The 115,343-nt window shown below is 65.0% G+C and carries 94 protein-coding genes, 1 tRNA gene and 1 pseudogene (2 of these 96 only partly in view); 41 read left to right on the top strand and 55 right to left on the bottom strand.

The annotated features are described in order from the left end of the window. The 5 genes from K369_RS11220 to K369_RS11200 form a co-directional block, all read left to right on the top strand. Positions 1 to 567, top strand: the 3' portion of a protein-coding gene (locus K369_RS11220; protein WP_245278177.1) for a polysaccharide biosynthesis/export family protein. The gene continues 507 nt to the left of window position 1, outside the view; only the last 567 of its 1,074 coding nucleotides appear in the window; its start codon lies off the left edge, out of view; it ends in the stop codon at positions 565 to 567. Between the two features lie 173 nt (positions 568 to 740). Next, positions 741 to 1,493: a CDP-alcohol phosphatidyltransferase family protein gene (locus tag K369_RS11215; protein ID WP_036291191.1), complete on the top strand. Its 753-nt coding sequence runs from the start codon at positions 741 to 743 to the stop codon at positions 1,491 to 1,493. 125 nt (positions 1,494 to 1,618) lie between these two features. Further along, positions 1,619 to 2,140 carry a Dps family protein gene (locus tag K369_RS11210; protein WP_018265712.1) on the top strand — a complete coding sequence of 174 codons (522 nt, stop codon included), beginning with the start codon at positions 1,619 to 1,621 and terminating at the stop codon, positions 2,138 to 2,140. Positions 2,141 to 2,218: 78 nt separating this feature from the next. Beyond that, the gene (pepN, locus tag K369_RS11205; RefSeq protein WP_036291188.1) at positions 2,219 to 4,876 is read left to right on the top strand and encodes an aminopeptidase N; all 2,658 of its coding nucleotides are present in this window, start codon (positions 2,219 to 2,221) and stop codon (positions 4,874 to 4,876) included. A 121-nt stretch (positions 4,877 to 4,997) separates the two neighbouring features. Further along, positions 4,998 to 7,298 carry a HAMP domain-containing sensor histidine kinase gene (locus K369_RS11200; RefSeq protein ID WP_036291186.1) on the top strand — a complete coding sequence of 767 codons (2,301 nt, stop codon included), beginning with the start codon at positions 4,998 to 5,000 and terminating at the stop codon, positions 7,296 to 7,298. A 131-nt stretch (positions 7,299 to 7,429) separates the two neighbouring features. Here the strand turns inward: K369_RS11200 and K369_RS11195 are convergent, their stop codons facing one another. Beyond that, positions 7,430 to 8,995 (bottom strand): radical SAM protein, encoded by a 1,566-nt coding sequence (locus K369_RS11195; protein WP_036291184.1) that lies wholly within the window; start codon positions 8,993 to 8,995, stop codon positions 7,430 to 7,432. A gap of 316 nt (positions 8,996 to 9,311) precedes the next feature. On the opposite strand from K369_RS11195, the gene K369_RS11190 reads away from it, so the two are divergent. Genes K369_RS11190 through K369_RS11185 form a run of 3 tightly spaced genes read left to right on the top strand, consistent with a single transcriptional unit; the run spans position 9,312 to position 11,751 of the window. After that, positions 9,312 to 9,728, top strand: coding sequence for an SxtJ family membrane protein (locus K369_RS11190; RefSeq protein WP_036291182.1), 417 nt, complete (start codon positions 9,312 to 9,314; stop codon positions 9,726 to 9,728). Positions 9,729 to 9,762: 34 nt separating this feature from the next. Next, positions 9,763 to 9,909: a DUF5989 family protein gene (locus tag K369_RS27140; RefSeq protein WP_198033103.1), complete on the top strand. Its 147-nt coding sequence runs from the start codon at positions 9,763 to 9,765 to the stop codon at positions 9,907 to 9,909. A gap of 6 nt (positions 9,910 to 9,915) precedes the next feature. Beyond that, positions 9,916 to 11,751: a carbamoyltransferase gene (locus K369_RS11185; RefSeq protein ID WP_036291179.1), complete on the top strand. Its 1,836-nt coding sequence runs from the start codon at positions 9,916 to 9,918 to the stop codon at positions 11,749 to 11,751. Positions 11,752 to 11,913: 162 nt separating this feature from the next. Here the strand turns inward: K369_RS11185 and K369_RS11180 are convergent, their stop codons facing one another. From K369_RS11180 to K369_RS11170, 3 genes are all read right to left on the bottom strand, one after another. Beyond that, positions 11,914 to 13,356, bottom strand: coding sequence for a HAMP domain-containing sensor histidine kinase (locus K369_RS11180; RefSeq protein ID WP_036291176.1), 1,443 nt, complete (start codon positions 13,354 to 13,356; stop codon positions 11,914 to 11,916). After that, positions 13,340 to 14,023 carry a response regulator transcription factor gene (locus K369_RS11175; protein WP_036291175.1) on the bottom strand — a complete coding sequence of 228 codons (684 nt, stop codon included), beginning with the start codon at positions 14,021 to 14,023 and terminating at the stop codon, positions 13,340 to 13,342. The genes K369_RS11180 and K369_RS11175 overlap by 17 nt, the downstream gene beginning before the upstream one ends. A gap of 175 nt (positions 14,024 to 14,198) precedes the next feature. After that, a complete protein-coding gene (locus K369_RS11170; RefSeq protein ID WP_036291173.1) occupies positions 14,199 to 15,782 on the bottom strand; it encodes a Do family serine endopeptidase in 1,584 nt (527 codons plus the stop codon). Positions 15,783 to 16,055: 273 nt separating this feature from the next. On the opposite strand from K369_RS11170, the gene K369_RS11165 reads away from it, so the two are divergent. Further along, positions 16,056 to 16,472 (top strand): cupin domain-containing protein, encoded by a 417-nt coding sequence (locus K369_RS11165; RefSeq protein WP_036291172.1) that lies wholly within the window; start codon positions 16,056 to 16,058, stop codon positions 16,470 to 16,472. 94 nt (positions 16,473 to 16,566) lie between these two features. Continuing rightward, complete coding sequence (gene corA, locus K369_RS11160) at positions 16,567 to 17,574, top strand: magnesium/cobalt transporter CorA (RefSeq protein ID WP_036291169.1); 1,008 nt, start codon at positions 16,567 to 16,569, stop codon at positions 17,572 to 17,574. Between the two features lie 52 nt (positions 17,575 to 17,626). Here the strand turns inward: corA and grpE are convergent, their stop codons facing one another. From grpE to gshB, 3 genes are read right to left on the bottom strand one after another with little or no spacing between them, the layout of a single operon-like run. Then, on the bottom strand, positions 17,627 to 18,229 hold the full coding sequence (grpE, locus tag K369_RS11155) for a nucleotide exchange factor GrpE (RefSeq protein WP_245278176.1): 603 nt from the start codon (positions 18,227 to 18,229) through the stop codon (positions 17,627 to 17,629). 55 nt (positions 18,230 to 18,284) lie between these two features. Next, complete coding sequence (locus K369_RS11150) at positions 18,285 to 21,137, bottom strand: [protein-PII] uridylyltransferase (RefSeq protein WP_156967853.1); 2,853 nt, start codon at positions 21,135 to 21,137, stop codon at positions 18,285 to 18,287. Next, complete coding sequence (gshB, locus tag K369_RS11145; protein ID WP_036294898.1) at positions 21,130 to 22,086, bottom strand: glutathione synthase; 957 nt, start codon at positions 22,084 to 22,086, stop codon at positions 21,130 to 21,132. Before gshB ends, K369_RS11150 begins: the two co-directional genes overlap by 8 nt. A gap of 199 nt (positions 22,087 to 22,285) precedes the next feature. On the opposite strand from gshB, the gene K369_RS11140 reads away from it, so the two are divergent. Continuing rightward, complete coding sequence (locus tag K369_RS11140; RefSeq protein ID WP_036291167.1) at positions 22,286 to 23,608, top strand: methyl-accepting chemotaxis protein; 1,323 nt, start codon at positions 22,286 to 22,288, stop codon at positions 23,606 to 23,608. Positions 23,609 to 23,804: 196 nt separating this feature from the next. Here K369_RS11140 and K369_RS11135 read toward each other — a convergent pair whose 3' ends face one another. Both K369_RS11135 and rsmI read right to left on the bottom strand, forming a co-directional pair. Then, positions 23,805 to 24,179: a YraN family protein gene (locus tag K369_RS11135; protein ID WP_036291164.1), complete on the bottom strand. Its 375-nt coding sequence runs from the start codon at positions 24,177 to 24,179 to the stop codon at positions 23,805 to 23,807. Continuing rightward, complete coding sequence (gene rsmI, locus K369_RS11130) at positions 24,176 to 25,099, bottom strand: 16S rRNA (cytidine(1402)-2'-O)-methyltransferase (protein ID WP_036291162.1); 924 nt, start codon at positions 25,097 to 25,099, stop codon at positions 24,176 to 24,178. Before rsmI ends, K369_RS11135 begins: the two co-directional genes overlap by 4 nt. 195 nt (positions 25,100 to 25,294) lie before the next feature. Between rsmI and K369_RS11125 the strand changes: the two genes are divergently transcribed. Beyond that, on the top strand, positions 25,295 to 26,524 hold the full coding sequence (locus K369_RS11125) for a penicillin-binding protein activator (protein WP_245278175.1): 1,230 nt from the start codon (positions 25,295 to 25,297) through the stop codon (positions 26,522 to 26,524). 131 nt (positions 26,525 to 26,655) lie between these two features. Here K369_RS11125 and glyS read toward each other — a convergent pair whose 3' ends face one another. The 12 genes from glyS to K369_RS11065 form a co-directional block, all read right to left on the bottom strand. Then, a complete protein-coding gene (gene glyS / locus K369_RS11120) occupies positions 26,656 to 28,992 on the bottom strand; it encodes a glycine--tRNA ligase subunit beta (RefSeq protein ID WP_036291158.1) in 2,337 nt (778 codons plus the stop codon). Positions 28,993 to 29,202: 210 nt separating this feature from the next. Then, entirely contained in the window at positions 29,203 to 29,595 is a 393-nt protein-coding gene (locus tag K369_RS11115; protein WP_051949217.1) for an endonuclease domain-containing protein, read from the bottom strand. Positions 29,596 to 29,747: 152 nt separating this feature from the next. Further along, positions 29,748 to 30,743: a thioredoxin-disulfide reductase gene (trxB, locus tag K369_RS11110; RefSeq protein WP_036291156.1), complete on the bottom strand. Its 996-nt coding sequence runs from the start codon at positions 30,741 to 30,743 to the stop codon at positions 29,748 to 29,750. Positions 30,744 to 30,861: 118 nt separating this feature from the next. Next, a complete protein-coding gene (locus K369_RS11105; protein WP_245278174.1) occupies positions 30,862 to 32,040 on the bottom strand; it encodes a mitochondrial fission ELM1 family protein in 1,179 nt (392 codons plus the stop codon). A 100-nt stretch (positions 32,041 to 32,140) separates the two neighbouring features. Further along, positions 32,141 to 32,614, bottom strand: a complete 474-nt coding sequence (gene greA, locus K369_RS11100; protein ID WP_036294891.1) for a transcription elongation factor GreA — start codon at positions 32,612 to 32,614, stop codon at positions 32,141 to 32,143. Between the two features lie 158 nt (positions 32,615 to 32,772). Further along, positions 32,773 to 36,267, bottom strand: a complete 3,495-nt coding sequence (gene carB / locus K369_RS11095; RefSeq protein WP_036291150.1) for a carbamoyl-phosphate synthase large subunit — start codon at positions 36,265 to 36,267, stop codon at positions 32,773 to 32,775. A 243-nt stretch (positions 36,268 to 36,510) separates the two neighbouring features. Continuing rightward, positions 36,511 to 36,945 (bottom strand): hypothetical protein, encoded by a 435-nt coding sequence (locus K369_RS11090; RefSeq protein WP_036291147.1) that lies wholly within the window; start codon positions 36,943 to 36,945, stop codon positions 36,511 to 36,513. 113 nt (positions 36,946 to 37,058) lie between these two features. Then, on the bottom strand, positions 37,059 to 37,367 hold the full coding sequence (locus K369_RS11085; protein ID WP_018265685.1) for a DUF167 family protein: 309 nt from the start codon (positions 37,365 to 37,367) through the stop codon (positions 37,059 to 37,061). Next, entirely contained in the window at positions 37,364 to 38,068 is a 705-nt protein-coding gene (locus tag K369_RS11080; protein WP_036291146.1) for a spermidine synthase, read from the bottom strand. Before K369_RS11080 ends, K369_RS11085 begins: the two co-directional genes overlap by 4 nt. A 125-nt stretch (positions 38,069 to 38,193) precedes the next feature. Continuing rightward, positions 38,194 to 38,703 (bottom strand): hypothetical protein, encoded by a 510-nt coding sequence (locus K369_RS11075; protein WP_156967852.1) that lies wholly within the window; start codon positions 38,701 to 38,703, stop codon positions 38,194 to 38,196. 71 nt (positions 38,704 to 38,774) lie between these two features. Then, a complete protein-coding gene (locus K369_RS11070; protein WP_051948759.1) occupies positions 38,775 to 39,737 on the bottom strand; it encodes an IS5 family transposase in 963 nt (320 codons plus the stop codon). Positions 39,738 to 40,005: 268 nt separating this feature from the next. After that, positions 40,006 to 41,484: a hypothetical protein gene (locus K369_RS11065; protein WP_156967851.1), complete on the bottom strand. Its 1,479-nt coding sequence runs from the start codon at positions 41,482 to 41,484 to the stop codon at positions 40,006 to 40,008. 317 nt (positions 41,485 to 41,801) lie between these two features. Between K369_RS11065 and K369_RS11060 the strand changes: the two genes are divergently transcribed. From K369_RS11060 to K369_RS11045, 4 genes are all read left to right on the top strand, one after another. Further along, the gene (locus K369_RS11060) at positions 41,802 to 42,611 is read left to right on the top strand and encodes a sterol desaturase family protein (protein WP_036291144.1); all 810 of its coding nucleotides are present in this window, start codon (positions 41,802 to 41,804) and stop codon (positions 42,609 to 42,611) included. A gap of 198 nt (positions 42,612 to 42,809) precedes the next feature. Continuing rightward, the gene (locus K369_RS11055; RefSeq protein WP_051949214.1) at positions 42,810 to 43,703 is read left to right on the top strand and encodes an outer membrane protein assembly factor BamD; all 894 of its coding nucleotides are present in this window, start codon (positions 42,810 to 42,812) and stop codon (positions 43,701 to 43,703) included. 47 nt (positions 43,704 to 43,750) lie between these two features. Beyond that, complete coding sequence (gene recN, locus K369_RS11050) at positions 43,751 to 45,427, top strand: DNA repair protein RecN (protein WP_036291142.1); 1,677 nt, start codon at positions 43,751 to 43,753, stop codon at positions 45,425 to 45,427. Between the two features lie 81 nt (positions 45,428 to 45,508). After that, positions 45,509 to 46,195 carry a lytic transglycosylase domain-containing protein gene (locus tag K369_RS11045; RefSeq protein WP_036291139.1) on the top strand — a complete coding sequence of 229 codons (687 nt, stop codon included), beginning with the start codon at positions 45,509 to 45,511 and terminating at the stop codon, positions 46,193 to 46,195. A gap of 9 nt (positions 46,196 to 46,204) precedes the next feature. Here K369_RS11045 and K369_RS11040 read toward each other — a convergent pair whose 3' ends face one another. Together K369_RS11040 and K369_RS11035 are read right to left on the bottom strand one after the other, a co-directional pair. Continuing rightward, complete coding sequence (locus tag K369_RS11040) at positions 46,205 to 46,492, bottom strand: type II toxin-antitoxin system RelE/ParE family toxin (RefSeq protein ID WP_036291136.1); 288 nt, start codon at positions 46,490 to 46,492, stop codon at positions 46,205 to 46,207. Continuing rightward, complete coding sequence (locus tag K369_RS11035) at positions 46,489 to 46,767, bottom strand: CopG family ribbon-helix-helix protein (protein ID WP_036291135.1); 279 nt, start codon at positions 46,765 to 46,767, stop codon at positions 46,489 to 46,491. Before K369_RS11035 ends, K369_RS11040 begins: the two co-directional genes overlap by 4 nt. A 256-nt stretch (positions 46,768 to 47,023) precedes the next feature. Here K369_RS11035 and K369_RS11030 point away from each other — a divergent pair, with 256 nt between their 5' ends. The 3 genes from K369_RS11030 to K369_RS11020 are packed head-to-tail and all read left to right on the top strand — an operon-like array spanning position 47,024 to position 49,941. Then, positions 47,024 to 47,899, top strand: a complete 876-nt coding sequence (locus K369_RS11030; RefSeq protein WP_036291133.1) for a chorismate mutase — start codon at positions 47,024 to 47,026, stop codon at positions 47,897 to 47,899. A gap of 4 nt (positions 47,900 to 47,903) precedes the next feature. After that, a complete protein-coding gene (hisC, locus tag K369_RS11025; RefSeq protein ID WP_036291130.1) occupies positions 47,904 to 49,025 on the top strand; it encodes a histidinol-phosphate transaminase in 1,122 nt (373 codons plus the stop codon). Further along, positions 49,018 to 49,941, top strand: a complete 924-nt coding sequence (locus tag K369_RS11020) for a prephenate/arogenate dehydrogenase family protein (RefSeq protein WP_036291127.1) — start codon at positions 49,018 to 49,020, stop codon at positions 49,939 to 49,941. Before hisC ends, K369_RS11020 begins: the two co-directional genes overlap by 8 nt. Before the next feature lie 56 nt (positions 49,942 to 49,997). Here K369_RS11020 and K369_RS11015 read toward each other — a convergent pair whose 3' ends face one another. Beyond that, positions 49,998 to 50,966 (bottom strand): patatin-like phospholipase family protein, encoded by a 969-nt coding sequence (locus K369_RS11015; RefSeq protein ID WP_051949213.1) that lies wholly within the window; start codon positions 50,964 to 50,966, stop codon positions 49,998 to 50,000. A 114-nt stretch (positions 50,967 to 51,080) separates the two neighbouring features. On the opposite strand from K369_RS11015, the gene K369_RS11010 reads away from it, so the two are divergent. Beyond that, positions 51,081 to 52,196, top strand: a complete 1,116-nt coding sequence (locus K369_RS11010) for an ATP-binding protein (RefSeq protein ID WP_036291125.1) — start codon at positions 51,081 to 51,083, stop codon at positions 52,194 to 52,196. A gap of 46 nt (positions 52,197 to 52,242) precedes the next feature. Here the strand turns inward: K369_RS11010 and K369_RS11005 are convergent, their stop codons facing one another. Continuing rightward, positions 52,243 to 53,586: an FAD-dependent monooxygenase gene (locus K369_RS11005; protein WP_036294875.1), complete on the bottom strand. Its 1,344-nt coding sequence runs from the start codon at positions 53,584 to 53,586 to the stop codon at positions 52,243 to 52,245. Between the two features lie 302 nt (positions 53,587 to 53,888). Here K369_RS11005 and K369_RS11000 point away from each other — a divergent pair, with 302 nt between their 5' ends. From K369_RS11000 to K369_RS10980, 5 genes are all read left to right on the top strand, one after another. Next, positions 53,889 to 56,369, top strand: a complete 2,481-nt coding sequence (locus tag K369_RS11000; protein WP_051949212.1) for a TonB-dependent receptor — start codon at positions 53,889 to 53,891, stop codon at positions 56,367 to 56,369. A gap of 157 nt (positions 56,370 to 56,526) precedes the next feature. Then, positions 56,527 to 57,498, top strand: a complete 972-nt coding sequence (locus K369_RS10995; RefSeq protein ID WP_036294869.1) for a quinone oxidoreductase — start codon at positions 56,527 to 56,529, stop codon at positions 57,496 to 57,498. A 431-nt stretch (positions 57,499 to 57,929) separates the two neighbouring features. Further along, entirely contained in the window at positions 57,930 to 58,439 is a 510-nt protein-coding gene (gene rsfS, locus K369_RS10990) for a ribosome silencing factor (RefSeq protein ID WP_084570802.1), read from the top strand. Between the two features lie 63 nt (positions 58,440 to 58,502). Then, complete coding sequence (gene rlmH / locus K369_RS10985; RefSeq protein WP_036291122.1) at positions 58,503 to 58,982, top strand: 23S rRNA (pseudouridine(1915)-N(3))-methyltransferase RlmH; 480 nt, start codon at positions 58,503 to 58,505, stop codon at positions 58,980 to 58,982. Positions 58,983 to 59,069: 87 nt separating this feature from the next. Continuing rightward, complete coding sequence (locus K369_RS10980) at positions 59,070 to 59,348, top strand: (2Fe-2S) ferredoxin domain-containing protein (RefSeq protein WP_036294862.1); 279 nt, start codon at positions 59,070 to 59,072, stop codon at positions 59,346 to 59,348. Between the two features lie 50 nt (positions 59,349 to 59,398). Here the strand turns inward: K369_RS10980 and K369_RS10975 are convergent, their stop codons facing one another. Next, a complete protein-coding gene (locus tag K369_RS10975; RefSeq protein ID WP_036291120.1) occupies positions 59,399 to 60,928 on the bottom strand; it encodes a DEAD/DEAH box helicase in 1,530 nt (509 codons plus the stop codon). 253 nt (positions 60,929 to 61,181) lie between these two features. Beyond that, complete coding sequence (locus tag K369_RS10965; protein WP_198033102.1) at positions 61,182 to 61,508, bottom strand: hypothetical protein; 327 nt, start codon at positions 61,506 to 61,508, stop codon at positions 61,182 to 61,184. Between the two features lie 520 nt (positions 61,509 to 62,028). Between K369_RS10965 and clpS the strand changes: the two genes are divergently transcribed. From clpS to K369_RS10950, 3 genes are all read left to right on the top strand, one after another. Then, positions 62,029 to 62,394: an ATP-dependent Clp protease adapter ClpS gene (clpS, locus tag K369_RS10960; RefSeq protein WP_036294859.1), complete on the top strand. Its 366-nt coding sequence runs from the start codon at positions 62,029 to 62,031 to the stop codon at positions 62,392 to 62,394. Positions 62,395 to 62,407: 13 nt separating this feature from the next. Further along, positions 62,408 to 64,909, top strand: a complete 2,502-nt coding sequence (clpA, locus tag K369_RS10955) for an ATP-dependent Clp protease ATP-binding subunit ClpA (protein WP_036291116.1) — start codon at positions 62,408 to 62,410, stop codon at positions 64,907 to 64,909. Between the two features lie 136 nt (positions 64,910 to 65,045). Beyond that, positions 65,046 to 66,158, top strand: coding sequence for a glycosyltransferase (locus K369_RS10950; protein WP_036291114.1), 1,113 nt, complete (start codon positions 65,046 to 65,048; stop codon positions 66,156 to 66,158). A 184-nt stretch (positions 66,159 to 66,342) separates the two neighbouring features. On the opposite strand, the gene uvrA is transcribed toward K369_RS10950, so the two are convergent. Both uvrA and K369_RS10940 read right to left on the bottom strand, forming a co-directional pair. Continuing rightward, entirely contained in the window at positions 66,343 to 69,381 is a 3,039-nt protein-coding gene (gene uvrA, locus K369_RS10945; RefSeq protein ID WP_036291109.1) for an excinuclease ABC subunit UvrA, read from the bottom strand. A 457-nt stretch (positions 69,382 to 69,838) separates the two neighbouring features. Then, entirely contained in the window at positions 69,839 to 70,300 is a 462-nt protein-coding gene (locus tag K369_RS10940) for a GNAT family N-acetyltransferase (protein WP_036291106.1), read from the bottom strand. 414 nt (positions 70,301 to 70,714) lie between these two features. On the opposite strand from K369_RS10940, the gene mtnC reads away from it, so the two are divergent. From mtnC to K369_RS10905, 6 genes are all read left to right on the top strand, one after another. Further along, complete coding sequence (mtnC, locus tag K369_RS10935) at positions 70,715 to 71,401, top strand: acireductone synthase (protein WP_036291103.1); 687 nt, start codon at positions 70,715 to 70,717, stop codon at positions 71,399 to 71,401. Between the two features lie 2 nt (positions 71,402 to 71,403). Next, positions 71,404 to 71,733 (top strand): ferredoxin, encoded by a 330-nt coding sequence (locus K369_RS10930; protein WP_018265658.1) that lies wholly within the window; start codon positions 71,404 to 71,406, stop codon positions 71,731 to 71,733. 25 nt (positions 71,734 to 71,758) lie between these two features. Beyond that, positions 71,759 to 72,706 (top strand): aldo/keto reductase, encoded by a 948-nt coding sequence (locus tag K369_RS10925; RefSeq protein ID WP_036291102.1) that lies wholly within the window; start codon positions 71,759 to 71,761, stop codon positions 72,704 to 72,706. An 84-nt stretch (positions 72,707 to 72,790) separates the two neighbouring features. Continuing rightward, entirely contained in the window at positions 72,791 to 74,107 is a 1,317-nt protein-coding gene (dctA, locus tag K369_RS10920; protein WP_036291100.1) for a C4-dicarboxylate transporter DctA, read from the top strand. 826 nt (positions 74,108 to 74,933) lie between these two features. Then, the gene (locus K369_RS10910; protein ID WP_036291096.1) at positions 74,934 to 77,153 is read left to right on the top strand and encodes a TonB-dependent siderophore receptor; all 2,220 of its coding nucleotides are present in this window, start codon (positions 74,934 to 74,936) and stop codon (positions 77,151 to 77,153) included. Between the two features lie 2 nt (positions 77,154 to 77,155). Continuing rightward, positions 77,156 to 78,376 carry a PepSY domain-containing protein gene (locus tag K369_RS10905; RefSeq protein ID WP_036291093.1) on the top strand — a complete coding sequence of 407 codons (1,221 nt, stop codon included), beginning with the start codon at positions 77,156 to 77,158 and terminating at the stop codon, positions 78,374 to 78,376. 130 nt (positions 78,377 to 78,506) lie between these two features. Here the strand turns inward: K369_RS10905 and K369_RS27685 are convergent, their stop codons facing one another. Next, positions 78,507 to 78,944 (bottom strand): thiol-disulfide oxidoreductase DCC family protein, encoded by a 438-nt coding sequence (locus K369_RS27685; protein ID WP_245278282.1) that lies wholly within the window; start codon positions 78,942 to 78,944, stop codon positions 78,507 to 78,509. A gap of 1,080 nt (positions 78,945 to 80,024) precedes the next feature. Between K369_RS27685 and K369_RS10890 the strand changes: the two genes are divergently transcribed. The 3 genes from K369_RS10890 (at position 80,025) to K369_RS10880 (ending at position 83,486) form a co-directional block, all read left to right on the top strand. Beyond that, complete coding sequence (locus tag K369_RS10890; RefSeq protein WP_036291087.1) at positions 80,025 to 80,315, top strand: glycosyltransferase; 291 nt, start codon at positions 80,025 to 80,027, stop codon at positions 80,313 to 80,315. A gap of 87 nt (positions 80,316 to 80,402) precedes the next feature. Continuing rightward, a complete protein-coding gene (locus tag K369_RS10885) occupies positions 80,403 to 82,202 on the top strand; it encodes a carbamoyltransferase C-terminal domain-containing protein (RefSeq protein ID WP_198033101.1) in 1,800 nt (599 codons plus the stop codon). A 36-nt stretch (positions 82,203 to 82,238) separates the two neighbouring features. Next, on the top strand, positions 82,239 to 83,486 hold the full coding sequence (locus K369_RS10880; RefSeq protein ID WP_084570646.1) for a glycosyltransferase family 4 protein: 1,248 nt from the start codon (positions 82,239 to 82,241) through the stop codon (positions 83,484 to 83,486). 24 nt (positions 83,487 to 83,510) lie between these two features. On the opposite strand, the gene K369_RS10875 is transcribed toward K369_RS10880, so the two are convergent. Both K369_RS10875 and K369_RS10870 read right to left on the bottom strand, forming a co-directional pair. After that, the gene (locus K369_RS10875; RefSeq protein WP_084570645.1) at positions 83,511 to 84,644 is read right to left on the bottom strand and encodes an acyltransferase; all 1,134 of its coding nucleotides are present in this window, start codon (positions 84,642 to 84,644) and stop codon (positions 83,511 to 83,513) included. A gap of 156 nt (positions 84,645 to 84,800) precedes the next feature. Continuing rightward, positions 84,801 to 85,976 (bottom strand): glycosyltransferase family 4 protein, encoded by a 1,176-nt coding sequence (locus K369_RS10870; RefSeq protein ID WP_036291080.1) that lies wholly within the window; start codon positions 85,974 to 85,976, stop codon positions 84,801 to 84,803. A 10-nt stretch (positions 85,977 to 85,986) separates the two neighbouring features. Between K369_RS10870 and K369_RS10865 the strand changes: the two genes are divergently transcribed. Next, positions 85,987 to 87,324, top strand: coding sequence for a hypothetical protein (locus K369_RS10865; RefSeq protein WP_084570644.1), 1,338 nt, complete (start codon positions 85,987 to 85,989; stop codon positions 87,322 to 87,324). Here K369_RS10865 and K369_RS10860 read toward each other — a convergent pair. The 6 genes from K369_RS10860 to K369_RS10835 are packed head-to-tail and all read right to left on the bottom strand — an operon-like array spanning position 87,314 to position 95,808. Next, positions 87,314 to 88,471: a glycosyltransferase gene (locus tag K369_RS10860; protein ID WP_051949210.1), complete on the bottom strand. Its 1,158-nt coding sequence runs from the start codon at positions 88,469 to 88,471 to the stop codon at positions 87,314 to 87,316. The genes K369_RS10865 and K369_RS10860 overlap by 11 nt on opposite strands. Further along, positions 88,464 to 89,480, bottom strand: coding sequence for a polysaccharide deacetylase family protein (locus K369_RS10855; RefSeq protein ID WP_036291078.1), 1,017 nt, complete (start codon positions 89,478 to 89,480; stop codon positions 88,464 to 88,466). The genes K369_RS10860 and K369_RS10855 overlap by 8 nt, the downstream gene beginning before the upstream one ends. Then, positions 89,477 to 91,054 (bottom strand): lipid II flippase MurJ, encoded by a 1,578-nt coding sequence (locus K369_RS10850; RefSeq protein WP_084570643.1) that lies wholly within the window; start codon positions 91,052 to 91,054, stop codon positions 89,477 to 89,479. The genes K369_RS10855 and K369_RS10850 overlap by 4 nt, the downstream gene beginning before the upstream one ends. Beyond that, complete coding sequence (locus tag K369_RS10845) at positions 91,051 to 92,481, bottom strand: O-antigen ligase (RefSeq protein WP_036291076.1); 1,431 nt, start codon at positions 92,479 to 92,481, stop codon at positions 91,051 to 91,053. The genes K369_RS10850 and K369_RS10845 overlap by 4 nt, the downstream gene beginning before the upstream one ends. 7 nt (positions 92,482 to 92,488) lie before the next feature. Continuing rightward, positions 92,489 to 94,681, bottom strand: coding sequence for an exopolysaccharide transport family protein (locus K369_RS10840; protein WP_198033100.1), 2,193 nt, complete (start codon positions 94,679 to 94,681; stop codon positions 92,489 to 92,491). Then, entirely contained in the window at positions 94,651 to 95,808 is a 1,158-nt protein-coding gene (locus tag K369_RS10835; RefSeq protein ID WP_036294839.1) for a glycosyltransferase, read from the bottom strand. The genes K369_RS10840 and K369_RS10835 overlap by 31 nt, the downstream gene beginning before the upstream one ends. A gap of 680 nt (positions 95,809 to 96,488) precedes the next feature. Between K369_RS10835 and K369_RS10830 the strand changes: the two genes are divergently transcribed. The 3 genes from K369_RS10830 (at position 96,489) to smbP (ending at position 101,083) form a co-directional block, all read left to right on the top strand. After that, positions 96,489 to 96,564 (top strand) — tRNA-Phe (locus tag K369_RS10830). Positions 96,565 to 96,884: 320 nt separating this feature from the next. Beyond that, positions 96,885 to 100,562, top strand: coding sequence for an HAD-IC family P-type ATPase (locus K369_RS10825; RefSeq protein ID WP_084570641.1), 3,678 nt, complete (start codon positions 96,885 to 96,887; stop codon positions 100,560 to 100,562). A gap of 170 nt (positions 100,563 to 100,732) precedes the next feature. After that, positions 100,733 to 101,083, top strand: a complete 351-nt coding sequence (gene smbP / locus K369_RS10820; protein WP_036294835.1) for a small metal-binding protein SmbP — start codon at positions 100,733 to 100,735, stop codon at positions 101,081 to 101,083. Positions 101,084 to 101,115: 32 nt separating this feature from the next. Here smbP and K369_RS10815 read toward each other — a convergent pair. The 17 genes and pseudogenes from K369_RS10815 to proS all read right to left on the bottom strand — a co-directional run. Then, positions 101,116 to 101,373: pseudogene (locus K369_RS10815) on the bottom strand (universal stress protein); the annotation flags it as partial. 303 nt (positions 101,374 to 101,676) lie between these two features. After that, on the bottom strand, positions 101,677 to 102,336 hold the full coding sequence (locus K369_RS10810; protein WP_051949207.1) for a hypothetical protein: 660 nt from the start codon (positions 102,334 to 102,336) through the stop codon (positions 101,677 to 101,679). Positions 102,337 to 102,460: 124 nt separating this feature from the next. Further along, positions 102,461 to 103,498, bottom strand: a complete 1,038-nt coding sequence (locus K369_RS10805; RefSeq protein WP_036294829.1) for an AI-2E family transporter — start codon at positions 103,496 to 103,498, stop codon at positions 102,461 to 102,463. Positions 103,499 to 103,767: 269 nt separating this feature from the next. Next, positions 103,768 to 104,547: a bacterial ammonia monooxygenase, subunit AmoC gene (gene amoC / locus K369_RS10800; protein ID WP_084570639.1), complete on the bottom strand. Its 780-nt coding sequence runs from the start codon at positions 104,545 to 104,547 to the stop codon at positions 103,768 to 103,770. A gap of 172 nt (positions 104,548 to 104,719) precedes the next feature. After that, positions 104,720 to 105,160: a DUF1178 family protein gene (locus K369_RS10795; RefSeq protein WP_036291071.1), complete on the bottom strand. Its 441-nt coding sequence runs from the start codon at positions 105,158 to 105,160 to the stop codon at positions 104,720 to 104,722. Beyond that, a complete protein-coding gene (grxC, locus tag K369_RS10790; RefSeq protein ID WP_036291069.1) occupies positions 105,157 to 105,429 on the bottom strand; it encodes a glutaredoxin 3 in 273 nt (90 codons plus the stop codon). Before grxC ends, K369_RS10795 begins: the two co-directional genes overlap by 4 nt. A gap of 70 nt (positions 105,430 to 105,499) precedes the next feature. Then, positions 105,500 to 106,252: a ComF family protein gene (locus tag K369_RS10785; protein ID WP_036291067.1), complete on the bottom strand. Its 753-nt coding sequence runs from the start codon at positions 106,250 to 106,252 to the stop codon at positions 105,500 to 105,502. A 4-nt stretch (positions 106,253 to 106,256) separates the two neighbouring features. Continuing rightward, positions 106,257 to 108,125 (bottom strand): potassium transporter Kup, encoded by a 1,869-nt coding sequence (locus K369_RS10780; RefSeq protein ID WP_036291064.1) that lies wholly within the window; start codon positions 108,123 to 108,125, stop codon positions 106,257 to 106,259. Between the two features lie 18 nt (positions 108,126 to 108,143). Beyond that, complete coding sequence (locus tag K369_RS10775; protein ID WP_036291062.1) at positions 108,144 to 108,716, bottom strand: pyridoxamine 5'-phosphate oxidase family protein; 573 nt, start codon at positions 108,714 to 108,716, stop codon at positions 108,144 to 108,146. Positions 108,717 to 108,744: 28 nt separating this feature from the next. Further along, complete coding sequence (locus tag K369_RS10770) at positions 108,745 to 109,920, bottom strand: GTP-binding protein (protein WP_036291060.1); 1,176 nt, start codon at positions 109,918 to 109,920, stop codon at positions 108,745 to 108,747. A gap of 7 nt (positions 109,921 to 109,927) precedes the next feature. Next, on the bottom strand, positions 109,928 to 111,472 hold the full coding sequence (locus K369_RS10765; RefSeq protein WP_051949206.1) for a D-alanyl-D-alanine carboxypeptidase family protein: 1,545 nt from the start codon (positions 111,470 to 111,472) through the stop codon (positions 109,928 to 109,930). A gap of 321 nt (positions 111,473 to 111,793) precedes the next feature. Then, entirely contained in the window at positions 111,794 to 112,168 is a 375-nt protein-coding gene (locus K369_RS10760) for a hypothetical protein (RefSeq protein WP_156967849.1), read from the bottom strand. A gap of 26 nt (positions 112,169 to 112,194) precedes the next feature. Continuing rightward, positions 112,195 to 112,587 (bottom strand): energy transducer TonB, encoded by a 393-nt coding sequence (locus K369_RS10755; RefSeq protein WP_036291055.1) that lies wholly within the window; start codon positions 112,585 to 112,587, stop codon positions 112,195 to 112,197. 129 nt (positions 112,588 to 112,716) lie between these two features. Continuing rightward, the gene (locus K369_RS10750; RefSeq protein WP_036291053.1) at positions 112,717 to 113,025 is read right to left on the bottom strand and encodes a hypothetical protein; all 309 of its coding nucleotides are present in this window, start codon (positions 113,023 to 113,025) and stop codon (positions 112,717 to 112,719) included. Between the two features lie 90 nt (positions 113,026 to 113,115). After that, positions 113,116 to 113,688 (bottom strand): RES family NAD+ phosphorylase, encoded by a 573-nt coding sequence (locus tag K369_RS10745; protein ID WP_036291051.1) that lies wholly within the window; start codon positions 113,686 to 113,688, stop codon positions 113,116 to 113,118. Further along, positions 113,688 to 114,029, bottom strand: coding sequence for an antitoxin Xre/MbcA/ParS toxin-binding domain-containing protein (locus K369_RS10740; protein WP_036291049.1), 342 nt, complete (start codon positions 114,027 to 114,029; stop codon positions 113,688 to 113,690). Before K369_RS10740 ends, K369_RS10745 begins: the two co-directional genes overlap by 1 nt. A 95-nt stretch (positions 114,030 to 114,124) precedes the next feature. After that, positions 114,125 to 115,343, bottom strand: partial view of a proline--tRNA ligase gene (gene proS, locus K369_RS10735; protein WP_036291046.1) — the 3' portion only. The gene runs 329 nt beyond the window's last position; 1,219 of the gene's 1,548 nt are visible here — the last part of the coding sequence; its start codon lies beyond the right edge, outside the window — the gene reads right to left on this strand; its stop codon occupies positions 114,125 to 114,127.

Below are 115,343 nucleotides of genomic sequence, written 5' to 3'. Positions count from 1 at the left end.
ATCGCCCAGGCCGGCGGCTTTCGCTCGCCGGTACACGAGACCTTCGTCAGCCTGACGCGCGGCGACCGCACCGCGCGCGCGCCGATCCAGGCGCTGCTCGCCAATCCGCGCGAGAATATTTTCGTGCGTCCGGGCGATGTGCTGACGGTGGAGCGGACGCCGCAGACCTTCACGGTCGCCGGCGCGACCGGGGCCAACGCCGTCGTGCCTTTCGACGCGCGGGGAATCACTCTGGAGGAGGCGATCGGCAAGGCCGGCGGCCTCTCCGATCAGCGCGCCGATCCGAGCGGCTTGTTCGTGCTGCGTTACGAGCCGACGGCGGTGATCGCCGATTACCCGACCGTTTCGCCGCTGCTGGCTTCGCAACGGCTGATTCCGGTCGCCTATCATCTCGACATGCGCAATCCGGCGTCGCTGTTCACGGCGCGGCGATTCGCGATGCGGGACAAGGATATATTGTATGTGTCCAATGCGCCTGTGACCGAGATCGCCAAGGCGTTCCAGCTCGTCTCCATGCTGACGCAGCCGGCGATTCAGGGCGCGGCGGTCGGCGCTGCGGTGAAGTGACGCAGCCGGACTTGTCCTCTCCGAATTCAACCGTAAGGGTGGCAATAACGGTTGACGGAGGGGGTGGGCGCGGGGCAATCTCCCGGGCGCCGATATTGCAGTGCAAAAAAGAGTCGTGATCCCGGCGAGAGTTTCGCGGTCGCGACGGTGGGCTTGGTTTTCGAGGGGGTTTCTTGGCGAACCGATTGAACACGAGCCTTTTGGCGATCGGCGAGCGGCGCGTGCTGCAGGCGCTGGCCCCGCGACTCCCCGCCTGGACCACGCCGGATCATCTGACGGCGGCCGGGCTGGTCGGCGCGGCGATGACGGCGGCGGGCTTCGCGCTCAGCCATTGGTCGGCCGGTTTCCTCACACTGGTGGTGGCGGGCCTGTTCCTGAACTGGTTCGGCGATTCGCTCGACGGCACTCTGGCCCGCTACCGCGGGATCGAGCGTCCGCGCTACGGCTTCCTGCTCGATCATTCGAGCGATCTGATCGCGCAGAGCCTGATCGTGGTCGGCCTCGGCGTCTCGCCCTATTTCACGCTTCCCTCGGCGCTGTTCGTGCTCTCGCTCTATCTGCTGATGAGCTCCTACACTTATCTGCGCGTGGCGACGGCCGGCGTGCATCGACTGTCCTATGGCGGCATGGGCGCGACCGAGTTCCGCATTCTGGTCGCGGCCTGGAGCCTCTTCGCCTGCTGGCTCGGCCCGCAGGTTGTGGAGGCGCGGCTGTGGCGCTTCTCCGTCCTCGACGTGACGATCGGAACGATGTCGGCCATCGCCTTCGCGCTCTTCGTTCTGATGGTGCGTCAGGATCTGTCGCGGATGGACCGCGACGACGAGCATGAATCGGCGACTATCCACCGCCTGCCGACGCGCCGCTCCGCGGCCGAGCCGGCTGCGGCCGAGCCCGCGCGCGAGCTTCCCGGCGTCTCGGCCGGCTGAGGCGCGCGCGCAAGCCGCAAAAGAATCCGCGCTCTGCAAAAAATCCGCGTCCAGCCATGGGAAGCCGCAGGCGCCGGCATATCTTGTCATAGCGATCCAGCCCTCCGCCCGAGGAGTAGCGACGCATGACAAACCGTGAAATTCGTTCCCGCCAAAAGGCCGCGCTCGAGACGCCGACCGGCTTCTCGCCCGAGGCGACGCGCGACCTTACCGGCGCGCTCAACGCCGTGCTGGCGGATGTTTTCGCCCTTTATCTCAAGACGAAGAATTTCCACTGGCACGTCTCCGGCCCACATTTTCGCGACTATCATCTGCTGCTCGACGAGCAGGGCGCGCAGATTTTCGCGACGACGGACGAGATCGCCGAGCGCGTGCGCAAGGTCGGCGGCACCAGCTTGCGCTCGATCGGCCATATCGCGCGGCTGCAGCGCATCCTCGACAATGACGCCGATTATGTCGATCCGCAGGACATGCTGGCGGAGCTGCGCGACGACAATGGCGCGCTGGCGGCGCGCATGCGCGAGGCGCATTCCATCTGCGACGAGCGCGGCGACGTCGCCACGGCGAGCCTGCTGGAGAATTACATAGACGAGGCCGAAAGGCGGATATGGTTCCTGTTCGAGGCCGGCCGCCGCGGCAATGCGTGACGTGAATCGGCTGCGGCGGTCCCGTTTCCGTTGCGAAGCCGCGCGGCCGCGTGTAGGTGTGACGGGCATCGAGGTCCCATGCGCAACCCACCCCCCCAGGCCGTTCGTCTCGCCGATTATCGCCCGCCCGCGTTTCTGATCGACGCGGTCGATCTCGATATTTCCCTGCATCGAAGCAAGACGCGCGTCGTCGCGCGCCTCGCGATCAGGCGCAACCCCGCCGGCCAGGCGGGCGCGCCGCTCGCGCTCGACGGCGACGGGCTGGTCTTGCGGCGCGCGGCGCTGGATGGCGCGCCGCTCGCGCCCGAGGCCTATGAGGCGACGCCCGATTCCTTCGTGCTGCGCGCCCCGCCCGAGGGGCTCTTCACGCTGGAGCTGGAAACGGAGGTCGATCCCTCCGCCAACACGCAATTGAGCGGGCTCTATCGCTCCGGCTCCGCCTATTGCACGCAATGCGAGGCGGAGGGCTTCCGCCGCATCACCTATTTTCTGGATCGTCCGGATGTTCTCAGCGTCTATACGACGCGGATAGAGGCCGAGAAGAGCGAAGCTCCCGTCCTGCTCGGCAATGGCAATCCGGTCGCCTCCGGCGATCTCGAAGGCGGGAGACATTTCGCGGTCTGGCGCGATCCGTTTCCCAAGCCCTGCTATCTCTTCGCCCTCGTCGGCGGCGATCTCGGCCATATCTCAGAGAGCTATCGCACCGGCTCCGGCCGCGTCGTCGCGCTCGCCATCTATGTCGAGCGCGGCAAGGAGCCCTTCGCCTCCTATGCAATGGACTCGCTGGTGCGCTCCATGCGCTGGGACGAGCAGGCATTCGGGCGCGAATATGATCTCGATGTGTTCAACATCGTCGCCGTCTCCGACTTCAACATGGGCGCGATGGAGAACAAGGGCCTCAACATATTCAACGACAAATATGTTCTGGCCTCGCCCGAGACCGCGACCGACTCCGACTATGCGGGCATAGAATCGGTCATCGCCCATGAATATTTCCACAATTGGACCGGCAATCGCATCACCTGCCGCGACTGGTTCCAGCTGTGCCTGAAGGAAGGTCTGACCGTCTATCGCGATCAGGAATTCTCGGCCGATCAGCGCTCGCGCGCGGTGAAGCGCATCTCCGACGTGCGTGGCCTGCGGCTGCAGCAATTTCCCGAGGACGCCGGCCCGCTCGCCCATCCGGTGCGGCCGAACCTCTATCACGAGATCAACAATTTCTACACGGCCACCGTCTATGAGAAGGGCGCGGAGATCGTCCGCATGCTGAAGACGCTGATCGGCGAGGCCGATTTCCGTCGCGGCATGGACCTCTATTTCGCGCGTTTCGACGGAACGGCGGCGACGGTCGAGGATTTCCTCTCCTGCTTCGCCGAGGCTTCGGGCCGCGATCTGACGCAATTTTCGCTCTGGTACGAGCAGGCCGGCACGCCGCTCGTGACTGTGGCGAGCGACTATGACGCGAGCGCCAAGACGCTGACGCTCAGCCTCGATCAATCGACGCCGCCGACGCCCGGGCAGAGCGATAAAAAGCCCTTCGTCATTCCGCTGGCGCTCGGCCTCATCGGCGAGAATGGCGACGAGCTGACGCTGTCCGCCGCGCCCGGCGAGAACGGCGCCAGCGCGGAAGAATGCGCCCGTAGCGTCGTCGAGCTTTCGACGCCTTCGCGCCGAATCGTGTTCGAGAATGTGCCGTCGCGCCCGGTGGTGTCGCTGCTGCGCGGCTTCTCCGCGCCCGTGCGCCTCACGCCACCGCAATCGGCGGAAGACCTCGAGCGCCTGCTCGCCCATGACAGCGATTCCTTCAATCGCTGGCAGGCGGCGCAGAGCCTCGCGCTGCGCTCCATCTTCTCGCGCATAGAGGCCGCGCGCGGCGGCGCGGCGTCGGACGATCGCGCCTTTTTCGATTCTCTGAAGCGGCTCGTCGAGGCGGGAGAGGGCGATCCCAGCCTCGTCGCGCAGGCGCTGGCTCTGCCCTCCGAGATCGACATCGCGCGCGAGATCGGCAAGGACGTCGACCCCGATGTGATCTTCGCGGCGCGCTCCGGGCTGAAGCGCGATCTCGGCCGCCATTTGGGCGCGGCGCTCGCCGAGGCGCATGCCCGCTTCGCCGCGCAGGAGGGCTTCTCGCCGGACGCCGACAGCGCCGGCCGACGCGCCATGCGCAATGTCGCGCTCGATCTTCTGGCGGCGGGCGATCCGGCCTCGGGCGGTCTGCTGGCCGAGCGGCAATTCGCCGAGGCGACCAATATGACCGATCGCATCTCGGCGCTGGCGACGCTGTCGCATGTGCCGGGCGCGGCGCGGGAGGAGGCTTTCGCGGCCTTCTATGAGCGCTACAAGAAAGACCATCTCGTACTCGACAAATGGTTCTCGCTGCAAGCGACAATTCCCGAGGCGGAGACCACCGCCCGCATCGCCCGGCTGATGGAGCATGCGGATTTCTCGCTCGCCAACCCCAATCGCGTGCGCGCGGTGGTCGGCTCCTTCGCCAATGGCAATCCGACGCGCTTCCATGCGCTGGACGGTTCCGGCTATGCGCTGCTCGAGCGCGTGGTGCTGGAGCTCGATCCGAAAAATCCGCAGCTCGCCGCGCGGCTGCTCTCGGCGCTGCGCTCCTGGCGATCGCTGGAGGAGCGCCGTCGCAAGCTCGCCGAATCGACGCTGCGTCGCATTCTTTCGACGCCCGATCTCTCGGCCGATGTTTCGGACATAGCGACGCGCGCGCTCGCCTGAGGGGCTTTACGTCCTTTTAAGGTCTGGACAAAAGGCCGCCGCCGGATTCGAATGGGGCTGATTCGGGGCGGGATGCGGCGCGTTTTTCCCCCTCTTAGACAAACTGCGGGGATGAGCGAAAATGGCGCGTGGGCGCGCGGCCAATACGACGACTTGCGCCGATACGTCATGGAGCGCCGCGGCCTCCTCGAGCATCGGCCGGCTGATTGCAAAGACGCCGAGCGCGCGCCAGCTGGCGCTCGCGCTCGGCACCTGCGCCATAGCATTCGGCGCTCTGCTGCTCCTTCTGGCCGAGGCCGCGCATGAGCGCACTCTGGCCGAGGCGGCGCAGGAGCTCGAGATTTTCGCGCGCGCCGTGTCGCGCGACGTGGAGACGACGCTGCGCGCCGGCGCGGCGACGCTGCCGGACTATGCCGCGACGCGCGGACGCCGCGTCGCCGTCGCCGATGGGGCCGGCCAGATCGTCGCCGCGACGGCGCCGCTCGTGGCCTCCGGCGCGCTCGCCGGCCTGCTCGGCGCCGAGCAGCTGCTGACCGAATTCGGCGAGAAGGCCGGCGTCATGCGCGTCATCCTCGCCGATGGGCGCAAGGCGCTCGCCACTGTGCGCAATCTTTCGTCAGCGCCAGGGCAGAGCGGAGGCCAGGGCGGCGGGCAGGTGGCGGCGATCCTCCCCTATGACGCGGCGCTGGCCGAATGGCGCAGCCTCGTCGCCCTCTATGCGGCGCTGTCCGCCGCTGCGGCTTCCGCCACTGCGGTCGGCCTCTTCGCCTTTCGCCGGGAGGCGCGCCGCGCAGCGCTCGCCGAGCGGGCGCAGATCGATCTGCGCCGGCGCGTCGACGCGGCGCTCGGCTCCGGCCGCTGCGGCCTGTGGGATTGGGACATTGCGCGCGGGCGCATCCATTGGTCCGATTCCATGTTCGGCCTGCTCGGCCTCGATCCGGAGCAGCGCTCGCTCTCCTTCGGCGAATTGAAGACGCGGCTGCATCCGCAGGACGGCGATCTCGTCGCCATCGTCGAGACGATCGTCGCCTCCGGCTCGCGCGGCATGGATCACGAGTTCCGCATCCGCAATGCGCGCGGCGAGTTTCTGTGGCTGCGCGCCTGCGCCGAATTGATCGACGATCAAGAAGGCGGCAAGCGCCTCGTCGGCGTCGCCGTCGATATTTCCGAGCAGCGCGCGCTGGTGGAAGGCGCTGCGACGGCCGACATGCGGCTGCGCGACGCCATAGAGACGATCTCGGAAGCCTTCGTGCTGTGGGACGCGCATAATCGGCTCGTCGCCTGCAATTCGAAATTTTTGGCGCTGCACGGCCTCGCCGCCGAGGCCGCGGCGCCGGGCGCGAGCTATGCGCGCATCATGGCGAGCGCTTCCGCCGCGCTCGCCGAGACGCAGATCGTCTCCGATGCGGCCGTCACGGCGAGCGAGCGCACCTATGAGGCGCGGCTGGCGGATGGCCGCTGGCTGCAGATCAGCGAGCGCCGCACCAAGGACGGCGGCTATGTTTCGGTCGGCGCCGACATCACTGCGCTGAAGCGCAATCAGGAGAAGCTCATCGATTCCGAGCGTCGGCTGACGGCGAGCGTCGCAGACCTCTTGAAATCGCGGCAGACGCTGGAGGCGCAGGCGCAGCAGCTCGCCACTCTCGCCGAGCAATATCATCTGCAGAAGGGCGAGGCCGAGGCCGCCTATCAGGCCAAGTCCGAATTCCTCGCCAATATGAGCCACGAGCTGCGCACGCCGCTCAACGCCATCATCGGCTTTTCGGAGATGATGCAGGCGCAAGTGTTCGGCGAGCTCGGCTCGACCAAATATGTCGAATATTGCAACCATATCCATCAGGGCGGCCGCTATCTGCTCGATGTGCTGACCGATATTCTCGACATGTCGCGGCTCGAGGCCGGCCGCGTGCGTCTCGACCAGCGCGAGGTCGACGTCTCCGGCGCCGTGCGCGCGACGGTGGAGCGCTTCCACCACAGCGCCGAGACGAAGCGCGTCGAGATCAGCGTCGACGCTCGCGACGGGCTGCGCTGCTATGGCGATCACGACGCGATCGTGAAGTCGATCGGCGTGCTGGTTTCCAACAGCCTGAAATTCACCACGGCCGGCGGCGCGGTGCGCGTGCGCGCGCGCCGACTCGCGCGCTCTGTCGCCATTTTCGTCGAGGACGATGGCTGCGGCATCGAGAAGGCCGCCATTCCCAAGCTCGGCCGCCCCTTCGAGCAGCCGATCGCCGTCATCGAGAATGGCATGAAAGGCTCCGGCCTCGGCCTCGCCATCGCGCGCTCGCTGATGGCGCTGCATGGCGGCGCGCTGCGCATCCGCTCGCATGAGGGGATCGGCACGATCGCGATGCTGCGTATTCCGGTGCGGCCGACGACGCGTGCGATTTCGACGCAAGGCGCGCGGACGTCGCTGCATTGAGGAGGCGAGCCATCAGGCTCGTGCGCTATACGATTTCGGCTGAATGGTTCGGCGCGATCTCCCTCTCTCCGCTCGCGGGGAGAAGGAAGGCGGCAATGCCGCGCGACTGATGACAACGCCGGCCTCCGCCGTCACTCCGCTGCGGCCTCCGCCATTTCCCGCCGCGGCGGCGCATAGGCCAGCTGCGGCTCCCAATAATTGCCGCGGTCGAACATGTGCCGCGCCTGCGCATATTGGAACATGATGCGGCCGACGATCTTCGCCGTCGCCGGCTTGCGCAGCGCCGCGCCCCACACTTTGTTCCACATGCGCCCTTCGGCGTCGCCGAGACGGCGCACCTCGGCGGCGATCTCCATCGCCTGCCGCTCCACCTCGCGGAAGTTCTCGAACTCCGGCAGCCTGGCGGCGCTCAAATCGCGCGCGCGGCCGAAGCTGTGAATGAAATTCAACATGCGCTCGCCGAAGGCTGCGGGCGAATAGAGCGCATTGCAGAGATTGTGCAGGCCGGAATTCAGCTCCTCCATGCTCATCGTCACGGGGCGAATATTGGAGCCCCAGGGCACCGCCTGCGTCTCCACAGTGCCTTGCAGCAGGCGTCCCTCGGCGGTGATGCGATCGAAGAGCGGCGTCGCCTCCGAGGCCATCAGCGCGCCGAGGCTGAAGATGGGGATCGGCGTCGACATGGCGAACTCATATTGTTGCGAAAACACATTCGGCCCATCGTGATCGAAGCCGACGATCATGCCGCCCATCACCGAAATGCCGCGGTCGATGAGCTTCTGCACCTCGCTCGGAATGTCGATCTTCAAATTCTGCTTTTTGCCGGTCTCGCGCAGGCTGTCGAGATTGGGCGTCTCTATGCCGATGAACACTTGATGCACGCCGGCCTCGACCAGCATGTCCATCAGCTCCGCGTCGCGCGTCGCGTCGATGGAGATTTGCGTGACGAAATCCATCTCATGGCCATTGCGCCGCCAATGCGCCATTGCCTCCAGCAGCTCCTTGCAATGGGCGCGATAGGCGGTGAAATTATCGTCCGCCAAGAATGTCGCGCGAAAGCCATGCGCCCATAGAGCGTCGAGCTCGGCGATCACATTGGCGATCGGCTTGTGGCGCTGCTTGCGGCCGAGATATTGGATGACGTCGCAGAATTCGCATTCGAACGGACAGCCGCGCGAGGTCTGCACGGCGCCGAGCATGGCGCGATGATTGGGATAGAGATCCCAACGCGGGATCGGGCTCGTCGCCAGCGAAGGCTTGTCGCCGATGTAGCGATCACGCGGTCGCCCGCGGCGCAGATCGGCGAAGAATTCTTCCGAAATCTCCTCGATCTCGCCGCTCACCAGCACGTCGCAATGCGCGGCGAGATGATCGGGGCTGAGGCTGGCGTATGGCCCGCCGATGATGACCTTCTTGCCACGGCGACGAAATTCGTCGGCGATGGCGATCATGCGACGACGCTGGCTCACCTTGCCGGTGATGCAAATCCAATCCGCCTCATGATCGAAATTCACGGGCGCGACGCCCTCGTCGCTGATCTCGATCGCGAAGTCGCGCGGCGCCATCGCGGCGACGGTGGTCGATGAGAGATCGGCCATCATCACGCCGGACGGCCGGCCGGACGCGACGAGAATCTCTGCGCCGAAGTAGGTTGGAAAATCTGCAGCGGGATTGACAATATAAAGGGATGAGGTCATTGCAGGCCCCTTTCCGACAACCCATGAATTAAGGTCCTTTTTTTTGTCGCGCGCAAGCCGAAAGCGCGTTGCGGCCGCCTATTTCGCAAGGCGCCGGGCCTTTGCTCGAAGGTCATCCACAGGCTCGCCCGCGCCGCGAGGCCGGGGCGCAAAGTCGTGGATTGTCGAAACGTCTTGCCGCTCAATCTTCTACATCGATCTGCGGACGCGGATGGGGATACCCCGTAATTGACGCTCCACTTTTCATCGCCTAAGCCTCGCGAGGTTTCGGTGACGACGCGTTTCTACGGTTTTTTTCAGGGGATAGCGCCATAAGATGACGCATGAAGCCCTCACTTCGGATCGGCCGGTCGAGCGTGGTTCCGATCGCTCCTTCGGCCTGGTGATCGCCGCCGCGCTGACCATTTTGGCGCTGGCGCCGATGTGGCGAAACGGCTCTCCGCATCTGTGGGCGCTCGCGGTCGCTGCGGTTTTCGCGGCGCTCGCCATCATCGCGCCCAAGCGGCTCGCAGCGCTCAACGATCTGTGGCTCGCCTTCGGATCGACGCTTCACAAAATCGTCAATCCGATCGTCATGGCCGTGCTGTTTTTCGGCGTGGTGACGCCGATCGCAATTCTCTTTCGTCTGCGCGGGCATGATCCGCTCGCGCTGCGTTTCGACCCTGCGGCGGAGAGCTATTGGACACTGCGCGGCGATGCGGACGGCGCCTCCGACATGCGCAAGCAATTCTGACTGGAAAAGCAATTTCTGACAGGAGACGAATGCGATGGATATGGTTGTCGAGCTGTGGGATTTCGTCGCGAGACGCAAGAAATATTGGATGGCGCCGGTGCTCGGCGTGATGATGCTGCTCGGCGGGCTGATGCTGCTGCAGGGAACGGCGGTCGCTCCTTTCATCTACACGCTGTTCTGATCGCTCGTGCGAATTCTGGGCGTTTCCGCCTTCTATCACGACAGCGCAGCAGCGTTGATCGAGGATGGACGCATCGTCGCCGCCGCGCAGGAAGAGCGCTTCTCTCGCGTCAAGCATGATGCGCGCTTCCCCGCCAACGCCATCGATTATTGCCTCGCCGCCGCCGGCGTCGAGGCAAAGGACATCGATCACGTCGCCTTCTACGACAAGCCTTTCGTGAAGTTCGAGCGCCTGCTAGAGACCTATATGTCCTTCGCGCCGCGCGGGTTTCAGTCCTTTGCGACCGCTCTGCCGGTGTGGCTGCGCGACAAGCTGTTTCAAAAATCTCTGCTCGCGCAGAAGCTGAAGCATCACGCGCCCAATGTCGATTGGCGCGCGCGTCTGCTCTTCGCAGAGCATCATCTCAGCCATGCGGCGAGCGCCTTCTATCCATCGCCATTCGACGAGGCTGTCGTGCTGACGATGGACGGCGTCGGCGAATGGGCGACCACATCGGTCGCCTTCGGCGCGGGCGCAAAGCTCGCCATGCAGCGCGAATTGCGCTTTCCGCATTCGCTCGGCCTGCTCTATTCGGCCTTCACCTATTACACGGGCTTCAAGGTCAATAGCGGCGAATATAAGCTGATGGGCCTCGCGCCCTATGGCGAGCCGAAATATGCGAGCCTCATTCTCGATCATATCGTTGATCTGAAACAGGACGGCACATTCCGTCTCGATCAATCCTATTTCGATTATTGCACAGGGCTGCGCATGTCGAGCGAGAAGCTGCATCGCCTATTCGGCGGTCCGCCGCGCGCGCCGGAAGAGCAGCTGACGCAGCGTCATATGGATATAGCCGCGTCGATCCAGGCGGTGACGGAGGAGATCGTGCTGCGCCTGACGCGCGCGCTGGCGGCGGAGACGGGCGCGCGCAATCTCTGCCTCGCCGGCGGCGTCGCGCTCAATTGCGTCGCCAATGGCAAAGTGCTGCGCGACAAGAGCTTCGAGCGCATCTGGATTCAGCCCGCGGCCGGAGACGCCGGCGGCGCGCTCGGCGCCGCGCTGCTCGCCTATCATGAATTCAACGGACGTCCGCGCGCCGCGTGCGGCGAAGGCGACGCAATGCAGGGCGCCTATCTCGGGCCGTCCTATTCGCAGAGCGATATAGAGCGCCGCCTCGCCGATTGCGGCGCGCGCTTCACGACGCTCTCGGATGAGGAGACCATCGCAGCGACGGCGCGCGATCTCGCCGACGGCAGAGCGGTGGGCTGGTTTCAGGGGCGCATGGAGTTCGGCCCGCGCGCGCTCGGCGGGCGCTCCATTCTCGCCGATCCGCGCTCGCCGCAAATGCAGAGGACGCTCAATCTCAAGGTGAAATATCGCGAATCCTTCCGGCCCTTCGCGCCTTCGGTTTTACGCGAGCATGTCGCCGATTGGTTCGATCTCGATGAGGATTCGCCCTACATGCTGCTCGTCGCCGATGTCGCGACGAAGCACAGGCTCGCGACCAGCGCGGAGGATGAGGCGCTGTTCGGCATAGAACGGCTGAATCGTCCGCGCAGCGTCATTCCTGCGGTGACGCATGTCGATGGCTCCGCGCGCGTGCAGACGGTGCATCGCGAGACCAATCCGCGCTATCACGCGCTGATCTCGGCCTTCCATGCGCTGACATCCTGTCCCGTGCTGGTCAATACGAGCTTCAATGTGCGCGGCGAGCCAATCGTCTGCAAGCCGGAGGACGCCTTCGCCTGCTTCATGGGCACGGAGATCGAAACGCTCGTCATCGGCAATTGCCATTTGCGCAAGGAGGATCAGGACCCCGCGCTGCGCAAGGATTACAAGGACAGATTCGAGCTCGACTAACGCTCTCCCTCGCCCCGCTTGCGGGGAGAGGGTCGGGGTGAGGGGCTCGGGGCGTGGGCCAGAAACGGAAAACGCCCCGAGCCCCTCATCCTCACCTTCTCCCCGCTCGCGGGGAGAAGGAAGGCGGCGAAACCCGCGCGAAACGATCAGCCGAAAATCATGTCATTCCGCGGGCGGCGCCAGCGGAACGGCGGGGGAGGGCGCAGCGCTCGGCGCATGGGTCTTGGCCTGGGCCGCGCGCGGCATCGCCAGCACGACGCGCAGGCCCGGCGCATTGTCCTCTATGCGCAAGGTCCCGCCATGCAGGCGCGCCACGGCGGCGGCGAGCGAGAGACCGAGGCCGGAGCCCGGCCGCGAGCGCGAATTCTCGAGCCGCACGAAACGGCCGATCACCCGGTCGCGATCCTTCTCCGCTATGCCGGGGCCGCGGTCGGAGACCGCGATCTCTATGCCGTCGCTCGTCCCTCGCGCCGCGACGCCGACGACGGCGCCCGGCTCGGTCGCGCCATATTTCAGCGCATTGTCGACGAGATTGACCAGCGCCTGCCCGAGCAGCTCGCGATTGCCGCGCAGCGTCAGGCCCTCGGCGGCGGCGAGCTCTATGCGCGCGCCATGCTCCTCGGCGACGGGCTCGTACATTTCGGCAATGTCGGCGGCGACGCGGCCAGCGTCGAAATCGCTGGAGAAATCGCTGCAATAGCCGGCCTCCGCGCGGGCGATCATCAGCAGCGCGTCGAAGATGCGGATGAGCGCGTCGGATTCCTCGATCATGTCGGTCAGCGCGTCGCGATATTGGTCGGCGCCGAGATCGGCGCGCAGCGCGGCGTCGGCGCGATTGCGCAGGCGCGTCAGCGGCGTCTTGAGATCATGCGCGATATTGTCGGAGACCTCGCGCAGCCCAGTCATCAGCTGTCCGATGCGGTCCAGCATGGCGTTGAGATTGCCGGCGAGACGGTCCAGCTCATCGTCCGCGCCCATCAGCGGCAGGCGCTGCTCGAGATCGCCGGACATGATGCGGCGGGCCGACGCGGAGAGCTTGTCGAGCCGCGCCAGAATGCGCCGTGCGACGATTAGGCCCCCGAGCGTGCCGATGGCGATGAGCCAGAACAGCGAGGCGACGAGCGCCCGGCGCAATATGCCGCGCAGCAGCTTCCTGTCTTGCAGATCATGGCCGACGAGCAGGCGAAAGCCGCCCGGGAGCTGGAACAGCCGCATCATGGCGCGATGATGGGCGGAGGTCTCGCCGCGCCGCTGATAGCGCGCCTCCACCAGCTCGGTGCCGTCCGGCAGGTCCGGCGGCAAAGCGGCGATATTGCCGACGACGAGCTCGCCGGAGAAGGTCGTCACCAGATAGAGCGAGGCTCCGGGCGTGCGCACGCGGCGCTCGATCACCTCGACGAGCTGGCGAATGCCGCCTTCCGAATATTGCTCGGCGAGGCCGCGGATATCGGCGTCGATCGTCTGCGCGGTCTGCTCGTCGAAAAGGTCCTCGACATTGATCTGCACGCGGGTCAGCACCAATGCGGCGCCGATGCCGAAGAGCACCAGATAGGCGAGCGACAGCTTGAAGGCCGTCGTGCGGAAGAGTCTAACGAGCGCCTTCACGGATCATATATCCGGCGCCGCGGATCGTGTGCAAAAGCGGCGTCTCGCGGCCCTTGTCGATCTTGGAGCGCAGTCTGGAGATGTGGACGTCGATGACATTGGTCTGCGGATCGAAGTGATAATCCCAGACATTCTCGAGCAGCATGGTGCGCGTCACCACCTGGCCGGCGTGCTTCATGAGATATTCCAGCAGGCGGAACTCGCGCGGCTGCAGCACGATCTCCTGTCCGGCGGACACCACCTTATGGGCCAGCCGATCGAGCTCGAGGTCGCCGACGCGATAGACGGTCTCCTCCGGCTTCGGCCCGCCGCGGCGGCGCGCCAGCGCCTCGACGCGGGCGAGCAGCTCGGAGAAGGCGTAGGGCTTGGACACGTAATCGTCGCCGCCGGCGCGCAGGCCGCGCACGCGATCGTCCACCTGGCCGAGCGCGGAGAGGATGAGGGCGGGGGTGTCGATCTTCTGCTCGCGCAGGCCCGAGATCAGCGAGAGCCCGTCCAGCTTGGGCAGCATGCGGTCGATGACGAGCACGTCGTAATGACCTTCCGCCGCGGCCGCATAGCCGGAGAGGCCGTCCGCCGCATGGTCGGCGACATGGCCTTGCTCGCGAAACGCCTTCACGAGATAGGCCCCGGCTTCCGAATCGTCCTCGACGACCAATATTCGCATCTCTCTCATATAGCGCGCCTCGAATAAAAACGGCAGGCCGGCGATACGCGCCGACCTGCCGCGGCTGACGCGGCGGGAGAGGAGACGAAACGCCTCCCGCCGCCTCCTTTGCGCTGGCCCGCTACACGGGGGGCGGGCAAAACGGGCCGATCGCGCAAGAAGCTCTAGAGCGCCGTCACGACGCCGGATTGACCGAGAGGGCGACGAAGCGGGCGCCCTCCGGGGATTTCACGCGCAGCAGGACGGATTTGCGGCCCTCCTTCTTGGCCGAGTCGATGGCGGCCTGCAGATCGCCGCGCCCTTTGAGCGTCTGGCCATTGGCCTCGACGATCACATCGCCCTGGCGCAGGCCTTTCTGGGCGGCGGCGCCATTGGGGTCTATGCCGACGATGATGAGGCCCTCGCCGCCGCGGCCGCCGCGCACCTCGGCCGCCGGGGCGACCTCTATGCCATAGGCGGCCAGCGCCGCGCCGGGCTCGACGCCGTCGTCATTGGATTCGGCGGCGGCAGTCTCCTTCTCGCTGGGCAGCTTGCCGAGCTTCAGCTTCACGTTCTTTTCCGCGCCATTGCGCAGATAGGTCAGCTCCGCGCTCTTGCCGGGGCCGAGCGTCGCGATGCGACGGGCGAGGTCGCGCGGACCGTCCACCTTCTGGCCGTCCACGGCCGTCACCACGTCGCCGGCCTTCAGCCCGGCCGCCTCGGCCGGTCCGCCGCGCTGCGGCTGCGCGATCAGCGCGCCTTTGCTCGTCTTGAGCCCCAGGCTCTCGGCGATCTCCGGCGTGATCGGCTGGATGGAGACGCCGATCCAGCCGCGCGCCACCTGTCCCTTGTCCTTGAGCGCGGCAATGACGTCCTTGGCCACCTCGGAGGGGATGGCGAAGCCGATGCCGACCGAGCCGCCGGAGGGCGAGTAGATCGCGGTGTTGACGCCGACGACCTGCCCCCGCTCGTCGAAGGAGGGGCCGCCCGAATTGCCGCGGTTCACCGGCGCGTCGATCTGGAGGAAATCATCATAGGGGCCGGCGCCGATGTCGCGGCCGCGCGCCGAGACGATGCCCGCCGTCACCGTGCCGCCGAGGCCGAAGGGATTGCCGACCGCGATCACCCAATCGCCGACGCGCGGGCTGGAGCTCGCCCAGTCCACATGCGGCAGATTATTGCCGTCGCTGATCTTCAGCAGCGCGAGATCGGTGCGCTTGTCGGTTCCGATGATCTTGGCGGGCAGCGTGCGGCCGTCGTCGAACGTCACCTCCACCTGCGTCGCATTCTCGACGACATGGTTGTTGGTGACGACATAGCCGTCATTGGTGATGACGAAGCCGGAGCCTTGCGCCTGCGTCATATGCTTCTGCCGGCCGCGTCCGCCTCCCGGAGGCTCGCCGAAGCGGCGGAAGAAGCGATAGAGCGGATCGTCCGGCGAAAGCTCGGGCGGCGCGCCGGGAAAGCCCTCCTCGGGGCCGCCGCCGGCCTCCAGCGCCTTGGTCTTGATCGCGACCACGGCGGGCTTCACCCGCTCGACGACATCGGCGAAAGATTGCGGGCCGACGGCCGGGGCCGCGCTCTGGCTGGAGCTCTGCGTCTGCGTCGCGGGGGCCTGGCCCCAGGCGAGGGTCTGCGCCGGGGAGAGCAGTGTCGCGCCGAGCGCGAGGGCCGCGGCGCCGGACATCAGGGCGAGGCGGAACGGGCGTCCTTCCGGACGACGCCAACGCGCCGTGCGGCTGGTGGCGAGAGCTCGACGAAACAGCATAGGCAAGGTCATCAAACCTTCTCCATCGATCTGCCATCGGCGTGCTCTCACTCGGGAGCTGCGGCCGGTGGCGCGGCGGGGCGTCCGCCTGTCGACGATGAAGATGGTGTTCGCGAGCTTACGCCACAGTGGCGGCTGCATGAAACTTTCGTAAGGCGCGAGCGTGGGCTAGAGCGCGCCGCCTTCTCGGGCAATTCGCCCGGCGCCCGGAGGGATGGCGTCCATGGCGCGGCGCGGCCTCTTTCGCCAGGCTGTTCCGGTCGTCTCGGACCGGGAGGAAGCGCAATGACGAAATTCATTTTTAACGACGAGAACATCGATTGGAAGAGACTCGAAGGGATCGATCACCTCTGGCTCTCCGTGCTGAATATCGATGACGAGGCCGGCATCGTTCATGTCTTGTACAAATTCGCCGCCAATGAGAAAATCCTGCTGCATCGTCACAAGACTCTGAACAAGACCTTCGTGATTCAAGGCGAGCATCGCCTCTATCACGCCAATGACGAGCTAAAGGAGGCGCGGCCGGTGGGCAGCTACAAGGTCAGCCCGCCGACGGAGGACCCGCATCGCGAGGGCGGCGGCGATCAGGACGTGATCGTTTTCTTCACCATCTATGGGAAGGGCCTTCTCTACGAAATTCTGGACGATGCGCAGAATGTCGTCGCGCCGATCACTGTCGAGGACTTTCGCGCGCTGATGTGAAGCGCGGGGCTCGATCGGCGGAAGAGGGACGATTGCCTTCATCGACGGCGGCGCTTAGATCGTCGCCGATCGATCCTCCGATGAGGCCCCGAGCATGAGTGTATCGAGCGCTGCGCCGAGCGACGGACGTGAGCCGGGCGTGGTCGCCGCCGCCGTCTACTCCGACGGCCGCCGGCTTCAGGACATTGCGATCGACGAGGCCGGCGCTTTCGCCGCGCGTCCCGGCCATGTCGTTTGGATCGGCCTCTATGAGCCGTCTTTCGCGCTGCTGGCGCGCGTGCAGCGGCAGTTCGATCTGCATCCTCTGGCGATAGAGGACGCCGGCAAGGCGCATCAATATCCCAAGCTCGAGCAATATGGCGACGGTCTCTTCATCGTCGCGCGCACCGCGCAGATGGAGAATGGCCGCATCGCTTTCGGCGAGACGCATCTCTTCGTCGGCAAGGGCTATGTGCTGTCGATCCGCCACGGCGCCTCCAGCTCTTACGCGCATGTGCGCGAGCGTTGCGAGGCGGCGCCGCATGGGCTCTCGGAGGGCGAGGATTATATCGTCTACGCCATTCTCGATTTCATCGTGGACAATTACTTTCCCGTGCTGGCGACGATCAATGCGGAAGTCGAAGAGATAGAGGATCATATTCTCGCGCAATCGCCGGACAAGGCGCATGTCGATCGGCTTTATGCGCTGCGCCGCGATCTCTTGCGGCTCGGCAACGCCGTCGCGCCTCTGGTCGACGTCTGCCAACGCCTGGAGCATACCGAGGTGATGGCGATCGACGCCGCCATGCGTCCGCATTTTCGTGATGTGACCGACCATATTCTGCGCGTGCGCGAGCAGATCGCCACTTTGCGCGAGGTGCTGGCCTTCGCCTTCGAGGCGAGCCTGATGAACGGCCAGATGCAGCAGACCCACATCACGCGGCGGCTCGCCGCCTGGGGCGCGATATTGGCGGTGCCGACAGCGATCGCCGGCATTTACGGGATGAATTTCAAGAATATGCCGGAGCTCGAATGGCGCTACGGCTATTTCCTCATCCTCGTGGCGACGGTGGCGATCTGCGCGACGCTCTATTGGCGCTTTCGCCGCAATGATTGGCTCTGACGCGCGGCGTCATCCACGTCGCGCGCTCCCGGTCCTCCAGAAAAAGCGTGGGTCAGGCCTTCGGCCCGCCCCGCGAGATTCCGACTTTGGCGGGGCGTAGCACGCGCTCGCCGATCGTATAGCCGGGCTCGACCACTTGCGCGACCGTGCCATGCGGCACGCTCTCGTCCGGGATCTCGAACAGCGCCTCGTGCTGATTTGGGTCGAAACGCTGGCCCTGCGCCTCGATCTTCTTGACGCCGAAGCGGGCGAGGCGAGAGACGAAATCGCGCTCGGTCAGCTCGACGCCTTCGATGAAAGTGGACAGGCTCTGCTCGAGGCCCTCGCGCGCCTTTGCCGGCACGCTGTCGACCGCGCGGCGCAGATTATCGGCGAAGGTCAGCATCTCGCGGGCGAAATTGGTGACGCCATAGGTCTTGGCGTCGGCGATCTCCTTATCGGCCCGCCGCCGCAGATTCTCCATATCGGCGAGCGTGCGCAGCAGCTTGTCCTTCAAGCTGGCGACCTCGGCGTGGAGATTGGCGAGCTCGGTGAAGGGCTCGGGCTCGGCGATGTCGGATTCGGCGCCCGGCTGCGCCAGAGCGGAGGCCTCGGCGTCCTCGGCCTGACGGGCGCGAGCCTCTTCCTGCGTGTCTTTTTTCTTATCGTCGCTCATGATCTCTTCCATTGGCGATGAAACGTCCCCGATATCAGTGCGGGAGCGCGCAAAATCAAGTCGGGGCGGCGCCCGCGCCCCCGCCGGAGGCCTTTCGCACGCGAAGCGCGAAGACATCCAGCAATTGGCGCTTTATCGCCGCCTGACGCGAGGGCGAGACGATTTTCCCGCCGGTCAGATCGGTCACATAGAAGGCGTCCACGGCCCGCTCGCCGAAGGTCACGATATGAGCGGAGCCGATGTTGAGATTGAGATTGGAGATGGCGTTGGTCAGATCGAAGAGCAGGCCGACGCGGTCGAGGCCGGAGACCTCGATGACGGTCGCCATATTGGCGAAGCTATTGTCGATGACGACGCCCGGCGCAATGTCGAAGGCCGTGGTAGAGCCGCGCTGCGCGCTGCGCGCGGCCACCGCCTCGGAAATGGCGATCTCGCCGCGCAGCGCTTTCTCTATGTAATCGGCGACGCGGCGCGCGCGGCGCAATTCGTCGTCGTCCAGCGGAAAAGCGCGCGAGAAGAAGATGGTGTCGAGCGCGAGCCCGTCCGCCGTGGTGAAAATATGTGCGTCGACGATGTTGGCGCCGCTGGCGGCGCAGGCGCCGGCGATGATCGACAGCAGACGCCGATGATCCTGCGCGACGACGGTGAGCTCCACCGCGCCGCTCTTGGTGTCGAGATCGACAGTGGTGACGAGCGGCGCCTTGGCGTCTTTCAAATCGCGGAGCAGGCGCGCATGGCGCACCTTGCGGGAGAGATCGGCCTTCAGCCAATAGGCGGAGTAATGCCGCTGCGCATAGGCCTGGAATTCGGCCTCGCTCCATTCCGCGAGCGCGGCGCGCAGCTCCTCTTTCGCATGGGCGACGCGGCTCTTGCGATCGGCCGCCGAATGGCCGCCGCCGAGCACCACTTCCGTCTCCCAATAGAGCACATTGAGCAGCTGCGCCTTCCAGGCGTCGAGCACGCCGGGGCCGACGGCGTGAATGTCGCACATGGTCAGCACGAGCAGCATTTTCAGCCGCTCCATCGTCTGCACGATGGCGGCGAAATTCTCGATCGTGCGACGGTCGGAGAGATCGCGGCTCTGCGCTATGCTGGACATCAGGAGATGATGCTGCACCAGCCAGGCGACCGTATCCGTATCGCCGGGATCGAAGCCGAGCCGCGGACACAGCGAATGCGCGATGGTCGCGCCGGCCACCGAATGGTCCTCCTTGCGGCCCTTGGCGATATCGTGCAGCAGCAGGCCGAGATAGAGCGTCTTGCGATTGGAGATGGTCGGCAGAATGTCATTGGCGAGCGCGGCCTGTTTCGGCCCGCGGCCCGATTCCAGCGCCGCCAGCGCGCCGACCGCGCGCAAGAGGTGCTCGTCGACCGTATAGTGATGATACATGTTGAACTGCATCATCGCGACGATGCGGCCGAATTCGGGAATGAAGCGCCCGAGCACGCCGGTCTCGTTCATGCGCCGCAGCACGGTCTCCGTCGTGTTGTGCGACAGCAGAATCTCGAGGAACAGCCGGTTCGCCTCCTTGCTCGCGCGCAGATCGGAGTCGATCAGCCGCAGCGAGCGCGTGACGACGCGCACGGCGTCGGGATGGATCGCGAGGCCGTAGCGGTCCGCGGTCCAGAACAGGCGGATGATATTCACCGGATCGCGGCGGAACACATCCTCGGCCGCGACATTGACGCGGTCGTGCTCGACGATGAAATCATTCGACGGCATTTTGCGCGAGCGGCGCCGCAGCCGGCCGAGCACGCGGTCCAGCATGGCCGGCGGCTTGGCCTCGCGCGCCTCCAGCGCCGCGCAGACTATGGCGGTGAGATCGCCGACGTCCTTGGCGACCAGGAAGTAATGCTTCATGAAACGCTCGGTGCGCGAGAGGCCGGCGCGGTCGTGATAGCCGAATTTCGCGGCGAGCATGGGCTGCAGATCGAAGGAGAGGCGCTCCTCGGCGCGGCCAGTGGAAAAATGCAGCTGGCAGCGCACGCGCCACAGAAATTCCTCGCAGCGCTGGAACAGCGTCAGCTCGCTGCGCGTGAAGAGGCCCGCGGCGACGAGCTCCTCCGGCTCGCGCACGCGATAGACATATTTGGCGATCCAGAACAGCGTGTGCAGATCGCGCAGGCCGCCCTTGCTCTCCTTGACATTGGGCTCGACGAGATAGCGCGAGGAGCCCGCGCGCGAGACGCGCTGATCGCGCTCGGTGAGCTTGGCGGCGACGAACTCGCGCGCGTCGACGCGCATGATCTCGCGATCGAAGCTCTCGAGCAGCTCGTGAAAGAGCTCCGAGCTGCCGAGGATGAAGCGCGCCTCCAATATTGTGGTGCGTATGGTGATGTCGGCGCGCGCCTGGCGCAGGCATTCGGCGACCGAGCGGCTCGAATGCCCGACCTTCTGGCGCAGATCCCAGAGCACATAGAGGATCGCCTCGACGACGCTCTCGCCCCAGGGCGTCTGCTTATAGGGAAGCAGGAACAGAAGATCGATATCGGAGCCGGGCGCCAGAGTGCCGCGCCCATAGCCGCCGACGGCGACGATGGTCAGCCGCTCGCCGAAGGTCGGATTATCGGCGACATAGACGAAGCGCACGACATAATCATAGATCGCGCCGATGATCTCATCCTCGAGATCGGAGAGATAGCGCGCGCAGACGAGGCCCTTGCCGCCGGATTCGAGATAGGCGCGCGCGATCTCATGGCTGTCGGCCAGCACATTGCGCAATATCTCGACCACGGCCGCGCGGGGCGGCTCGCCGGGCTTGGCGGTTCTGCTCACGGCGGCGATCTTTTCGCCGAGCGTCGCGCGCAGGCCCTGCGCGCTCGGCGGCTGCGGCCGCACGGGCTTCAAAGGCTCCTCCTGCAATGGCTCCTCCCGCGCGCGCAGCGCGGCTTTGCGCGCGTCAGCCATTCGCGCGCAGCTTCGCGAGCTTGGCCTCGATCGCGTCGAAGATGGGCGCGGCGAGGTCGGGTCCGCCGAGCCGGGCGAGCGCCCGCAGGCCGGTGGGGGAGGTGACGTTGATCTCGGTCAGATTGCCGTCGATGACGTCTATGCCGACGAACAGCAGGCCGCGCTCGCGCAGCGCCGGGCCGAGCCGCGCGCAGATTTCGCGCTCGCGCTCGGTCAGCGCCGTCGAGGCCGCCGCGCCGCCGCGCACCATATTGGAGCGAATGTCGTTCTCCGCCGGAACGCGATTCACCGCGCCGAGCGGCTCGCCGTCCACCAGCAATATGCGTTTGTCGCCCTTGCTGACGGCCGGCAGAAAGCGCTGCACGACCCAAGGCTCGCGGAAGATGGAGGAAAAGAGATCGAACAGCGAGCCGAAATTGGGATCGATCGGCTCTACCTTGAACACGCTGGCGCCGCCATGGCCGTAGAGAGGCTTCATGACGATCTCGCCATGCTCGGCGCGGAACGCCTCGATTGCCGCCCGGTCGCGCGTCAGCAGCGTCGGCGGCATCAGATCGGCGAATTCCATGACGAAGACTTTTTCCGGCGCGTTGCGCACGGCGGACGGATCATTGACGACGAGCGTGCGCGACTGGATCTTCTCCAGAAAATGCGTCGAGGTGATATAGGCGAGGTCGAAGGGCGGGTCCTGCCGCAGCAGCACGACATCGACGCTGGCGAGATCGAGCGTGCGCTCCTCGCCCAGCTCGTAATAGCGCGCGGAATCGTCATAGACGGCGATCTCCCGCGCCGGAGCGCTCAGCCGTCCCGCGCCGAGCGACAGCTTGTCCGGCGTGTAGTGCCACAGGCGATGGCCGCGCCTTTGCGCCTCGAGCATCAGCGCGAAGGTGGAATCTCCGGCGAAATTGATTTTGTCCAGGGGGTCCATCTGGACCGCGACGTCGATCATGCTCTCGATGTCTCTTTCGTGGCGCACCGCGCCGGCCGCCATGGGTCGCGAGGGAGGAAGTAACGCTTTTCGTCCCGGGGCGAAAGCGCTTCCTCGATTTCGGGCGTCCCGACCACATAGACGTTAACTCCGCTTGAAGGAGATCGGTCTAAAACGACGGACAACTGTCAAGACCGGAACAAACTGGATACAGCCCCCAATGCGGTTCACCTCGATCGGCGCTGGCCTCGCGCTCAGGCAGTTCCTTTTTCTGGCTCTGCTGCTGCTCATGGGCGCGACCGCCTATGTCTCGGTCGCCAATGTCCGCGATCTGACCGGGGCCGCGGCCGATCCGGCCAATGCGGCGCGGGCGTCGCAGCTGGCGGTGACGGCCAATCAGGCGGCGGCGACGCTATCGCTCGAGCTGCTGCTCGGCACGCTGGCGGCCGCTTTTCTGGTGGTCGGCGTCTCCATTCCCACCATTCACCGCACCATCGCCTCGCCGATCAAGACCATCGCCCGCCAAATGGCCGATCTCGCCGCCGGCGACACCACCATTGTGGTGCAGGGCGCCGAGCGCGGCGACGAGATCGGCGCGATCTCCAAGGCTTTGATCGTGCTGCGCGACGCGGTGCGGGCCAATAATGAGATGGCGGCCGAGATCCGCGCCCGCGACGATCGCGAGGAGCGGCTGCGCCGCGAGGCTGTGATTCGCGATCAGGTCGAGCATTATTCCCACGAGCTTTCGGCGACGACCGCGGCGCTCGGCGAGCTGACGAAGAAAATGGCCGGCGCATCGGAGGAGATGATCGTGCAGGAACGTCGCGCCCGCGAGGATACGGATTTCGCCCGCACCGCCTCGTTGCAGGCGGCCGCCGACGTCGCCTCCGTCGCCACCGCCTCGGAGCAATTGCTGGAGGCGATCGGCGAGATCAGCCGTCAGGCGGTGGAGTCGACCACAGTGGTGCGCCAGGCCGTGCAGGAGACCAATGGCTCCAGCGCCGAGATGCTGCGCCTCTCCGCCGCCGCCAATCGCGTCGGTGACGTCGTCAGCCTCATCTCGCGCATCGCCGCGCAGACCAATCTTCTCGCGCTCAACGCCACCATAGAGGCGGCGCGCGCCGGCGAGGCGGGCCGCGGCTTCGCCGTGGTGGCGCAGGAGGTCAAGAGCCTCGCCACCCAGACCGGCAAGGCGACGCAGGAGATCGCCGATCAGATTTCCGAGATTCAGGCGGCGACCAATCTCTCCGTCTCCTCCATCGACAAGATCAAGAACAAGATCGCCGAGGTGGAGCATATTTCGGCGATCATCACCTCCGCCGTCCACGAGCAGGACGCCGCCACCAAGGACATCACCCGCAGCGTGCGCTCGGCGGCCGACAGCGCCTCGGCCATGTCGCAGCATGTCTCGCAAGTGGCGAGCGCCATGGCCATGACCGGCGCCGGCGCCGAGTCGATCGTGACGCTCGCCCGCGAGATCGACCATATGGCCCGCCGCACCCAGGCGCATACGGAAGAGCTGGCGCAGAGCCTCGCGAGCTGAGACAGTCCACTCGAGACAAAAAAAGTTCGCGCCCTTCCTTCTCCCACTTGTGGGACAAGGTGGCCCTCGCGTCAGCGAGGGTCGGATGAGGGCGCCTTGCGTCCCACGGACCCTCATCCGTCGCGCATTCGCGCGACACCTTCTCCCGCAAGCGGGAGAAGGAAGGGCCGCGGCTTCAGCTTCTCGCCTCTTTACTTCATCCCAAATCCAGCTCGAACGCCGCTTCCACATGCAGCGGCAGGCGCTTCGGCGCGATATAGACCGCGTCGCCGCGCAGCACATGGTCGGCGGCCCAGGGATTGGACGCCAGCCATTTCGACGCCGCGCGGGAGATGCGCCGGCGCTTCTCCTCGGTGATGGAGATCATCGCTTCTTCGAGATTGGCGCGCGCTTTCACTTCCACGAAAGCGATGGTCCGACCGCGACGCGCCACAATGTCGATCTCGCCGCCGCGAATGCGATAGCGGCGGTCGAGGATGGCGTAGAATTTGGCTCTCAGGAAAAGCGCCGCGATCGTCTCGGCGCGCAGGCCGCCGCGATGGCGCGCGCGCCTTTCTTCCGTCTCGCTCACTCGCGCGTCTCGCTCTCGCGCTCGGCGGCGAGCTTGATCGCTCGCGCATAGACCTCGCGGCGCGGCCGTCCGGTGGAGGCGGAGACGACGCTGGCGGCGTCTTTCAGCGAATGGGCGGCGAGCGCCTCCTCGAGCTTGGCGTCGAGCTCCGCCTCGCTCGTCGCCTCGGCGCCCGCGCCGGGCGGGGCGATCAGCACGACGATCTCGCCGCGCGGCGGCTCCTCCTCGCGCAGAGCGGCGGCGAGCGCGTCGAGCTTGCCGCGCCGCACCGATTCATAGAGCTTGGTCAGCTCGCGGGCGATTGCCGCGTCGCGCGGGCCGAGCACGGCGGCGGCGTCCTCCAGCGTCTCGGCGACGCGCTTGGGCGATTCGAAGAACACGAGAGTGCCGGGAATGCGCGCCAGCTCGGCGAGCCGCGCCCGCCGCGGTCCGCCCTTATGCGGCAAAAATCCCTCGAAGAAGAAGCGATCCGTCGGCAAGCCGGCGACGACCAGCGCCGCCAGCACGGCGGAAGGGCCGGGGACCGATGTGACCTTGATTCCCTTCTCCAGCGACTCGGCCACGAGCTTGAAGCCCGGGTCGGAGACCAGCGGCGTGCCGGCGTCGGAGACCAGCGCGAGCGCCGCTCCGGCCTCCAGCCGCGCGATGAGATGCGGCCGCATCACATGGGCGTTGTGCTCGTGATAGGCGACGAGCGGCGTCGAAATCCCATAATGGGCGAGCAAAGTCTTGGTGACGCGCGTGTCCTCCGCCACGACGGCGTCGGCCGCCGCCAGCGTCGACAAGGCGCGGAAGGAAATATCCTTCAGATTGCCGATCGGCGTCGCGACGAGATGCAGCCCGGGCGCGATCTTCTCCGCCTCCGCCCTCAGGCCGAAAGCGGTATAAGCCGCCGGCGTCGTCACTTTTCCCTCGCTCATGGCCCGCCTCTCTGCCGATGCGTTCGATGAATCGTCCGCATGTTCTTTTTACAGAACATGGAAAGCGCGTTCAAGGCCGCAATTTCCCCGCAAAATTCCATTTTATTTCAATTTAGGGGTTGCCGCGCGCTTTCCGCAATCGCGTATAAGACGGCGATTTCATCGGGCCGTTCGAGCGGGAGGCTTCCATTGGTCATGGGTAGGCGGAACAGGTTTCGGCGGGGCGGCGCTGCGGCGTCGGCGCGCCTCGTCTGCGCCTTGGCTGCGGCGTCCTTTCTCTGCGCCTGCAATCCCACGGCGGGGCCGGGCGTTCCCGGCGCTCCCGATCTGCGGCTCTCGGCGCCGCTCGGCAAGGTGGAGGTCGGCCAGCTCAATGAGGGCGAGCTGATCGGCAGCGGCGCGACGCGCATCGCGCTGATCGTGCCGCTCTCCATGGCCTCCGGGCCGAGCCAGGTGGGCGCCTCGCTGCTGAACGCCGCCAAGCTCGCCTATGCCGACAGCGGCGCCAATGATGTGACCATTCTGGTCAAGGACGATCATTCGACGCCCGCCGGCGCCGCCCAGGCCGCGCAAAACGCCATAAACGAGGGCGCGGAGATCGTCATCGGCCCCGTCTTCGCCAGCGGCGTCAAGGAGGCGGCGCGCGTCGCCCGCGGCGCAGGCAAGCCGATCATCGCCTTCTCGACCGATTCCTCCGTCGCCGGCAAGGGCGTCTATCTCCTGTCCTTCCTGGTCGAGGGCTATGTCGAGCGCATCGTCGATTTCGCCGCGCAGCGCGGCAAGAAATCGATCGCCGCGCTGGTGCCGGAGAATGACTATGGCACTGTGGCGCTGGCGCAATTCCAGCAGAGCGCCGCCAATCACGGAATGCGCGTGCTGACGATCGAGCGCTACAAGCCCGGCGCCGTGCAGCCTTCGGTGCAGCGTATCGCCCAGGCGGCCGAGCAGATCGACGCTCTGTTCATCCCCGAGCAGGCCGAGGCCATGGCCGCCGTCTCGCAGGAATTGCAGGCGGCGCATATCGACACCAAGCGCATTCAGGTGCTCGGCACCGGCCTCTGGAACGACGCCCGCGTGCTGAAGCTTCCGGCGCTGCAGGGCGCCTGGTTCGTCGCGCCGGAGAACGCCGGCTTCAACTCCCTGGCGCAGCGCTACCGCGCCAAGTTCAACACCGATCCGGCCCGCATAGCGACGCTCGCTTATGACGCCGTGTCGCTGGCCATCGCTCTGTCGCGCAGCCAGGGCTCGCAGCGCTATTCGGACAATGTGCTGGTCAATCCGTCGGGCTTCAACGGCGCCGATGGCGTGTTCCGCTTCAAGGCCGACGGCATGAACGAGCGCGGCCTCTCCGTGCTGGAGATTTCCGGCGCCGCCGCCAAGGTGCTCTCGCCCGCGCCGCGGACGTTTACGGGGAACGGGGCGTAAGCAGCGCGCCCCCTCCCTCACCCTCCCCCGCAATTGCGGGGGAGGGAGACGGCAAACGCTACGCGAAACCCCGATGAAGCGCCGAATCTGCCCCCTCTCCCGCGCAGCGGGGGAGGGCTGGGGAGGGGGCCTCACGCCACTTTCGAGAAATCCGCCACCTGCAGCATGGCCTCGCGCAGCTCGGCGAGCAGGCGCAGGCGGTTGAGGCGCACTTTCGGATCGTCGCAATTCACCGTCACCGCCTCGAAGAAGTCGTCGACGGGCTCGCGCAGCTTCGACAGCGCCTGCATGGCGCTCTCGAAATTCTCCTTGTCCAGCCGCTCGGCGGTCTCTTCCCGCGCGCGCTTGATGGCGGCGGCGAGCTTATGCTCGGGCAGCTCCATGCGCAGATTGGGATGGTGCGGCTCGTCATAGGCGCCGGCGCCGTCCTTCTTCTCCTCGATCTTGAGAATATTGGCGGCGCGGCGAAAGCCGGCGAGCAGGTTCTTGCCGTCGTCGGTGTCGAGGAATTTGCCCAGAGCCTCCACCTTGCGCGTGATGGTGAGCAGATCGTCCGGCATTTGCGCGCTCCCTTCTCGAGACTGCGCCGAGGCCGAGGCCCCGAGCGCCGCATCGATGAGGTCATATCGTGCGCCGCGATCGCGAAGGTAGACCTTCAGGCGGTCGATGAAAAAGGCGAGGAGATCGGCCGCATTGGCGGCCAGCAGGGGCGGCAGCGTCTCGCGCAAGAAAATCTCGGCGGCGGGCGAGGGCGCCTCGGCGCCCGCCTCTCTGCCGACGGCGTGCAACTGCTTCTCAATGTCGCGGCGCAGATGCGCCTCCGCATCTGCGGTCAGGCTTGCGGAGCCGCTCGGCGACAGGTCCGAGGCGACGCGATTGACCTCGCTCGTCACCAGCTCGCGCAGCGGCGTGCGCGCCGCGAGCCACACCGGCCATTGCGCGGCGGCGAATGCTTCGCGCAGCGGCAGCCGCAGCTCATTCTCGAGCGCGAGGCGGATGACGCCCAGCGCCGCTCTCCGCAGCGCATAAGGGTCCTTGCTCCCGGTCGGCTTCTCGTCGATCGCCCAAAAGCCGACCAGCGTGTCGAGCTTGTCGGCGAGCGCCACGGCGATGGACACCGGGCTCGTCGGAATACGGTCCGCCGGCCCCTGCGGCTTGTAATGCTCCTCGAGCGCCGCTGCGACCTCGGCGTCTTCGCCCTGCGCCGCCGCATAATAGCGGCCCATGAGTCCTTGCAGCTCGGGGAACTCGCCGACCATTTCGGTGACGAGATCGGCCTTGGCGAGCGTCGCCGCCCGCGCGGCCTTGTCCGCATCGGCGCCGACGATGGGGGCAAGCTCGCGCGCCAGCGCCTCTATGCGCTTCACGCGCTCGCCCTGCGTGCCGAGCTTTTCATGGAAGACGATAGTGTCGAGCTTGGGCAGGCGCTCGCCGAGCGGCGTCTTCAGATCGGTCTCATAGAAAAATTTCGCGTCCGACAGGCGCGCGGCGATGACGCGCTGATTGCCGCCGACGATCGTCTCGCCACCGTCGCTCGCCTCAATGTTCGAGACGAGGATGAAGCGATTGGCGAGCCCGCCGTCATGGCGTTTCAGCACGAAGCATTTCTGATTGACGCGAATGGTCGCGCGAATGACCTCGGGCGGAATGGAGAGAAAGCTCTCGTCGAAAGCGCCCATCAGCGTCACCGGCCATTCGACGAGGCCGGCGACCTCCTCGAGCAGCGCGGCGTCCTCGATGAGCTCCAGCCCCAGCGCCATGGCGAGATTGCGCGCGTCATGCAGGACGATATCGCGCCGGCGCGCGGCGTCGAGCACGACTTTCGCCTTCTCGAGCGCGGGGACGTAATCGTCGAAGCGCTTCACGGCGAAGGGGGCCGGCGCCAGGAAGCGATGGCCGTGGGAGACATCGCCGCTCTCGATTCCATCGACAGAGAAGCGCACCACATCCGGCGTCTCCATCTCGGTCCCGAAAGTGGCGAGGATGGATTGCAGCGGGCGCACCCAGCGCAGCGAATCGAGCCGCGTCGACGCCTTGCCCCAGCGCATGGATTTCGGCCAGGGGAAGCTCTTCACAATGCCCGGCAGCAGATCCGCCAGCACCTCTATCGTCTCGCGCCCGGCGCGCTCGATGACGGCGACATAGAACTCGCCTTTTTTGGCGTCCTTCTCGACCTTCGCCTCGTCGATCGACGCGAGGCCGGCGCTCTTCAGAAAGCCCTGAATGGCGGCCTCGGGCGCGCCGACGCGCGGACCCTTCTTCTCCTCGCGCGTATCGGGCTGGCGGCCGGGCAGGCCGGCGATATGCAGCGCCAGCCGTCGCGGCGTCGCATGAGCGGCCGCGCCCTCATAGGTCAGCCCCTTTTCGGCGAGCGCGCTGCAGACCAGCCGCTGCAGATCATCGGCCGCCTGACGCTGCATGCGGGCGGGGATTTCTTCGCTGAAGAGTTCGAGGAGAAGGTCGGGCATCGATTTATCTGTTTCTCGTGCGTGCGGAAACGAGGCGTTCTTCCACCCTCCCCTTCAGGGGGAGGGTCGGCCTGCGCAGCAGGCCGGGGTGGGGTGAGCCCGAGTCTTTGTTGCGCGGACCCCACCCCGCGCCTACGGCGCGACCCTCCCCCTGAAGGGGAGGGTGGGGGCGCGGGGCCTGCGATTTGGCGGTCGTGAACATCGGGGGTCTCAGCGTTCGTCATTCGGCGGCGCGCCGAGAGAGCCGTACAGCGCCGCATGGATCGTGTCGAGAACGCCGTCGATATTCTCGTAAACTTCCTGGTTCCAGAAACGGAGAACGCGATAACCCTCCCGTTCGAGCCAGAGCGTCCGCTCGGAGTCTCGCAGCGACGCCCCGGGCTCCGCATGTGACGGGCCGTCGACCTCGATCAATAGCTTCTCGCGCAAGCAGGCGAAATCGACGACGTAAGGCCCAATCGGAGCTTGCCGCCGAAAATGGGTCCGCAGCAGCGGCACGCGATCAAGCGCGCGCCAGAGCCTCTGCTCCGCGCTGGTCGTATTCTCGCGTAGTCGGCGGGCGGTCCCGAGGCGAAATCGTCGAAGCTTGTCCTCGTCGCGCATAGTGGGCCGTCCTGCTCCCTTTGAAAGGGAGGGCCGGCCTGCGCAGCAAGCCGGGGTGGGGTGAACTCCCGAAATCTCTATCGCGTGGACCCCACCCCGCGCCTACGGCGCGACCCTCCCCCTGAAGGGGAGGGTAGGGGCGCGGGCTGCCGTTACAAAGGCTCCTCGGAGGCGAGCGCGTCGCTCGCCGGCGCCGGGGTCTCGAGCAGATAGCGCTCGACGTCCAGCGCCGCCATGCAGCCGAGGCCGGCGGCCGTCACCGCCTGGCGATAGGTCTCGTCGGCCACGTCGCCGGCCGCGAACACGCCCGGAATATTGGTGTTGGTCGTGCCCGGCTGCACGGCGATATAGCCGGAGGGCTTCAGCTCCAGCTGGCCGACGAACAGCTCCGAGGCCGGCTGATGGCCGATGGCGATGAAGACCCCGTCCACATCCAGCGTCTGCGTCGCGCCGGTCTTGACGTTCTTCACCCGCGTCTGCGTGACCGAAGGCGGCGCGCTGCCGCCCAAAATCTCGTCGATGGCGTGATCGAAGAGGATTTTGACATTGGGCCGCGCGGCGAGCCGCTCCTGCAGCACGCGCTCGGCGCGGAAGCTATCGCGGCGATGCACCACCGTCACCTCCGCCGCGATCTGCGAGAGATAGAGCGCCTCCTCGACGGCCGTATTGCCGCCGCCGACGACGAGCACCTTCTTGCCGCGGAAGAAGAAGCCGTCGCAAGTGGCGCAGGCGGAGACGCCATAGCCTTTGAAGGCCTCCTCGCTCGGAAGGCCGAGCCATTTGGCCTTGGCGCCCGTCGCGATGATGAGCGCGTCCGCCGTGTAGAGCGTTCCCGAATCGCCGAGCAGCTCGAAGGGCCGCTTATCCAGCCGCGCCTCGACGATATGGTCGGAGACGAGCTTGGCGCCGACATGCTCGGCCTGGGCGCGCATCTGATCCATCAGCCAGGGGCCTTGGATCGGTTCGGCGAAGCCGGGGTAATTCTCCACATCTGTGGTGATCATGAGCTGGCCGCCCTGATCGAAGCCGGCGATGACCACGGGCTCGAGCATGGCGCGCGCCGTGTAGATCGCCGCCGTATAGCCGGCGGGGCCGGACCCCAGCACGATGACGCGGGCGTGCAGGCGGCCTTTATCGTCTGCGGACATGAAGAGGCTCTTTGCGAAAGTCTCCGCGCGGACGGCGCGGCGCGTTCGGATGGGCGCAATCTAGCCATTATGCGTTGCGCCGCAACCGCTCCTGATCTTCGGGCGACTCGCGAATCTATTACGAAGCGCGCGGGCCATGAAGCAATACGGGGGCCGACCCATGGAAGGCGGCGTAGCGGCGGGCGATCTCTTCGGCGATGGCTGGCGTCTCGTTCAGCGGCTCATAGCGCCAATGCTCGAGCCGGCCGCGCCAGCGGCGCAATGCGCCGCGCTGTTCCAGCGCATCGAGAAAGGCGGCGATCTTGGCGGCGCCGCCCTCCGGCTCGAAGACATGGACCGGCGCGCCGGTCGCGGCCGCCTCGGCGACCATATTGACGCTATCGGCCGTCACCAGCAGCGCCTGCGAGCCGGCGAGAATGGAGAGATAAGGGTTGTCGCCATCCCCCATCCAAAGAAAGGCGCGCGCTTCCTTCTCCCGCGCGCGGGAGAAGGTGGCCCTCGCGTCAGCGAGGGTCGGATGAGGGTCCCCGAGCCGCTTGCGCAACGCTTCGACCAGCCCCGCCGGCGTCCGCCGCGAGACGGTCGCAGCGACGCTCCAGCCCTGGTCCAGCATGGCGACGACGTCGGCGAGAAGCCTGGCCGCATCTCGCTCCGAAAACCGAAAATGCCGACTATCCCCGCCGATCAGCAGCCCAACTCTCGGCTCCGGCAGCGCCGCGATCCGCGGATCGAGAGTCGCGCGCGCTTCGGCGAGGCGCTGTGGCGTCAGCCGATTCGCCGGGGCGAGCGGGGCGATGACATTGGCGCCGCGCAGATCGTCATGGCGCGGCGCGACGATGACGTCGGCCGTCCCGAGCCTGCTGGCCGGGCGATTCACATAGACGGTGAAGACCGCGCCGCCGGAGGCGCGCTTCACATGGCGCAGATAGGGAATCGTCCGACGCCCGCAGGCGATGACGAGATCCGGATAGGGCGGTGCGAGCAGCTTCGCTTCGCGCGGATCGATCGGGCCGAAAGGCGCGAGCGCGGCGATGAGGCCACGGGGGGCGAGGCGAATGAGGCGGGGGGAGAGGCCGAGGGCTTCGGCTATGCCGAGGCTCTGGACCTCGTGGCCGGCGCGGCCGTCGGAGAGAACCCAGGCTGTTCGCGCTATCCCTTCTCCCGCTTGCGGGAGAAGGTGGCCCGGCGAAGCCGGGTCGGATGAGGGGCCGTGCCGCTCGTCGTCATATCGAAAGTCGCCGCGCATGGGAGCCGCGCCGGTCGTCGAAGATTCGACCTTACCCGGAAGGACCCTCATCCGACCCTCGCTGACACGAGGGCCATCTTCTCCCACGAGTGGGAGAAGGAGAGCGCGAGCTTTTTCAAATTCCGCTCGGTCGCGTCGCCGCCCATGCGGCTCAGACGAAAGCGACCTTCAAAATCTCATAGCTCTTGCCGCCGCCCGGCGTCTTCACCTCGACCGTGTCGCCGGCCTTCTTGCCGATCAGCGCGCGGGCGATGGGGGAGGCGATGGAGACGCGGCCGTTCTTCACATCGGCTTCGGGCTCGCCGACGATCTGATAGGCCTTCTCCTCCTCGGTGTCCTCGTCGACGACCGTGACCGTCGCGCCGAATTTCACCGTGCTGCCAGTGAGCTTGGAAACGTCGATGACCTCGGCGCGCGACAGCTTGTCCTCGAGCTCGGCGATGCGGCCCTCGTTCAGCGACTGGGCCTCTTTCGCGGCATGATATTCGGCGTTTTCCGAGAGATCGCCATGGGCGCGCGCTTCGGCGATCGCCTGGATGATGCGCGGACGTTCGATCTGCTGGCGCTGACGCAGCTCCTCGTCGAGAGTCGCGTAGCCGGCGGCGGTCATGGGCACCTTGTCCACCATGTCTCTTGCTCTTTCGCTCCTGGATGCGTCCAGACCCGGTCAATAAAATTCCCGGCGCCCCCGGACCAGCGAAAGCTGCGGCGGACGGTCGGCCTTCCTCGACATGAACGAGCCGCGGATGCGGCGGCCTTCACTTATATTCGCGCGGCGCGAGGTCACGCATTCGACGCGAAATAGTCCTGAAGGGCGCGGACTTCGAGATCTCCCGATACATAGGCCCTGATGCTCTGGACCGCTGCGATCGCGCCGGCCAGAGTCGTATAATAGGGGACTTTATGCAATAGCGCAGCTTGGCGCAAGGAACGAGAATCCGCCAGCGCCTGAGCGCCTTCGGTCGTGTTGAACACCAGCTGAACCGAGCCGTTCTTGATGGCGTCCACAATATGCGGACGCCCTTCCGACACTTTGTTGAGCTTTTGCGCCGGCACGCCCTGTTCCTGCAGAAAGCGCGCCGTGCCGCCCGTCGCCACCACGGTGAAGCCGAGGCTGACGAGCTGCTGAACCGCGGGAATGACGCGCGGCTTGTCGGCGTCGCGCACCGAGACGAAGACGGTTCCCTGCCGCGGCACCTTGGTGCCGCCGCCGAGCTGGCTCTTGGCGAAGGCCGCCTCGAAGCTGCGGTCGAGGCCGATGACCTCGCCGGTCGAGCGCATCTCCGGCCCGAGCACAGTGTCGACGCCGGGGAAGCGCGCGAAGGGGAAGACCGATTCCTTCACGCCGACGTGATTCGGCGCGCGGGAGGGCAGGGTGAAGGCCGAGAGCTTCTCCCCGGCCATGATGCGCGCCGCGATCTTGGCGATGGGGGCGCCGACCACCTTGGCGACGAAGGGGACCGTGCGCGAGGCGCGCGGATTGACCTCCAGCACAAAGATTTCGCCGTCCTTCAGCGCATATTGGACGTTCATCAGCCCGATGACGCCGAGCGCCTTGGCGAGCTGGATCGTCTGCCGCTCGAGCTCCGCCACCATCTCCGTCGAGAGCGAGCGCGGCGGCAGCGAGCAGGCCGAATCGCCGGAATGAATGCCCGCTTCCTCGATATGCTCCATCACCCCGGCGATGGCCGCCTCCTCGCCATCGGCGAGGCAATCGACATCCACTTCAATGGCGTCGGTCAGATAGCGGTCGAAGAGCAGCGGATTCTTGCCGAGAACCGTGTTGATCTGCCCGGTCTTGTCATTGGGATAGCGCGCCTTGACGTCCGACGGCACGAGGCTCGGCAGCGTGCCGAGCAGATAATCGTCGAGCGTGTTCTGGTCGCGGATGATCGCCATGGCGCGCCCGCCCAGCACATAGGAGGGCCGCACCACCAGAGGCAGGCCGAGCTCGCCGGCGACGAGTCGCGACTGCTCCACCGAATAGGCGATGCCGTTCTTCGGCTGCTTCAATCCGAGCTTGTCGAGCAGGCGCTTGAAGCGGTCGCGGTCTTCGGCGAGGTCGATCGAATCGACCGGCGTGCCGAGAATGGGCAGGCCCGCCGAACTCAGCGCATGGGCGAGCTTCAAGGGCGTCTGGCCGCCATATTGGACGATGACGCCATGCAATGTCCCATTGCTGCGCTCGACGTCCAAAATCTCCTCCACATCCTCGGCCGTCAGCGGCTCGAAGTAGAGACGATCGGAGGTGTCGTAATCCGTCGACACAGTCTCGGGATTGCAATTGATCATGATGGTTTCATAGCCCGCGTCGGCGAGCGCGAAGCAGGCGTGGCAGCAGCAATAGTCGAATTCTATGCCCTGGCCGATGCGGTTCGGCCCGCCGCCGAGAATGACCACCTTGCGCTCCGCCGACGGCCGCGCCTCATTGGCCGGCGCGCCGAGGAAAGGCGTCTCATAGGTCGAATACATATAGGCGGTGGGGGAGGCGAACTCCGCCGCGCAAGTATCGATGCGCTTATAGACCGGCCGCACGTCGAGCGCTCGCCGCGCGGCGCGCACTTCCTTCTCACCGGCGCCAGTGAGCGTCGCGAGGCGCGCGTCGGAGAAGCCGGCGAATTTCAGCGCGCGGAAATTGTCGGCGTCCTTGGGCAGGCCGAAGGCGCGCACCCGCGCCTCCAGCGCGACGATCTCCTCGATCCGCGCGATGAACCACGGGTCGATCTTGCAGGCTTCGTGAATCTCCTGCGGATCCATGCCGAGTCGCAGCGCCTGGCCGACGACGAGCAGCCGATCCGGCGTCGGCGTGCCGAGCGCGGCGCGCAGCACATTCATATCGTCGCCGCGGCCCATGCCGTCGATCTCGATCTCGTCGAGGCCGGAGAGGCCGGTCTCCAGCGAGCGCAGCGCCTTTTGCAGCGATTCGGCGAAATTGCGCCCGATCGCCATGGCCTCGCCGACGGATTTCATCGCCGTCGTCAGAATGGGCTCGGCGCCGGGGAATTTCTCGAAAGCGAAGCGCGGAATTTTGGTGACGACATAATCGATCGTCGGCTCGAAGGAGGCCGGCGTCGCGCCGCCCGTTATGTCATTGGCGATCTCGTCCAGCGTGTAGCCGACGGCGAGCTTGGCGGCGACCTTGGCGATGGGGAAGCCCGTCGCCTTGGAGGCCAGCGCCGAGGAACGCGACACGCGCGGATTCATCTCGATGACGATCATGCGCCCGGTGGCCGGATCGACCGCGAATTGCACATTCGAGCCGCCGGTCTCGACGCCGATCTCGCGCAGCACGGCGAGCGAGGCGTCGCGCATGATCTGATATTCTTTGTCGGTCAGCGTCAGGGCAGGGGCGACGGTGATGGAATCGCCCGTATGCACGCCCATGGGATCGATATTCTCGATCGAGCAGACGATGATGCAATTGTCCGCTTTGTCGCGGACGACTTCCATCTCATATTCTTTCCAGCCGATGACGCTCTCTTCGATGAGCACCTCGGTGGTCGGCGAGGCGTCCAGGCCCCGCTCGATGATGTCGATGAACTCCGCCTTGTTATAAGCGATGCCGCCGCCCGTGCCGGCGAGGGTGAAGGAGGGACGGATGATCGCCGGCAGGCCGATGTCCTCCAGCGCCTCCAGCGCCTCGGTCAGGCCCTTGGAAATGTAACGCCGCTTGCGCTCGGGCTCGTCCGCCTCCCAGCGGCGGCGAATATCGGCGATCGCCTTCTGCTTCTCCTCGTCGGAGAGGGCGGAGGCCTCGATCTCGGCGATCTCGGCGTTGCGCTTGGCCTTGTCGGAGGTCTTGACGTCGGTGGCGTTGGCGAGGCGCGAGCGCGGCGTCGAGAGGCCGATCTTGGTCATCGCCTCGCGGAACAATTCGCGATCCTCGGCCTTGTCTATGGCCTGGGCGTTGGCGCCGATCATCTCGACGTCGAATTTCTCCAGCACGCCCATGCGCTCGAGCGAGAGCGCGCAATTCAACGCCGTCTGGCCGCCCATTGTGGGCAGAAGCGCGAAGCCGCCGGGAAGCCGATAGCGCTCCTTCTCGATGATCTTGGCGACGATCTCGGGCGTTATCGGCTCGACATAGGTCCGATCCGCCATGTCTGGATCGGTCATGATCGTCGCGGGATTGGAATTGACGAGGACGATTCGATAGCCCTCGGCGCGCAGGGCCTTGCAGGCCTGAGTGCCGGAATAGTCGAATTCGCAGGCCTGGCCGATGACGATGGGGCCGGCGCCGATGATCAGAATGGTCGAGATGTCTGTTCGCTTCGGCATGTCGGTCCGTCTGTCATCCTTTCGTCGCGGGACGCTCCCCAGAATGGGGGAGAGCGCGCGTCTTGTCGTCTATCGGGGCGCCGGCGCGCACAAAAAAAGGCCGCGCTGCAGCCTTTCCAAGGTCCAGCGCGCCCTCCCTAGAGACGAGATCGAGCGGGGCGGTCGGCCCGGCCCGGCGGTCGGCCGTGTGTTAGACGAGAATCTGCGGAAGGGAAAGGGGCAGGGAAGCCGACTGGGGAAGAGTCAGCGCGGATTGGCCGGACCGCCCACCTGAATCCGCGCCGTGACATGCTGAAGAACGGTCCGATTCTCGAGGTGATAGGCGACGTTGAGGACGAAGCTGTCGTAGCCTGTGAAATTATGCTCGGGCGTGTAGGTCACGATCGTCGCATAGCCGGGCTGGCCCTGGCAGTGCCGCACCGGCGCCTGCCCCTCGCCAATGGTCAGCGTCCCATGCTCGGGATGCTGAGGCGACACCACCGTCGCCCGCCGCGCGAGCCGATAATTCGGCACGCCCTGGCAATTCACCCGGAAGGAATGAAAATAAAATACGGTCGGCGTGTTGGGCTGCGTCAAGCGGGTGAGCAGCGCGTCTCGGGCCGCCGCCGGCGCCACGGGCAGCGTTGCGGCGGCGAGGAGCGTGAGAGCGACAGCGCGCGCAATGAGCCGACGATACATGACTTTCTCGGAAATAGACGAAACAAGAAGTCATTACATCGGATTTATGTATTAGTCCAGTTCAGGCTTGGCCGTCATCCGTCATGGGCTCTCTGGATTTCCACGCTTTTCGCTCAGGCTCGGCGGAACGGGCCTGGAAGCTTCTGCGGCGCGGCGATCCGCAATTGCTTGTTGACGTTCATGCGTCCGAACACGACTTCGATCGCCGAGGGAGCGACGCCGAATTCGCCGGCGAGAAAGCGCACCATGTGATCGGTCGCCCGGCCTCGGCGCGGCGCCGTGGTCACGCTGACCTCGAGCTGATGGCCTCTGGGCTTGCCGATGGCGTCGCGACTGGCGGCCGGCCGTCCCAATATGTTGACCACCAGCGTCTCGCCTTCCCACCAGAAAAAACGCTCGTCCTCCGCCGATTTGCGCGTCACCGATCGGCTCCCGGCCGGGGCGGCGAATCAACGCGCGTGGCGAGCCAGATCACATGCCGCGCGCCGCCGCCTCCGCCATTGGCGCGCGCCTTCACCTCTTCCACGCGGAAGCCGGCTTTGCGCAGCCGGGCGGAAAACGCCCGATCCGGCGCGCAGGACCATACGGCCAGCACGCCGGCCGGACGCAGCGCGGCGCGCGCCTCCCGCAGGCCCTCCTCGCCATAGAGCCCGCCATTGGAATCGCGCGTCAGGCCCTCGGGACCATTGTCGACATCGAGGAGAATGGCGTCATAGGCGCCGCGGCCGGAGCGAATCGTCTGGCCGACGTCCTCCACCTCTATGTCGAGGCGCGGATCGGCCAGGCTGTCGCCGAAAACCTCGGCCATCGGCCCACGCGCCCAGGCCACGACGGCGGGCACGAGCTCGGCGACGGTGATCCGCGCCTGCGGGCCGAGGGCGCCGAGCGCGGCGCGCAAGGTGAAACCCATGCCTAGCCCGCCGATGAGCGCGCGCGGCTGCGCCCGGCCCGCGATTTTCGCGCAGGCGAGCGTGGCCAGCGCCTCCTCCGAGCCGCTGAGGCGGCTGTTCATCAGCTCATTATTGCCGAGCATGATGGAGAATTCCGCGCCGCGCCGCTTGAGCCGCAGCTCGCCCGCGCCGCCGGGGACGGGGGCCGTATCGAGCAGGGTCCAGGGGATCACGGAGGCTCTTCCTTCGAGGGTGCGCGGCGTTTCAGCGGCGCGGTGATAGCGCGAGGCGAGATTCGGCGTCCAGCGCGGCGAAGGCGGGCTTGTCTATGTCGCGGTGGCGCGTTCGTCGGCGCCGCTCAGGGCTTCTTGACTGCGGCCGGAGCCGGGCTGGCGACCGGAGCCGGGGCCGGCTGCAGCTGGGAGACAGAGGCGGCCGGGCTGGCCGAGCCCATATCGGCGGCCAGGCCGAAGAGCTTCCATCGTCCATTCACGGGCGCAAAGATCATCTCGAAATCGATCTGGCTCGACGCGGAGGGGAAGTAGCCGGAAAAGCGCATCATGCCATTCTTGTCGATCTCTGGCGCTGTCTTCATCTCCGGCTCGTAGACGAGAACTCCAGAATAGTCGAGATTTCGTTCGCGCTGGCTGCGGAAGCTCGCCGACAAGCGCGCGGCGTCATTGGCTGCGGCGAATCCAGGCGCCGATATTTCTCGCAATATCGTATAGTTCCCGCTCTTGTTCGACAGATCCAGCGCATAGAGCGTCGAACGTATGGAGCGCTTCGCAGAATAGCCGAGGTCTCGGCGTTTACGGTTTTTCGGCCGCAATCGACGGGCTTTGATGCGCCCGCGCGCCATCTGGCGCAATGCTCTGCGCCGTCAGCCGGTCATTTTTCGCATCCCTATCCGGTTCGAGACACACCTCTCCCCTCGCGGCGTCATGCCGCCGCTTCGAGAACCCGCGCCCGCTTCATGTTCATCGCCATGACGACGAACTGAAGATGACAATTGTTGCGCGCGAGGCTGCGGTAGCGTACTCGCGCCATCCCATACCAGTTCTTCATCGTCGCGTTGGCGCGCTCGACGCCGACGCGAACGCTCGACGCCGTCTTGTTGAACCATCTCTGCCAGTCCGGCTGTCGCGCTCCGCGCTTCGCCTTATAGGCGATCTTGTCGTCGATCTTCTTGTCGTTCAACGCCTTGCGTAGCGCTGCGCTATCATATGCCTTGTCGCCGTAATAGGCCTCTTCATCGCCCTGGATCATCGCCTCGCCGCGCTGGCTGTCGTGCAGATCGGCGCTCGTCATCTCCGCTTGGCGCACGATGCCGCTTTCTTCGTCGACCGCCAGATGCGCCTTGTAGCCGAAGTAGGTCTCGCCGTTCTTCTTGGTGAAGCTCGCGTCCGGGTCGCGCGGATTGACCTGCCCCTCGTCGTGGGGCGGCGGCTTCACGGCGGCCGCGATGATAGTGGCGTCGACCAGCGTGCCGCGCTTCACGATCAGCCCGCGCGCGTCGAGTTGTCGATTGACCTCGGCAAGTAGTTTCTCGTCGAGGCCGAGCTTGGCGAGCCGCTGACGAAACCGCCAGATCGATGAATGGTCCGGCGTCTCCTCGTCCAGCGGAACCCCGCAAAAGCGCCGAAACGACAGGCGATCGCGCACAGCCTCCTCGGCGGCGGGGTCGGACAGCCCATACCACTGCTGCAACAGCACGATCTTGAACATGGTCAGTGGCGGATAGGCCGGCGCGCCGTCGCTCGAAGAATGCAGCGGACGCAAAATAACGTCGAACGCGCTCCACTCGAACGTCTTGGCGATATCTTCCAGAAACCCACCAGGACGAGAATAGGCTTTCACGAATGCGTCGGCGAGCGAAGGTTGGCTGAAGTTGCGGCGTGACATCGGTGACTCACATCCCTCGGACGCCCCAGAGAATCACGGGTTCGCCGGTTTTGCAAAGCGCTCCGTATGAGGATCAGCAGGCCGTTCTTGTCGATCGGCGCGGGTCTGGCCGCCGGCGGCGGAACGCTGGCGTTTTGCGCCTGGGCTGCTTGCGGAACGAGCGCGGCGGCCAAGGCGGTCGCGGCAATGCTCCTCGCTATGCGGCGCCGAATGTTCCCGAGGCGATGCGCCATTGGCAATGCTCCGATCTTTCGGGAAAGGCCTGTCTTCAGAACTCGGTCACGATCTGCCCCCGCGCTGCGAAGGAGTTGTCGAAGCCGGCGGAGAGTGATCCGCCGATCGCGATCGGCAGCGTCATATCCAGCCGGTGCAAGGCCGAAACGCCGACCGCTCCGGCATTTTTATAGAAGCCGGATGCGACAGCGACCGTGGTCTTGCCGGGCGCGCTGGGGAAGTGAGTCGACGGCATGGCGATGGCGAGGGCGATACCCTGCCGATATTCGCGCTGATTCGCATGGACCTGGTTCGATAGGCTGGTCAGCCCCGCGCCGAGCGCGCCGACAGAGTCGTTCAGGGCGTTCAGATTGGCGTTCACGGCGCCGAACGCCGAGCCGACATTATTGTAGGTCTTGCCCTGTATCTGATAGCTCGGGGCGCTGACGCCGCCGCCCGGCGTATAGACGGAGCCGCCGCCCAGGGCCGAGGCGGTCGTCGCGCCGAGCGTGTTGACATTGGCGCCGACTGCATAGAGCTGCGAGCCGTTCACCGCGTCTGTCGAGGTCGGGCTGACGACGCCGGCCGCGACATTCTGTATCTGACGCTCTGCGCCGGGGCTCCCGACGCTGACGACCCCCGCCGCGGTGGTTCCGGCGATGGAGCCGCTGGAGACGGAGTAGGGGCCGGCATGCACGGCGTCGGTGGTCGAATTGGCGCCCAGCGCCACCGAATTCGCGGTCGTGGCGCGAGCATTTGCGCCCAATGCGATCGAATTGTCGCCGCTCGCCGTCGCATTATAGCCGATGGCGGCCGAATTCAGCGCGCTGGCGGTCGTTCCGGCGCCGAGAGCGATCGAATTATTGCCGGTGGCGGTGGCGTGCGTCCCGATCGCAGTGGCGTTGTCGACAAGCGGCCCGCCCGGCAAACGGCCGGCGTAAGCGGTGTCGCCGATCGCAATGGAGCTGTTTCCGAAGACTCGATTATCATTGCCTATCGCTATGCTGTTCGCGTATTCCCCTTGCGCGAACACGCCGCCGATCTGATTGTTCACGCCGATCGCCGTAGAGTTTCCCGCATAGACCCTATTCCGGGCGCCGACAGCGGTCGCGCTCGAAGACGTGTCGGCGCCGCCGAGGAAGATGAGATTGTCGACGCCGATCGCGGTCGAGGTGGACGAGTCCGTCGCTCCTCCGCCGGCGCCGATGGAGTTGCCGTGCCCAAAGGCGCTGCTGCCGCCGCCGCTGACGATGTTGGCAGTGCCGACGGCGGTCGAGTTGGCGTTTGAGGCGACGTTGTCTCCGCCATAGGCCGCGGAATTCGGCCCTTCAGCGAGGTTGCCCTGGCCGAAAGCGGTCGAGGAGGCCCCCGTGGCGCTATTGAACGATCCGCAAGCGGAAGAGAAGGAGCCGAAAGCTGCGCTTCCGCTCGCCGGACTGCACACCATGCTCGCTTCGGCGGCATGAATTGTCGCCGTCGCGCCGGCGACCGACAGAAAGAGCAGGGCGACGGCGCGTCTCTCGAAAGACGACATCACGTGATCCAATCGGTTTTCCTGCTCTTCGCCGCGGTCTTCGACTTTCGGTAGGCGTGGCGGGATGCAGCGTGAAAAAGGCGGTTGATTCGAATGGCGTTACGGTAAATAGAAATGGTTAATGAATGTTAATCTTCAGCGGAGCTGATGATGGTCGGCCTCGGAAGGCGAGCGCAAAGGATGCGGCGCCGCGCGTCGTCCAGCCTCACTAGAAATATGCCCTGAACTCGGCTATAGGACGAAAAAATCTCCTCCGTTCGCCGCGCGGATTGCGGCCGGCGCGACGAACGGATTTCCCGATCGGAGTCCGCCTATCCATGTCGCTCGAGCCATTCGGATATATTCCTCTCTCCTTTCTCGCCTGGGCCGCGCAGATGGTCGCGTTCCACGGGATCGGTTACGCGTTCGAATGGTGTGATTCGACCGGTCGGCTGAAGCGCTTCAAGGTGCGCGAGCTCGATCGCATGAGCTATCGCCAGCTGCTGCCGCGCGTCTTGTTCAATCAGACAGCGATACTCCTGCCCTCCATGCTGGCGGTGGAATATTTCGGCCTCGGCTTCGTCGGCGCCCCGCATCTGAGCTGGACCGCTCTCGTCCTGACCATGATCGGCATGCTGATCGGCCACGACATCGTGCAATATGTCGCGCATCGCCATCTGCTGCATCATCCGGCGATGATGAATCGGCTCGGCCATGCGCTGCATCATCAGACCGGCGCCAGCAAGGCGATCAGCGCCTGCTATCAGTCCGGCGCGGATTTCTTCTTCGAGATCGTGCTGCCCTATCTTCTGCCGCTGGTTCTCGTCGGCGGCGGCGGCGCCAGCGTTGCTTTTCATCTGTGGATGACCAGCCTCGGCGCGCTCGGCGGGCTTTATGAGCATTCGGGCTATGATTTCGGCCTCGCCTTCCGCGATCCCGCGGCGAAGGGCTGGCGCAAGCGGCTCAACGCCGCGCTCGATCGTCTCACCTCCAGCACGGCGCACGGCTTTCACCACACGCGCGGCAATGTGAGCTTTTCCGACGGCTTCGGCACGCCGGGCATTTGCGACACGCTGTTCAAGACGCGCTGGGATCTGGCGCCGGAGCGCGTGCGCCAGCGGGAGCGTGCGGCGGCGACGTCGGCCTGACGTTCCTATTCCGTCGGCGCCATTTCGCGCTCGGTCCGACAGCATCGGCCGCAAAGGGCGGCGCGCGCCATAATCTCGCCCGATCCGGCACGTCTCTTCGAAGCAGGGGAGGGCGTTCGCATGAGCGCCTTACCGAGTGGCGCCCTTCGGCGAATTGGTTTAGAGAACCTTAAATAACGTCCCCGCGAGGCCGAATCCATGATCGCAAGCCCGTTTCGCCCCAAAGCTCTCGCGCGCGCAGCGCTGGCGACGGTCCTCGTCGCGGCTCTCCCGGCGGCCTCGGGACGCGCCGATATCCTCGACAGCATAACGAGCGGCTTCGGCCTTTTCTCGGGCGAGAAATACAAGACCGAGATTCTGCCCGACATTCCGGCCGAGGATATTTATAATCAGGGCCTCGCCCGCATGGACGCCCATGATTACGAGAACGCCGCCAAGAAGTTCGGCGAGCTCGAGAAGCAATATCCCTTCTCGCAATGGGCGCGCAAAGGCCTGCTGATGCAGACTTTCGCGCAATATCAGAAGCCCGCCTATGACGATGCGGTCGCCTCGGCGCAGCGCTACATCGGCCTCTATCCGACCTCGCCCGACACGCCCTATATGTATTATCTCGCGGGAATGTCTTATTATAATCAAGTCCCTGCGGTGATGCAGGACCAGGAGAGCGCGGAGAAGGCCCTGGCCATCTTCACCCAGCTCGTCGAGAAATTCCCCAAGTCGGAATATGTGACCGACGTCAAATACAAGATCCAGGTGGCGCGCGATCAGCTCGCCGCCAAGGATATGTTGGTCGGCCGCTTCTATCTGACACGCAAGAATTATGCGGCGGCGGTCAATCGCTTCCACGATGTTCTCGCCAAATATCAGACGACCCGCCACGCCGAGGAGGCGCTCTATCGGTTGACGGAGGCCTATTTCGCCATGGGCGTCGTCAATGAGGCGCAGACGGCGGCGGCCATTCTGGGGCATAATTTCCCCGATTCGTCCTGGTACAAGGACGCGCATTCGCTGCTCGCGACGGGCGGCGTCGCGCCCGAGGAACATCAGGGCTCCTGGCTCTCCAAGATCGGCAAGACGCTCGGCTCCAGCTGAGCGTTCGCAGGGGCGAGCCGAGGGGGCCGGAAGAGTAGAGCGCGCGCATGCTCGTCCGTTTGTCTATTCGCGATATCGTCCTCATCGACAGGCTCGATCTCGAGTTCGCGTCCGGCCTGACCACGCTGACCGGCGAGACCGGCGCCGGCAAATCCATCCTTCTCGACGCTTTCCTGCTGGCTTTGGGCGCACGCGGCGACGCTTCGCTCGTGCGCGCTGGCGAGGAGCAGGGGCAGGTGACGGCGGCCTTCGATCTGCCGCGCGACCATCCGGCGCTCGCCGCGGCGCGCGAGTTCGGCCTCGACGCCGAGGATGAGCTGGTCTTGCGCCGGGTGCAGACCAGCGACGGCCGCACCCGCGCCTTCGTCAATGACCAGCCGGCCAGCGCCCAGGCGCTGCGCGCTATCGGCGCCTCGCTGGTCGAGATCCATTGCCAGCACGATGATCGCGCGCTCGTCGATCCGAGCGCGCATCGGGCGCTCGTCGACGCCCATGGCGCGCTCGGCGAAAGAGCCGTGGAGGTGCGCGAGCTGCATGGCGCCCTGCAGCGCGCCCGCCGCGAGCTGGCCGAGGAGGAGGCGCGCGTCGCCAAGGCGCGGGCCGAGGCCGATTATCTGCGCCACGCCAATGAGGAGCTGGAGGCGCTGGCGCCGCAGCCCGGCGAGGAGGCCGCGCTCGCCGAGCGGCGCCAGACCATGCAGCGCTCCGAGAAGGTCGCCGGCGATCTGCGTGACGCGCTCGAGGCTTTTTCCGGCGATCATTCACCCGCCGGCGAAATCGCCTCCGCCGCCCGTCGTCTCGAGCGGCGCGCGACCCAGGCGCCGCAGCTGATCGAGCCGCCGGCCAAGGCGCTCGCCCAGGCGCTGGATGCGCTCTCCCTCGCCGAGCAGGCGCTGGAGCAGGCGCTCCGCGACGCCGATTTCGACCCGCGCGAATTGGAGCGCATAGAGGAGCGGCTGTTCGCTCTGCGCGGCGCCGCGCGCAAGCATCAGACCAGCGTCGATGCGCTCCCGGCGCTCGCCGAGCGCTTCGCCGCCGATCTCGCCGCGCTGGACGCCGGCGAGGCGCGCATAGTGGCGCTGAGCGAGGCGGTCGCCAAAGCGCAGGCCGCCTATGCGAAGGCCGCCGAGAGCCTCTCGGCGGCCCGGCGCGCGGCGGCCAAGACGCTCGACGCTCTCGTGGAGGGCGAGCTGAAGCCGCTGAAGCTGGAAGGCGCGCGCTTTCGCACCGAGATCGTCAGCGATCCTGCGACCGGCGGGCCGGACGGCTATGATCGTGTGGAGTTCTGGGTGCAGACCAATCCGGGCTCGCGGCCCGGCCCGCTGGTGAAGGTCGCCTCCGGCGGCGAGCTCGCGCGCTTCATGCTGGCGCTGAAAGTCGTGCTCGCCGATCGCGGCTCGGCGCCGACGCTGGTCTTCGACGAGATCGACACCGGCGTCGGCGGCGCGGTGGCGGACGCTATCGGGCAACGTCTGGCGCGGCTCGCGAAACGCGCGCAAGTGCTCACCGTCACCCATGCGCCGCAAGTGGCGGCGCGCGCCAGCCGTCATTTGCGCATCGCCAAAGGCGCCGTGAAAGGCAAGGCGAAAGACCGCGTGGCGACGCGCGTCGCCGAGCTGGAAGAGGCCGAGCGGCGCGAGGAGATCGCCCGCATGCTCTCGGGCGCCGCCATCACCGACGAGGCCCGCGCGGCGGCCCGCCGGCTGCTGGAAGGGGCGGGCTGAAATCCGTACGGATTCGGGCCGATTTGGCGAAAGCTCGATCTCGGGTTAAGAAGCGCTAACCAAATCGGCTCGGGAGGACGAATGAGACTGGCGATTTGCGCGGCGACCGCCGCCTTGGGCTTTGCGCTCGCGGGCTGCAATTCCTCTTCTCCCGAACGTCAATTCGTCGCCAAGGCGGTCGAAGAGCCGCCGCCGCCGAAGGCGAGGCTCTCGCAGCGCGAGAAGCTGGAAGACAGCATTTCCCGCTGCGCTCGCACGTACGACATTCCCGAATCGCTGATCCATACCGCCGTCCGCCGCGAGAGCAATTACAATCCCGCCGCCAAGAACGGGCCGTATTGGGGCTTGATGCAAATCCGCTACGACACGGCGCGCAGCGTCGGCTACAGCGGCCCGGCCAAGGGCCTGCTCGACGCCGAGACCAATCTCGCCTACGCCGGCGCCTATCTCGCCAACGCCTTCCGCGTCGCCGGCGGCGACGCGCAGCGAGCCATTCAGCTCTACGCCAAGGGCTTTTATTTCGAGGCCAAGCGCAAGGGCCTGCTCGGCCAAATGGCGAGCGGGCGCTCGGTCACTGATGAGCCGAGCGAGCCGGCGGCGTCCGCCGTGGCGAAAGCCGAGCCGCAGCCGGTCGTGATGGCGGCGATCGATATTCCTGCCGGCAAGCATGTCGCGGCGGCCGAGGCGCAAGCCCAGCCGGCGCCGATCATGATGTACACGGAAGCGCAGGTCCCGGTCGCGCTGGAGGAGCAGACGGCCCAGCAGTAGGGGCTCCCGTCAAAAAGCGTCCGGCCAGCGGCGCGCTCCGTGATAGAGACGCAATATGTGAATAGTCTCGTTCTGCACGCGATAGGGAACGAGGTAGGGCGTTCCTGTGACGACGAATTCCCGCGTGCCGAAAATACGGCCGGGGCGTCCGATATGGGGAGCGCCGGGAAGGGTCGTTTCGAGCGTCACGACGAGATGCAGGACCATCCGCCGGGCGGCGCCTGGATTATCGCGCGCGATATAGGCTCGGATCGCCGACAAATCGCCGAGCGCTTTTCGCGACCAGACGATTTTCATGGAGCCGGCGTTTCATCCGGCGTGTCCCATGACTCGACCCATTTCCGCACGTCCTCGTGCGCTATCGCTTCGCCCGCGTCGATCGCACGGATTGCGTCTCGGATTCCCTCGACTTGCCATTCATTGGCGTCGAGAAATTGAGCTATTGCTTCCGCTGCGAGAAAAGAGCGGCTGCGGCCGGTGCTCTCGGCGAGCTTTTCCAGCCGCGCCTTGGTCGGGGCGTCGATGCGGACGGTGAAGGTATCGCTCGCTCGCGCTTCGCTTTGTGTTTTCATGTACACATCCTATCGCCAATCTGAGTTTGGGCAAGCGCGGGCGAGGGGCGCGCTCGTTGGATTTGCTGTTGTGTTGTTCTGTTCATGTTCCGACTCCCTGAGCGTCGGGGGTGGATGGCCGCGACGCCATGAAGCTGGATCACCTCTGCCTGCTAACGTGACCTCAGATCCCCGAGAGCCCGGCCCCCTCGCATTGCCTCTCGCGCCGCGCTGGCCTAAGACAGCCCTCCGCCCTATCCGCCACCAGCCCGCGCCGATGCGAGACGAATCTTTGCCCAAGATCGAGACCGAAACGCTCGCGGATTTGCGCGACGAGATCGACCGCATCGATCGCGAGATGCATGGCCTGCTGATGCAGCGCGGCGAGATCATCGATCGGCTGATCGCGGTGAAGGGGCCGAACGGCGCCTCCGCCTTTCGCCCGGACCGCGAGGCGAAGATGATGCGCGCGCTGGTCTCGCGGCATACCGGCCTGCTGCCGGTGGACACGGTCGAAGGCATTTGGCGCATCATCGTCTCCACCTTCACCTATATGCAGGCGGAATATTCGCTCCACGCCGATGATTCTGGCGGCGACGCCGCCATGCGCGACAGCGCGCGCTTCCACTTCGGCTTCACCGTGCCTTATGTCACCCATCACGGCGCCGGCGCCGTGGTCGCGGCGGTGGCGGGCTCCAAGGGCGATCTCGGCATGCTGCGCTCCGCCGGCGCGCAGGAGGAGGGCGCTTGGTGGGCGCGGCTCGTCGGCGAGAATGCGCCCAAGATCATCGCGCGCCTGCCCTTCGTCGAGCGGCCCAATCATCCGGCCGGCCTGCCGGTGCTGATCGTCGCCAAGCCGCTGGCCGAGGCCGCCTCGCAAGATATCGCCCTCTGTGCGCTCACGCTGCCGAAATGGCATGCGGCCGCGCCGGCGGCGATCGACGCGCTCGCCGGCGAGATTCTCGCCACCGCGCCGCATGGCGGGGAGCTGTCGCTGCTCGTCGCCGCGCCCGGCCATGTGAGAGCTGCGCAATTTACGGAAGAGCTGGCGCGCGCCGGCGTCGGCCGCGCCAGCGCCGAGCCGGTCGGCAGCCATGCGGCGCGTTTCGAATTGGACACGGCCCGCAGCGGCGTTTTTGCTCCGAGGAGTTGACGAGATGACCAAACCTGTCGTGCGGCCGAGCGTGCTGGCGATCGACGCTTATGTGCCGGGCAAGAGCGCCGCCCCGGGCGCCGCGCGCGTCTTCAAGCTCTCGGCCAATGAGACGCCGCTCGGGCCGTCTCCCAAGGCCGTGGAGGCGCTGCGCGCGCTGGCGCCCAAGATCGCCGCCTATCCAGACGGCTCGGCGACGCGGCTGCGGCAGGCGATCGGCGCGGCGCATGGGCTCGATCCCGAGCGTATCGTCTGCGGCGCCGGCTCCGACGATATTCTCGCTCTGCTCGCGCACGCTTTCATCGAGCCGGGCGACGAGGGGATCTACACGCAGTACGGATTCCTGGAGTATCGCATCGTCATTCTGGCGGCGGGCGGCGTTCCCGTCATCGCGCCGGAGACGGATTACAGAGCGAGCGTCGACGCGATTTTGGAGAGGGTGACGGAGCGCACGAAAATCGTCTTCGTCGCCAATCCGAACAATCCGACCGGGACCTATCTGCCGAAATCGGAAATCCTGCGGCTCGCCGATGCGCTGCCGGCGCATGTCGTGCTCGTCATCGACGCGGCCTATGCGGAATATGTGCGCGCGGAAGATTATTCGGCGGCGCTCGAGCTCGCCTCGACGCGCGACAATGTGGTGACGACGCGCACTTTCTCGAAAATCTACGGCCTCGCGGGGCTGCGTCTCGGCTGGGGCTATGGCTCCGCGCATATAATGGATGCGCTGAACCGGCTGCGTGGCCCGTTCAATGTCAGCGCTGCGGCGATCGAGGCGGGCATAGAGGCCGTGCAGGACAAAGCGCATCTCGAGGCGGCGATCGCGCATAATGCGCGCTGGCTGCCGTTTCTGACGCAGGAGATCGAGGCGCTGGGGCTCGAGGTTCTGCCGAGCGTCGCCAATTTCATCGCCATTCGCTTTCCGGGCGAGGCGGGGCGCACGGCGGCGGACGCCGATCGCTTCCTCACTTCGCGCGGGCTCGTGCTGCGCGCGATCGGCGCTTATGGAATGCCGCAATTTCTGCGGCTGACCATCGGCTCGGAGGAGGCCAATCGCCTCGTCGTCGCGGCGCTCGGCGAATTCACCGCCTCATGGCGCGCGGCGCCGCGGGCCGCGCATGGCTGACGCGCGCGCGCCGATCTTCGAGAAGGTCGCGCTGATCGGCCTCGGCCTCATCGGCTCGTCGATCGCGCGCGGCGCTCGCGCCTCTGGCGCCGCGACGCGCATCGCCGCGAGCGACGCCTCGGAACAAGTGTGCGTGCGCGTGCGCGAGCTCGGCATAGCCGATGAAACGACCGCCGATCTCGCGCAGGCCGTCACGGGCGCCGATCTCGTTATTCTCTGCGTGCCGGTCGGCGTCTGCGGCGAGGTCGCGCGCGCGATCGCGCCGCATCTCGCGCCGGGCGCCATTCTCTCCGACGTCGGCTCGGTGAAGGGCGCCATTGTCGCGCAGGTCGCGCCGCATGTTCCTGCGAGCGCGCATTTCATTCCCGCGCATCCGATCGCCGGCACGGAATATTCCGGGCCGGACGCCGGCTTTGCGACGCTGTTTCAGAATCGCTGGTGCATTCTCACGCCGCAGGACGGTTTCGACGGCGAGGCGGTGAGAAAGCTCTCGGATTTCTGGACGCGGCTCGGCGCCAATGTCGAGACGATGAGCGCGACGCATCATGATCTGGTGCTGGCGGTGACGAGCCATTTGCCGCATCTCATCGCCTACAATATCGTCGGCACGGCCGCCGATCTCGAGGAGGTCACGCAGTCGGAGGTGATCAAATTCTCGGCGTCGGGCTTTCGCGATTTCACCCGCATCGCCGCCTCCGATCCGACCATGTGGCGCGATATTTTCTTGAACAACAAGGACGCCGTGCTGGAGATGCTCGGCCGTTTCGACGAGGATTTGACGGCGCTGCGCCGCCTGATCCGCACCGGCGACGGCGACGGGCTGTTCGCGCTGTTCACGCGCACGCGCGCCATCCGTCGCAGCATCATAGAGCAGGGGCAGGACACGGCGGCGCCGGATTTCGGAAGAAGGGAATAGGGAAGGGAACGAATAGCGAATAGAGCGACGAGCTCCCTCGCTACACGCTATTCGCTTCAGATCAGCCCCATCACCTGCAGCGCGTCGGAAATCTCCTCGCGTCGTTTCTCCACCGCTTCCTCGCCTTCGTGTACGGCTTCCTCCGTGCGATCGAATTCGAGCAGACCGATATGGCCGACGCGCGGCGTGATGTGCACGTCGGGCGGATCGCCGGCGAGGCGCGAGCGCGTCAAGCGGTCTTGCATGATGCTGAGCGAGGTCGTCATCACGCCAAAAATGCTGGGCCGGTCGGGGTCGCGGCGGAACACGCCGCGCGTCAGCGATTCGGTGAGCGAGGCGACGAAGGGCTTCTGCTTTTGCTCGAGCAGCGTGATCGGATCGAAGCCCATGGTCGAAGGGATGCGCGCGGCGTCGCGCGATTTGCCGATGATGTCCGTGTTGAGATTGACCGCGATCACCAGCTCCGCGCCGAGCGCGCGGCAGGCGGCGACCGGCAGAGGATCGACCAGCGCGCCATCGGCGAGCCAGCGCCCGTCCACCTCCATGGGCGGGAACAGGCCCGGCAGCGAGAAGGAGGCGCGCAGCGTCTCGGCGAGATCGCCCTTCTGCAGCCAGATCTCGTGGCCGGTGATGAGATCGGTGGCGACGGCGACGAAAGGCGTCGGCAAGGTCTCGACACGCATGGGGCCGAGCGCGCGGCGCAGCTCCATCAGCAGACGATCGCCTTTGATGAGGCCGCCATAGCCGAGCTGGAGATCGAGATAGGAAACGATCTTGCGCTTGTCGAGCGAGGCGGCCCAGGCCTCCAGCTCGTCGAGCTTTCCAGCGATGAAGCAGCCGCCGACCAGCGCGCCGGCCGAGGTTCCGGCGACGACGTCGAAGGAGACGCCCATGCGCGTCAGCGCGCGCACGGCGCCGATATGCGCCCAGCCGCGCGCCATGCCCGAGCTGAGCGCCAGCCCGATCTTGCGCCGGCCGAGCGGATGCTCTTTCGTGTCGGACGTCACCGTCGCTTCCTTCGTCATCGCCGCTTCGGGCTCTTTTCTTCGACCTACGCAATTCACATATCACATCCGCCGCCTTCGGGAGGCGCGACGGCGAAGATCACGCCGTCGACGCGCGGCGCGAGGGGAGCGCGGATGAGCGCCGAGACGATCATATATGATCGATATCGCGTGATGGTCGAAGCCTCGCCGGCGGCAATCCTCATTGTCGGCGCGGATGGGCTCGTGCGCTACGCCAATCACGAGACGGAGCGCTTGTTCGGCTATGCGTGCGAGGAATTGATCGGCCGCTCGGTCGATCTGCTGACGCCAGCGGTGATCCGGAGGCGTCACGCCGCCTTCCGCAAGCTCTATTGCGCCGAGCCGAGCCGCCGTATGATGGGCGTCGGCCATGAGATCAAAGCACGGCGGCGCGACGGCGGCGAGTTTCCGGTCGAGATCGGGCTCGCGCCGCTCATAACGGAGCGCGGCCTGCTCATCACCGCGACCATTCTCGACATGAGCGAGCGGCGCGAGGTGGAGCGCGCCTTGGCCGCCAGCGTCGAGGAGCTGGAGCGCGCCAATGAGCGGCTCGTGCAATTCGCCTATGTGGCGTCTCTCGACCTGCAGCAGCCGCTGGCCGAGATCGCCGCGCAAGCGACGCGGCTCGAGGCGGCCATGGCCGCCGGCGTCTGCGCGGAGATCATGCAGGCGAGCGCGCATATGCGACACGCCGCCGTGCGCGCGCGCAAGCTCGTCGAGGATCTGCTCACCTATGCGCGAACCATTTACGGCGATCAGCAATTGGAGGTGCTGGAGCTGCGCGAGGAAGTGCAATTCTCCCTCGCCGCGCTGGCGCAGTCGATCGCCGCGGGCGAGACGAGGCTCGAGGTCGATATTCCGGCCGCCGCTTTCGTCGGCGACCGCGCGCAATTCGCCTGCCTGATGCAGAACATCGTCGCCAATGCGATCAAATATCGCAAGCCCGGCCGGCCGGCCGAGGTGACGATCGCGGCGGAGCTGGAGGAAGGCGCGATCCATCTCTCCATCGTCGACAAGGGCGTCGGCTTCGAGCAGGATTTCGCGCAGAGGATTTTCGAGCCCTTCAGCCGACGCAAGAGCGATGTGGAATATGCCGGCACGGGCATAGAGCTGGCGATCTGCAAATCCATCGCCGATCGCCATGGCTGGGAAATAGCGGTCGAGTCGCGGCCGGGCGAGGGCGCGGCCTTTCGCTTCGCGATTCCGACGCTGTTCGCGCCGTCTTTGTGACGCCTTCTCCCGGAATGGGAGAAGGAGGGCGCGAGCCTTTTTCGATTCAGCCCAGCCGGGAGGCGGTTTCGCGCAAATGGGCGAAGGCGCTGCGCGCGGCGTCGACGATCGCTTCCGGGCCGCGTGGTCGCTTGCCGCGCATGCGCGGCTCCTTGGGCGCCTCCTCGCGCATCAGCCGCGGCTGCGCGAGATGCGGCGCCACGCCCTCGCGCATCACGGCGCGACGCAGCGGGCCGAGCGCCGTCATGGCGATGAAGCCCGCGCCGCGAATGAGATCGATCGGCAGATAGGGGACGATCAGCGAGCGATTGAGCAGATCGACCCCATGGGTTCGGAAGCCGATGTCGGCGCGGCGGTGCGCCTCATAGCGCAACAGCGCGCGCGAGAGCTCCTTGGGATTGCGCAGATCGACGCTGGCGAGGCAATCCTCGAGATCGGCGACGTCGCGCAGGCTGAGATTGAGCCCCTGCGCGCCGATCGGCGGAAACACATGGCAGGTCTCGCCGACCAGCGCGAGACGGGGCGCCGTCAGCCGCGAGACTTGCAGGCCGCCCATGCGGAACTCGCCTATGCCGCTCTCGATCGTGATGGAGCCGAGCTTCTCGCGCGAATAATCCTCCATCTCGTATTGCAGCTCGTCGCGCGGCTTGGCGAGGCGGCGCTTGGCGTCGCGCGGGCTCATCAGCCAGACGAGGCTGGAGCGATGCTCCGCGCCCTCGCGCGGCGGCAGCGGCACCAGAGTGAAGGGGCCGGAGCGCGTGTGAAACTCGGTCGAGACATTGTCGTGTGGCAACTCGTGGCGCAGCAGAGCGGTGAGCGCCACTTGCGGATAGGTCCATTCCTTCGTGTCTATGCCGGCGGCGGCGCGCGCCTTGCTGCCGCGCCCATCGGCGGCCACGATGAAATCGGCGGCGATGCGGCGCCCGTCGGCGAGGATCGCCGTCGCGCCATCTTCCTCGAGCTCATAGTCGGCGATGTCGGTCTCGATGATCTCGAAGCTCCCGGCCGCGCGGGCGTGCTCGAGCAGAATGGCGGTCAGCTCGTCATTGGAGACATTGAGCCCGAAGGCGGGAAGATCGATCTCCTCCGAGCGCATCACGAGATCGGGCACGGGGAGAAGCTGGTCCGTGTCGTCGATCATTTGGATCGTCTCGATCGGGCAGGCGGCGGCGCGAACCTTCTCCAGCACGCCGATCGAATCGAGAAAGCGCACCGAGGCCTCGAACAGCGCGATGGTGCGGCCGGGCAGAGGCGGAGGGAAGCGCCCGGCGAGCGTCACCCGCCAGCCGGCGTTGGCGAAGGCGAGGGCGGCGGCTATGCCCGTGGAGCCGGCCCCGGCGACGAGAATTTGCGTGTCGATCGTGGGGCTTCCCGCCAATGTCTCGGCCATGTGCTGCGTCTCCGTTTCCTGCGCCTTGTACACCAAGGGCGGTCGCGGACGAAATCATCGCTGCGCGCCGCGGCGTCGCAGCCTCGGAGCCCTGGTCGAAGGGGCGGAGGGGAGGAGTGGGCCTGCGCATCAGTCTATAAAAATTATATGCTTATCGGCGGCGCGGCCGGTGAGCCTAGAGCGCTTGCTTATAGGTTCGTCATTATTCAAAGGGCATATTGTCGGCGCGCTTCGGCGGAGATTGCGTCTCTAAAAATTTAATCATATTAATCTAGTATGTTAGTGTTATTGTGGAGGGGGCTGTGGCTGGGTTCGTTCGGTTCACGCAAGCTTTATTGTCGGGCGCCTCGTTAGCAGCGACCGTCGCGGCCGGGGCGGTTCTCTGGCCGCATATAGTCGCGGATGCAGCGGCGCAGGAGGCCGCCATCGCGGATGTGACCGTCGGCGCGGAAACCAGGAGCGAGGAGAAAGCTCAGGAGCGGCCGCGCCCGGTCGTCGTGATCCCTTCCCGCGAAGCTGAGACGCAGCGGCTGGAGCAATTGTCCGATTTTGCGAGACGCGTCCCGAATTATCGCGAGAACAGCGGCGGCAGCCCCAATCGTTCGCCGAATTCGGCGATACGCGGCGTGGGCCGCGGAGCGGGCGGCGGCGACGGCTATGAATCGGACACGGGCTTCATCGTCGACGGCGTGTTCTACAAGCACGGCTCATTCCAGGGCGCGGAATATATCGACGTAGAATCCTTCGAACTGGGACTCGGCCCTCAAGGAACCGCCTTTGGCAAGAACACGACAGTCGGCAATGTCGTCATCCGAACCAATTTGCCATCCTTCACGCGCTCCGCGACCATCGACACGAGCTATGCGAATTACAATCGCGTCATCGAGAAGGTGACGGCGACCGGGCCGATCGTCGACGACAAGCTCGCTTATCGAGTGTCCTTCTATTTCGACCAGGGTGACGGCTGGATTGGCGACGCCGTCTCTGGAGCGAAATATTACGACAATGATCGCTGGGGCGTGCGCGGCCAATTGCTCTTCGTGGGGGACGCGTTCACCGATCGGCTGATCTTCAACCGATCGAGCTACAATGAATATCAATTCGCCAATCCGAACACGGTGAGCGTCATCGGCGATTCCGTGCCGATCTTCGCCAATGGAACGCTCGGCCGCACCTATGCGCAAACGCTGTTCTCGCGACTCGGGCGCGTCATGCTCACGGCCGATCCCTATACATTCTATCAGACGCGGCAGGGTAAGACGTCGCTGCGCATCATGAATGTGTCGAACGAATTGAATTGGCAGCTCGGCGAGCACACGCTGACGTCGATCACCGCATGGGGCGAGAATGTCGTGCATACGCACAATCCGCTCGGCAATCAGCTGATCGAGATCGACGGCAACGCCTTCGACACTTATGTCGATCAATATTCGCAAGAGCTGCGCGTCGCCTCGGCCAAGGACAAGCAGCTCGAATGGACTGTCGGCCTCTTCGGCTTCTACGAGAAGATCTGGTCCGGGCCGCATACGGAATATGGAAGCCAAGCGGCGCAATGGTTCGGCGCCAACATCAATCTCAATCCGGGGCTGATCGCGGGCGCGTCACAGCAGACCGACGGCAAGTCGATCACATTTCAGGGCGCGGCCTTTGGACAGGCGACCTATCATTTCGACGAGCGTCTCGCTCTGACCTTTGGCCTGCGCGACAGCTATGAGGTGAAGGGCGGCTCGAACTTCGCCTGGATCGCCGGGATGCGCGGCGGCTTCTCCGCCGTTCAGGTCTATAATGCGGTGCGCCAGGCAGGCGGCGCCGGAATATTCGACACGGGCGGAGTCGAGAAGAGCAACAACGCGATCACCGGCGTGCTCAACCCGCAATATAAGGTGACGGAGAATATTCTCGCCTATGGGCTCGTCGGCCGTGGCGAGAAGGCCGGCGCGGTCAACACGGCGGCGCGGCCGCTGCTTTCCGGCTCGGATTTCAAAGGCTGGCAGCCTATCGTCACGCGCAACGAGGTGTCCTGGGACTATGAGCTCGGCCTCAAGACCAATTGGCTCGACGGCGCCGTCTTCGCCAACGTCAATTTCTATTGGACCGATATTTTCGACTTTCAGGCCAATTTCACCGACACGAGCCTGACCGACGCGACCGGCCAGCCGATCCGCTTCACCTATCTCGGCAATGTGCCGCATGTGCGGCTGCGCGGCGCCGAGTTCAGCGGACGTTGGAATGCGCTCGAAGGATTGTGGCTCAGCGCCAGCGGCGCCTATACGGAGGCGCGCTATCTCGACTACGATCAGGCCGCGCCGCCGGCGGATTGGACTTGGTCCAGGCCCGCCAATGCGCCCGCGGGATTTTTGTCCGCGCCTTTGACCTTGTCATTGTCGAACACGCGTTGGACGGGGCTTCCGAAATGGGCGTTCAACATCGGCGCCGATTATCGGCATCCGCTCGGCGCAGTGTTTCAGGGCGTGGACGCGGAATGGGCCAGGCAGCCGGTCTCTGCTTTCGGCTATGTCAACGTCTCCTGGCAGGACAAAACGCAGCTCACCGATCCGCGCTCCGTGCTGCAATATTGGCAGGCGGCCTATTCGCTGGTGGACGCCGGTGTCGGCCTTCGCGCCGACGACGAGAGCTACAGCCTCTCGCTTTGGACCAAGAATATCTTCGATACGCGCTACGTGACCGCCTGGTCGCCGGGCAGCTCGACCACGCCGGCGAGCATCAGCCTTCAGGATCGTCCGCGCACCTTCGGCGCGAGCTTACGCGTGAAGCTCTATTGAGGGCGAAGGGCGCAAGCCGAGATCGTCGAAGCGCGCTCGTTCCTCCCGGATTGCGATGTGTCGTCGGGATCGCGCAAATCGTCCCGAGCGTCAATCCCCGGTCGCAATCGGCGTGGATTTTTGCGAAGAGGCGGGCGGGATTATTTTGGAGACGATCATGGTGAAGGCCATTCGCATTTACGAGACGGGCGGGCCGCAGGTTCTGCGCTATGAGGATGTCGAGCTGCCGCCGCCGGGGCCGGGGGAGGCGCAGATCGTTCAGAAGGCGATCGGCGTCAATTTCATCGATATTTATCTTCGCACCGGGGCCTATCCTTCGACGCTTCCCTTCACCCCCGGCTTCGAAGGCGCGGGCGAGGTGGTCGCGCTCGGCGAGGGCGTCGATGAATTCGAGATCGGCGAGCGCGTCGCCTATGTCGGACCGCTCGGCGGCTATGCGGAGGCGCGCAATATTCCCGCCGCCTCATTGGCGAGGCTACCGAAATCCTTCTCCTTCGAGACCGGCGCCTCGATGATGCTCAAAGGGCTCACGGCGCAATATTTGTTGCGGCGAACCTACAAGGTGAAAGAGGGAGATCGGATTCTCGTGCATGCGGGCGCCGGCGGCGTCGGCCAATTGCTCTGCCAATGGGGAAGCGCGCTGGGCGCGCATGTGATCGCCACGGTCGGCGACGAGGAGAAGGCGAAGATCGCCAAAGAGGCCGGGGCGGCGCATACGATCCTCTATCGCAGCGAGGATTTCGCCGCCGCCGTGCGCGAGATCACCGACGGCAAGCTCTGTGATGTCGTCTATGACGGCGTCGGCCGCGACACTTTTCCCGCCTCGCTCGATTGCCTGAAGCCTTTCGGACTTTTCGTCAGCTATGGCTCCGCCTCCGGCAAGATCGAGGCTTTCGACATTAATCTCCTGTCGCAGAAGGGTTCGCTCTTTGCGACGCGGCCCTCGCTCTTCGCCCATATCGCGCGGCGCAAGGACTATGAAAAAATGACCAAGGATGTGGTGCGCGCGATCAAGAAGGGCGTGCTGCGGCTCGAGCGGCCGGCCCTTTTTCGGCTCGAGGACGCCGCTCTCGTCCATGCCGACCTCGAGGCGCGGCGCACGACAGGGGCGCTCGTGCTCGTCCCCTGAGCCTTCCGTCGGGCGCCGCTGCAAAATCTTCGCCTATGTGACATTTTTAGCACAGGCGCGCCGGGCGGCCCTGGTCGCAGAATTTAGCGAATTGAATTTGTGGGCGCTGGCGAATCGCGCTCGTCGGCCCCGCCCGCTCGGGCGGCGCTGAACCGGGGCGATGTCGGCGCTTTTCCTGGCCGAGCCTGGACAAATGCGACCTTTTATGCCGGGCGCGGCGACGAGGAATCGGGTAGGCTCCAAATCGTTCCGGCTTTGAGGTTCCTCCCACCTCCCGATGGGCCGGGGCCCACTCTCAAAACCCGGCGTTCTCGCCGGGTTTTTTTCTGCCTGCGGCGGAGGCGCGGGCCGCGCGTCTTTCCGCCTTTTTTGATGATTAATAAAAGCTTACGTCGATGTTTCGGGGCCACGGCCGCGCGGCGGGCGTAGCCTTGGCCGCGCGCTTTCGCTTTTGCGCGGTTGCATTCGGCCTCAAAACGGCACATCTTGAAAGGCGCGGCGCCAGCGCCGCGAAGCATGAGGGTCACAAGCTGACGACAAGTCTTCCCGGGGCGGCGCGCGCGCCGTCTCAGCCGGCTTCCGGGCCGATCGGCCAGATCGCCGGCTCCATCGCCGAAAAAGTCCTCACGAGCCTCGACGACTCCAAGGCCGAGGACGTCATCTCCATCGATCTGCGCGGCAAGACGACGATCGCCGATGACATGGTCATCGCGACCGGCCGTTCGACCACGCATGTCGGCGCCATCGCCGACAGAGTGCTCAAAGCCTGCAAGGAGGCCGGCCTCGTCGCTCCGCGCGTCGAGGGTCTGCCACAGTGCGACTGGGTGCTGATCGACGCGGGCGACGTCATCATCCACATTTTCCGACCCGAGGTGCGTCAGTTCTACAACCTCGAGAAAATGTGGGCGGGCGCACGGCCGAGCGAGCTGCGCGCGGTCTGACCGCCTGAGGGCGAAACGGGACAGGACGGCATTCGCCGCGAGCGCGAGTGTCCGTAAGAGGACATGCGTCTCGGAATTCTCTGTGTCGGTCGGCTGAAGGCCGGCCCGGAGCGCGAGCTCTACACACGCTACGCCTCCCGCGTCGCGGCGATGCGAAATCTCGGGCTCGCGGGGCTCGATCTCCTGGAAATCGACGAGAGCCGGGCGCGCAATCCGGCTGAGCGCATGGCGCAGGAAGGCGACGGAATGCTTGCCGCCCTGCCGGCGGGCGCGCGCCTCGTCGTCTTCGACGAGCGGGGCAAGCCCGCCAGCAGCGTCGATTTCGCGGCCATGGTCGAAAGCGAGAGGGACAAAGGCGTAAAATCGCTGTGGTTCGCGATCGGAGGCTCCGAGGGGCTGGCGCCCGCCGTACGGGACAAGGCCGGCGCCGTCTTTTCCTTCGGGCGCATGACGCTGCCACATCAGATCGTGCGAATCCTCGTCGCCGAGCAGATTTATCGGGCGACGACCATTCTTTCCGGACACCCGTATCATCGCGCCTGATAGGCGCTTCGTCGTAGTGGTTTATACACCACGACGACATGAAGATTGCATCCGCCGGTCGGCCGGATTCAGAGCGAGAGGAGCGACATGACCGAGCCGCCGCTGATCCGCTTCGTCGTCTGCGTCGGCGACGTCTGCGACCGCGATGGACGGGGGAGCGCGCTGCATGAACGTTTGAGCGAGGCGCTCGATATCGATTTCGGCAAAGGGATCGCCGCCGGCGAGATCGCCTGCGTGAGGCGCAGTTGCCTGCGCCATTGCTCGCAAGGAATCCCCATGGTCCGCATAGAGCCGTCCGGCGACGTTCACGCCGATCCGGACATAGAGCATATGCTCGATCTCGTGGAGGAGGCGCTCATCGGCTGAGCGGCGCCTCTACGCTTTCGCTTCGGCGCGCTTCCAAATGCTGAAAACGCCTATTCGTCGCCGACCTTGGCCGGCTTCAGCACCACGGGGCGCAGCAGGAAGGACGGAATATGGTCGCCGAGGCCGATGACCGGCGGCCCATCGTCCTCATGCTGGCGCGTCGTCGGCCGGCGGTCGCGGCGATCGCCATAGGTCGGCGGCCGCTCGGGACGGGGTCGCGCAGGGCGGGCCTCACGCTCTTGCCTCGGCTCGCGCGCCTGTCTCGGCTCCCGCTCGGGCCGGGGCTCGCGCTCTTGTCTGGCCTCGCGCTCTTGTCTCGGCTCGCGTTCTTGCCGAGCCTCGCGGCGCGGCTCGCGCTCGGCCGACGAACGCCGTCCTCCGCGCTCGCCGCCGCGCGCGCTGCGTCCACGTCCGCGCGATTCGCGCGCCGGCGCCTCGGACGGCGGCGGCAACTCGTCGAGGCCGGGGCCTTCCCACTCGATCTTATTGCCGATCAGCGTCTCGATCTGATCGAGATACTTGCGATCATCGTCGGTGACGAGGGTGAAGGCCGTGCCGGAGCGGCCGGCGCGGCCGGTGCGGCCGATGCGGTGGACATAATCCTCGCTATGGGTCGGCACGTCGAAATTGAAGACATGGCTGACGTCCGGAATATCGAGGCCGCGCGCCGCGACATCCGAGCAGACGAGAAGATTGACGTCGCCATTCTTGAAGGCGTCGAGCGAGGCCATGCGCGCGAGCTGATCCATATCGCCATGCAGCGCGCCGGCGGAGAAACCGTGCTTGTCCAAGGAGCGATGCAGGATCGCGACGTCGCGCTTGCGATTGCAGAAGATGATCGCGTTTTTGAAACTGTCCGCGCCGCGGATGATTCGGCGCAGCGTCTCGCGCTTCTCGGCATGGCCATGCGTGGCGATGAGCGCCTGGCGAATCGTCGCTGCGGTCGTCGAGGCGCGGGCCACTTCGACACGCACGGGATTGTGCAAGAACGCCTCGGTGAGGCGCGTGATCTCCGGCGGCATCGTCGCGGAGAAGAATAATGTCTGCCGCGTGAACGGCACCAGCTTGCAGACGCGCTCTATGTCCGGGATGAAGCCCATGTCGAGCATGCGGTCGGCCTCGTCGATGACGAGAATCTCGATATTCGTCAGCAGCAGCTTGCCGCGGTCGAAGAAGTCGAGCAGGCGGCCGGGCGTCGCGATCAGAACGTCGGCGCCGCGCATGATCTTGGCTTCTTGATCTCCGAAGGAGACGCCGCCGATCAGAAGCGAGACATTGAGCTTATGATTTGCGCCATATTTGGCGAAGCTCGCCTCGACCTGCGCGGCGAGCTCGCGCGTCGGCTCGAGAATCAGCGTGCGCGGCATTCGCGCGCGGGCGCGGCCTTGCTCGAGCCGGCACAGCATGGGCAGCGTGAACGCCGCCGTCTTGCCCGTACCCGTCTGGGCGATGCCCAGAATGTCGCGCCCCTGCAGCGCGGGGGGAATGGCCTGTTCCTGAATGGGCGTGGGCTTGGTGTAGCCGGACGCCTCAACGGCCGCGAGGACCTTTTGGGAAAGGCCGAGTTCGTCGAAGTTCATCAATGGTCCTGGTCGCGGCTTTCATGACATCTGGCAAGGGAAGGGCGCGCGAATGCCGCGGGGGCGCGCGTCGTCCTCGAGAGGCGGGTCCGTCGCAAATCGACGGATATGTTCCGCTGGCGTTCTGCTCGACGATCTGGGGAGCAAGACGCGCGCCATGCTTGAAGCCGAACGCGCCGGATGTCAATGAATTTGACGCGGGCCATCGCGAGCGGCGCCGCGCCGCTGCGGATGTTTTCGTTGAAGCTTCGCCTTATTTGGCCTCCGCCCCGCAGGGCGAGACGGGCGCGACGGCTTTTTGAGCGGGCGAGATCGAGCCGGTGGCGGCATGATCGACGCCGACGAAGCCGATGCGATGCATGACCGGAGTCGCCACGCTCGGCTGCGCCGCCGCGAGCTGCGCGCGGCCGCGCTCCTCCTTATGAACAAAAGCAATGAGCGGCAGCTCGCCGTTTTGTAACTTTGCCGACAGCAGATTGGCCCCGAGCACGCAGGCGAGCGCCAGCACGGCCGACCCCAAGGCAACTTTTTCGACGAGCCTACCCGCCGTGTCCCGCCGAAACCGATCGAGCATCGACATTCGCGCCTCTTTTCAATCGCGCGCCTCGTGTTTGCGTGAGCGCGACATTAGGCGCCGTGGGTAAAGGACGCGTTTACGCTCATGGTTTTCAATAAGTAGACGGCTGCGACGCGCCGCCGCGGGGCGGAATCGCGACATCGGCGGCGCCTTTTGGAAACCGCGTCGGGAGCCGAATGCGCCGCCGCGGCGCGCTCACTTGTTCGCCCGCCGCGGCACATTATGTCCTAGGCGGATTGTTGAAGGACTGGGCGCGACCGAGGCGCCTCCCGGGGCTCGCCTCGGACTTTTTTCAACCGTTTCAGCTTTTCGGGTCTTGCCAATGCTCCCGCGAGAAAGAAAACTCGGCGCTACCCCGCTTCGACGGCGCCGCGAAAGCCGACCAGGGGTCCGCGGCACAGAGAATGCTACGCAGATGTCAGCCGGGCCTTTCGCGGGCGAAACATCGGAAAGGGGAATGAGGAAAGCCGAGGTGACCGTGATCGATGATGATCTTACGCTCGACAGCCGGCTCGCGTCCGCCATGGACGCTGACGGCGCGCCTCCCCACGCGGGCGGGAAAGAGCCTCGCAAAGGCGGCGACAGTGGGCCGGGGTCGGGAACGGCGCTGATCACCCGCACGCGGACGCAGACGCGGCGGCCCAATATGTATCGCGTCTTGTTGCTCAACGACGACTACACGACCCAGGAGTTCGTGGTCATCGTTCTGCGTAAATATTTCAACAAGACCCTGGAAGAAGCCACTCGGATAATGCTGCACGTGCATAATCACGGCGTCGGCGAATGCGGCGTCTACACCTATGAGGTGGCGGAGACGAAAGTCACGCAAGTGATGGATTATGCGCGCAAGCACCAGCATCCGCTTCAGTGCATCATGGAAAAGAAGTGAGGGCGGACGATCGATGCCGACATTCTCGCGCAACCTGAAGCAGTCACTCGACCGCGCGCTCGCCTCGGCGAGGGAGCGGCATCATGAATATGCGACTTTGGAGCATCTGCTCCTCAGCCTCATAGACGACCAGGACGCGGCAGCCGTGCTGCGCGCCTGCTCGGTCGATCTCGATCTGCTCGCCAAAAATTTGCGCGAATACATCGATCACGAGCTCGACAATCTGGTCAATGAATCGGCAGGCGACTGCAAGCCGACCGCCGGCTTCCAGCGCGTCGTGCAGCGCGCCATCATCAGCGTGCAGTCCTCCGGCCGCGAGGATGTGAGCGGCGCCAATGTGCTGGTCGCCTTGTTCGCCGAGCGCGAGAGCCACGCCGTCTATTTCCTGCAGGAGCAGGATATGACGCGCTATGACGCGGTGAACTACATCAGCCACGGCATCGCCAAGCGGCCGGGCCTCTCGGACGGCTCGCGCGCGCCGCGCGGCGTCGAGGACGAGGCGGAGCGGGGCGAGGGCAGGGAAGGCCGCGAGGGCGAGCAGCGCAAGAAGGAAGGCGCGCTCGAGGCCTATTGCGTGAACCTCAACCGCAAGGCGCGCGACGGCCGCATCGATCCGCTGATCGGCCGCGAGCAGGAGGTGCTGCGCACCGTGCAGGTGCTCTGCCGCCGGCAGAAGAACAATCCGCTGCTGGTCGGCGATCCCGGCGTCGGCAAGACGGCCATCGCCGAAGGCCTCGCCCGCAAGATCATTCAGAACGAGGTTCCCGAGGTGCTCGCCGGCGCGACGGTGTTCGCGCTCGACATGGGCACGCTGCTCGCCGGCACGCGCTATCGCGGCGATTTCGAGGAGCGCCTGAAGCAGGTCATCAAGGAAATAGAGGCGCATAAGAATGCGATCCTCTTCATCGACGAGATCCATACGGTGATCGGCGCTGGCGCCACTTCCGGCGGCGCGATGGACGCCTCCAATCTGCTGAAGCCCGCGCTGGCCCAAGGCACGCTGCGCTGCATCGGCTCGACCACCTATCGCGAATATCGCCAATATTTCGAGAAGGACCGCGCTCTGGTGCGGCGCTTCCAGAAGATCGACGTCAACGAGCCGTCGATCCCGGATGCGGTGGAGATCGTCAAGGGCCTCAAGCCCTATTTCGAGGAGTTCCACAAGATCCGCTACACCACCGAGGCGCTGAAGGCCGCGGTGGAGCTCTCGGCCCGCTATATTCATGACCGCAAGCTGCCGGACAAGGCGATCGATGTGATCGACGAGACCGGGGCCGCGCAAATGCTGGTGCCGGAGTCCAAGCGCAAGAAGACCATCGGTCTGAAGGAGATCGAGACCACCATCTCGACCATGGCGCGCATCCCCGCCAAGACCGTCTCCAAGGACGACGCCGAGGTGCTCGCCCATCTCGACGAGACCTTGAAGCGCGTCGTCTACGGACAGGACAAGGCGGTCACGGCGCTCACCTCGGCGATCAAGCTGGCCCGCGCCGGCTTGCGCGATCCCGAGAAGCCGATCGGCTGCTATCTCTTCTCCGGTCCGACTGGCGTCGGCAAGACGGAGGCGGCGCGCCAGCTCGCCACCTCGCTGGGCATTGAGCTCATTCGCTTCGACATGTCGGAATATATGGAGCGCCATACGGTGAGCCGGCTCATCGGCGCGCCTCCCGGCTATGTCGGCTTCGATCAGGGCGGCCTGCTGACAGACGGCATCGACCAGCATCCGCATTGCGTGCTGCTGCTGGACGAGATCGAGAAGGCGCACCCTGATCTCTTCAACATCCTTCTGCAGGTGATGGACCACGGCAAGCTGACGGATCACAATGGTAAGCAGATCGATTTCCGCAATGTGATCCTCATCATGACGACCAACGCCGGCGCCGCCGATCTCGCCAAAAAGCCCATCGGCTTCACACGCGGCAAGACGCATAGCGCCGAGGACAATGAGGCGATCAATCACCTCTTCGCCCCGGAATTCCGCAATCGTCTCGACTCGATCGTCCATTTCGGCCATCTGCCGGAGGAGGTGATCGCCCGCGTCGTCGACAAGTTCATCCTGCAGCTCGAGGCGCAGCTCGCCGACCGCAATGTCACGATCGAGCTCTCCGACGAGGCGCGGTCCTGGCTCGTCGAGCATGGCTATGACCAGGCCATGGGCGCGCGTCCCATGGGCCGTGTCATCCATACGCATATCAAGACGCCGCTCGCTGACGAGGTTCTCTTCGGCCGGCTGAAGAATGGCGGCGCGGTGCGCGTGGTGGTGGTGACGGATGACAGCGGCGCCAAAACGCTGGGCTTCGTCTTCCCGGAGGGACCGGTGCTGCCGCGTCCCGAGCGCGATATCGTCGAGGCCGGCAAGAAGCGCGCGTCGGCGGCGGAGGGCGGCGGCGAGCCGCGCAAGAGCCGCAAGACGAAGGACGGCGACGGCGGCAAGGATGCGGGCAAGGCCGAGCCGGCGCCGCGCAGCGCCAGCGCGCGTCCGCGCAGCGTCCCGGAGACGCCGCTCAAAAGCTGAGCGCGTGATCCCTCACGGGATGTTAATCACTTCGACTGTATTCTCGAGGCCGGGCTCATGCCCGGCTTCGTCATTTGCGCGCTCCTGCGCGTTAGTCCGAAAGGCGAAGTGGGTGAGCGTCGAGGTAGGAACGTAGATGCGTGTGGCGATCGTTCACTATTGGTTCGTCGGCATGCGCGGCGGTGAGAAGGTCGTCGAAGCCTTGATCCGGCTCTATCCGCAGGCCGATCTCTTCACCCATGTCATCGATCCGGCCGCCGTCTCGCAGACGATCCTCTCGCGCCCGATCAAGACCAGCTTCATCCAATCTCTGCCTCGCGCGGCGAAATATTATCGGCAATATCTGCCCTTCATGCCGCTCGCCTGCGAGCAGCTCGATCTGCGCGGCTATGATCTCGTCATCTCGAGCGAATCCGGCCCGGCCAAGGGGATCATCCCGCCGCCTGAGGCTCTGCATGTCTGCTATTGCCATTCGCCCATGCGCTATTTGTGGAACATGTACCACGAATATCGCGAGGAATCGGGCCGTCTAACGCGCCTATTGATGCCGCCTCTCGCCCATTATCTGCGCAATTGGGATGCGTTGTCGGTGACGCGCGTCGATCATTTCATCGCCAATTCGACGACGGTCGCGCATCGCGTCGAGCGCTATTATCGCCGCTCCGCCGATGTCGTGCATCCGCCGGTCGCCGCCGACGCCTTCTCCATCGCGCCTCGGCAAGAGATCGGCGATTATTATCTGATGGTCGGCGAGCTCGTCGGCTATAAGCGGCCCGATCTCGCCATAGACGCCTTCAATGCGAGCGGCAAGAAGCTCGTCGTTATCGGCGGCGGCTCCAATCTGGAGGCGATCCGCCGCCGCGCCGGCCCGACAGTGTCCGTGCTCGGCCCGCAGCCTTTCGACGTTCTGGCGCGGCATTATTCACGCTGCCGCGCGCTGATCTTTCCGGGTGAGGAAGATTTCGGCATCGTGCCGCTCGAGGCGATGGCGAGCGGCCGGCCGGTGATCGCCTTCCGCCGCGGCGGCGCGACCGAGACCGTTGTCGAGAATGAGACAGGCGTCTTCTTCGATACACAGACGGTCGAATCGTTGAGCGAGGCGGTGGCGCGCTTCGAGCGCATGGAATTCTCGCCCGAGCGCATTCGCGCTCATGCGCTCGGCTTCGGCGAGGAGCGCTTCTTGCGCGAGATGCGCGAGAAGATCGACTCTTATTTCGCCTATTTCGCCGCCCGCGAAGCGAAGCGCTAATGATGCTTTTCGACTGATACGGTTTTCGCGTTACCGATGTGCGGACGAAGCAACAACCCCTCGCCCTGAGGAGCCCGCGAAGCGGGCGTCTCGAAGGGGCCGAGCCACGCGCGCTGGACCATCCTTCGAGGCTTTTTGCGTTCCGCAAAAAGCGCCTCAGGATGAGGGAATTGTATCTGCGCGCTCACTGCTCCTGCGCGGCGCGCTTGCGCTTGGGCGCAGGCGTCTCTTTCGTCTCCTTGACCGCTTGCGTCGTCTTCTCCGCGCGCGGCGGGCGGCGCTTCAGCACTTCGGCGAGATAGCGTCCCGTATGGCTGCGCTTCGCCGCGACGATCTCGGCGGGCGGTCCGGCGGCCACTATCTCGCCGCCGCCGTCGCCGCCCTCGGGTCCGAGATCGATGATCCAATCGGCCGTCTTGATGACCTCGAGATTATGCTCGATGACGACGACGCTATTGCCCTGATCGACGAGCTCGTGCAGCACCTCGAGCAGTTTCGCGACATCGTGAAAATGCAGGCCGGTCGTCGGCTCATCGAGAATGTATAGCGTGCGGCCGGTGGAGCGGCGCGCCAGCTCTTTGGCGAGCTTCACGCGCTGCGCCTCGCCGCCGGAGAGAGTTGTCGCCTGCTGGCCGACACGAATGTAATCGAGGCCGACGCGCTTTAGGGTCTCCATCTTGTCGCGGATCGCCGGCACGGCTTTGAACAAGATGGCCGCTTCCTCGACCGTCATGTCGAGAACGTCGGCGATGGACTTCTCGCGATATTTCACCTCCAGCGTCTCGCGATCGTAGCGCTTGCCCTTGCAGACGTCGCAAGTGACATAGACGTCGGGCAGGAAGTGCATCTCGATCTTGATGACGCCGTCGCCCTGGCAGGCCTCACAGCGGCCGCCCTTCACATTGAATGAGAAGCGCCCCGGCGCATAGCCGCGCGCCTTCGCCTCCGGCAGGCCGGCGAACCATTCGCGGATCGGCGTGAAGGCGCCCGTGTAGGTCGCGGGATTGGAGCGCGGCGTGCGGCCGATCGGCGATTGGTCGATATCGATGATCTTGTCGATATGCTCGAGCCCGTCGATCTTGTCGAAAGGCGCCGGATGCTCATGCGCATTGTTGAGGCGCCGCGCCACTGCTTTATACAGCGTCTCGATCACGAGCGTGGATTTGCCGCCGCCGGAGACGCCGGTGACGGCGGTGAAGAGGCCCAAGGGAATCTTCGCCTCGACATTTTTCAGATTGTTTCCGCGCGCGCCGGAAATCTTCAGCCAGCGGCCAGGGTCGGGCTTGCGCAGCGCATGGCGCAGGGTCACTTGGCGAGCACCGGTCAAATATTGGCCGGTGAGCGAATTCGCATCGTCCATTATTTCCTGCGGCGCGCCTTTGGAGACGATATGGCCGCCATGCACGCCGGCGCCGGGGCCGACGTCGACGACATAATCGGCGGAGAGAATGGCGTCCTCGTCATGCTCGACGACAATGACGCTATTGCCGAGATCGCGCAGCCGTCGCAGCGTGTCGAGCAGACGATCATTGTCGCGCTGATGCAGGCCGATCGACGGCTCGTCCAGCACATAGAGCACGCCGGTGAGGCCGGAGCCGATCTGCGACGCCAAGCGAATGCGCTGGCTCTCGCCGCCGGACAAAGTGCCGGAGGCGCGCGAGAGCGTCAGATAATCCAATCCGACATCGACGAGAAAGGTGAGGCGATCGCGTATCTCTTTTAGTATGCGATGCGCGATCTCATTGCGCTTGGCGTCGAGCTTCTCCGGCAGAGCGCGGAACCAGTCGAGCGCCGCGCGCACGGAGAGGTCCGACACTTCGCCGATATGGCGCATGTCGATCTTCACGGCGAGCGCTTCCGGCTTCAGGCGATAGCCCAGGCACGCCTTGCAAGGCTCGGCCGACATATAGCGACCGATCTCCTCGCGCGCCCATTCGCTGTCCGTCTCCAGGAAGCGGCGCTGCAGATTGGCGACGACGCCTTCGAAAGGCTTCTTCACATCATAGGCGCGCGCGCCATCGTCATAGGAGAAGCGGATCTCCTCCTTGCCGGAGCCGTGCAGCAGCACGTCGCGCACGGATTGATCGAGCTTCTCGAACGGCGTGTCCATGCGGAATTTATAGTGACGGCCGAGCGACTCCAGCGCTTGCCCATAATAGGGCGAGGAGGATTTCGCCCAAGGCGCGATGGCGCCTTTGCGCAGCGAGAGCTTGGGATCGGGAACGACGAGATCGGGATCGATCACCTGTTCCTGGCCGAGGCCGCTGCAGACGGGGCAGGCGCCGAAGGGATTGTTGAACGAGAAGAGCCGCGGCTCGATCTCGGAAATGGTGAAGCCGGAGACAGGGCAGGCGAATTTCGACGAGAAGACGATGTGATCCGCCGCATAATGGGTGGAGGCGTAGGCGGCGGGCGTCGCCGCCGTCGGGGCGTCGCCGCCTTCTGCGCGCTTGCTGTCGGCGAATTCCACCACGGCGAGGCCATTGGCCAATTCCAGCGCCGTCTCGAAACTATCGGCGAGGCGCGCGGCAATGTCGGAGCGCACGACGATGCGATCGACGACGATGTCGATGTCGTGCTTCAATTTCTTGTCGAGCGGCGGCGTGTCGGCGATCTCGTGATAGGCGCCGTCGATCTTCAAGCGCTGAAAGCCGCGCTTGGTATAGTCCGCTATCTCTTTTTTATATTCGCCCTTGCGGCCGCGCACGACGGGCGCGAGCAAATAAAGGCGCGTTCCCTGCGGCAGCGCCAGCACGCGATCGACCATTTGCGAGACGGTCTGGCTCTCGATCGGCAGGCCCGTCGCCGGCGAATAGGGAATGCCCGCGCGCGCCCAAAGCAGGCGCATGTAATCGTGAATCTCCGTCACCGTGCCGACGGTGGAGCGCGGGTTTTTCGATGTCGTCTTCTGCTCGATGGAGATGGCCGGCGAGAGGCCGTCGATCTGATCGACGTCCGGCTTCTGCATCATCTCGAGGAATTGCCGCGCATAGGCGGAGAGCGACTCGACATAGCGGCGCTGGCCCTCCGCATAAATCGTGTCGAAGGCGAGCGAGGATTTGCCCGAGCCCGAGAGGCCGGTGAAGACGACGAATTTGTCGCGCGGAATGACGAGATCGACATTCTTGAGATTATGCTCGCGCGCGCCGCGAATGGAGATCACCTTGCCGTCGAACAGCTCGTCGAGAGAGGCTTGGGCGGCGGATTTTTTCGAGCTTCGCATGGGCACGACCAGAACTGGAGCGGCAGGTTCGCCCCCTCCCCAACCCTCCCCCGCTACGCGGGAGAGGGGGCAGATTCGGCGCTTCATCGAGGTTTCGCGTAGCGTTTGCCGCCTCCCTCTCCCGCAGAGCGGGGGAGGGCGAGGGAGGGGGCAGACGGGCGCGATCTTACGCCCTCGCGCCCTTCTTGCCATGCTGCGGCGCAGTAATCCACAGCCTCGAGCAGCCGATGCACCCCGCCGCCGTTTCCGGCGCGCGCATCCGCGAAAGTAAGACCTGGCGCCGGCGGCGTGGCGTTGAAGGGACGGCTGAGGCTATGCGGGAACCCCCGCCCGACATTCCCGGCCCTTTGGGTGTCGCTCGGAAGCCAGTGCGAGAATAGGAAAATAGTCTGCGATCGTCGAGTTCCCGGGGTCGGCCGTTCCAGGTCTGAAGACGAGTGAGCCATCAGGATCGGTTCTAGGGGCCACGGATCGCCTTGCGCATGAGATATGTCGAACCATCCGCCCGCGGCTCGAACTCGAGGAACGCATATCCCCTCTTCTCATAGAAGTGACGCGCCGTGATCGACGAATGCACATGCAGGACATCGATTTCATTCGCTGCGGCGTGCCGTTCGAGATAGTCCACGAGACGCGAGCCGATCCCTCGACCCTGTCGCTTCGGCTCGACGAACAGCGAGTGCAGCTTCGCCGCCCCGAGGCTGACGGTTCCGGCAATCTCTGTTTCGAGTGTGGCGACAAACACGTCGCGAACGGCCATTTTCTGAATGATGCGCTCGGCAGTGAAATTGGCGCAAATGAGGTCGATGATGTCGGAGGAGTAATCCGACGCATTCGTTTCCCGGACCGAGTGCAGAATGAGCGCACTCATCCGCGCCGCATCGGCGAGAACCGCCGGTCGAATGACGATGTCCTCCATTGCGGTCGACTCCTGCTCCGAAATTCCATGCCCCGCGGCCAATCTGGCGAGCTATCCGATCCTGTCAAGGTTGCGCGTCGCCGTCCGCGGCGGATGTCCCGACAAGCCGTCGAAATCTCTGCACCCACGGCGCATGGTCCTCGCGAGGAGCGAGGCGACGAAGCGATCCGGGGACGGCTCCACGTCTCTGGATCGCGGCGCTGCGCTCGCAAATGGCCGATGGCGACGGCTCCGATGCGGCATAACTCGTGCTTTCCAGAACGAGCAACCCAGGAAGCATGAGCGGCCGATGGCGCAATTCAGACAATTTTTCGTTAGGGCGCCGCGAAGCGAAGGCGATGCGCGCGGGCTCCGTTCGGCTCCGTCTCTCGACCCGGAATTTGCGCTCTGCCGAGCCTCACGGGAGGCGGCGCGATGAGCGAGCCCATCCGCGCCGTCCTGATCGATCTCGAAGGCGTGGTCCTACCCATGACCTTCATGAATGACACGCTGCTGCCGCTCGCGGCCACGCGGCTCGGCGGCTATATCGTCGAGCATGCCGAGGACGAAGAGGTGGAGGAGGCGCTGGAGGAGACCGGGCGCCTCATGGGCGGTTATGAGCTCGATCCCACTCAGGCGGAATCTCTGCTGCTGCGCTGGATGAAGCAGGGCCGCAAGGCGACGCCGCTGAAAATCATTCAGGGCCTCGTCTGGCAGGAGGCCTATGCGGCCGGCTCCCTCGCGGCGGAACTCTACCCGGATGTCGCCAGCTGTCTCTCGGCCTGGGCCGCCGCCGGGATTCGCCTCTTCGTCTACTCCTCCAATTCGGAATTGGCGCAGAAGCTGCTGCTGAGCCATTCCTCCTCCGAGCAGGTGACGGCCCTGTTCGAGGGTTTTTTCGACACCACGCTCGGCCAGAAGATCGAGCCCGGCTCCTATCGCGATCTCTGCGAAAATCTGGGCCTGGCTCCCGGCTCGGCGCTCGTGCTGTCGGAGAATGAGGAGGAGCTGGACGCCGCCCAGACGGCGGGCCTCGCCACGACCCGCCTGGCGCGCGATGGAAATGTGGCGAGCCGCCATCCCGTGAGCGCGGATTTGCTCTCCTTGAACATCGGACAGTGACGATGACGAAATTCACGCTGGAAACGCGCGACGGGACACGGTCGGAGATCGCCGGCAAGGATCGCGCGACGATGATGAAGCTGATCCGCAAATCCGGCGTCGAGGAGCTGGTCGCCGAATGCGGCGGCAGCTGCACCTGCGCCACCTGCCAAATCTATGTCGATCTGCCCGAAGGCGTCGCCATGCCTCCCATGGAGCCGGCCGAAGCCATCATGCTGTCCAAGGCCGCCAATCGTCAGATCAATTCGCGTCTCGCCTGCCAGATGAAGTTCGACTCGAGCCTCGACGGCATGCACGTCCGCATCGCCCCGGAAGATTACAGCAACTGCTAATTCGAGCCGGAAGCGGAGCGTTTCGATGGAGCATCGTCGGCTCGGTCGCTCGGGCCTCGCCTGCGCGCCGCTCGTGCTCGGCTGCCACGTCTTCGGCTGGACGGCCGATGCGGCGGCCTCCTGCGCCATTCTGGACGCTTTCGTCGATCGCGGCTTTTCGCTGCTCGACACGGCCGACACTTATTCCACCTGGGTTCCCGGCCATAGCGGCGGCGAGTCCGAGACGATCATCGGCGATTGGCTGAAGGCGACGGGCAAGCGGGACCGCGTGCTGATCGCCACCAAACTCGGCGGCGCCATGCCCAATGTGGGCAAGGGCCTCTCCCGCGCCCATATCATCCGCTCGGCCGAGGACTCGCTGCGCCGGCTGCGGACCGATCGCATCGATCTCTATCAGGCGCATTTCGACGATACGGCGACGCCCTTCGAGGAGACGCTGGAAGCCTTCGCGACGCTCATCGAGAGCGGCAAGGTGCGCGCCATCGGCGCCTCCAATTATTCGGCGCCGCGCCTCGCCGAGGCGCTGGCGGCCGCGCGAGCGCATGGGTTGCCGCTCTTCTCCTGCCTGCAGCCGCATTACAATCTCGTCACCCGCGCCTATTACGAGGGCGATCTGCGTCGCCTGTGCCTCGCGGAGGACATTGGCGTCATCCCCTTTCGGGCGCTGGAGGCGGGCTTTCTCACCGGCAAATATCGCTCTATGGAGGACACGGTCGGCGCGGCGCGCGGCGCCGTCGTCGCGGGCGTTCTCGACGAGCGCAGCCTCGATATTTTGCGCGAGCTGGACCGCGCCGCCGCGCAATTTCGCGCCACGCCGGCGCAGATCGCCATCGCCTGGCTGCTGGCGCAGGAGGGCGTCGCCGCGCCTATCGTCAGCGTGACGAGCGTCGCCCAGCTCGAGGAGATTTTCGGCGCGCTGACGCTGACGCTCGATGCGCGAACGCTGATGCGGCTCGATATGGTGAGCGCGTGAGCGGCCGGTCTCGGCTTGCCATTGCCGGCTCTCTTCTCCAGGTCTAGGAACAGTCGACCGAAAAGCTGGAGAGAGGGACCAAAATTGACCGCAGCCGCCATTGCCGAGGCGCCGCCGCGCAAAAACGCGCATAGCCTCTACCTCCAGGTGCTCGCGGCGATCGTGCTCGGCGCGCTGCTCGGCGTCTATTTTCCCGACATCGCCCAGAGCCCCTGGATGGAGGCGATGGGCAAGGGCTTCGTCAATCTCATCAAAATGGTGATCGCGCCGATCATCTTCTGCACCATCGTCTCCGGCATCGCTCATCTCGAGAGCGCCGCCAAGGTCGGCCGCGTCGGCATAAAGGCGCTGGTCTATTTCGAAGTGGTCTCGACCGTCGCTCTGGCGCTCGGGCTCCTCGTCGGCAATGTGCTGCGGCCGGGCGAAGGCTTTTCCGGCAAGGCGGACCCCGCCGCCGTCGCCAAATATCTCGAGCCCGCCGCGCAGCGCACGCCGGTCGAATTCGTGCTCGGCGTTATTCCCGACAGCGTCATCGGCGCCTTCGCCAAGGGCGATATTCTGCAGGTGCTGCTCTTTTCCATCCTGTTCGGCTTCGCGCTGATGGCGCTGGGCGAGCGGGGCAGGGCGCTGCGCGGCTTCATCGACGAGGCGGGCCACGCCATGTTCGGCGTTATCGCAATTGTGATGAAGGCCGCGCCGATCGGCGCTTTCGGCGCCATGGGCTACACGGTGGGCAAATATGGCTCGCAATCGCTGATGAGCCTCGCCTGGCTGGTCGGCTCCTTCTATCTCACCTCCATATTATTCGTCGTCGTCGCGCTCGGCCTCGTCGCCCGCATCGTCGGCTTCGATATATTGCGCTTCCTCGCCTATATTCGCGACGAATTGCTGATCGTGCTCGGCACTTCGTCGTCGGAGAGCGCGCTGCCGCAGCTGATGGAGAAGCTCGAGCGCTTGGGCTGCTCGAAATCCGTCGTCGGACTCGTCGTGCCGACCGGCTATTCCTTCAATCTCGACGGCACCAATATCTATATGACGCTGACGAGCCTGTTCATCGCCCAGGCGCTCGGCGTGCATCTGACGGCGGGGCAGCAATTCGTCATTCTCACCGTGGCCATGCTGACCTCGAAAGGCGCATCGGGCGTGACCGGCGCGGGCTTCATCACGCTCGGCGCGACGCTCTCCTCCATCGATCCGCGCCTCGCGCCTGGCATGGCCATTGTCATCGGCGTCGACAAATTCATGAGCGAGTGCCGCGCGCTCACCAATATTTGCGGCAATGGCGTCGCCGCCATCGTCGTCGCCTGGTGGGAGGGCGAGCTCGATCACGACAAGCTCGCCGCCGGGCTGTCGCGCCGCATCGACCCGAGCGACGTGGAAACCGCCCTCACGACGGAATAGCCGCGGCGGGCGACGACGCGCATCGGCGCTGCGCGGGATTGGCGCGGAAAGCGGCGACCTGCCCGAACTGTGGCTGTCATGTCGTTCGTAGACTCGATGATTTTGGCTCCGCTCACCCGCCGAGCCGAGGATCATATTCCCTGCCGTGTCTCTGCCCGTCTTCCCGCCAGCCGCCGGATGGCGAGCGCTGCATGGCCGAGCCTGTTGCAAATCCGTCACAGCAGATAGGAATTCGGCTGGCGCCCAAATGTGAGAGCTTGGTGAGACTTTCACATGCGAGGGAGAGAAGCGCTCGAGGCCGAGCTGCGAAGCGGCGGCGGCTGTGACCGCGCCTCCAGGGTCTATTCGATGATGCGGTGGTTTCGACGGCGATGCTGCTTCTCGCGCGCTGTGTTGGCCTTAGCGGCGGCGTGGCTCTTCGCCGCGTTGGCCCTGGCCCCGGCGTCCGCCGCCGGGACGAGCGAGCCGGAGCGCGTGAGCGCCCGCGTCGCGGATGGCGCGAATGAGAACCGTTGCGCCGTCGATAGCGAGAAGCGCCGGCACACCCATGAATGTCCTATCGGCTGTCTCGCCTGTTCTGAGAGCGACGCGGGGACGGGAGCCGGAAGGCTCGCGAGCGCGGTCTCGCATCCGGCGTCGCCGACGAGCTGCTGCGGCGTCGCGGCGCGCTTCGTCGAGCGCGTCGTCATTCGCCCGCCGGCGCGCATCCAAGTCGGGTCGCCTCGCGCTCCTCCACAAATCTCCTGATCGACAGACCGCGGCCGCGCGCCGTGGATTTCCGATGTTCCGTCCGGCCCCGATAGCGGGCTCGCAGGAGACGACACCTATGATCCGTTCGCATTTGCTGCGCGGCGCTTCCGCCTGCGCGATCGCTTTCGCATTCGCTCTGCCTGCCCGAGGGCAGGAGTCTCTCCCGGCCATAGACATCGCGGGACAAACGCTCGGCGGAAGCGGCTCTGGAAAGGCCGGCGCGGCCGATAAATCGGCGCGGTCGGGAGGACGGGAGACGGGCTATAATCAGGTGGGGCCGGCCGCCTCGACAAAGACGAGCATCCCGATTCTGGAGACGCCCTATTCTGTGCAGATTGTTCCGCGCGAGACGATGGACGACCGGCAGGCGGTCAGCATACGCGACGCGCTCTTCACCAATGTCAGCGGCGTCGCCGGCTCCTCGAACTATTATGACGGCGTCATCGTCCGCGGCTTCGACAGCGGCAACCAGATCTATCGCAATGGGCTTCGCCAGCCGAACGCCACCAATCAGGAAACGACCAACCTGCAGTCGATCGAGGTTCTCAAAGGCCCGGCCGCTATGCTCTATGGACGTGTGGAGCCGGGTGGTCTGATCAACATCGTGACCAAGCGCCCGCAGGAGACGCCCTATTTTTCAGTGCATCAGCAGGTCGGAAGCTTCGGCCTGACGCGCACGGCGATCGACGCCACCGGTCCTCTGCTGGAGGACAAGACGCTGCTCTATCGAATGAATGTCTCCTACCTCGCCAAGGACAGCTTCCAGCCGCATGTCGGCCAGGACAATCTGCTGATCTCGCCGTCGATCACATGGCGGCCGACCGAGCAATTCACCCTCAACGTCGAGGGCGAATATCAACGGGGCTATTTCAGAGATTTGTCGCCGATCCCAGCGCTCGGCTTCCGCCCGGCGGGCATTCCGATCAGCCGCTATCTGCTCGACTCCTATGTCGCCGACAAATACCCCAACTTTCAGGAGCGGTCGCTGTTCGGCTATGATTGGACATACCGGATCGACAATGACTGGAGCGTGACGAACCGCCTGTCACACACGCGCGCCGATTATCGGCAGCGCGGACATTGGCTCGATTCCTTCTCTAACGAGGCGACTGGTGACGCGCTTCGCGGAATCTGGCTGGTGCCGACGCCGAATGCGGCCGAGCCCATTTTCTACAGAGAGACGGTTTCGACCAATGTCGACCTCCAGGGAAAGGCGGTGACGGGGCCTCTCACCCACCGGGTGCTCGCCGGCTTCGACTATTATAGTCACGACTTGAAGGCTCACGGCCATTGCTGCGACTATATTTCTTCGATCAACATCTATTATCCGGTCAATATTCCCGCCAATGTCGACGCGCTGAGCTCCTCCTACCGCACCATCAACAAGGAGAAATGGAAGGGACTCTATGCTCAGGACCAGATCTCCTTCTGGGACGATCGCATTCAGCTGCTTCTCGGCGGGCGTCATGATTGGGCGGAGTCGAGCACCGCGACATTGTGGTCCGACGAATCCTTCGCCGAGGTCGACTCACGAAGAGTTGTCGTGCCCGTCAGTGCGAACAGCCCGCGGATCGGCGTGCTGATCCGGCCATTCTCCTGGCTTTCCGTTTATGGCAATTACACGCGCTCCTATGGCTCGAGCAATGGCATAGACCAATACAGCCGACCGTTGCAGCCGCAGATCGGAACGCAGTTCGAGGGCGGCGTGAAGGCCGAGCTGCTGGACGGGCGGCTCACCGCGACCGCCGCCTATTTCGACATAGACAAGAAAAACCAGACCACCGCGATCTCCGGCACGCCTTTCGTGCGCGTCATCGACGGACGCAGCAATGGCGTCGAGCTCGATTTGACGGGGCGTATCGACGAGCATTGGAGCGTCATCGCCAATTTCACCCATCTCGACGCGCGCATCGTCAAGGACCATGATGTGGTGAACGGGGGCGGAACCGCCGGCAAGCGGCTCCATTCCGTGCCCCACAACACCGCTAATCTCTGGGCGAAATACGAGGCGTGGGGCGCGCTCGCCGGCCTCACCGTCGGCGGCGGCGTCTCCTATGTCGACAAGGCGTTCGGCGACAATGACAACAGCTTCGAGCTGCCCGCGCATGCGCGCGTCGATGTCATGGCGTCCTACAAGCTCGAGGCCGGCTGGATTCCGCATGCGCCGAAATTGACGTTCCAGCTCAATGTCAACAATCTGCTCGACACGACCTATTACGAGGGCGGCGGCGGGCGGATGGGCGCCGTTCCCGGTGCGCCGAGAACCTTCCTCGGGTCGCTGCGCGCGGAGTTTTGACCATGACCGACGACATCGATCGAAAGAGCCGGGCGCCGCAGACGAGCGGCGGAGCGAACGGCCTCGTCCTCGGCCGCACGCTCTGGCTCGCTGCGCATCGCTACCTAGGTTTCGTCGCCGGCGCGGTTTTCGTTCTCCTCGGTCTCTCGGGAAGCCTGCTCGCCTTCCGTGTCGAGATCGACGAATTTTTGAACAAGGACCTGTTCACGCCGACGCATTATGCGCTGGGCGGCGAGCGCGCATCTGTGGATCGGATCATCGCAGCGAGCCGCGCCGCCGCGCCCGAGGGCTCCGCGCCCGTCTGGATGCATTTCCCCAAAGGCGATGGCGGCTATTTCGACGTCATCTATTCGGCGCGTGAGCCGGAGGGGCGCACGAAAACATATCAGATCGTCGTCGATCCGATCACCGCCGCCGTCAAAGGCGCGCGCCTGATCGTCGACGACGGCAATCACTTTGCCGAGCCTCTGGCTGTGCTGCTGATCCACCTGCACTCGGCGCTTCTGCTCGGGGAGAACGGCGCGACGCTCGTCGGATTCGTCGGCCTCTTCCTGCTCGTCTCGCTCGCGACCGGCGTCTATCTCTGGTGGCCGCGCAACGGCAGATGGCGACAGGCGTTTCAGATCAAGCGCGGGGCGAGCGCGGAGCGCCTGATTCTCGATCTTCACAAGACGACGGGCGTCTATCTCCTCGCCGTCTTCGCCGTGATCATATTTTCTGGACTCTATCTGACTTTCAGCGCGCAAATGATCGCGCTCGTCGACTTCTTTTCCCCGGTTCATACGCATCATCTCGAAAATGCGAAATCCATGTCCGCCGACGGGCGCCCGTCGATCGGCGCGGAAGCAGCGGTAGCCGCGGTGGACCAGCTGTTTCCTGACGGCAAGGTAATGAGCCTCTCGCTGCCGGTGGCGCCGGAGGGAGCCTTCGTGGTCGGCAAGCGCGCCGATGACGAAGTCAATGTGAGCGAGCCGCACCGGATGGCGGCGGTCGATCGCTACAGCGGCCAAATTATCGCGATCGAAGATCCGCACCATTTTACCGCCGGCGAGAGATTCCTTGAATGGCAATTCCCGCTACATTCCGGCGAGGCCTTCGGCGATCCGGGCCGCGCGGTCATCGCTCTGCTCGGCGTCGCGCCGGCGCTGCTCTACATCACCGGCCTCACGCGCTGGCTGCAGAAGCGGCGCGCGCGGGCCTCCGGCGCAGGAGGCCGCTCATGATCCGGTCGTCACGAGGCGAGAGTGACGCATTTCTCTCGAGCCGACGCCGGACGGCGGCGCGACATTTCCCGTTATGATCGCGAAGGCGTACGAGTGACCCGCCGCGGCGACGCAATCGGTGGTCTGTTTTTCAATCGGATGATGAGCGATGGGTCGGTTGATTTTCGGCTGGATATGCGTAGGCGTCGCACGTCGCGCGCGAGGCCTCGGGGAGCGCGCAGGCGGCTATTCGACCGAACCAGCGGTAGCGGTTGCGCGCGACGAGGCGATAGAGCGCATCGGCGACAAAGCGTGGCAACAGCCGTGCGAGTGGGGCGGCGCGCGCCGGTCCGCGCAATTGCCGCGCGAGCGCGAACAGCGCTACGGAATCCTTTATCAGGCGGCCGTTCTCGATGAAGAGGAAGCTCTCGGGCGAGTCCGGGTCGATGGCGGCCTCTCGTCGATCACGGCGCGGGCGTCGCGCCGGAGGATCGGGACATGGTATTCGAGCCCTTCTGACGCAAGAGCGCCGTCGCGGGCGGAACCTGCCTCGGCTTGGCGATCGGGAAAGAGCTGGTGACAGCCCCATGGCGGCTGCATCTGGATCGAGGATACGATCAACGGAGGCGCGACCTTCAAGATGGCTTTTCCCTCGATTCCGCTCCATGCCATTGCGACCGAAGGGCAGGGATGAACTCATCCGTTCGGGGAGCGGGTCGCAATGAGATTTTGCGAGCTGCCGGCGGTGTGGGCGACGCCGTTGTCGAACTCGATCGATGTCGCGATGGCTATCGAGGCGAACCACTTTCTCGAAGCCTCCATGCGCTGTCGATGTCGCTCCTTGCCTATGGCCGACAGAGTGTCGCGCGTGGCGCGCTTCGATCCTCGCTTTGTGGCCGAGCAAGCCACTCCGCAGGGGCGTGCACGTCGATTTCAAACTCGCACGCTGCAATGTCCCAAGACATTATCAGCTCATCGAGCTTGGTCGCCGTTCCTATGCGCTTTCCCAAAGGATAGTACGCACAAGACCAGATAGATTGCACTATGCTCGGCACGCTATGTGAGCTTGTCGAACGAGCATGGGCGTCTCGATCGATACGGGTGAGAGTTTCGACTTAACCGTAGTGCGGTAGCGTGGAAATGCCTTTAATTTCCTCATCAACCGCTATGCGACGCCGATTTCTCGATCGAGCGAACCGACTGAAAAATCGGATCGCGCTTTCAATTGGCTCCTCGTGCTTTGTGATCGAACGGGGCGTCGATCGTCCGAAATCTGCTCCCACGAAATAGCGCTCTCCGACCAATATAGCGCGCCCTGTCCGAATCCGAATGGATGCGATTGCGCGCGAGACGAAACATTGCCAATAACTCATCCGGTCCACCTTACCTTCGTCGAAATGTAGCGAGTCACGAAAGTCGTAGAGCTTCGCCCTTCGTCGATGCATTGCGGCGAATGTCGTGCCGTCAGCGTCGCACACGGTGACGACGATTCGCCGGCGATGCAACGGAAGTTCAGCGAAGATGATTGGGCGGCTGACGCAGCCGGCGGAGACGTGGATCGGATTGCCGCCGTCTTATCGCCGCACGCGAGGCCGAAGTCCGTGCGCGCGTTCAGCGGTCCGTCCGTTTTCGGTCGTGCGAGGTATGAGCTTTCTCGCGAGCCAAGATCGTGCTCAATGGCGCGGTCGATCCCTCTGCAGGCGATCGAGGAAATATGCGCTGCTTCGAGGCGATGGGCGGAGGCGCCCTGCTGCTGTCGGACAATGGGCTTTACCCGGACGGTATGGAGGACGGGCGCACTATGCTCGTCTATGAAGACGCGAATGACGCGGTGATGCGCATCCGGGATGGATTGACGAAGCCGGAGAAGGCGGCTTCGATAGCGGCGGCGGGATTGAATCTCATGAAGGCGGAATGTAGCAAGCCTCAGCAATGGACGCGCTTTCAAAGCCTGCTGTGAGAAGACGCTCTCTCAGTGGCGCGACGGATTGGCGCATGGATGGTTGGCGTGAAGCTGAATTCAGCGTTTGGTCAGAAAGGGGATAGCGTGACGACCATACTCGGGCTCAACGCCTATCATGGCGACGCTTCTGCCTGCCTCGTGCGCGACGGCTCGATTGTCGCGGCGGTGGAGGAGGAACGTTTCCGCCGCGTCAAGCATTGGGCGGGGTTTCCGTCGGAGGCCATCCGCTATTGCCTCGAAGAAGCCGGTCTGAGGCTCGCCGATGTGGCGCATATCGCGGTGAATTCCAATCCGAAGGCGAGCCTATTTCGTAAGATCGGCTATGCGCTGAAGACGCGTCCCGATCTTGCGCTCATTGGGGATCGCATCCGCAATCAGTCAAAGCGGCGGTCGATCGAAGCGGAATTGGCGAGCGCGTTCCCGGGAGCGAACTTCAAGGGTGAGATTCATCGCATCGAGCATCATGTGGCTCACGCGGCGTCTGCGTTTCTGGTCTCGCCCTTCGAGCGCGCGGTGGTTCTATCGGTGGATGGGTTCGGCGATTTTTCGAGCGCCGCCTGGGGCATGGGCGATCGAAATGGCGTGTCGATCGACGGACGTGTTTATTTTCCGCATTCGCTGGGGATCTTCTATCAGGCGATCACGCAATATCTCGGCTTTCCGCACTATGGCGACGAATATAAGGTCATGGGGCTCGCGCCCTATGGCCGACCCCTTTTCCTGAGCGCAATGCGACGTATTCTTCGGCTCGAGGACAATGGCGTTTTCGCGCTCGATCTCGGCTATTTCCGCCATCATAAGGAAAAAATCGCGTATGAATGGACCGGTGGGGCGCCTCATGTCGGCGCGCTCTACAGTCCGGCGCTCGAAGATTTGCTCGGACCTGCGCGAACAAAAGACGAGCCGTTGGAGGAACGCCATCTCGATATCGCGCGATCTGCGCAAGCGATGTATGAAGAAGCCTTCTTCCATTTGCTGAGCAAGCTTCATGAGCGATATCGACATTCCGATCTCACGCTGGCCGGAGGCTGCGCGATGAATTCGGTGGCGAATGGCAAGATCAAGCGTAATTCGCTGTTCCGAAGGGTCTATATTCAGCCTGCGGCGGGTGACGCTGGCGGCGCGATCGGCGCTGCGCTGCAGGTCTGGAGCGAACTCGGGGGCATCGTTTCCGGAGCATCGACGGCGACGGCGCTGGAGGGGGATAGGATATCGGGCCGAAGGGTGATGGATCACGCCTATCTCGGTCCAACCTATGACGACGAGTCGATCGAGGCTCTGCTCGCTGCGCGCCGGGCGGCGCTCGCAAGTCAGGATTGCGTCGTCGAGCATATCGGTGATGAAGCCGCGCTGTGCGAGCGTGCTGCGGCCGCCATAGCGCAGGGTGAGGTCGTCGGCTGGTTCCAAGGACGGATGGAGTGGGGACCGCGCGCGCTCGGCAATCGCTCGATCATTTGCGACCCGCGGCGCGCCGATATGAAGGACATTCTAAATCTGAAAATCAAGCGTCGCGAGAGCTTCCGTCCGTTCGCGCCTTCGATTCAAAGAGAGAGCGTGGCGCATTGGTTCGAGGAGGATGGCGACGTGCCATTCATGATGCAGGTGTTTCAGATAAGGGAAGAGAAGCGGTCGATTATACCCGCGATCACCCATGTCGATGGATCGGGGCGTTTGCAGACGGTTCACCGCGAGACCAATCCGCGCTATTGGGGGTTGATCGAGGCGTTCCGGGTGCGGACCGGCGTGCCCATGGTGCTCAACACATCGTTCAACGAGAACGAGCCCGTGGTCTGCAGGCCCGACGAGGCGCTGGACTGCTTCTCGAGAACCAAGATGGATGTGCTGGCGTTGGGGAACAGCTTCATTCGTCGTCGAAATGGTTGAGCGCCGGCTTCGAGCGCCGCAGCACTCGGAGTCGTGATGCTCATTTTCGTGAACCGCTATTTTCACCCGGACCATTCGGCGACGAGCCAGATATTATCCGATCTGGCGTTCGGATTGAGCGCGCGTGGGCATGATGTGCGCGTCATCGCCTCGCAGCTGCGATATGACGCGCCAGACGATCTCTTGCCGGCTCATGAGGTCATCCGCGGGGTCGAGGTTTTTCGTGTGTGGACGTCGCGCTTCGGCCGCGACGATCTCATCGGTCGGGCGATCGATTACGCGACCTTCTATCTGTCCGCGGCTTGGCGGCTCTTGCGATTGGCGCGCGCCGGAGACATTATCATCGCCGAGACCGACCCGCCGATGCTGTCCGTCATCGTCGCTCCGATCGCGCATTGGCGTGGCGCTGTTCTAGTCAATTGGCTACACGATCTGTTTCCAGAGGTGGCCCAGGCTGTGGGGCTCGGCAGACGCCTGCTTCCGGGTTTCGTCTACGACCTGCTTCGTGCGCTGCGCAACGCATCATTGCAAGCGGCGGCGATGAATGTGGCGGTGGGTGAAAAAATGTCGGAGCAGTTGTCGTCGCTGAGCGTGGCGTCGGATCGCATCGCCGTCATTCCGAACTGGGCGGACGCCGAGCTGATTCGTCCGGTCGCGCCAGAAGACAATCCGCTGCGAAAAGAATGGGGGCTCGATGGCTCCTTTGTCGTCGGCTATTCCGGCAATCTCGGGCGCGCGCATGATTATCGCGCTATGCTGGGCGCGATCGAGCGCCTGAGCGGCGGGCTTTCGGAGGCTCCGACAATTGGATGGCTATTCGTGGGCGGGGGCGCGCTTCATGAGGCATTCAGACGCGAGCTGCGCGCCAAGGGGCTGAAGGGCGTTTTATTCGCGCCCTACCAGCCGCGAGAGCGTCTCTCGGAGAGCCTATCGGCGGCGGACGTCCATCTCGTTTGCCTTCGACCCGATCTCGAGGGCTCGATCGTGCCGAGCAAATTCTACGGCGTCGCCGCGGCCGGTCGTCCGACCATTTTCATTGGCGATTTGGACGGTGAAATTGCGCGGATCGTCAGGCGAAACGATCTTGGATCCGTGGCGCCACAGGGCGATGGGGAGGAAGTGGCAGCGCAGATCTCGGCGCTCGCACTGGATCCGGCTCGTTGCAGTGACATTGGCATGAAGGCGCGCCGGCTCTGCGTGGAGGAGTTCGACAAGCGCATCGCCCTCGACCGCTGGGAGCGGCTGCTGGAACGCCTGCCGACGAGAGACGCCGGCGCAGCTTGACGGTCGCGCGCGCCTTTCGCGCATTCAGCTCGCGACGCTCGATTTCTGCGCGCGCGCCTTGCCGAAGACGGAAGTTCCATCGATCTTGCGCCGCATCGGAACCTCGAACAGATGAAATGAAATAAGGCTCGTGACGAAGATGCATGCATAGCAGACGAGGCTCAGCGCGACGATCGCGATTCCGCTGCCCTTCATCAGCTTGTCGCCGACGATGTTTATCAAAACCAGAATAAACAGATTGTGCCACATATAGATCGAATAGGTGAGTTGTCCGAGCGGGGCGATCCGCGTCAGGCCGGGCGTGGCGGACGCGTAGAGGTCGCGCGCTACGGCGCCCGTCACGAGCGAGATGATCAGAGCCAAGATCAGCAAGGGCGATTGTCCCGAGAGCATGGCGGCCACGATCGCCAGCAGGCCTCCCGCGAGAATGGGGAGAGGCGGTGTGAACGGCCCGAGGAGATGACGGAGCCGGAAGAGCGCCACGCCGATGCCGAAGCCGAAAGCGCCGCGCAGAAGCGGATGAAAATTCTCCGCGTCGATCCAATCATGAACGCGCAAATCGAGACCGTATCGGTGAATGGCGCCGAGAATGATCGCGGCGCAGATCGTCGCGATGGCGAGAACGTCTCTCCGCCTGGCGTTTCGGGAGAGAATAATAGCGATCGGAAAACCGATATACATCATCATTTCGACGCTGATCGACCAGTTGACGCCGTTGAAATACTGACGATTTCCACATTCGATGATGGTGTGCAGCAATAGGACCGTATCCGCTATGCATAGCGGGCTGAAGGATGGTGTGTGCCGACTCGGCAGTTGCAGCGCCTCAAATCCCGCATATAGGATCGCAGACACGATAATGGTCAGCAGATGTAGTGGGAATAGTCTTGCGATGCGCTTTTTTATAAAGCAGCCGTAAGAGCGGAGATCGCCGATGTGGCCGAAATACATATGGGATATGACATATCCAGATATGATAAAAAACATGTCGACGAATAGAGCCAAGCCATCCGAGCGCTCATTGGCGGCGGAAGAGAACATGAACTCTTTGGAATGGTGAAACACGATTCCGAGAGAGGCGAGGAAGCGAAGCGTGTCGAGGTGCTGCATTTCCCCCGATTTCGCCACGAGCGGCTTCAGCTTCAACCACTTCCGCATAACGGCCGTCCACCTTTCCGCATCTTTGTTGTCTAGCTCGCGCTGAATGATTTACCAAGCGCAAATTCTGCGAGTTCGACTGTTGTTCGCGCGCGCAATGCGGAATGTTTGTTGCTTATTCGTGTAGTTCTGCGCCGAGCCAGCCTCGCGAGGAAGTTATCGTTTGGCTGCGGACGGCTCTTCCTTTTGCATTTCTTCCAATAATTCGAGATATTTCGTCGCGACGCTGTCCCAGCCGAAGCTCTCGGCGGTGGAGCGGGCGCCGGCCCGCAATGTCGCGAAACGGTTCTCATCCTCGAAGGCGGCGCGCAGCTTCTCGGCAATGTCTTTGGCGTTCCGCTCGATCGTGAAGCCGTTCACGCTGTCTCGCAAATAGTCTTCGATCCCGCCGACGCGGGTCGCGAAGACCGGGAGGCCGGCGGCCATCGCCTCCATGCAGACGAGCGAGAAAGTCTCATAGGCGGTCGGAAGCGCGAAGGCGTCGGCCGCGGCGTAGAAGGCGGCGACGTCGCGCCGCGCGCCGCAAAAGACGAGGCGGCTTTCGGCCTGCGCGGCGAGCTTTCGGTAGCGCGCTGGATTGTCGGAACCGACCACCGCTAGCCAATAGCGGTCGTCCAGAAGCGCCAGCGCTTCGATAAGCGGCGCGAGGCCCTTGCGCGCAAATTCATGTCCGACGAACAGCAGCAGCCGGGCGTCGGGCGGTATTCCGAATTCGCCGCGAATTTGCGCGCGCGCCTCCTCCGAGGCTTGGAAACGGTGGAGATCGATGCCATTGTAGATGATGCGAATGCGCTCGGCGGGAACATTGTAATGCGATTGCAATTCTTCACGCACGCGAGCGGAAACCGCGACATATTTGCGGTAGCGGAGCCCGCCGATCATCCAGCGATCCCGCAACGCGACCCAATAATGCATGGGATTGAGCCTCCAGCGCCAATCGCCGGCCTCGCGCTTTTGCGCGAGACTCTCTGCATTCACGGCGTGGACGACGAGAATGTCGCCACGCAGACAATCGCCATGGCTGATGATCTGCGCCGCCCGCGCGCGGCGCCGAAGGGCCAGCGTCGCGGCGAGCGTGAATATCGGCATGACGACGAGCCGGCCGATATGGCGCATGGCGCCGCGAGTCGGCACGCGCGAGAGCCATGGCGTGACGAGCTCTATCTCGGAGGCCGTCTCGCGGTCGTCTGCGACGACCGCGGCGACGACGCTATTGCGCGCTCCGGCGCGTGTGAAGGCTTTCGCGAGCTCGAAGGCGACAGTCTCGACGCCGCCGTCTCGGCTGAATTCTTGCACGACCTGAACGATTTCGAGTGAATTGCGTGAGCTCATTGGTAAATCCATGACACAAATCTTCGTGAGATTAGCGTGCTCGACTCTGCTTTTCGTCGCATCGGCCGCCTTTTGCGAGGATCGGCTCTTCGAGCCCGATGCGCCGTTGCGGATGCGCATCGGCGGCGGAAATCTCGTGACGCATCTGCACGGAGCGCCTTCTGCGCAAATCTATGCGGCGCTGCGCGGAGTCGGCGCGCCGCTCGGCCGCATGGATTCCTATGGTTGGCGCACGCTCGACCGCAAGCCGACGCCGAGCGATTTCGACGCCGCCATGCGCGAGGCCTATGAGCGCGGAATAACGCCGGTCATTCTGCTGGAATATGAGGGCTCTTATCAGTTTCTCGATCCGCCGCAGCCGATCGGCTCCTACCGAGACTGGTTCATCGCTGGCGTCGCCTATGCGCGGCGCTTCCAGCCCGGGGGCGAGTGGGCGAAGGCCAATCATGTGAGCGGATGGGGCGCGACCATCTTCACGGCGATCAACGAGCCGGATGTGCAGGCGACCATTCCGCGCGACGATTATCGGCGGGCGCTGGAAGGGCTGGCCGATGGCGTTCACAGCGTCAATCGTGATCTGAAGGTCGTGCCCGGCGGCTTCGCCACTTGCAACTCGCATGGCGACGCGACTTTGCGCGGCTATGGCCCGGCCATTGCGCCACTGCTCGAGGATGGTCGCCTCGACGGCGTCGATCTGCACACTTATTATAACTTCCGTTGGTTTCCGCTGACTCGCGGTCGCCAATTCTCGGCGCAGAGCTGCTTCGATCGCGTCAAAAAGGCGATGGGCCTTTCGCGCGACATTAATTTCTATGCGACCGAATATAATATCTCGAAATCCGAGGGCTGGGCGCGGCCAGAGACCGCCGCCAAGCTGTTCCTGACGGCCTTTTGGGACGAGATGGCGGTGGTCGGCGCCGACGGACGCAGGCCTGCGACCGTTTTCGCCATGCCCTGGAACCTCGGCGACACTGGCGCGATCGAGGGGCCGAGCTACGCAATGGCGGCCGGCGCCGCTCCATGGCGGCCGGAGGCGCGCGCCGTCGTGCTGCGCAATCTGATCGAACTCGCCGGCTCGATGCATTTCATCTCCATCGATCGCGAGAAGGGGCTGCTGACGCTGGAAGGTCCGACCGGGCGATTGCTTGTCTGGCATGATCTCGAGGGCTGGACCGACGCGCCCGGCTCTGGATGGACCGTGCCCTTGCCGGGATGGGCCGTCACCGCGGAGCTGTGGGGCTGGGACGGATTGCGCCGACGCGTCCCTGTGGCGGGATCGGAGCATCGCTTCGCCGGACTGAAGCCGGACGAGACCTATATGGTGTTTATTCCGCGGCCTAAGCTCTGAGCGACGTTGCATGATAGGCCTCGAGCCAAGCGCGCCGCAGCGTGCGCGCGACCTCGTGATAGGTGAATCGCGTCGCGACATTCTCCAGCGCGGCGCGTGACTTTGCGCGCACATCTTCTTTGCCGGCGGCGATGTCGTCGAGCAGGCGCGCGAGCGCCGCGCTGTCGCGTTCGGGCGCGACCCATCCGCCTTCGCCGATCACATCGGGGATCGCGCCGCCGGTAGAGCCGATCACCGGCACGCCGCAGCTCTGCGCCTCGATGATGACGCGGCCGAATTGCTCGCGGACGCGCGGCGTGGTGCGCGTGAACAAGATCAGCGCGTCGAGCCCACGCATGAATTGCGCGACCTCATGCGGCGGCGCCCAATCGCGAAAGCTCACGCGCTCGACGAGGCCGAGGCGCTCCACGCGCGCGCGCAATTTGCCTTCATGCGGGCCGGCGCCGATCAGATCGAGGTCGACTCGCGCCTCCGCGCGCGCGATCGCATCCAGCACATCGTCGAGTCCCTTCTCCTCGACGAGACGGCCGACGTAGCCGATGCGCACTCCCGCACCCCGCGGCGGCGCGACGCGATCGGGACGGAAGCAGTCCTGATCCACGCCATAGCCGATCATCGTGACCGGACCCTCATAGCCGCCAGCCCTCACCACGGCCTCGGCGTCCGGGCTGCGCGCGAGAATATGCGCGCATTTCTTCAGCACGAAGCGGCGAATGGTCTCGAAGGGCGGCGGCAGGGTCTTGAGAATATTCTGATCGACCTCGAGCACGAGCGCCGCATCCTGCTTCGTCAGCGCGGCTTGCAGCGCCACTATGCTCCAAGGCTCCTCCCAAAGATGCAGCACATGCGGCCGCAGCTTGCGTAGCAGGCGTGGGAGTCGCGGATAGAAATGCAGATACCAGTTCAGCGGTCCGGCGCTCGGAAACAGGATCGGCAGCACATGCAGCTGCATATCGGGGTCGATTGCGGGCTCGCCGGTGAGCGCGCGGCCGAACTCGCGCCAATTTTTCGGCACGACGAGATGCAGATCGAGATCGCTCTGCCGGAGCAGAGGCGTGTAGCGCTGACGTCCGCCTTTTTGGCCGACGGCGGAATGCGCAACGGAGACGACGCGCAGAGGGGAGGGGGCGCTGCGAAGGTCAGACACGGCTGAGCATCCTCGCGACGACGCCAGACGCGCCGGTCAAATGCATCTCGGCCATCGCAAGACTTCTCGCGCCGCCATTCAGCGTGTTGCGCGGCAGGCTGAACACATTGCTCCGGCGCCCCATCACGCCCTTGCGCGTCGTCGCCGCCGAGGAAAAGCCGGCGCGCCGCGCGAGCTCGAAATCGCGCTCGCCGGCGTCGGCCGCGCGGCCGAAGGGAAAGGCGAAATGTCGAACATCTCTGCCGAGCCGCTCGCGCAGGCGCTGACTGCAGGCTTCGAGCTCGGCGAGCGCCTCCGCTTCGGCGAGCGCCGAGACGCGCGGATGATCGACCGTATGCGCGCCGATCTCGACGAGCGGATCGCGCGCCAGCGATTCCAGCATGTCCCAGGAGATGGCGTGCTTCTCGCGCAGCTGCGCTTCCTCGAATCCATTCTCCGCGCAAAAGGCCGAATAGCGCGCGCCGGCGCGAGGGCCTTCCCAGGCCCGCTCCATCGCCGCATAAACGGCGCGCTTGTCTTGCGCGGTCTCGACTTTCACTGTCCGCCCGTCGTGAATGACGTAGTCCTTGCTCAGGATGATGTCCTCGAGGCCGGCGTGCCACATCGACATTGTTCCATCGGGAATGCCCGTGGTCACGAAGAGCGTCACCGGCGCTTCATGCGCGCGAAACAGCGGGACGATCTCCTCGAAAGCGTCGCGGTAGCAATCATCGACGGAAAAATTCACGAAGCGGTCGCCGGGACGATTTGCGGCTGCGCGCTCTATCGCCTCTTCCATGGTCACGATCGACCAGCGCTGCGCCTTCAAATAGACGAGCAGGCGATCGAGATAGGCGAGATCGAGATAGAAATTGCGATTGGGCAGCCGCTGCCATAGTGCGCTCGGCGCGGCGCGATGAAAGGTGAGCAGACAGCCGCGCGCGCCTCTCGCCCTGTCGAGGAGTGCGCCGATGGGTCGCAGCGCCGCCTCCATCGGCAGAACGTCTGTCAAGCTCGACGCGAGACTCATGGCCGCTCTCCTGGTCCAAGCAATTTTCGCAGCTTCGAAAAGCCCGCGCCGCGCAGCTGCGGCAGCAGCACGAATGCTCCGGCCGCGGTGCAGACTGCGCAAGCTGCGGCGCCGGCGATGAGCCGCGGCGCCAGGGCGCTCGCTTGCGCCTCGATCATCCATCCGGCCGCCAGCATGGCGGCGCCGGGCGCGGCCGCCACGCATGTCAGCGACAATATCCGTCCACGATTGGGCAAGGCCCATGTCGTCCCGGCCAGCAATGTGAGGCTGCGGGCGCTCTCGCCGAGGCCGATCAGCAGCATGCCGAGGCCGAGCGGCGGCGCGAGCCATGCGCCGAGCGCGTTGATGACGATATTGACGAGATAGGCTCCGACGACGATCAGCGTTGCCCGCGCATTGCGGCCTTCGCTATTGAGATGCCGCAGGAGAATCCATCCGAGCGTCGAGGCCCACAGGCCGATGGAGACGCCGCGCAGCGTCGCGCTCGCGAGCAGCAGGCCGGTCTCCGAGAAGGCGCCGCGGAAAAACACCAGCCGCACGATATCGGATGCGAAGACGAAGACGAAGGCGGAGGCCGGGACGGTGAGCGCGAGGATGAGGCGCGTGATCGCTTCGATCTGACGATGGCTCTCGTCCTTCCGATAGCTCGACATATAGGCGAGCCCGACCGGCTGGCTGATGAGCAGCAGCGCAGTGTCCGAGAGCGTGCGCGAATAGTCGAGCGAGGCCACTGCGCCGGTGACGTTGCGCGAGGCCGCCAAGCGCTCGATCCAGACCTGCGTCTGTTCCGCGAAAGGAAGCGCGAGCAAAGGGCGCAGGCGCCACAGAAACTCGCGTCCGGCCGCAAAAATCAATGCGGGATGCGCGCCGCTCGGGTCCAGCGTGCGCTCCCGATAGCGCAACCAGAGGCCGAACAGCGCCAAGGCGTTGAAGGAGAGGGTGAAGGGCCAGGCGAGCGCGCCGAACCAGCCGAGGAAGGCATAGAGGGCGAGGCCGATGATCATCGACAGATTCAAGAGGCCGGCGCGCAGATTGGAGAGTCGCGTCTTGCCGAGCGCGATCTCGCCCGCCGCCAGCGTGTTTACCAGCACGGAGGCCGGCATGGCGAAGCTCATGATCTCGACATAGCTCAGCGTCAGCGACTTGCCCTCTGGCGTGAAGCCGCCGAGCATCAGATCGATCCACCAGGCGCCGAGCGTCTGCACGCAGAGCATCACCGCAATGGCGACGAGCGTCAGCGCGCAGCAGAGCGAGGCGAGCAGGCGAGGGGCGCGCCCTTCCGCCTGGGCGCGTTGCAGCATGGGGATTAGAATGGCCGGCGCGCTCTCATTCTGCAAAAAGCACAAGGGCAGCAAGATCACCGTGACGGCGCCTCTATAGCCGTCGGCCAGCAGCGACGCGCCCAGCACTTGCGCCATCAATATCTCGCGCGCGAATCCGAGAATCTTGCTGGCGAGCGCGCCGAGCATCAGCAGCGCGGCGATTTTGCGCGGCGCGGCGCGCGTCGGCGCGGCGGGCGAGATCGGAGCGCTCAGCGGAGGCGCCGAGCTGCGAAGGCGCTGCGTCCAGCTCATCGGCGCCGCCCTATGTCGAGGCGGCGCTGCAAGCCGCGCATCGGGACGGAGGCCAGCGCGAGCGCCATGAAGGTCCAGAAGAGAAAGCCTGCTTCGCCCGAGCCTATGCCGGCGAGCGGCAATTGCACAAGGAAGAAGGCGCCGAATGCGCCGAGCATGACGCTCTCCGCGTGGCCGTCGTTCAGCGCGCCGACGATCGCCGAGACAGCGACCCACACCAGCGCGAAGAGGCAGATGAGGCCGAAGACGATGCCCATCGACTGCCAGCAGGCTATGATCATGCCGTCGACCGGCTGCGAGCCGGCGACGCCCGTGTCGACCGTGGTGAATCCGGCGCCGATCAGCGAGCTGTCGGAAAGATTCCACAAGGCGGAATATTGATCGATGCGCTCGCGCGCGCTGCCGTCGTGGCTGCCTTCCGAGAAGGTCGCCAATCTCGCGCTGATCGACTCGCCGAAGGGAGTCGCGACCAGAGCGACGATCGTCGCCGCGCAGACGCCGAACATCATGGTAAAGGAGCGTCCGCGCGTCGCGCGGAACATGGCGCAGAACAGCATGGCCACGACGAGCGATATCCAGGCCGTGCGATACAGAGAGAGAAACAGCGCGAGCGCCGCGGGCGCCGTGGCGATCTGCGACAGCCAATCACTTTTGCGAAACCACACGAGCAGCAGCCCTACGGCGGTGAAGGTCGCAAAGCCCGCGGGCGCATTCATCGTGCTGAAGACGCGCACGCTATAGGGGAGGGGCTGCCCGATGGACGTGATCGGCGCATTCTGCATCCAATAGCGATCCCAGACGGCCGGATCGACATATTGCACGACGCCATAGACGCCGATGATCGGCAAAACGATCGCGAAGACATTGGTGACGGCGGCGAGAATTTCGTCCCTGTCGGCGGTTTCCGCGAGCAGCATGGCGTAGAGCAGGGGAGCGAACCATTTGACGGTGTCGCGCGCGGCGCTCATCCATTCGCCTTTGAACAAGGTGAGGATCATCGCATAGACGACGCAGGCGATGACCATGAGCAGAGGCTCCATGCGCCGCATCCGGCCCGCCGATGTCATGAGGCCGAGCATGTGGGAAAGAGGCGCCATGAGGCAGGCCAGCGGCCCCACCAGCATCAGGCTGCTCGTGTCATAGCCGAGGCGGACGTCGACCAGCCGCCGCACGAAGGGCGTGAAGAGAAACAAGAGCAGCGCGGCTCCGATATGAGCCGAGGGTCCGCGCCGCCATGTCCGCCATCCGACAGAAGCGCAGGCGAGCACATAGAGCGCGCGTGCGGGCGCGCCGAGGAAAGGCCCGACAGCGCCGGCGATCAGCAATGTGGTGAGCGCGGCGGCGCATCCGATCAAATGGTCCCGCGCGCTCGTCGCCGCGTCGCGATGGAATCGGTCCTGTGTTCTGGCGCCAGCGAGATTCGCCATCTCCGCCTCAGGCCGTTACACGCGAGAGGCGTTGCTGGAATGGCGGCGCGTCGCGCTCCGCCATATTGACGACGAGGCCGAGCAGCCGCCCGCCGGAAGCCGTGAGCACCTCGCTCGTGGCGAGCGCTTCCTCCGCCGAGCATCCTCCGGCGCGTGCGCAGAGCAGGATCGAATCCGCCTGACGAGCCAGAAGGCGCGCGTCCAATGCATCCGCCGGCGGGCAGTCGAGCAGGACGAGATCATAGTCGCGCGTTGATTTCAGCACGGTCTCGATGCGCTTGCCGATCTGCGTCGGCGCCGCTTTGCCGGAGGCGCCGAGAGGCAGAGCGTCGAGCATTCGCGAGGCGGTTCCCGTCACGCAGTCCCGCAGAGGCGCCGTTGCGTCCAGCGCCTCGAGCAGACCCGGGCCGTGCTCGAGGTCGAGCGCGGATTCGAAGCAGGGACTGGCGCGGTCACATTCGACGGCCAGCACGCGATGCCCCATCGTCGCCACGAAATGCGCCAGGGCGAGAGTGAGGAATGTCTTGCCGTCGCCGCGCGCGGGTGAGGTCACGGCGATGATTCTCGAACCTTTCGCCTCGTCGATGCGCGCGCTCGAATAGATCTCGAACAGCGCGCGCTGCGCAGCCTCGTCGCTCTCCGCGAGCTCGATGAGGACCTTCAAGGGCAGGGCGTGATCTCGACGCGCCGGCATGCCGAAGAGCCTGGGGCGCGCGCTGCGCAAATGCGGCAGCTCCACACATGGCGCGTCGCCGGGGAGACCGGCCAGCTCGGCCGAGCCGCGCAGGCTCTTGTCGAAGCGGTCGCGCAAAATCGCCGCCGTGGCTCCGAGCAGCGTGGCCAGCGTCAATCCCGCTGCGAGGAACGGCAGCTTCTTCGGGAAGTAGGGCACATTGGGCAGCTCGGCCAAGCCCACGAGGCGCGTGCTTCCGTTCAGCACGCGACGATCCGCATCGAGCTCGCTGGCGCGCTTGTAGAGCTCCGAATATTGGCGCCTCTTCATATCGACGCCATGCACCAGCGTCTCTATGGAGCCCTGGTCGATCATTGCGTCGCCGACCTCTGTCTTGGCGCCCTCCACTTTGGCTTTCAGCGAGGCGACGAGAGAGTTGGCGGCTTCGTAATTGCGTTTCACCGCGGCGGCGACTCCGGCGACCTCGGCGGCGAGCCGTCGCTGGGCGATGTCGCGCTCCTGCTCCAATTCGCGCATGGCCGGATGCCGATCGCCGAGCGTGGTCCGGGCGGAAGCGAGCCGCATCTCGATCATGGTGAGCTGCTGCTTGAGATCGGAAACGCTGCGGCTCGCCAGCACGGCGGGCGAGTCGGCCAAGCCCTTTCCCTTGTTCGCGGTGATCTCCTTCAACCGCGCCGACGCCTCCGCGCGCGTGGCCTCGGCGGTGGAAAGCTGCTGCGTGAGGCTGGTCAGGCGTTCGGAGTCGATCAGCGCATTGGTTCCGCGCGCGAGGCCCTTCTTGCGCTTATATTCTTGAATCTTGCCGTCGTCGTCGCGCAATTCGGTCTCGAGCCGATGGACCTCGGCCCACAGCCAATCCGCGGCGTGCTGGCGCCCGGACGAAAGATTCGCGCGCTGATCCTCGAGGAAGGCGGAGATCAGCGCATTGGCCATTTTCTGCGCAATGTCCGGCCGAGTGGATTGGTACGAAATGCCAATGACGCGCGATCGCCCGACATTGCCGATGGAATAGCGCGTGCGTACGAACTCGACCAGCGCGTCGGCGTCTTCTTTCAGCTTGTCGCAGCCCGAGTGGCGGCCGAGCTTCTCCAGCAAGGCGCCGATCCCTTTGCTGGCGGCGCAATCCTGCAACGCCAATTCGAGAATGCCGGGCGAGGCGATCGCCGCCTTCAGCACGCGCGACGAGCCGATGATGAGAAGCTGACTCTCCATATCGGCGGGATCGCCGGCCTTCTGCGCCCAAACGGCGGAAGAATTATTGTCGCCGGGCTCCTGCTCGGCGACGATCACCGAGCCGGTCGCCATATATTGAACCGGCAGCACGAGGAGCGCAGCGATGAAAGCGCCGAGGATCGTGATGAAAATCACCACGAATATCACTTTGCGTCGCCACAGCGCGGCGAGCGGTCCGCGTCCCGGCGGGTCTGCAGCATAGCTCGTCGCGCGCCTCGGCTCCAGATCGGAAACGGCTGCGCCTAGATTGTCATAGGCCATGCGGGCGTCCAATTCGATTCCTTGCCGTGCTCGCGAGCTGCGATCGTTCGGTCCACGAGATCTTTGAATTCTCGCCGAAAGCGCTCGGCCGAAAAATTCTGCGCTTGCCTTCGGCAGGCTGTGCGGGAAAACAGATCCTCTTCCGCGACAAATCTGCGTAGGCAGTCGGCGATGTCCGCCGGCGTCGCATTCGCGAAGAACATTCCCGAACGTGGCTCTCTCGCGGACACCGATTCCCTCGCGCCGCCACGATCGAGCGCCAGCACCGGGGTTCCTTCCGACATGGCCTCGACCACGACGATGCCGAAATCCTCCTCGGCTGCGAAAACGAAAGCGCGCGCGGAGGCCATCAGATAGCGAAGCCGCTCATCGCTGACGAAACCTTCGAAGGAGACATTGTCGGTTGCGATCTTGCGCAGGCGCGCGGCCTCTGGGCCGTCTCCCGCGACAATCAGCCGAAGATCTTCTAGCTCGGCGAAGGCCTTCACGATCGCTTCGACATTCTTATACGGCACGAGCCGGCTGGCGGTGAGGAAATAGGGCTGACGCGAGACCTCCCCGCCTCGGCCGAGCGAGACCGGCGGATAGATCACTTTTGCTTTCCGCCCATATGATTTCTTTATGCGCCGCGCGACGAATTGCGAATTGGCGACAAGGACGTCCGGCCCGTTCGCCGTTCGCGTGTCCCAGATGCGCAGGTAATGAAGCAATATGCGGGCGACGGCTCCTTTGATCCCATTCTCGAAGCCATTGTCGCGCAAATATTGATGCTGCATGTCCCACGCATATCGCATCGGCGAATGCACATAGGAAATGTGAATCTGATCGGGACCCGTCAGCACGCCTTTCGCGGCGGCGAAGCTGCTGGAGATGACGAGGTCGTAGGCGGAGAGATCGAACTGCTCGATCGCCAATGGCATCAACGGCAGATACAAGCGATGATGCGTGCCGACGAAAGGCGCGCTTTGCAGAAAGCTGGTCGTCTCGCGACCTATGCCGATAACGGCGCGATCTGCGGGCGGGAGAACGTCGAAGAGCGAAAAGACATGCGCTTGCGGATAGCATTGCAAAATTTCGCCGAGGACGCGCTCGGCGCCGCCTAGGACATAGAGCCAATCGTGCACGACCGCGACACGCATCAGAAAAATCTTCCCTTGTGGTTCCAGGGCGCTCGTCCATGCGATCACAATCGACGAGGTAGGGGGCTAATTACGTCTTCGAATACAAGCATTATCAGCGAGGCTGGTCGGCTAGTGGAGGTGAGGTTGTCCTACTCTCACTGTATACATTTTTATGTGTTCGCTTACGCTCTCGTAAAGTGATTTTTTGACAAGCACAGTTAATGTGAAAATGCTCAACTCGTCTTTATCAACTCGTCTTTATATGTATCCTTCAGTGACTCCGCGTCTGCTCGTTCAATCTCGAAAGAACGATTGAGCTTCGATCGCATGATCTGCGCGCTCTCACCTCTGGCGCCTATGGGACATTATGATACGGCGGTCGAGACGATGTCTCCGATCGGGACAAAGGATCGCGCGAAGGATGCGCGCGGACCTATCAGGCAAAAGCGGCGCCGCCAACAATGGGACGATGATCCGTTAGAGTCGATGCGCGCGGCGAGATGGTGAGCGCGTCCCGAGATGTCACGCAGGACGGGAAGGGCCGGCCCCGTTGCTCTCGCGGTTTCGCGCGTGCGCGGGCTCGGCGACAGCGGCCGCGCCTGCGGTTTTGCGCGGCTCGTGAGAAATACGCTTTTGGGGTCTAGACAAGGCCGGCGGCACTTTCTATAAGCCCGCTCTCGGCGTCGCGAGGCGCCTAGGCCCAGGTAGCTCAGTTGGTAGAGCATGCGACTGAAAATCGCAGTGTCGGTGGTTCGATTCCGCCCCTGGGCACCACTCCCGCCTACGATAATCCACGCTAGACCAGACAAATCGACGGGTTGGCGCGCGCGAGCCATTTCGCGCCCCTCGCGCGGCGCGCTGCTGGGCCGATTCCGAGCCGGGGTCCCCCCGCGCCTCCTCATCGCTGCTCTCGCTCACGCCGAGGCCTCCCGGTAGGGGCGGGTCTGCGGCCGAGAATGGCGCGATCCTCTATCCGATGTTCGCATCGATGCGATATCTAGAGTCCGACGCGGGCGGGCCTTTCACGAGGCGCCCGTCCTGAGCCGTGGCGCGCATGGGCGCGGCATGGACTCGCTGCGAAAGGCGGCGCTCTCATGACAGAGCCTGTGGAGCGAGGCGAGGAGGCGGGACCGATCCGGCGGAGCGCGGCGCATTCTGCGCCCGGCGCCGATACGCGACCGTGGCATTCCCTTTCGGTCGACGAGATGATCGAAAGCCTGAAGACGGATCGGAACGGGCTGGATCCGGCGGAGGCCGATCTGCGTCTCGCGGCCTATGGACCGAATTCGCTGCCGACGGCAAAGCCGCGCGGCGCGCTCCGCCGTCTGCTCTCGCAATTCCATGATCTGCTCATCTATATTCTGCTGGCGGCGGCCGTAATGGCGGCTCTGCTCGCCCATTTCGTGGATGCGGCCGTCATCCTGCTCGTCGTCGTGCTCAATGCGATTATCGGCTTCATTCAGGAGGGACGCGCGGAGAAAGCGCTCGACGCCATCAAGGGGATGATCGAGCCCAACGCTTCCGTTCTGCGCGGCGGCCATCGCATGACTGTGCGAGCGGATCGTGTCGTTCCCGGCGATATCGTGCTGCTCGAGGCGGGGGACCGCGTGCCGGCGGATCTGCGGCTCGTTCGCGCGCGCAATCTGAAGATCGAGGAAGCGGTCCTCACCGGCGAGTCGGTCGCCGTCGAAAAAGGCATTGCGCCCGTCGACGCCGCCGCGGCGCTCGGCGATCGCACGTCCATGGCCTATTCCGGCACTTTCGTCGTCGCAGGGCAGGGCATAGGCGTCGTGGCGGCGACGGGGCTGTCGACGGAGCTCGGGCGCATCAGCGCCCTGCTGGGCGCGATCGAGCCGCTGACGACGCCTCTGGTGCGGCAGATGAGCCGCTTCGCTCGCCAGCTGACGATCGTGATTCTGTCGGTCTCCGCTATCGTCTTCGCATTCGCGACCGGAATACGCTCCTATCCCTGGACGGAAGCCTTCATGACCGTGGTCGGGCTCGCGGTGGCCGCTATTCCGGAGGGCCTGCCCGCGGTGATGACGATCACCCTCGCCATAGGCGTCCAAAGGATGGCGGCGCGCAACGCCATCATTCGGCGGCTGCCGGCGGTCGAGACGCTGGGATCTGTCTCCGTCATCTGCTCGGACAAGACCGGCACGCTGACACGCAACGAGATGATAGCGCAGACGGCGGTGACGTCGGCGGGCGCGGTCGAGACGACCGGCGTGGGATATGAGCCGAAAGGCGCGCTGCTGCGCGAGGGGCGCAAATTCGACGCGGTGGAAGACACTGTGATGCGAGAGCTGGCTCTGGCGGCGCTGCTGTGCAACGACGCCGCTGTTCGGCGGAGCGGCGCCGATTGGATCGTCGACGGCGATCCGATGGAAGGAGCGCTCGTCTGCTTCGCGGCGAAGGCGGGCCACGAGATCGATGCGACACGCGAGTGGTTCGTGCGCGTGGACGAAATTCCTTTCGACTCGCGGCATCGTTTCATGGCGACGCTGCATCGAGGCGATGAGAACGAAGCCGTGGCCTATGTGAAGGGCGCGCCCGAGCGCGTGCTCGAGATGTGCGCGTTTCAGCAGGGGCCGCGAGGGCCTGAGCCTCTCGATAAATCCTATTGGTCGGCCGCGGTCGAATCCCTCGCGCGGGAAGGTCAGCGCGTGATCGCGCTGGCGGCGAAGGACGCGGCGGATTTGGACGAGCTCGGCGCGGCCTTTGTCGAGAGCGGGCTGAGCCTGCTCGGCGTCATCGGCTTGATCGATCCTCCGCGCGTCGAGGCGATCGCGGCGATCGAGGAGTGCGCGAACGCCGGCGTCGGCGTGAAGATGATCACGGGCGATCATGCGGCGACCGCGAGCGCTATCGCGCAGCGCGTCGGCCTCTCTCATCACGATGCGGTGGTGACGGGAGAGCGGCTTTCGGAGCTGAGCGGCGAGGCGTTCGAGCGCGTCGCCCGCGAGACGACTGTGTTCGCGCGCACGACGCCCGAGCACAAGCTGCGGCTGGTCGAGGCTCTGCAGTCGCAGGGCCATGTCGTCGCCATGACGGGCGACGGAGTCAATGACGCGCCGGCGCTGAAGCGGGCCGATGTCGGCGTGGCGATGGGACGAAGGGGCACGGAGGCGGCGAAGGAGGCGGCCGAAATGGTGCTCGCCGACGATAATTTCGCGTCGATTGTCGCCGCTGTCGGCGAGGGACGCACGGTCTACGACAATTTGAAGAAGGTCATCGGCTGGACGCTGCCGACCAATGGCGGCGAGGCGCTGGCGATCGTCGGGGCGATTCTCGTCGGGTTCACCCTGCCGATGACGCCGGTGCAGATTCTCTGGATCAATATGGTGACTGCGGTCGGCCTGGGATTGACTCTCGCCTTCGAGCCGACAGAGCCGGATGTGATGCGCAGATCGCCGCGCGCGGCCAATGAGCCGGTGCTGTCCGGCTTTCTGATCTGGCGCGTCGTCCTCGTCTCGCTTCTGTATGTCGTCGGCGCATTCGGCCTGTTCTTTTGGGCCGAGGAACGCGGCCTGCCGACCGAGGAGGCGCGCACTATCGTCGTCAACGCGATCGTCATAATGGGAATTTTCTATCTCTTCAGCATTCGTCGGCCGTTCGCCGCGTCCTTTCCCTGGACGGGGCTTCTCGAAGCGCCGGCGGTCATCATCGGCGTCGTCGCGATCACCATCGCTCAGATCCTCTTCACCTATGCGCCGTTCATGCAGAAGATGTTCGACACGCGCCCGATGTCGCCGCTCGAGGGCGCGGCTGCGATCGGCGTCGGCGTCGGACTCTATCTCGTCCTCGAGCTCGAGAAATTCATCCAGCGGAGAATCCGCGCCCGCCAAATCATAGCCGGCGATGTCACGACGACGGCGCCGTCGAGAGCGCGCGTGGCGAGGCCGACCTCACTCTATCGGGAGCGGCCGTTCTGGCGGCCGGCGGCCGGCGCGGTCGCCATCGCCGCCATCGCCGCCGGGCTGCTCTATTGGGGCTCGCGCGAGAGGCCGTCGACTTTCGCGGGCGTCGTGAATGCGACAGGAGTCGTCGATGCGCTCGCCTCCGAGCCGCTGCTGGCGCGGGCCTCCGGCGTCGCGGAAGCGGTCTATTGCGCGCGCGGCGACAAGGTGAAGGCGGGCCAGCTCTGCGCGAAGATCGACCCCGCCGCCTATCGCGCCATGGTCGCTCGCCGGACAGCCGAGTTGGCGGAGGCGACCGCGCGGCTCGAGCGAAACGAAAATCATCTCGCGCGCGCGAAGACCACGCTGCAGCGCGCTCGAGGCGAGGCGGGGCGTGGGGCGGCCTCACGCCGCACCATCGCCGCGCCCAGCGCCGCGTTCGAGCGTGCGACGGCGCGCGTGGCGCAGAGCGAGGCCGAGGTCGCGCGACGGAAAGCGGCGCTCGGCGCGGCGGAGACCGCGCTCGCGAGCACGGAGGTCGTCTCGCCGGTCGATGGCGCGATCGTCTCGCGCAATGTGGAGGTCGGCGGCAAGGTCGACGCCGGCGTGACGCTCTTCCAGATCGCCGCCGATCTCTCGACAATGCGTGTCGCGGTCGATGTGAGCGCGAAAGACGCCGAGCGTATCGGGGTCGGCGACGTCGTGTCCTTGAAGGTCGAGGCGTTTCCCGATCGCGCCTTCGAAGGAAAGGTGACGCAGATCGCAGACGCGCCGGCGGAGCGAGGCGGCGGCGAGATCATTGTCACCGCGTCGAATCCCGATCTCGTGTTGACGCCGGGAATGGAGGCGAAGGTCGAAATCATGGTCCGCTGACGCCGCGTCTCTCACCAAACGCGCGGCGCTCATGAGCGAGCGATCGAGTGGGCCGGAAGCGGGGCGAGGCGCCGGCGGCGCAATTCTTTTCTCCGGCGGCGGTCTGCGTTTCACGCGGCGACGCGCGTTATTCGTTCGGGCGCGGCGGGCTCTTTCAGAAAGGACCGGAGATGATCACTCGCAGATCGTCGATCGCCATTGCGGCGCTGTGGCTCGCGCTGCTCGTCGCTCCGCATGCCTCGCTTGCGGCGGAACATCTCACGCAGACGATTCGGGAAACGACGGAGGCGATCCAGGAGGGCAGAAGCGGATATTCCGCATCCCTCGTGGAGCACGCCGCCAATGCGCTAGATCACGCCAAGGCCGCGCAGAGGACGAAAGCGAATCCGCACGTCGAGACCGGAATCCGACATCTTCAGAAGGCGATCCGAACGGCGCGGGGGACGCATAGCGGCCCCCGCGCCGCCGCTGCGGTTCGACACGCCGAAGCGGCGCTGACTCACTTTCAAGCGGCGCGTTGACGGACGAGATCGGCGCCTGATCGGCGAGCCGATCAGGCGGCGACGAGCATGTCGCAGGGCGGATTGTGCAGATAGGAGCGCGTTCGGCTTCCGCCGCCCGTGGCGAAGCCGGCGCCGCTCATCCCCATGACCAGGAGATCCGGCTGTGATCGTCGGAGAATTTTCGCTATGCCGGCGTCGACGTCATTGCGCTCGAGCATCGGAACGATGCGTGGAAAGGCGCCGCCGCCATGATCTTTCAGACGGCGCGACTCCTCCTGGATGTCATGCTCCAAACGATCTTTCGGCGCGAAGAGCGCGCCTCGAGCATTCGCCGGCGAACTGCGTCGCTCGCTCGAAAGCGCGGTCGCTGTGAGCGCTCAGGTCGAGCGCCAGGAGAATGCGCTTCATGAGGATCGCCGCCTCGGTCGATCAGAAAAAGCTTGGTCGGAGGGAGCGATCGTCTAAGAGCTGTCGAAAGCCGCCGTCGCGCTTTCAATGCGTTTCGCCCGTATTAGATAGCCGAGGAACGGCCAGAGCGATTGCTATTCGGCTCGAGCCGGAACTCCGCGTTACGTCGATATTCTCGCGGCCTTTCTTCGCCGATAGGAGCTTCAGCCCGCCGCGTCGGATAATTTGGTCTTCTCCTTATGCGTCGTCCACCACAGCGAGGCGCCGACGAGGAGCGCGAAGACGAGCACGATGGAGATGACCGTCAAAATCAGCGCCGATTGCTGAATCCAGGCGATGATCGGAATCGAGATCGCCAATACGAGGCCGACCGCCGAGGTCTGCCAGGTCGAGGCATGTATGCCGGCGAGCACGGTTGCGAGGGCCAGAATGGTCATCAGCGTGATGCCGGCGGCGTTGTTGTTCATCACATCCTGCACGCGCGGCAGATAGATGACGTACATTGCGACGAGAACGGCCAGCCAATGCGCGGCTTGAGTCCAGACGAGCCTTATTCGCGCCTCGCGATCCTCGGTCCGGCGCCAGCCGGTGTGAATGCAGATGACGGCGTAGAGGGGCGTCAAAATCTCCCAATAGACCGGCGTCATCTCGCCCGTGAAGGTCGCCATGCCGATTCCGAAAACGGCGGCCAGCAGCATCACGATATAGGGAAGGTCGATTTTCAGGACATGCAGGAACAGCGCCGGCGGCGGCTCCTGCGCGATCTCCTCGACCTCTTGCTCGACTCTGTAGAGCCAGCCGGCTCGCGGATCGCGCTTCGTCTCGGAGGCGGCGTCTCGTCCATCTTCGTGACCATTCGTCATCGCTCTGCTCTCCGGCTGCGGGCCTCGCCGCTCTGAGCGGAAGCTCGACATTCGAGGAGGCCTTGAAAAACATGGCGATCGACGAGAGCTGCTTCAATATGGCGGCGCGCGAATTCCGCGACGGTCAATGGCCGGCTTCGGCAGCGTCGGCTACCAGCCATTCCCGCCATATGGCGAGCAGCACCGCGAGAATCAGCGGGCCGAGGAATAGTCCGACGAAGCCGAAGGCGAGCAGGCCGCCCATCACGCCGAGGAAGACGACGACAAGAGGGATGTCGGCCGCGTTGCTGATGAGCAGAGGCTTGAGAATATTGTCGGTCGGGTTGACGATGAGCGCGCCCCAGGCGAGCAGCCCAATGCCTGCGCCGATCTGATCGGTGAGAAGAAGCCAGACGCCGAGCGGCGCCCAGATCGCCACTGTTCCGACGAAGGGGATGAGCGCGGCCAGCGTAGTCAGCACGCCCAGCAGCACGGGCGGTCCGGCGCCGAGGAACGCATAGCCGACGCCGGCGATGAATCCCTGCGCCATCGCGCTGACGATCAGCCCCGACACGACAGCATTCGAAGTGGTCTCGACGGCCCGGAAATATTGATCCGCCGTTTCCCCGACGACTCGACGGAGCCCGGCGCGGATCTGCTCGAGCATGAGGTCGCCGTCGCGGTAGAAGAAGAACAGCGCGATCGTCATGACGCCGAATTGTGCAATGCTGCGGCCGACCGCGCCGACGACCCCGGCGAGCTGGCGCATCCAGGGCTCCAGCCATTCATTGATCTGCTGCTTGCGAAATTCCGGATTGTTCACGAGATCGTTCAGCGTGGGGCCGATCACCGGGAGGCGCTTGATCGCCTTGGGCAGGACCAGCGGCTCGTCCGCATATTTGGTCGAGATATCGCGATAGGCGGCGACCGCCTCGCTCTGCAGATCGATCAGCAGCAGCGACACTGGAACGACGATGAGGACGATCAGCAGTATCGTCGTGACCGCGGCGGCGAGATTGCGCCGCTGTCCGCAGAGGCGAAGGCAGCGGCGATTGGCGGCGTCCGTGGCATGAGCGAGAATGGCGGCCCATACGAGCGGCGCCCAGAAGGGGCTGATGACGAGAGCGCCCAGCCCGATCATGCCGGCGAGCAGGATGAGACCGAATATCTGTCGATTCTGCATGTCGTCTCCGGCTGCGCGTTCAGCCTTTTCGGCGCGCGCCGAGCAGTCGGATATCTCGCGCGGCTTCGGGGCCGCGCCAATCATACATGGATGCGAGCGCGTCTAACATAGCCATGCGCCGCATCTCGGCCCCGTGTGACTGAAGATCGCTCGCGGCGGGCTCACATGCTGCCGCCCCTCGAGCGAGGGGCGGCAGCTTTTCCACTCTGGTTCCCTGGGAGCATCATGGAGTCAGAGCCGGCACGCTCTTGCGAGTTCCGTCGAGCGCCTCAGTCGATGATCGCCTTCACGCCGTCTTCGCCCAGCAGGCGTTTCATGTTCAGCAGAATCTGCGCGGTCACGCCGAACACGGCGAGCGCCATCCAGCCGAAGAACACGAAGCCCCAGTGCAGCGGAGCGACGAACAGTTCCTCCATGAACCAGAAAGTGTGGCCCCATTCGTTCAGTCCGACATTCGGAATGATCATGAACGGGCCGATCGTCAGGATCAGAAAGGCCAGCGAATAGCCCTTGGAGAAATAGGGCAGCCTGGTCTTGGCGTAGAAGAACGAGCCGACGCCGACGATCGAGTAGATCGGATAGCTCAGATAGAACTCGATGATATGGCTGGGCGTGAAGTCGGTGTCGCGGATCACCGTCATGTGCCAGGTGCCGTCTTGTTCCGTGAAGAAGCTCGCGCCGAAGTAGATCGCTATGCCATAGACGACGAGCCATTGCGCGAGGCAAACCCAGCGGCGCAATTCTTCGCGCGTGCTCAGCGCGGCCATGTCGCGCGTGCGCGTCTTCCACAGATAGCCGGCGAGGCCGAGGCCGGTGACCAGCTCCAGCGGAATCTCGGTCCACAGCATCGTCAGCCAATAGGTCTGGAATTCCGGAGCGAAGGAATCGAGACCGGCGCGCCAGCCGTAAATCTGCTCATAGATTCGAATGAACAGATAGAAGGCGACCAGTCCGCCGGCGGCGATCCACATAGGCTTCAGATCGACGATGACGACGTCGGCGCTGTCGGTCGCGCCGGCTTTGCCGGCTGCTTCTGTCGTTAGACTCATGTTTTTCTCCTCGAGCTCGGCTTCGCGTCTCGGTTTTTCGCAAAGCCCGGCTCAAAGGGATAAGAGCCGTGTTCTCAAAGAGAAAGTGCAGATTATTCATTGGGATATGACGGAATTTCAGCGGCGCCCGACATCGAGAAGCGCCTGCGGCGCAATTCGTCGAGGACGAGCCTCAGTGGCTGTCGTCGGGCGGGCCGGGGAGCGGCAGGATTTCTATGCCCTCCTCGAGCAGCGCCTTGGCTTCCTCGAAGCTGGCGCGTCCGCGAATGGGGCGGTTCTCGGCCTCGCCGTCCTGCATCCGCCGCGCCTCGTCTGGGAAGCGGTCGCCGACGTCTTCTGTCGCGGCGACGACATGTTGGCGCAGCTCCTGGATCATCGCCCGCAGCGCCGCATGGCGCTCGTCGAGCAGAGCGGGGACGCCCGCCTCGTCCTCACGCGCTCGGGACGAGCGGCGGGCCACATTCGGCGCCATGATCGCCTTGGCGACCTGCGTCGAATTGCAAAAGGGGCAGCTGACCGCGCCTTGCGCAGCCTGCGCGTCATAGGCTTCGCTGTCGCGAAACCAGCTTTCGAATTCATGTCCTTCCGAGCAGATCAGCCGGTAGAGGATCACGGCGCCGGCTCGCCCGCGGCGAGCAGCGGGTCGAGCTCGCCGGCGCCGTCCAGAGCGTAGAGATCGTCGCAGCCGCCGATCGGCCGGCCGTCGATGAAAATCTGTGGCACTGTGGTCCGGCCCTCGGCCAGCCGGCTCATCTCGGAGCGCTTCTGCGCATCGCCGTCGACGGCGATCTCTTCATAAGCTGCGCCTTTGATGTCGAGCAGCTGCTTGGCGGCGCGGCAATAGGGGCAGGTTCTCGTGGTGTAGATGACGATCTGCGGCATGACGGTTCCGTGACCTTTCGCGCGCTCTTATAAGCGCTTCCGGCGCATGGCTGCAACGGAGGCCTTCGCTTCAGCTCTGGCCGACGACGCGGGCGTAGACCAGCACGTCGACGCGCGTCGCTCGCGCCCGCAGCAAGACGCGGGCCGCGGCGTTTGCCGTCGCGCCGGAGGTCAGCACATCGTCGACGAGCACGATGTTGCGGCCTTCGATCTGAGGCTTTTTCTCCTCGCGCAGGCGGAAGGCGCCCTGCATGTTCGCCGCGCGCTGGCCGCGCGTCAGCCCCACTTGCGGCGGCGTCGGCTTCACGCGCTCCAGCGCCAGAGCCTCCACCGGAACGGCGCTCTCCCGCGCGATCACATGGGCGAGCGCCGCCGATTGGTTGAAGCGCCGCGACAGCAGCCGCATTCGGTGCAGCGGAATGGGGACCAGCAGATCGGCGTCCGAAAGGATCTCGGCGCCGGCGCGCGCCATCCAGCGGCCGAGCGGCTCGGCGAGCTCCAGCCGATCATAATATTTCAGCCTGTGGGCGAGGCTGCGGGCGCGGTCGCTGTCATAGCGCACGACGGCCCGCGCCCGCGTGAAGACGGGCGGATCGGCGGCGGCCTCCAGCGAGATCATGCCGGGGCCGAAATCGCGCTCGAAAGGCGTGCCCAGCCGCTCGCAATAGGGCTGCTCGATAAAGCCCATCTCGCCCCAGCAGCGCGGGCAGAGCGCGCCATGGCTCGCCACCGCCCGGCGGCAGACGAGGCAGACGGGCGGATAGACGACATCGAGAAGGCGCGTCCCGAGGCTTCCCAGCAGGCCTGCAGCGCGCGCGAGCATGGTTCTAGACCTCGACCTGGCCGCCGAGCTCCACGACGCGGCCGGGCGGGATCTGGAAGAATTCCGTCGCCGGCAGCGCGTTACGGTGCATGAATTGGAAAATGTGGATGCGCAGCCTCCGCCAGCGCGAGCGCCCGAGCGGCGTCACGGTGAGCCGGCCGACGAAGAAGGAGGTGTTCATCATATTGAAGGTCAGCGGGCTCGATATGGTGTCGAGCATCAAGGCGCAGGGAATGTTCGGCTGCTCCATGAAGCCGTAGTTCAGCTCCATCGCATAGAAATGATCGTCGAGGGACTGGGTCTCGACGCGCCGAGCGCGATCGACGCGCGGCGTGTTGGCGGTGGCCACATGCAGCAGCACGATATGCTGATGCAGGACCTTATTGTGCTTGAGATTATGCAGCAGCGCGACCGGCACGACGTCTGTGCGGCTGGTCAGATAGACGGCGACGCCGTCGACGCGCGGCTTGCCGTGGAATTTGGCGACGAAATCGGCGAGTGGAAACGTGTCGCGCTCGAGCGCCTTGCGCATGGCCTCGAAGCCCTCGCTCCAGCAGCTCATCAGGAAGAAGAGGATGGCGGCGACGACGAGCGGAATCCAGCCGCCCTCGAAGAATTTGATGAGATTGGCGGCGACGAAGGCGACGTCCACGACGAGAAACAGGCCGCCGACCAAAAGGGCGAGCGGCAGGCTCCAGCGCCAGATGGAGCGCATGGCGATGAACATCAGCGCCGTCGTCAGCAGCATGGTCAGCGAGACCGCGATGCCGAAGGCGGCCGCGAGATTCTCCGAGGAGCGAAAGGCGAGGGTGAGGACCAGAGTGAGCGCCATCAGCGTCCAATTGACGAAGCCGACATAGATCTGGCCGTAGCTCTGCGCCGAGGTCTGCGTGATGGCGAGGCGCGGCGACAGGCCGAGCTGGATCGCCTGTCGCGCCATGGAGAAAGCGCCGGTGACGATGGCTTGGCTCGCGATGACGGTGGCGACGGTGGCGAGAGCGACCAGCGGCAATTGCAGCGGGGCAGGGCAGAGATCGAAGAAAGGATTCTCCGTCACGGAGCCCTCGACGAGCAGCGCCGTCTGGCCGGCGTAGACGAGGACGAGCGACGGCAGCACCAGCCCGTACCAGGCGAGGCGAATGGGGCGCCGCCCGAAATGGCCCATATCCGCATAGAGCGCCTCAGCGCCGGTGGCGCAGAGAAACACGGCGCCGAGCAGCAGAAATCCCTCGAAGCCATGGGTGAAGAGATAATGCAGCCCGACGCGCGGATCGACGGCGGCCAGAACGCTCGGATGCGCGATCACGCCGCGCGCGCCGAGGATCGCTATAGAGACGAACCAGAGCGCCATCACCGGGCCGAAGAGGCGCGAGATGCGCTCCGTGCCTTGCGGCTGCAGGGCGAACAGGCCGATGAGCACGACGATGGAGAGCGGAACCACATAGGGCGCGAGCGCGGGCAGGGGCGCCTTCAGCCCCTCGAGCGCGCTCAGCACCGAGATCGCCGGCGTGATCGCGCCATCGCCGAACAGCAGAGCCGCGCCCAGCATTCCGATCGCGATGATCGCCGGATGGCGCCCGTGCTTCATGCCGAGCAGAGACATCAGCGCGAGAATGCCGCCCTCGCCGTCATTGTCTGCTCGCATGATGACGGCGACATATTTGACCGAGGTGACGATGATCAAGGTCCAGACGATCAGCGACAACATGCCGAGCGCCGTCTCGGCGCCCACATGCCCGCCGGACCAGTCCATCGCCGTCTTGATCGTGTAGAGAGGGCTGGTGCCGATGTCGCCGAAAACGACGCCGAGTGCGCCGAGCGTCAAGGCTTTCACGCCGGTCTCGCCGGCGTGCGTCGCAGTCGAATTCGTCATGTGAGTTTCGCCTCGCGCCTATTCGGCGACCAGATCTTCGTTCTCGAGCAGGCCGGTGGGCAGCCCGTCTATGCTCTGCTGGTTCTTTTCCCGGCGATAGGCGTCGAGCGCCTGCTCGCCTTTCGACACGGCCCAGCGGTCGAGCCCGTCGCGCTCGCCGGCGTAATCATAGAGCGGCACGGCGAAGCCGCAGGACGTCTGCACGGATTGGACGTCGATCAGGATCATCTGCCGCGCGCCCGGCGGCTCCGTCCCGCCGAATGCGGAGCGCAGCAGCCGCGCATACTCCGCGCGGCCGCGCGCCAGCGCCCGGCCGCGGCCATAGAGGCGCAGGATCAACGGCGCGCCGTCGAGCGCGCAGAACATGAAGGTGAGGCGCCCATCCGCGCGCATATGCGCCGCCGTCTCATTGCCGCTGCCGGTGCGGTCGATATAAACGGCGGTCCGCTCGTCGATGAGGCGCAGCGTGTCGGCGCTTTTGGGCGAGACATTCACGCGCGAGGCGGATGCGGCGGAGGCGACGAAGAAGAGCTTCTGCTTCTCGATGAAGTCGCGATGCTGCGGCTCGATCGATGCGAAGAATTTGCTCATGACGCGCGATTCCGGTGCTTGCCCCGCGTCAGCCTAGCAGGCCGGCGTTTTTGGGGGCAAGCGGATTATCCTGCAGCGCAGCGGCGTCGGGCGTATCCGGCGCTGGTATGCCCGCGACGGCGGCGTAGAGCTTCTCGACGAAGGACGGGTCCAAATCCTTGACGATGAAGACGAGGCGCGTGCGTCGATCGGCGTCCGGCCACGCGGCCAGGCGATGCGGCGGATGGAAGACGTGCTGCACGCCATGCACGGCCACTGGCCGCTCGCGATCGTCGGTGAGGCCGACGATGCCCTTCACGCGCAAGAGATGCGGACCATGCGCCTGCCGCAATATCTCGACGAACATGTCGAAAGCCTGCGGGCTGAGCGGCGCGTCGCTCGTGACGCAGAAGGCGCGAATATGCGCGTCGTGGCGATTCACGTCCTGATGCGCATGGCCGTGGTGGTGGTCATGATCGTGATGATCGTGATCGTGATGATGGTGATGCGCCACGTGCGCCGCCGCGACCGCTTCGTCGTTCAGCCATTTGGCGACCTGCGGAATCTTGCCGGAGGCGTCATAGAGACCGCAGTCGAGCAGAGCGGCGGGGCTCGCCTCTCCCGTCGTGGCGATGAGCCGGCGCGCCGCCGGATTGAGCTGCGCCAGGCGCCGATCCAGCTCCTCGAGCCGGTCGGCTCCTTCGGCGAGGTCGGTCTTGGTGATGACCAGCCGATCGGCGACGGCGGCCTGCTTCACCGCCTCCTCATGCGCGTCCAGCGTCGCGGCGCCATTCACGGCGTCGACCAGCGTGACCACGCCGTCCAGCCGATAGCGCAGCGCGAGATAGGGATGCGACATGATGGTGTGGAGAATAGGCGCCGGATCGGCGAGCCCTGTCGTCTCCAGCACGATGCGCCGGAACGGGCGAATGCGGCCATTGTCCAGCTTGCGCAGCGCATCCTCGAGCGCCGCGACGAGATCGCCGCGGATCGAGCAGCAGATGCAGCCCGAGCTCATGACGATCATGTCGCCTTCGACATTCTCGACCAGCAGATGATCTATGCCGACCTCGCCGAACTCATTGATGAGCACGAGCGTGTCGGCGAGCTCCGGCGAGGCGAGCAGGCGATTGAGCAGCGACGTCTTGCCGGCGCCCAGAAAGCCGGTGAGGATCGTCAGCGGAATGGGCGGCGGCGGACGACGCGGCTCGGAATGCTCGGTCATTGGCGAATCATTGCTCATTGTCTTGGCGCGGCGGGGCGCGATCGCCGATCGCATGCTTGTCGTTCTTGGCTGAGACGCTCTTGCCCGGAGCCTTCGCCGGAGCTTTGGCGGGAGCCTTGGCCGACGTTTTGGCGGCGACATTCTTGCCCTGCGCCGGCTTGCCCTGCGCCGGTTTGGCGTGCGCGGGCTTCGCCGTCTTCGCGGGCTTTTCCGTCGCCTCCGCCTCGATGGCGGCGTCCTCCTGCGGCGGCGCTTTCGCCTTGGCTGTCTTCTTCTGGGCCGGCGCATGCGCGGCCTTTGCCGCCGCCTTGCGGCTGTGGCGCATGGAGAGCGCGTCCGGCGCCGGGCGGCTTATCGGCGAGGCGGCGGCGGCCGGCGGCTCATGGGCGTAGGCGGTGACGGTCGAGGGCGAGCCGACCGGCGTGCCAGGATCGCGCACGCCGGCGACCGGCCCCTCATAGCCGGGAGCGCGGCCGAGATAAACGGGCGTCGGCTCGAAGCGCGCGCGGGGCAGGGCGGCGATGGTCTTGACGCTCACCTGATCGGTCGAGCCATTCTCGCGCGGAATGGCGACATTCATATCCTCGACCTCGGCCATATATTCGGCGTTGGCCTTGCCGCGATGGCGGCAGACGCTGTCGCGCATATCCGGCGCCTGGCCGACGCCGAAGGTCGGCAGGGACGTCGCCGAGCCCGAGGGCGAGCCGGTCATGAAGGCGCGGTCCAGCAGCGAGGCGGCCTTGGCCGTGCGGGCGGCCGCCGTCGGCGCGCCGAGCACCACGGTGATGAGCTTCTGCCCGCCATGGGTGGCGCTGGCGACGAGATTATAGCCGGCGGGGCAGGTGAAGCCGGTCTTCATGCCGTCCGCGCCCGGATAGCGGCCGAGCAGGCCGTTGTGGGTCGGATGGATCTGCCGGCCGAGCTGCATCGCGCCTATGTTGAAAAAGCCCGCGGATTCGGGAAACTCCGTCAGCAACGCGCGGCCGAGAATGGCGAGATCGCGCGCCGAGGTCACTTGCCGATCGTCCGGCAGGCCGTTGGGATTGGCCCAATAGGATTCGCGCATGCCGAGCTTGGCCGAGGCGCGGTTCATTTCATCGGCGAAGGCCTCCACCGAGCCGGAGACGCCCTCCGCTATGGTGACGGCTATGTCATTGGCGGATTTGACCATCAGCATGACCAGCGCATTGCGCAGCGTCACCTCCGAGCCGACCGGAAAGCCCATTTTCGACGGCGCCATGGAGAGCGCGCGGGGCGAGACGATCATCGGCGTGTCATATTGAATGCGGCCGGAGCGCACCGCGTCCAGCGCCACATAGACGGTCATCAGCTTGGTCAGCGAGGCGGGATACCAGCTCTGGGTCGCCTGCTCCTGCTCGAGGACCTGGCCGCTGGCGACGTCGATGACGATGGAAGGGGCCGCCGACGCCCCCGACGCCGCGACAATGGCGGCGACGGCGAGAAAGCTGCGTAGGGTCGGTTTCGCGCTCATGTTCATCCGATCGGCCTCGACCTCGGCCGTCTTGGCGGCCGCGCGTTCGATTCGAGACATAGTCTCGCTCCAAGGACGGCCCGAATATGGGCCGAATGTGGCGTAAACGCGCTCTGCGCCGTTTCGGGACGCCGAAAAGCGCCGTTATGGACAACGGTTAGTACGCCCGGACGATCAAAATTCGTTCCAACTTCGGGCGCCGGCGCCCGGCGAGGGCGCGGCCCCGCCCGCGGCCGAAGCTCGGCTAGCTGGGCCGATCAGTTCTCCCGCCAATTCTGGTTGGGCAGAATGAAAAGCTGATATCGGTCGTAATAATTCAATTTGGATGCGACCGATAGGCGCGCGAGGTTTCGTCGTCCGCCGAGCCGCCCGCGGAAGCGGTCAATGGAAGCGGAAGGTCTGCTCGAAGTCGCGACAATCGGTGTCCATGTCGAATGGCGGCGGCGGCAGCTTCAGCGAGGTGATCATGCCCGCTGCGACCAGCGCTCGGGCGTTATTGTCGTAGTTCGCGAAAGAGGCTCTGGTGACGTGGCCTCTGAAATCGACATGGAATTTGATGGTCACTGTTCCACGTCCCAGATTGAGCCTCGGCGCGCGCTCGCGGAGCTGCTGGGTGACGGTCTGTATCCAGACCTTGTTTTCCGGGATCGCCATGCAGGCGGCCAGAGTGGGCCGCTCCGAGGGACCAAAGAGGAATTGCGCGAAGGCCGCCGGCGACACGCCGATCAGACAAAATACGATGATCGCTCGATACATGATGCGTGGCCTCCCGTCCGCCGGGCTCATGGATAGTAGAAGCTCTGCGAGAATAAGTGGCACTTGCCGCCGGCCGCCTTGCGGGCCGAGGCCGGCGGCGGCGGCAATTTGAGCGAGGAAATCGTGCTCAAGGCGAGGAGCGCCTGCTCGTTATTGCTGGCTTTCACGACCTGCGCATCGGCCACTCGGCCGGCGGCGTCGACGCAGAAATGCACGGTCACAGACCCATGTCCGAGCCAGAGGCGCGAGGTGTGTTCTTTGGTCTGACGGGCGATCGTCCTCTTCCATTGCTCATATTCCGCCGAGGCGGCGTCCCGCGCAGGGTCTCCCGTTCCGCCGAGCCCGTCGAAGATCGATTGGGCCGCCGCCGGTTGGGCGAGAACGAGCAGAAAGGCCAAAAAAAACGCCGCCGCTTTCATAAATTCGGTCCTCGAACGAAACATAGCGCCTGGAAATTCGCCGTCCGCGCCTTGTGATCTATGAATATCCGAACGCGTAGCGCGGTCAATAACGTGAGTGATTTCGTCGAGCGCCGGCCGGTTTTCCCGTCATTCGTTACGGTCATTTCTCGCGGCGCCGAGCGCGCCTCGTGGCGGGGCGACGCGATTGAGGGCGGTGATCGACAAAAACCCGCCGATCCAGGCGCCGAGCGCGGCGAACAGCACATAGGCCCAGTTGGATGTGTAGCTGATGACCGCGAAAGCGGAGAGCAGATACCACACGCTGCTCCAGCTCGCCGCCGCCACGCGACGGCGTTCGGAAACCGCGGCGTTGAAGAACACATAGACGGCGTCGGTCACGGCGGTCGAGAGGGCGACTCCCGCGGCGATGGCGGGCTCGAAAGGGGGGATGTCCATTGCTGCGGCCTCCGATCGGTCTCGTGTCCAATCGGCTTTAGATGGCGCGCTGAGCTGGGCAGGGCATGTCGCTCGGACGCTTGCTCCTTGTCAGGCGTCGGACGGCGGCTTAAAGCGATTGGCGCGACGCCATTCCGCCCAATCGATCGGGACTCCCGCGTCGGCGGCCGGCTCGATGTCGCCCGACTGCAATCGCGACGTGAAGAGCATCAGATTGCTGCAGGCCCATCGGGCGCTCGGAGCGATCAGCCCGTCGAAGCCGAGGAAAAATGCCGCGTCGGCGATGGCTTGCGTCTGGTCGTATTGACGCTCCTGATAGGTCGCGACGTCGACGCCGAGCGTCTTTAGCTTCAGCATGTCGGCGATACGCAGTGTCCTGGTCGCCCGCACGGTCAGCTCGTGGCAGTCCCATCGCGTCTTCGAAGGAAACACGGGCTGCGCGGACAGCAGCGCGCCAATTTCGGCGATTGCGCCGTCTCGCGCGAGCGATGTGTAGAGAATGTCGAACTCGCCATTGCACCATCGGCTTTGCGAGGGAAAGCCGAGTGTCGGATCGCGGCCATCCCTCACGGCGCGCCAGACTTTGCCTTCGAACGGCTCGCGGTCCATCGCGTCGATCGCATCGAGAAGCGCGAGATCGCGCGCCTTTCGCAACTCGGCCATCAGGTGTAGGCGCCCGAGTCGAGAGCGTCGATGATGGCGAGCACGGCTTGCGTCCGCCCCTCATTGATGATGTCGATCGCCCGCTCGCCGTTCAGCATGGGATGCTTGGCGTGCAGCCACAGACGCGTTTCGTCTGCGGTGTAGAAGTCCGACAAGCGATCGACGACATATCTCAGCTCGGCGATGACTGTCTGTGTTCGAAGATCGGGCGTCGCCTTGCCGCTCGACCATCGCGATACAGTGGCGGGCGATACGGCGACGATATTGGCGATATCCTTGCCCTGGAGACCGCCGTCGGTCTTGAGGTGATCGAGGATGCGGCTGACTGCGGTGGCGGCCATGTCTGGTCCTCCCAGATCAGAGACTTGCGTATCGATTTCATAATGTCAATATCTGGAAATCATACGCAATTGCCCGCGATGCGCGCCCGCCCGCGCTAATAAGCGCGAGCGATCAAAATCTCCTCCACCGCCGGCCGGCCGGTGAAGACGCACACGCCCTTCGGCGCGCTCTGCTGGAGCGGAATATTGCGCAGCGTCAGCTTCAGCGCCTTCAGCCGCGTCTCCACTTCCTCGAGCTCGGCGCCGGTCGGCCGCGCCCAGGGCGCGCGCACCCAGCCTTTGAAAGCAGCCGCAGCCTCGTCGTCCTCGGCCGCCTTGCCGAAATAATCGGCGATCTCGGCGAAGCTCGTCAGATCAGAGCGAATATTCGCCTCGAGCCGCGCCTTGGCCTCGGCGAACAGCGCCGCCTGGATTTCCGCCAGCAGGGCAGGGACCGCGCTCACGAATTCCGCGCGTGGCGTCGCCGTCGAGACGATCTTGTCGCCCTCGCGCAGCCGATCGCGGCGGATCAGCGTCACAACGTCATTGGCGGCGTCGCGCGGGCCGATCTCGAGAATGATCGGCGCGCCCCGGCGCACCCAGTCCCAGCGCTTATTGGCGGCGCGCGCCGGCTTCTTGTCGACGATCGCGCGCAAAGGCGCGCCGAGCGCGAAGAGCCCGTCCAGCTCGCCCTTGAGCCTGTCGCAGAAGGCGAGCACCTCGGCGTCCTCGGGCTTCTCGCGCAGCATGGGCACGATCACCACCTGACGCGGAGCGATGGCGGGCGGCAGGCGCAGCCCGTCGTCGTCGCCATGGGTCATGATCACGCCGCCGATGAGCCGCGTCGAGACGCCCCAGCTCGTCGTGTGGCAATATTCGAGCTCGCCGCTCGCGCTCTGGAAGCGGATATTCTGCGCATGGGCGAAATTGGTTCCGAGATAATGCGAGGTGCCGGCCTGCAGGGCCTTGCCGTCCTGCATCATCGCCTCGATGGAATAAGTGTTCACGGCGCCGGGAAAGCGCTCATTCTCGGGCTTCTCGCCGGCGATCACCGGCACGGCGAGCGCATCCTCGACGATTTGCCGATAGACCTCGAGCATTTTGCGCGTCTCTTCCCGCGCGTCGGCCTCGTCGGCATGGGCGGTGTGGCCCTCCTGCCAGAGGAATTCGCTGGTGCGCAGAAAAAGCCGCGTGCGCATCTCCCAGCGCACGACATTGGCCCATTGATTGATGAGCACGGGCAAGTCGCGATGCGAGGAGACCCAGCGGCGGAAGGCGTCGCCGATGATCGTCTCCGAGGTCGGCCGCACGATCAGCGGCTCCTCGAGCTTGGAG

Origin of the sequence: Methylosinus sp. PW1 (assembly GCF_000745215.1) — a bacterium.
Classification (GTDB): domain Bacteria; phylum Pseudomonadota; class Alphaproteobacteria; order Rhizobiales; family Beijerinckiaceae; genus Methylosinus.
Note: the sequence above shows the minus strand (reverse complement) of the source record. Positions and strands in the feature narration are given on the sequence as shown.

Coding starts and splice junctions, on each gene's coding strand:
- K369_RS11210 (WP_018265712.1), top strand. CDS start 1,619: ATGACAAACCGTGAAATTCGTTCCCGCCAAAAGGCCGCGCTCGAGACG.
- pepN (WP_036291188.1), top strand. CDS start 2,219: ATGCGCAACCCACCCCCCCAGGCCGTTCGTCTCGCCGATTATCGCCCG.
- K369_RS11200 (WP_036291186.1), top strand. CDS start 4,998: ATGGCGCGTGGGCGCGCGGCCAATACGACGACTTGCGCCGATACGTCA.
- K369_RS11195 (WP_036291184.1), bottom strand. CDS start 8,995: ATGACCTCATCCCTTTATATTGTCAATCCCGCTGCAGATTTTCCAACC.
- K369_RS11190 (WP_036291182.1), top strand. CDS start 9,312: ATGACGCATGAAGCCCTCACTTCGGATCGGCCGGTCGAGCGTGGTTCC.
- K369_RS27140 (WP_198033103.1), top strand. CDS start 9,763: ATGGATATGGTTGTCGAGCTGTGGGATTTCGTCGCGAGACGCAAGAAA.
- K369_RS11175 (WP_036291175.1), bottom strand. CDS start 14,023: ATGCGAATATTGGTCGTCGAGGACGATTCGGAAGCCGGGGCCTATCTC.
- K369_RS11170 (WP_036291173.1), bottom strand. CDS start 15,782: ATGACCTTGCCTATGCTGTTTCGTCGAGCTCTCGCCACCAGCCGCACG.
- K369_RS11165 (WP_036291172.1), top strand. CDS start 16,056: ATGACGAAATTCATTTTTAACGACGAGAACATCGATTGGAAGAGACTC.
- corA (WP_036291169.1), top strand. CDS start 16,567: ATGAGTGTATCGAGCGCTGCGCCGAGCGACGGACGTGAGCCGGGCGTG.
- grpE (WP_245278176.1), bottom strand. CDS start 18,229: ATGAGCGACGATAAGAAAAAAGACACGCAGGAAGAGGCTCGCGCCCGT.
- K369_RS11150 (WP_156967853.1), bottom strand. CDS start 21,137: ATGGCTGACGCGCGCAAAGCCGCGCTGCGCGCGCGGGAGGAGCCATTG.
- gshB (WP_036294898.1), bottom strand. CDS start 22,086: ATGATCGACGTCGCGGTCCAGATGGACCCCCTGGACAAAATCAATTTC.
- K369_RS11140 (WP_036291167.1), top strand. CDS start 22,286: ATGCGGTTCACCTCGATCGGCGCTGGCCTCGCGCTCAGGCAGTTCCTT.
- rsmI (WP_036291162.1), bottom strand. CDS start 25,099: ATGAGCGAGGGAAAAGTGACGACGCCGGCGGCTTATACCGCTTTCGGC.
- K369_RS11125 (WP_245278175.1), top strand. CDS start 25,295: ATGGGTAGGCGGAACAGGTTTCGGCGGGGCGGCGCTGCGGCGTCGGCG.
- glyS (WP_036291158.1), bottom strand. CDS start 28,992: ATGCCCGACCTTCTCCTCGAACTCTTCAGCGAAGAAATCCCCGCCCGC.
- K369_RS11115 (WP_051949217.1), bottom strand. CDS start 29,595: ATGCGCGACGAGGACAAGCTTCGACGATTTCGCCTCGGGACCGCCCGC.
- trxB (WP_036291156.1), bottom strand. CDS start 30,743: ATGTCCGCAGACGATAAAGGCCGCCTGCACGCCCGCGTCATCGTGCTG.
- K369_RS11105 (WP_245278174.1), bottom strand. CDS start 32,040: ATGAGGGTCCTTCCGGGTAAGGTCGAATCTTCGACGACCGGCGCGGCT.
- carB (WP_036291150.1), bottom strand. CDS start 36,267: ATGCCGAAGCGAACAGACATCTCGACCATTCTGATCATCGGCGCCGGC.
- K369_RS11090 (WP_036291147.1), bottom strand. CDS start 36,945: ATGTATCGTCGGCTCATTGCGCGCGCTGTCGCTCTCACGCTCCTCGCC.
- K369_RS11070 (WP_051948759.1), bottom strand. CDS start 39,737: ATGTCACGCCGCAACTTCAGCCAACCTTCGCTCGCCGACGCATTCGTG.
- K369_RS11065 (WP_156967851.1), bottom strand. CDS start 41,484: ATGTCGTCTTTCGAGAGACGCGCCGTCGCCCTGCTCTTTCTGTCGGTC.
- K369_RS11060 (WP_036291144.1), top strand. CDS start 41,802: ATGTCGCTCGAGCCATTCGGATATATTCCTCTCTCCTTTCTCGCCTGG.
- K369_RS11055 (WP_051949214.1), top strand. CDS start 42,810: ATGATCGCAAGCCCGTTTCGCCCCAAAGCTCTCGCGCGCGCAGCGCTG.
- recN (WP_036291142.1), top strand. CDS start 43,751: ATGCTCGTCCGTTTGTCTATTCGCGATATCGTCCTCATCGACAGGCTC.
- K369_RS11045 (WP_036291139.1), top strand. CDS start 45,509: ATGAGACTGGCGATTTGCGCGGCGACCGCCGCCTTGGGCTTTGCGCTC.
- K369_RS11040 (WP_036291136.1), bottom strand. CDS start 46,492: ATGAAAATCGTCTGGTCGCGAAAAGCGCTCGGCGATTTGTCGGCGATC.
- K369_RS11035 (WP_036291135.1), bottom strand. CDS start 46,767: ATGAAAACACAAAGCGAAGCGCGAGCGAGCGATACCTTCACCGTCCGC.
- K369_RS11030 (WP_036291133.1), top strand. CDS start 47,024: ATGCGAGACGAATCTTTGCCCAAGATCGAGACCGAAACGCTCGCGGAT.
- hisC (WP_036291130.1), top strand. CDS start 47,904: ATGACCAAACCTGTCGTGCGGCCGAGCGTGCTGGCGATCGACGCTTAT.
- K369_RS11020 (WP_036291127.1), top strand. CDS start 49,018: ATGGCTGACGCGCGCGCGCCGATCTTCGAGAAGGTCGCGCTGATCGGC.
- K369_RS11015 (WP_051949213.1), bottom strand. CDS start 50,966: ATGACGAAGGAAGCGACGGTGACGTCCGACACGAAAGAGCATCCGCTC.
- K369_RS11010 (WP_036291125.1), top strand. CDS start 51,081: ATGAGCGCCGAGACGATCATATATGATCGATATCGCGTGATGGTCGAA.
- K369_RS11005 (WP_036294875.1), bottom strand. CDS start 53,586: ATGGCCGAGACATTGGCGGGAAGCCCCACGATCGACACGCAAATTCTC.
- K369_RS10995 (WP_036294869.1), top strand. CDS start 56,527: ATGGTGAAGGCCATTCGCATTTACGAGACGGGCGGGCCGCAGGTTCTG.
- rlmH (WP_036291122.1), top strand. CDS start 58,503: ATGCGTCTCGGAATTCTCTGTGTCGGTCGGCTGAAGGCCGGCCCGGAG.
- K369_RS10980 (WP_036294862.1), top strand. CDS start 59,070: ATGACCGAGCCGCCGCTGATCCGCTTCGTCGTCTGCGTCGGCGACGTC.
- K369_RS10975 (WP_036291120.1), bottom strand. CDS start 60,928: ATGAACTTCGACGAACTCGGCCTTTCCCAAAAGGTCCTCGCGGCCGTT.
- K369_RS10965 (WP_198033102.1), bottom strand. CDS start 61,508: ATGTCGATGCTCGATCGGTTTCGGCGGGACACGGCGGGTAGGCTCGTC.
- clpS (WP_036294859.1), top strand. CDS start 62,029: ATGGACGCTGACGGCGCGCCTCCCCACGCGGGCGGGAAAGAGCCTCGC.
- clpA (WP_036291116.1), top strand. CDS start 62,408: ATGCCGACATTCTCGCGCAACCTGAAGCAGTCACTCGACCGCGCGCTC.
- K369_RS10950 (WP_036291114.1), top strand. CDS start 65,046: ATGCGTGTGGCGATCGTTCACTATTGGTTCGTCGGCATGCGCGGCGGT.
- uvrA (WP_036291109.1), bottom strand. CDS start 69,381: ATGCGAAGCTCGAAAAAATCCGCCGCCCAAGCCTCTCTCGACGAGCTG.
- K369_RS10940 (WP_036291106.1), bottom strand. CDS start 70,300: ATGGAGGACATCGTCATTCGACCGGCGGTTCTCGCCGATGCGGCGCGG.
- mtnC (WP_036291103.1), top strand. CDS start 70,715: ATGAGCGAGCCCATCCGCGCCGTCCTGATCGATCTCGAAGGCGTGGTC.
- K369_RS10930 (WP_018265658.1), top strand. CDS start 71,404: ATGACGAAATTCACGCTGGAAACGCGCGACGGGACACGGTCGGAGATC.
- K369_RS10925 (WP_036291102.1), top strand. CDS start 71,759: ATGGAGCATCGTCGGCTCGGTCGCTCGGGCCTCGCCTGCGCGCCGCTC.
- K369_RS10910 (WP_036291096.1), top strand. CDS start 74,934: ATGATCCGTTCGCATTTGCTGCGCGGCGCTTCCGCCTGCGCGATCGCT.
- K369_RS10905 (WP_036291093.1), top strand. CDS start 77,156: ATGACCGACGACATCGATCGAAAGAGCCGGGCGCCGCAGACGAGCGGC.
- K369_RS27685 (WP_245278282.1), bottom strand. CDS start 78,944: ATGGGGCTGTCACCAGCTCTTTCCCGATCGCCAAGCCGAGGCAGGTTC.
- K369_RS10880 (WP_084570646.1), top strand. CDS start 82,239: ATGCTCATTTTCGTGAACCGCTATTTTCACCCGGACCATTCGGCGACG.
- K369_RS10875 (WP_084570645.1), bottom strand. CDS start 84,644: ATGCGGAAGTGGTTGAAGCTGAAGCCGCTCGTGGCGAAATCGGGGGAA.
- K369_RS10870 (WP_036291080.1), bottom strand. CDS start 85,976: ATGAGCTCACGCAATTCACTCGAAATCGTTCAGGTCGTGCAAGAATTC.
- K369_RS10865 (WP_084570644.1), top strand. CDS start 85,987: ATGACACAAATCTTCGTGAGATTAGCGTGCTCGACTCTGCTTTTCGTC.
- K369_RS10855 (WP_036291078.1), bottom strand. CDS start 89,480: ATGAGTCTCGCGTCGAGCTTGACAGACGTTCTGCCGATGGAGGCGGCG.
- K369_RS10850 (WP_084570643.1), bottom strand. CDS start 91,054: ATGAGCTGGACGCAGCGCCTTCGCAGCTCGGCGCCTCCGCTGAGCGCT.
- K369_RS10845 (WP_036291076.1), bottom strand. CDS start 92,481: ATGGCGAATCTCGCTGGCGCCAGAACACAGGACCGATTCCATCGCGAC.
- K369_RS10835 (WP_036294839.1), bottom strand. CDS start 95,808: ATGCGTGTCGCGGTCGTGCACGATTGGCTCTATGTCCTAGGCGGCGCC.
- K369_RS10825 (WP_084570641.1), top strand. CDS start 96,885: ATGACAGAGCCTGTGGAGCGAGGCGAGGAGGCGGGACCGATCCGGCGG.
- smbP (WP_036294835.1), top strand. CDS start 100,733: ATGATCACTCGCAGATCGTCGATCGCCATTGCGGCGCTGTGGCTCGCG.
- K369_RS10810 (WP_051949207.1), bottom strand. CDS start 102,336: ATGACGAATGGTCACGAAGATGGACGAGACGCCGCCTCCGAGACGAAG.
- K369_RS10805 (WP_036294829.1), bottom strand. CDS start 103,498: ATGCAGAATCGACAGATATTCGGTCTCATCCTGCTCGCCGGCATGATC.
- amoC (WP_084570639.1), bottom strand. CDS start 104,547: ATGAGTCTAACGACAGAAGCAGCCGGCAAAGCCGGCGCGACCGACAGC.
- grxC (WP_036291069.1), bottom strand. CDS start 105,429: ATGCCGCAGATCGTCATCTACACCACGAGAACCTGCCCCTATTGCCGC.
- K369_RS10785 (WP_036291067.1), bottom strand. CDS start 106,252: ATGCTCGCGCGCGCTGCAGGCCTGCTGGGAAGCCTCGGGACGCGCCTT.
- K369_RS10780 (WP_036291064.1), bottom strand. CDS start 108,125: ATGACGAATTCGACTGCGACGCACGCCGGCGAGACCGGCGTGAAAGCC.
- K369_RS10775 (WP_036291062.1), bottom strand. CDS start 108,716: ATGAGCAAATTCTTCGCATCGATCGAGCCGCAGCATCGCGACTTCATC.
- K369_RS10770 (WP_036291060.1), bottom strand. CDS start 109,920: ATGACCGAGCATTCCGAGCCGCGTCGTCCGCCGCCGCCCATTCCGCTG.
- K369_RS10765 (WP_051949206.1), bottom strand. CDS start 111,472: ATGTCTCGAATCGAACGCGCGGCCGCCAAGACGGCCGAGGTCGAGGCC.
- K369_RS10760 (WP_156967849.1), bottom strand. CDS start 112,168: ATGTATCGAGCGATCATCGTATTTTGTCTGATCGGCGTGTCGCCGGCG.
- K369_RS10755 (WP_036291055.1), bottom strand. CDS start 112,587: ATGAAAGCGGCGGCGTTTTTTTTGGCCTTTCTGCTCGTTCTCGCCCAA.
- K369_RS10750 (WP_036291053.1), bottom strand. CDS start 113,025: ATGGACATCCCCCCTTTCGAGCCCGCCATCGCCGCGGGAGTCGCCCTC.
- K369_RS10745 (WP_036291051.1), bottom strand. CDS start 113,688: ATGGCCGAGTTGCGAAAGGCGCGCGATCTCGCGCTTCTCGATGCGATC.
- K369_RS10740 (WP_036291049.1), bottom strand. CDS start 114,029: ATGGCCGCCACCGCAGTCAGCCGCATCCTCGATCACCTCAAGACCGAC.